General features: G+C 67.0%; 91 protein-coding genes and 1 tRNA gene. 44 read left to right on the top strand and 48 right to left on the bottom strand.

The annotated features are described in order from the left end of the window. From ACTHNC_RS14660 to ACTHNC_RS14675, 4 genes are all read right to left on the bottom strand, one after another. The coding region (locus ACTHNC_RS14660) for a GMC family oxidoreductase N-terminal domain-containing protein (protein WP_440295354.1) at positions 1–943 on the bottom strand (943 nt) is incomplete at its 3' end. Further along, complete coding sequence (locus ACTHNC_RS14665; RefSeq protein ID WP_440295355.1) at positions 940–1,728, bottom strand: gluconate 2-dehydrogenase subunit 3 family protein; 789 nt, start codon at positions 1,726–1,728, stop codon at positions 940–942. The genes ACTHNC_RS14660 and ACTHNC_RS14665, both read right to left, overlap by 4 nt. Then, positions 1,725–2,192, bottom strand: coding sequence for a hypothetical protein (locus ACTHNC_RS14670; RefSeq protein WP_440295356.1), 468 nt, complete (start codon positions 2,190–2,192; stop codon positions 1,725–1,727). Before ACTHNC_RS14670 ends, ACTHNC_RS14665 begins: the two co-directional genes overlap by 4 nt. A 195-nt stretch (positions 2,193–2,387) precedes the next feature. Continuing rightward, positions 2,388–2,600 (bottom strand): hypothetical protein, encoded by a 213-nt coding sequence (locus ACTHNC_RS14675; protein WP_440295357.1) that lies wholly within the window; start codon positions 2,598–2,600, stop codon positions 2,388–2,390. 102 nt (positions 2,601–2,702) lie between these two features. Here ACTHNC_RS14675 and ACTHNC_RS14680 point away from each other — a divergent pair, with 102 nt between their 5' ends. The 5 genes from ACTHNC_RS14680 (at position 2,703) to ACTHNC_RS14700 (ending at position 6,296) form a co-directional block, all read left to right on the top strand. Beyond that, the gene (locus ACTHNC_RS14680) at positions 2,703–2,870 is read left to right on the top strand and encodes a hypothetical protein (RefSeq protein ID WP_440295444.1); all 168 of its coding nucleotides are present in this window, start codon (positions 2,703–2,705) and stop codon (positions 2,868–2,870) included. Between the two features lie 68 nt (positions 2,871–2,938). Continuing rightward, entirely contained in the window at positions 2,939–3,220 is a 282-nt protein-coding gene (locus ACTHNC_RS14685) for a hypothetical protein (RefSeq protein ID WP_440295358.1), read from the top strand. A 161-nt stretch (positions 3,221–3,381) separates the two neighbouring features. Further along, positions 3,382–4,497, top strand: a complete 1,116-nt coding sequence (locus tag ACTHNC_RS14690) for a polyamine ABC transporter substrate-binding protein (RefSeq protein WP_440295359.1) — start codon at positions 3,382–3,384, stop codon at positions 4,495–4,497. 30 nt (positions 4,498–4,527) lie between these two features. After that, positions 4,528–5,412, top strand: a complete 885-nt coding sequence (locus tag ACTHNC_RS14695) for an ABC transporter permease (protein WP_440295360.1) — start codon at positions 4,528–4,530, stop codon at positions 5,410–5,412. A 20-nt stretch (positions 5,413–5,432) separates the two neighbouring features. Then, entirely contained in the window at positions 5,433–6,296 is an 864-nt protein-coding gene (locus ACTHNC_RS14700) for an ABC transporter permease (RefSeq protein WP_440295361.1), read from the top strand. A gap of 6 nt (positions 6,297–6,302) precedes the next feature. Here the strand turns inward: ACTHNC_RS14700 and ACTHNC_RS14705 are convergent, their stop codons facing one another. After that, positions 6,303–7,181 carry an SMP-30/gluconolactonase/LRE family protein gene (locus tag ACTHNC_RS14705; protein WP_440295362.1) on the bottom strand — a complete coding sequence of 293 codons (879 nt, stop codon included), beginning with the start codon at positions 7,179–7,181 and terminating at the stop codon, positions 6,303–6,305. A 28-nt stretch (positions 7,182–7,209) separates the two neighbouring features. Further along, positions 7,210–8,127: an NAD-dependent epimerase/dehydratase family protein gene (locus tag ACTHNC_RS14710; protein WP_440295363.1), complete on the bottom strand. Its 918-nt coding sequence runs from the start codon at positions 8,125–8,127 to the stop codon at positions 7,210–7,212. 181 nt (positions 8,128–8,308) lie between these two features. Between ACTHNC_RS14710 and ACTHNC_RS14715 the strand changes: the two genes are divergently transcribed. The 3 genes from ACTHNC_RS14715 to ACTHNC_RS14725 all read left to right on the top strand — a co-directional run bounded on the left by ACTHNC_RS14715 (position 8,309) and on the right by ACTHNC_RS14725 (position 11,437). Then, positions 8,309–9,169: a sugar phosphate isomerase/epimerase family protein gene (locus ACTHNC_RS14715; protein ID WP_440295364.1), complete on the top strand. Its 861-nt coding sequence runs from the start codon at positions 8,309–8,311 to the stop codon at positions 9,167–9,169. An 85-nt stretch (positions 9,170–9,254) separates the two neighbouring features. Beyond that, positions 9,255–10,484 carry an alpha/beta hydrolase family protein gene (locus tag ACTHNC_RS14720; protein ID WP_440295365.1) on the top strand — a complete coding sequence of 410 codons (1,230 nt, stop codon included), beginning with the start codon at positions 9,255–9,257 and terminating at the stop codon, positions 10,482–10,484. Then, on the top strand, positions 10,481–11,437 hold the full coding sequence (locus tag ACTHNC_RS14725; RefSeq protein WP_440295366.1) for an NAD-dependent epimerase/dehydratase family protein: 957 nt from the start codon (positions 10,481–10,483) through the stop codon (positions 11,435–11,437). Before ACTHNC_RS14720 ends, ACTHNC_RS14725 begins: the two co-directional genes overlap by 4 nt. Before the next feature lie 4 nt (positions 11,438–11,441). On the opposite strand, the gene ACTHNC_RS14730 is transcribed toward ACTHNC_RS14725, so the two are convergent. The 7 genes from ACTHNC_RS14730 to msrA form a co-directional block, all read right to left on the bottom strand. Continuing rightward, positions 11,442–12,461 carry a LacI family DNA-binding transcriptional regulator gene (locus tag ACTHNC_RS14730; protein WP_440295367.1) on the bottom strand — a complete coding sequence of 340 codons (1,020 nt, stop codon included), beginning with the start codon at positions 12,459–12,461 and terminating at the stop codon, positions 11,442–11,444. Positions 12,462–12,483: 22 nt separating this feature from the next. Further along, on the bottom strand, positions 12,484–13,461 hold the full coding sequence (locus ACTHNC_RS14735; protein ID WP_440295368.1) for a ribokinase: 978 nt from the start codon (positions 13,459–13,461) through the stop codon (positions 12,484–12,486). Beyond that, positions 13,458–14,354 (bottom strand): carbohydrate ABC transporter permease, encoded by an 897-nt coding sequence (locus ACTHNC_RS14740; RefSeq protein WP_440295369.1) that lies wholly within the window; start codon positions 14,352–14,354, stop codon positions 13,458–13,460. The genes ACTHNC_RS14735 and ACTHNC_RS14740 overlap by 4 nt, the downstream gene beginning before the upstream one ends. Next, positions 14,351–15,277, bottom strand: a complete 927-nt coding sequence (locus tag ACTHNC_RS14745; protein WP_440295370.1) for a carbohydrate ABC transporter permease — start codon at positions 15,275–15,277, stop codon at positions 14,351–14,353. Before ACTHNC_RS14745 ends, ACTHNC_RS14740 begins: the two co-directional genes overlap by 4 nt. After that, positions 15,274–16,614 carry an ABC transporter substrate-binding protein gene (locus ACTHNC_RS14750; protein ID WP_440295371.1) on the bottom strand — a complete coding sequence of 447 codons (1,341 nt, stop codon included), beginning with the start codon at positions 16,612–16,614 and terminating at the stop codon, positions 15,274–15,276. Before ACTHNC_RS14750 ends, ACTHNC_RS14745 begins: the two co-directional genes overlap by 4 nt. A 59-nt stretch (positions 16,615–16,673) precedes the next feature. Continuing rightward, positions 16,674–17,627: a nucleoside hydrolase gene (locus ACTHNC_RS14755; RefSeq protein WP_440295372.1), complete on the bottom strand. Its 954-nt coding sequence runs from the start codon at positions 17,625–17,627 to the stop codon at positions 16,674–16,676. A 194-nt stretch (positions 17,628–17,821) separates the two neighbouring features. Then, a complete protein-coding gene (gene msrA, locus ACTHNC_RS14760) occupies positions 17,822–18,337 on the bottom strand; it encodes a peptide-methionine (S)-S-oxide reductase MsrA (RefSeq protein WP_440295373.1) in 516 nt (171 codons plus the stop codon). Positions 18,338–18,553: 216 nt separating this feature from the next. On the opposite strand from msrA, the gene ACTHNC_RS14765 reads away from it, so the two are divergent. Continuing rightward, complete coding sequence (locus tag ACTHNC_RS14765; RefSeq protein ID WP_440295374.1) at positions 18,554–19,084, top strand: DoxX family protein; 531 nt, start codon at positions 18,554–18,556, stop codon at positions 19,082–19,084. A gap of 174 nt (positions 19,085–19,258) precedes the next feature. After that, positions 19,259–19,975, top strand: a complete 717-nt coding sequence (locus ACTHNC_RS14770) for a phosphatase PAP2 family protein (protein WP_440295375.1) — start codon at positions 19,259–19,261, stop codon at positions 19,973–19,975. Between the two features lie 4 nt (positions 19,976–19,979). Here the strand turns inward: ACTHNC_RS14770 and ACTHNC_RS14775 are convergent, their stop codons facing one another. Further along, entirely contained in the window at positions 19,980–20,183 is a 204-nt protein-coding gene (locus ACTHNC_RS14775) for a hypothetical protein (protein WP_440295376.1), read from the bottom strand. A 193-nt stretch (positions 20,184–20,376) separates the two neighbouring features. Between ACTHNC_RS14775 and ACTHNC_RS14780 the strand changes: the two genes are divergently transcribed. From ACTHNC_RS14780 to ACTHNC_RS14790, 3 genes are read left to right on the top strand one after another with little or no spacing between them, the layout of a single operon-like run. Beyond that, positions 20,377–21,132 (top strand): Pr6Pr family membrane protein, encoded by a 756-nt coding sequence (locus ACTHNC_RS14780; protein WP_440295377.1) that lies wholly within the window; start codon positions 20,377–20,379, stop codon positions 21,130–21,132. 56 nt (positions 21,133–21,188) lie between these two features. After that, positions 21,189–21,410 (top strand): type II toxin-antitoxin system Phd/YefM family antitoxin, encoded by a 222-nt coding sequence (locus tag ACTHNC_RS14785; protein ID WP_440295378.1) that lies wholly within the window; start codon positions 21,189–21,191, stop codon positions 21,408–21,410. After that, positions 21,407–21,799, top strand: coding sequence for a type II toxin-antitoxin system VapC family toxin (locus ACTHNC_RS14790; RefSeq protein WP_440295379.1), 393 nt, complete (start codon positions 21,407–21,409; stop codon positions 21,797–21,799). Before ACTHNC_RS14785 ends, ACTHNC_RS14790 begins: the two co-directional genes overlap by 4 nt. 112 nt (positions 21,800–21,911) lie before the next feature. Here the strand turns inward: ACTHNC_RS14790 and ACTHNC_RS14795 are convergent, their stop codons facing one another. Genes ACTHNC_RS14795 through ACTHNC_RS14810 form a run of 4 tightly spaced genes read right to left on the bottom strand, consistent with a single transcriptional unit; the run spans position 21,912 to position 27,347 of the window. Further along, on the bottom strand, positions 21,912–22,850 hold the full coding sequence (locus ACTHNC_RS14795) for a carbohydrate ABC transporter permease (protein ID WP_440295380.1): 939 nt from the start codon (positions 22,848–22,850) through the stop codon (positions 21,912–21,914). Then, positions 22,847–23,788, bottom strand: a complete 942-nt coding sequence (locus ACTHNC_RS14800; protein ID WP_440295381.1) for a carbohydrate ABC transporter permease — start codon at positions 23,786–23,788, stop codon at positions 22,847–22,849. Before ACTHNC_RS14800 ends, ACTHNC_RS14795 begins: the two co-directional genes overlap by 4 nt. Before the next feature lie 56 nt (positions 23,789–23,844). Next, complete coding sequence (locus ACTHNC_RS14805) at positions 23,845–25,191, bottom strand: ABC transporter substrate-binding protein (protein ID WP_440295382.1); 1,347 nt, start codon at positions 25,189–25,191, stop codon at positions 23,845–23,847. Further along, positions 25,188–27,347, bottom strand: a complete 2,160-nt coding sequence (locus tag ACTHNC_RS14810; RefSeq protein WP_440295383.1) for a beta-galactosidase — start codon at positions 27,345–27,347, stop codon at positions 25,188–25,190. The genes ACTHNC_RS14805 and ACTHNC_RS14810 overlap by 4 nt, the downstream gene beginning before the upstream one ends. A gap of 195 nt (positions 27,348–27,542) precedes the next feature. On the opposite strand from ACTHNC_RS14810, the gene ACTHNC_RS14815 reads away from it, so the two are divergent. After that, positions 27,543–28,577, top strand: coding sequence for a LacI family DNA-binding transcriptional regulator (locus ACTHNC_RS14815; RefSeq protein WP_440295384.1), 1,035 nt, complete (start codon positions 27,543–27,545; stop codon positions 28,575–28,577). A gap of 18 nt (positions 28,578–28,595) precedes the next feature. Here ACTHNC_RS14815 and ACTHNC_RS14820 read toward each other — a convergent pair whose 3' ends face one another. Continuing rightward, positions 28,596–29,642, bottom strand: a complete 1,047-nt coding sequence (locus tag ACTHNC_RS14820; RefSeq protein ID WP_440295385.1) for a LacI family DNA-binding transcriptional regulator — start codon at positions 29,640–29,642, stop codon at positions 28,596–28,598. 157 nt (positions 29,643–29,799) lie between these two features. On the opposite strand from ACTHNC_RS14820, the gene ACTHNC_RS14825 reads away from it, so the two are divergent. The 15 genes from ACTHNC_RS14825 (at position 29,800) to ACTHNC_RS14895 (ending at position 46,035) form a co-directional block, all read left to right on the top strand. Beyond that, positions 29,800–31,089: an extracellular solute-binding protein gene (locus ACTHNC_RS14825; RefSeq protein ID WP_440295386.1), complete on the top strand. Its 1,290-nt coding sequence runs from the start codon at positions 29,800–29,802 to the stop codon at positions 31,087–31,089. A 10-nt stretch (positions 31,090–31,099) separates the two neighbouring features. Then, positions 31,100–32,122: a carbohydrate ABC transporter permease gene (locus tag ACTHNC_RS14830; RefSeq protein ID WP_440295387.1), complete on the top strand. Its 1,023-nt coding sequence runs from the start codon at positions 31,100–31,102 to the stop codon at positions 32,120–32,122. Beyond that, positions 32,122–33,009 carry a carbohydrate ABC transporter permease gene (locus ACTHNC_RS14835; protein WP_440295388.1) on the top strand — a complete coding sequence of 296 codons (888 nt, stop codon included), beginning with the start codon at positions 32,122–32,124 and terminating at the stop codon, positions 33,007–33,009. Before ACTHNC_RS14830 ends, ACTHNC_RS14835 begins: the two co-directional genes overlap by 1 nt. 20 nt (positions 33,010–33,029) lie before the next feature. Next, the gene (gene arfA, locus ACTHNC_RS14840) at positions 33,030–34,547 is read left to right on the top strand and encodes an arabinosylfuranosidase ArfA (protein WP_440295389.1); all 1,518 of its coding nucleotides are present in this window, start codon (positions 33,030–33,032) and stop codon (positions 34,545–34,547) included. A gap of 177 nt (positions 34,548–34,724) precedes the next feature. Next, on the top strand, positions 34,725–36,110 hold the full coding sequence (locus ACTHNC_RS14845; RefSeq protein WP_440295390.1) for a sialidase family protein: 1,386 nt from the start codon (positions 34,725–34,727) through the stop codon (positions 36,108–36,110). Positions 36,111–36,270: 160 nt separating this feature from the next. Next, positions 36,271–37,011 carry a FadR/GntR family transcriptional regulator gene (locus ACTHNC_RS14850; RefSeq protein WP_440295391.1) on the top strand — a complete coding sequence of 247 codons (741 nt, stop codon included), beginning with the start codon at positions 36,271–36,273 and terminating at the stop codon, positions 37,009–37,011. Positions 37,012–37,156: 145 nt separating this feature from the next. Then, a complete protein-coding gene (locus tag ACTHNC_RS14855; protein ID WP_440295392.1) occupies positions 37,157–38,884 on the top strand; it encodes a dihydroxyacetone kinase family protein in 1,728 nt (575 codons plus the stop codon). A gap of 9 nt (positions 38,885–38,893) precedes the next feature. Then, on the top strand, positions 38,894–39,364 hold the full coding sequence (locus ACTHNC_RS14860) for a ribose-5-phosphate isomerase (RefSeq protein ID WP_440295393.1): 471 nt from the start codon (positions 38,894–38,896) through the stop codon (positions 39,362–39,364). A 5-nt stretch (positions 39,365–39,369) separates the two neighbouring features. Then, complete coding sequence (locus tag ACTHNC_RS14865; protein ID WP_440295394.1) at positions 39,370–40,152, top strand: triose-phosphate isomerase family protein; 783 nt, start codon at positions 39,370–39,372, stop codon at positions 40,150–40,152. Next, entirely contained in the window at positions 40,149–40,943 is a 795-nt protein-coding gene (locus ACTHNC_RS14870) for a sugar phosphate isomerase/epimerase family protein (RefSeq protein ID WP_440295395.1), read from the top strand. The genes ACTHNC_RS14865 and ACTHNC_RS14870 overlap by 4 nt, the downstream gene beginning before the upstream one ends. Next, a complete protein-coding gene (locus tag ACTHNC_RS14875; RefSeq protein WP_440295396.1) occupies positions 40,940–41,809 on the top strand; it encodes a phosphogluconate dehydrogenase C-terminal domain-containing protein in 870 nt (289 codons plus the stop codon). The genes ACTHNC_RS14870 and ACTHNC_RS14875 overlap by 4 nt, the downstream gene beginning before the upstream one ends. 9 nt (positions 41,810–41,818) lie before the next feature. Next, the gene (locus tag ACTHNC_RS14880) at positions 41,819–42,574 is read left to right on the top strand and encodes an SDR family NAD(P)-dependent oxidoreductase (protein ID WP_440295397.1); all 756 of its coding nucleotides are present in this window, start codon (positions 41,819–41,821) and stop codon (positions 42,572–42,574) included. A gap of 1 nt (position 42,575) precedes the next feature. Then, entirely contained in the window at positions 42,576–44,309 is a 1,734-nt protein-coding gene (locus ACTHNC_RS14885) for a hypothetical protein (RefSeq protein WP_440295398.1), read from the top strand. Beyond that, complete coding sequence (locus tag ACTHNC_RS14890; RefSeq protein ID WP_440295399.1) at positions 44,306–45,181, top strand: nucleoside hydrolase; 876 nt, start codon at positions 44,306–44,308, stop codon at positions 45,179–45,181. Before ACTHNC_RS14885 ends, ACTHNC_RS14890 begins: the two co-directional genes overlap by 4 nt. A gap of 86 nt (positions 45,182–45,267) precedes the next feature. Continuing rightward, entirely contained in the window at positions 45,268–46,035 is a 768-nt protein-coding gene (locus ACTHNC_RS14895; protein WP_440295400.1) for a sugar phosphate isomerase/epimerase family protein, read from the top strand. A gap of 106 nt (positions 46,036–46,141) precedes the next feature. Here the strand turns inward: ACTHNC_RS14895 and ACTHNC_RS14900 are convergent, their stop codons facing one another. After that, positions 46,142–46,708, bottom strand: coding sequence for a TetR/AcrR family transcriptional regulator (locus ACTHNC_RS14900; RefSeq protein ID WP_440295401.1), 567 nt, complete (start codon positions 46,706–46,708; stop codon positions 46,142–46,144). Between the two features lie 88 nt (positions 46,709–46,796). Between ACTHNC_RS14900 and ACTHNC_RS14905 the strand changes: the two genes are divergently transcribed. Next, on the top strand, positions 46,797–47,684 hold the full coding sequence (locus ACTHNC_RS14905) for an NmrA family NAD(P)-binding protein (protein WP_440295402.1): 888 nt from the start codon (positions 46,797–46,799) through the stop codon (positions 47,682–47,684). 43 nt (positions 47,685–47,727) lie between these two features. Next, a complete protein-coding gene (locus tag ACTHNC_RS14910; protein WP_440295403.1) occupies positions 47,728–48,024 on the top strand; it encodes a LysR substrate-binding domain-containing protein in 297 nt (98 codons plus the stop codon). A gap of 9 nt (positions 48,025–48,033) precedes the next feature. Here the strand turns inward: ACTHNC_RS14910 and ACTHNC_RS14915 are convergent, their stop codons facing one another. Next, positions 48,034–48,999: an NADP-dependent oxidoreductase gene (locus tag ACTHNC_RS14915; RefSeq protein WP_440295404.1), complete on the bottom strand. Its 966-nt coding sequence runs from the start codon at positions 48,997–48,999 to the stop codon at positions 48,034–48,036. A gap of 113 nt (positions 49,000–49,112) precedes the next feature. Between ACTHNC_RS14915 and ACTHNC_RS14920 the strand changes: the two genes are divergently transcribed. After that, positions 49,113–49,502, top strand: a complete 390-nt coding sequence (locus tag ACTHNC_RS14920; RefSeq protein ID WP_440295405.1) for a winged helix-turn-helix transcriptional regulator — start codon at positions 49,113–49,115, stop codon at positions 49,500–49,502. Positions 49,503–49,510: 8 nt separating this feature from the next. Here the strand turns inward: ACTHNC_RS14920 and ACTHNC_RS14925 are convergent, their stop codons facing one another. After that, on the bottom strand, positions 49,511–50,533 hold the full coding sequence (locus ACTHNC_RS14925; RefSeq protein ID WP_440295406.1) for an aldo/keto reductase: 1,023 nt from the start codon (positions 50,531–50,533) through the stop codon (positions 49,511–49,513). Between the two features lie 93 nt (positions 50,534–50,626). On the opposite strand from ACTHNC_RS14925, the gene ACTHNC_RS14930 reads away from it, so the two are divergent. Next, positions 50,627–51,187, top strand: coding sequence for a TetR/AcrR family transcriptional regulator (locus tag ACTHNC_RS14930; protein ID WP_440295407.1), 561 nt, complete (start codon positions 50,627–50,629; stop codon positions 51,185–51,187). A gap of 27 nt (positions 51,188–51,214) precedes the next feature. Here the strand turns inward: ACTHNC_RS14930 and ACTHNC_RS14935 are convergent, their stop codons facing one another. Next, the gene (locus ACTHNC_RS14935) at positions 51,215–52,159 is read right to left on the bottom strand and encodes an NADP-dependent oxidoreductase (RefSeq protein WP_440295408.1); all 945 of its coding nucleotides are present in this window, start codon (positions 52,157–52,159) and stop codon (positions 51,215–51,217) included. A 78-nt stretch (positions 52,160–52,237) separates the two neighbouring features. Between ACTHNC_RS14935 and ACTHNC_RS14940 the strand changes: the two genes are divergently transcribed. Further along, complete coding sequence (locus tag ACTHNC_RS14940; protein WP_440295409.1) at positions 52,238–52,822, top strand: TetR/AcrR family transcriptional regulator; 585 nt, start codon at positions 52,238–52,240, stop codon at positions 52,820–52,822. Here ACTHNC_RS14940 and ACTHNC_RS14945 read toward each other — a convergent pair. Beyond that, complete coding sequence (locus ACTHNC_RS14945; RefSeq protein ID WP_440295410.1) at positions 52,819–53,382, bottom strand: TetR family transcriptional regulator; 564 nt, start codon at positions 53,380–53,382, stop codon at positions 52,819–52,821. The genes ACTHNC_RS14940 and ACTHNC_RS14945 overlap by 4 nt on opposite strands. 112 nt (positions 53,383–53,494) lie before the next feature. On the opposite strand from ACTHNC_RS14945, the gene ACTHNC_RS14950 reads away from it, so the two are divergent. Continuing rightward, a complete protein-coding gene (locus tag ACTHNC_RS14950) occupies positions 53,495–54,571 on the top strand; it encodes a saccharopine dehydrogenase NADP-binding domain-containing protein (protein WP_440295411.1) in 1,077 nt (358 codons plus the stop codon). Between the two features lie 41 nt (positions 54,572–54,612). On the opposite strand, the gene ACTHNC_RS14955 is transcribed toward ACTHNC_RS14950, so the two are convergent. Beyond that, entirely contained in the window at positions 54,613–55,602 is a 990-nt protein-coding gene (locus tag ACTHNC_RS14955) for an SDR family oxidoreductase (RefSeq protein WP_440295412.1), read from the bottom strand. On the opposite strand from ACTHNC_RS14955, the gene ACTHNC_RS14960 reads away from it, so the two are divergent. The 3 genes from ACTHNC_RS14960 (at position 55,590) to ACTHNC_RS14970 (ending at position 58,411) form a co-directional block, all read left to right on the top strand. After that, positions 55,590–56,048 (top strand): MarR family winged helix-turn-helix transcriptional regulator, encoded by a 459-nt coding sequence (locus tag ACTHNC_RS14960; RefSeq protein ID WP_440295413.1) that lies wholly within the window; start codon positions 55,590–55,592, stop codon positions 56,046–56,048. The two genes, ACTHNC_RS14955 and ACTHNC_RS14960, sit on opposite strands and share 13 nt — an antisense overlap. A gap of 187 nt (positions 56,049–56,235) precedes the next feature. Next, complete coding sequence (locus ACTHNC_RS14965) at positions 56,236–57,786, top strand: molybdopterin-dependent oxidoreductase (protein ID WP_440295414.1); 1,551 nt, start codon at positions 56,236–56,238, stop codon at positions 57,784–57,786. Positions 57,787–57,853: 67 nt separating this feature from the next. Further along, complete coding sequence (locus ACTHNC_RS14970) at positions 57,854–58,411, top strand: hypothetical protein (protein ID WP_440295415.1); 558 nt, start codon at positions 57,854–57,856, stop codon at positions 58,409–58,411. Positions 58,412–58,465: 54 nt separating this feature from the next. On the opposite strand, the gene ACTHNC_RS14975 is transcribed toward ACTHNC_RS14970, so the two are convergent. From ACTHNC_RS14975 to ACTHNC_RS15005, 7 genes are all read right to left on the bottom strand, one after another. Continuing rightward, positions 58,466–58,553 (bottom strand) — tRNA-Ser (locus tag ACTHNC_RS14975). 28 nt (positions 58,554–58,581) lie between these two features. Continuing rightward, positions 58,582–59,685 carry a DNA glycosylase AlkZ-like family protein gene (locus tag ACTHNC_RS14980; RefSeq protein WP_440295416.1) on the bottom strand — a complete coding sequence of 368 codons (1,104 nt, stop codon included), beginning with the start codon at positions 59,683–59,685 and terminating at the stop codon, positions 58,582–58,584. Positions 59,686–59,720: 35 nt separating this feature from the next. Continuing rightward, positions 59,721–60,506 carry a hypothetical protein gene (locus tag ACTHNC_RS14985; RefSeq protein WP_440295417.1) on the bottom strand — a complete coding sequence of 262 codons (786 nt, stop codon included), beginning with the start codon at positions 60,504–60,506 and terminating at the stop codon, positions 59,721–59,723. Positions 60,507–60,633: 127 nt separating this feature from the next. Then, entirely contained in the window at positions 60,634–62,028 is a 1,395-nt protein-coding gene (locus tag ACTHNC_RS14990) for a glycoside hydrolase family 32 protein (protein ID WP_440295418.1), read from the bottom strand. A gap of 44 nt (positions 62,029–62,072) precedes the next feature. Continuing rightward, positions 62,073–62,948, bottom strand: coding sequence for a carbohydrate ABC transporter permease (locus ACTHNC_RS14995; RefSeq protein WP_440295419.1), 876 nt, complete (start codon positions 62,946–62,948; stop codon positions 62,073–62,075). Next, on the bottom strand, positions 62,945–63,865 hold the full coding sequence (locus ACTHNC_RS15000) for a carbohydrate ABC transporter permease (RefSeq protein ID WP_440295420.1): 921 nt from the start codon (positions 63,863–63,865) through the stop codon (positions 62,945–62,947). The genes ACTHNC_RS14995 and ACTHNC_RS15000 overlap by 4 nt, the downstream gene beginning before the upstream one ends. Positions 63,866–63,903: 38 nt before the next feature. Then, on the bottom strand, positions 63,904–65,310 hold the full coding sequence (locus ACTHNC_RS15005; protein ID WP_440295421.1) for an ABC transporter substrate-binding protein: 1,407 nt from the start codon (positions 65,308–65,310) through the stop codon (positions 63,904–63,906). A gap of 206 nt (positions 65,311–65,516) precedes the next feature. Here ACTHNC_RS15005 and ACTHNC_RS15010 point away from each other — a divergent pair, with 206 nt between their 5' ends. Continuing rightward, positions 65,517–66,593, top strand: a complete 1,077-nt coding sequence (locus ACTHNC_RS15010) for a LacI family DNA-binding transcriptional regulator (protein ID WP_440295422.1) — start codon at positions 65,517–65,519, stop codon at positions 66,591–66,593. Beyond that, the gene (locus tag ACTHNC_RS15015; protein WP_440295423.1) at positions 66,590–68,068 is read left to right on the top strand and encodes a GH32 C-terminal domain-containing protein; all 1,479 of its coding nucleotides are present in this window, start codon (positions 66,590–66,592) and stop codon (positions 68,066–68,068) included. Before ACTHNC_RS15010 ends, ACTHNC_RS15015 begins: the two co-directional genes overlap by 4 nt. Positions 68,069–68,076: 8 nt before the next feature. Here ACTHNC_RS15015 and ACTHNC_RS15020 read toward each other — a convergent pair whose 3' ends face one another. The 7 genes from ACTHNC_RS15020 to ACTHNC_RS15050 all read right to left on the bottom strand — a co-directional run bounded on the left by ACTHNC_RS15020 (position 68,077) and on the right by ACTHNC_RS15050 (position 75,238). Further along, positions 68,077–68,454: a PIN domain-containing protein gene (locus ACTHNC_RS15020; RefSeq protein ID WP_440295424.1), complete on the bottom strand. Its 378-nt coding sequence runs from the start codon at positions 68,452–68,454 to the stop codon at positions 68,077–68,079. Then, on the bottom strand, positions 68,451–68,708 hold the full coding sequence (locus tag ACTHNC_RS15025) for a CopG family transcriptional regulator (protein ID WP_440295425.1): 258 nt from the start codon (positions 68,706–68,708) through the stop codon (positions 68,451–68,453). Before ACTHNC_RS15025 ends, ACTHNC_RS15020 begins: the two co-directional genes overlap by 4 nt. A 162-nt stretch (positions 68,709–68,870) precedes the next feature. Next, positions 68,871–71,354: a right-handed parallel beta-helix repeat-containing protein gene (locus ACTHNC_RS15030; RefSeq protein ID WP_440295426.1), complete on the bottom strand. Its 2,484-nt coding sequence runs from the start codon at positions 71,352–71,354 to the stop codon at positions 68,871–68,873. Between the two features lie 219 nt (positions 71,355–71,573). Then, on the bottom strand, positions 71,574–72,797 hold the full coding sequence (locus ACTHNC_RS15035; RefSeq protein ID WP_440295427.1) for an ABC transporter permease: 1,224 nt from the start codon (positions 72,795–72,797) through the stop codon (positions 71,574–71,576). Next, entirely contained in the window at positions 72,794–73,477 is a 684-nt protein-coding gene (locus ACTHNC_RS15040) for an ABC transporter ATP-binding protein (RefSeq protein ID WP_440295428.1), read from the bottom strand. Before ACTHNC_RS15040 ends, ACTHNC_RS15035 begins: the two co-directional genes overlap by 4 nt. Next, positions 73,474–74,565 (bottom strand): peptidoglycan-binding protein, encoded by a 1,092-nt coding sequence (locus tag ACTHNC_RS15045; protein ID WP_440295429.1) that lies wholly within the window; start codon positions 74,563–74,565, stop codon positions 73,474–73,476. The genes ACTHNC_RS15040 and ACTHNC_RS15045 overlap by 4 nt, the downstream gene beginning before the upstream one ends. Beyond that, positions 74,558–75,238, bottom strand: coding sequence for a hypothetical protein (locus ACTHNC_RS15050; RefSeq protein WP_440295430.1), 681 nt, complete (start codon positions 75,236–75,238; stop codon positions 74,558–74,560). Before ACTHNC_RS15050 ends, ACTHNC_RS15045 begins: the two co-directional genes overlap by 8 nt. A 110-nt stretch (positions 75,239–75,348) precedes the next feature. Here ACTHNC_RS15050 and ACTHNC_RS15055 point away from each other — a divergent pair, with 110 nt between their 5' ends. Together ACTHNC_RS15055 and ACTHNC_RS15060 are read left to right on the top strand one after the other, a co-directional pair. Next, a complete protein-coding gene (locus tag ACTHNC_RS15055; protein WP_440295431.1) occupies positions 75,349–75,999 on the top strand; it encodes a response regulator transcription factor in 651 nt (216 codons plus the stop codon). Between the two features lie 7 nt (positions 76,000–76,006). Continuing rightward, positions 76,007–77,308: a sensor histidine kinase gene (locus ACTHNC_RS15060; RefSeq protein ID WP_440295432.1), complete on the top strand. Its 1,302-nt coding sequence runs from the start codon at positions 76,007–76,009 to the stop codon at positions 77,306–77,308. Here the strand turns inward: ACTHNC_RS15060 and ACTHNC_RS15065 are convergent. From ACTHNC_RS15065 to ACTHNC_RS15100, 8 genes are read right to left on the bottom strand one after another with little or no spacing between them, the layout of a single operon-like run. Beyond that, complete coding sequence (locus ACTHNC_RS15065; RefSeq protein WP_440295433.1) at positions 77,200–78,066, bottom strand: HAD family hydrolase; 867 nt, start codon at positions 78,064–78,066, stop codon at positions 77,200–77,202. The genes ACTHNC_RS15060 and ACTHNC_RS15065 overlap by 109 nt on opposite strands. Beyond that, a complete protein-coding gene (gene serS, locus ACTHNC_RS15070; protein WP_440295434.1) occupies positions 78,063–79,331 on the bottom strand; it encodes a serine--tRNA ligase in 1,269 nt (422 codons plus the stop codon). Before serS ends, ACTHNC_RS15065 begins: the two co-directional genes overlap by 4 nt. A 37-nt stretch (positions 79,332–79,368) precedes the next feature. Next, positions 79,369–80,700 (bottom strand): alpha-L-fucosidase, encoded by a 1,332-nt coding sequence (locus ACTHNC_RS15075; RefSeq protein ID WP_440295435.1) that lies wholly within the window; start codon positions 80,698–80,700, stop codon positions 79,369–79,371. Further along, complete coding sequence (locus ACTHNC_RS15080) at positions 80,700–81,716, bottom strand: Gfo/Idh/MocA family protein (protein ID WP_440295436.1); 1,017 nt, start codon at positions 81,714–81,716, stop codon at positions 80,700–80,702. The genes ACTHNC_RS15075 and ACTHNC_RS15080 overlap by 1 nt, the downstream gene beginning before the upstream one ends. Then, complete coding sequence (locus tag ACTHNC_RS15085) at positions 81,713–82,699, bottom strand: Gfo/Idh/MocA family protein (protein WP_440295437.1); 987 nt, start codon at positions 82,697–82,699, stop codon at positions 81,713–81,715. The genes ACTHNC_RS15080 and ACTHNC_RS15085 overlap by 4 nt, the downstream gene beginning before the upstream one ends. A gap of 45 nt (positions 82,700–82,744) precedes the next feature. Further along, positions 82,745–83,584, bottom strand: coding sequence for a carbohydrate ABC transporter permease (locus tag ACTHNC_RS15090; RefSeq protein WP_440295438.1), 840 nt, complete (start codon positions 83,582–83,584; stop codon positions 82,745–82,747). A gap of 58 nt (positions 83,585–83,642) precedes the next feature. Then, positions 83,643–84,653, bottom strand: coding sequence for a carbohydrate ABC transporter permease (locus tag ACTHNC_RS15095; RefSeq protein WP_440295439.1), 1,011 nt, complete (start codon positions 84,651–84,653; stop codon positions 83,643–83,645). A 9-nt stretch (positions 84,654–84,662) separates the two neighbouring features. Further along, a complete protein-coding gene (locus ACTHNC_RS15100) occupies positions 84,663–85,964 on the bottom strand; it encodes an ABC transporter substrate-binding protein (RefSeq protein WP_440295440.1) in 1,302 nt (433 codons plus the stop codon). 109 nt (positions 85,965–86,073) lie between these two features. Here ACTHNC_RS15100 and ACTHNC_RS15105 point away from each other — a divergent pair, with 109 nt between their 5' ends. Then, on the top strand, positions 86,074–87,282 hold the full coding sequence (locus tag ACTHNC_RS15105; protein WP_440295441.1) for an ROK family transcriptional regulator: 1,209 nt from the start codon (positions 86,074–86,076) through the stop codon (positions 87,280–87,282). Positions 87,283–87,339: 57 nt separating this feature from the next. Here the strand turns inward: ACTHNC_RS15105 and ACTHNC_RS15110 are convergent, their stop codons facing one another. After that, the gene (locus ACTHNC_RS15110) at positions 87,340–90,822 is read right to left on the bottom strand and encodes a carbohydrate-binding protein (RefSeq protein ID WP_440295442.1); all 3,483 of its coding nucleotides are present in this window, start codon (positions 90,820–90,822) and stop codon (positions 87,340–87,342) included. Positions 90,823–90,982: 160 nt separating this feature from the next. Between ACTHNC_RS15110 and ACTHNC_RS15115 the strand changes: the two genes are divergently transcribed. Beyond that, positions 90,983–91,353, top strand: a 371-nt coding sequence (locus tag ACTHNC_RS15115) for a diacylglycerol/lipid kinase family protein (protein WP_440295443.1), incomplete at its 3' end; no start/stop codon positions are given.

Consider the following 91,353-nt stretch of genomic DNA (forward strand, 5'->3'; position numbering starts at 1 on the left):
ACAGCCCGTCTGGGAAGCGCGCCGACGCGGAGTTCAGCAGCAGCCGCGGCGTCTCGATCGAGTACCCGGCGACGATGACGACGGATGCCTTCTGGAACCGCTCCCGCCCGTCGCGCACGTAGTGCACCCCGGTCGCACGCCCGCTGAAGGCATCCACCTCGATGCCGGTCACCATGGAGTCCGGGCGCACCTCGGCGCCGTGCTCGAGGGCATCCGGAACATGCGTGATGAGCGGGGAGGCCTTCGCGTTCACCTTGCAGCCCTGCAGGCAGAAGCCGCGGTAGATGCAGTGCGGGCGGTGCCCGAAGCGTCCGTTCGCGATCGCGACCGGACCGACCCTCGCCTCGACACCCGCCTTCAGCGCTCCACGCAGGAACACCTCGCCGTTGCCGCCCACCGGATGCGGCCGGTACGGATAGCCGTGCGGATCACCCCACGGCCAGTCCTCGCCCGCCACCGGCAGCTCGCCCTCGATCTGCTCGTAGTACGGCCGCAGATCGGCGTAGTCGAGCGGCCAGTCCGCACCGACGCCGTCTACCGTCTTCGTGTGGAAGTCGCTCGGATGGAACCGAGGCGTGTACCCGGCGTAGTGCACCATCGAGCCGCCCACGCCGCGCCCCGAGTTGTTGGAGCCCAGCGGCACCGGGTCGCTGCCGCCGATCTCGCGCGGTTCCGTCCAATACAGCTGGTGGGATGCCGCCTCGTCGCTGACCCAGTCGTCTTCCGGATTCCAGAACGGGCCGGCATCCAGCGCAGCGACCCTCCAGCCGTAGCGGGCGAGCCGCTGCAGCATCGTCGCACCGCCTGCTCCACAGCCCACGATGACGGCATCCAACTCGTCGGCGTCGTCGAAGTGCCGCATCTGCGTGCGCAGGCGATCGTCGACGGCACCGCGCGGCGTGAGCAGCCAGGCGGACTCGTTGCGTTCCCGCACGGTGCTCACGAGCGGTCTGCCCCCTTCTCATCGGCCTGGTCGTCGCCGCTGCCGCGGGACGACGACGGAGCGCGGCCTGCCTGGCCGGTGGCGTGCCGTGCACTGTTGCGACCCTCTCGAGCCGGACCGGGGCGACGCAGCGGATCGTCGTCCGGGCGCGCGTCCGGAACCTCGTACGGCTCCCGCTTGTCGATGCCGAGCTCCTTGTAGCCACGGGGGTACGCCGGGCCCCCGAACCCGATCTCGTTCCACACCGCAGGGTGCGAGTAGAACGCGGTGGCGGCGTAGCGCGTCCACAGGCTCCACACCTGAGCAGGCGGTAGGTCGTGCCAGCGGTCATCGCCCCACGTGCGCACGGCTTCGAGCAGATCGCACTGCTCGTCCTCGTCGCACTCGGCGAAGTCGCGGCCATGACGATCGTGGGCGTCCTCGTTGATCGCGGCGAGGGATGCCCGCCACGCCTCCGAGTCACGCGGCATGGTGTCGTAGTGCCAGCCATCGGTCTGGTTCTCGGCGAGGCGCGTATCCACCATGCGGGCGAGGTCGACCGTCTCATCGCCGGGTTCCGCTCGCTGGCCCATGAGCCGGTCGAGCAGGCATTTCGCCGTCGCCTCTTCGAGCTGGGTGAAGAACCGTACGGCGGGCTGCCCGTGCAGGCGCGCGTGGATGGCCGCGCGCGTGGCTTCGTCCCAGTGCTTCTCCTGGCCCATCACGTTGAAGCCGGGGAAGCGCCCGCCGCCGTCCTCCGGCGAGAGGGGAAGCGTGTCTCGCGGACGGTAACGCTGGTTGCTCACCGCTCTCTCCGCAGCAAAGCGGCGAGCAGGCCCATGCCACCGACCAGCGTGACGAGCAACGGCGCGAGCAGCGGCGGTCCCATCTCCATGTTGTAGCGGAAGTTCTTCCAGCCGCCCGGCTTCTGACGGATGCCCCTGGCGTGCAGCCACACACCCTGCAGCCCGTTCGCCAGGATGATCACCGCCGCGACGGGCAGCGCTGTCTTGGCCATCCGCTTGCTCACGAAACCGGCGGCACCGGCCACCACGCCGATCGGTCCAGTAGCGATGGGCGCCCACATCCACGGGTTCCCGAAGCTCGCCTTGTCGTGCTCGAAGAAGATCTCCGCGGTGGTCACGGCCGCCCCCACAGCGGTGAGCGCCGACATGCTGCGCTCGAACCTGCCGTGCTCCACGTCTTTCACGAGCCGGTCGATGCCGTAGACGGCCTCCGCCGCCGGATGCCCGTGCAGGCTACGCGGCATTCGGACCAACGGACTCAGCCCCTCGCTCTTCCCGCGGCGGGACACACCGCGGTGACGGTCATGAGGGCGCAGAGAACTGATCGGGCTCAACACATTCGGCATTGTGCGTAGCTTCGCGCCCGGGCGTCGAGTGGTTGCGCGATGTCGACTCGCGTTGTATCGAGCGGCTCGCGGAGGCCGCGGAATGCAGCAGGATCAGTCGGCGGGGCCTCCGGACGACGTGTCTTCGGAGGTCTCGGCGTCGGTCGACGGACGCGGTCGGTCCTCTTCGTCGACCTGATCGGCCGCCCTGTTCTCGTCGGCGGTGCTGGTCGTTGCGTCCTCGCGTGCCACATCGTCGGAACGCTCAGAGCCCTCGAGGAGCTCCGTGCGGATGTCCGGGTCCGGCTGCCCGTTCGTGTCACTCATTTCAGGCTCCCATCGCCCTCGTTCGTATCGGTCGTTCGCGCAACAAATCACAGAATGGGCGACTCTGGCAAGGGGTTTTGCCAGCTCTCACACGCTGTCAAGGTGACGGACATGGTTGCTCTAGCTGTAATCCTGCTGATCATCGGAATCATCCTGCTGTTCCTCGGCATCTTCGTGAAGGTCGCGAGCTTCTTGCTGTGGATCGGCATCATCCTGCTCATCATCGGCATCATCGTCGGCCTCTTCAGGCTCCTGAGAAGAAGCGTCTAACCCGGAATGGGTGCGGCGGTGCGAAACCCTCGCGCCGCCGCATCTGCACGCGCGCCGAAAAGAGCACCATGAACCACGACGACCCGTCTTCCGCGAACCACGCTGCTTCTGCGAACGACCCTGGCCCGGCCAACGTCTCACTGCAGCGCATCGGCGCGAACAGATGGTGTGTCGTCGACTCCCGTTATCCCGCCAACGACGCGCGCTGCCTCATCGGGTATGTCGAGCGCGTCGACCACGTTTACCACGCGATCCGGCTCGACTCGTCGCCGATGACGTCGTTCGACGAGCTGGATCTCGAGTCGATCATCCGTGACCTCGAACCCGCGGTCTCGGACGACGACCGCTGAGAGCGTTCCCGGGGACGCACCCGCGACGTTACGCCGGGTGAACGCTCGGGCTCGCACCCCGCCTGCGACGGTTACCTTTGAGGGTTGAGGCATCCCCGTTTCCGTCCGTGCGGCAGTGCGAACCACTCGTGCACGGATTCCTGCAGCAAGAGGAACTTCTCATGAGCAGTTCTGCGCATCCCGTCAGTCGTCGCGCCGTCCTCGGCGCCGCCGCGCTCGCTCCCGTCGCGGCCTTCCTCGCGGCCTGCTCGTCGCCCGGATCCGGATCGACCGGCACGGCATCCGCGAAGCTCACCAGTCAGCTGAACATCTACACCTGGCCCGACTACTTCTCGAAGGACGACCTCGCCGCCTACGCCAAGAAGTACGGGGTGACGCCGAAGATCTCGACCTACACCGACAACAACACGCTGTACACCAAGCTGAACTCCGCCGCGGGAGCCGGCTACGACATCGTGGTGCCGTCGTCGAGCTGGATCAAGCAGATCTCCGACAAGGGACTGCTCGAGGAGCTCGACCACGACCGACTGAACCTGAAGAACCTCGACCAGTCGCTGCTGAACCGCAACTACGACCCCGGCAACAAGTACTCGATCCCGAAGGACTGGGGTCTGCTCGGCGTCGTCTACGACCCGGATGCCACGGGCGGCGAGATCAAGACCTGGCAGGACTTCTTCGACGCGGGCGCGAAGCCGAACGTGAGCGGGCGCATCCGCATGACGAGTGCCGCAGAGGAGACCGTCGGACCCGCCCTGTGGATCCAGGGCAAGGACTGGAACACGAAGAAGACCAGCGACATCGAGGGCACCGCCGACTTCCTCACCGGCTTCGCGAAGCACGTGAAGACGTTCTCCGCGTTCGACGCCAACGCGATGGTGAGCGGCGCGATCGTGATGGCGCAGGCCAACCAGGCGTACGCGCGCAACGCCATCCTGCTCAATCCGAAGCTGAAGTGGGTCGTGCCGGGGCCGACGAGCGAGCTGTGGGTGGACAGCTTCTCGATCGCGAAGGGCGCACCCGACGTGGATCGTGCGTACCAGTTCCTCGAGTACCAGCTGACGCCAACCGTGCAGCTCAATGAAACCGTCTATCTGGGTTACCCGGCATCGCTCAACGGGCTGAAGAGCAAGATGCCGTCGAATGTGAAGCAGTCGGACCTCATCTTCGGCGGGCCGAACGTCGACTTCGACAAGCTGAGCAGCTTCATCGTGAATCCCGACACGTATCCGACGTTCCAGGACATTCAGAACAAGGTGCAGGCCGCCGCCGGGGCGTGAGTCCGCCTGTTCCGATGGGAGGATGACGCCGTGAGGCGGAACACGGGCGACCACGTGCTGGCGGCCATCCCGCTCGCCTGGCTCGCCGTGCTCTTCCTCGTGCCGCTCGGCTTCACGCTGGTCTACTCGTTCGGCACGAGCGGATTCGGATCCGTCACGCTCGGCTTCTCGCTCGACAACTACGCTCAGGCGCTCGGACCGCTCTATCTGCAGACGTTCCTTCGCACACTCGCGTTCGCCGTCGGCTCCAGCGCTGCCTGCCTGCTGTTCGCCTACCCGATCGCGTACGCGATCGCGCGGCGCAGCGGCCGGTTCAAGATCGTGGCGTTCGCGCTCATCCTGGTGCCGTATCTAGCCAGCCTGCTCATCCGGGTGATGTCGTGGCAGATCCTGCTCGCGCAGGGCGGCCCGCTCGAACGGATGCTCCGAGCCACCGGTCTGCTGCACTCGCCTCTGACGATCCTCGACTCCATTCCGGCGGTCGTGATCGGGACGATCGCGGTCTACCTCCCCATCGCGGTCATCGCGCTGGCCGTCGTGCTGGATCGCATCCCTCCCGAGGTGATCGAGGCGGGGCACGACCTCGGAGCGTCGCCGTCCGCGACGTTCTTCACGGTCATCCTTCCGCTCAGCCGCCCCGGCATCGCCACCGCGGCCCTGCTCACCGCCGTGCCGATGCTCGGCGAACTGGTGATCCCCGTGCTGCTCGGCGGCAACAAGGGGCTCTTCCTGGCGCAGGCGATCTCGGCCCAGTACGTGCAATCGCAGAACTACGCGCTGGGATCGGCCATGGTCGTGCTGCTGGTGCTCGCGATCGCCGTGATCGTCGCACTGCTGGTGCGGCTCACGCGCGGCGTCGACGCCACCGGCGGCGAGCACCCGCGCCCCAAGCGCTCGAAGCGGGCGTCGTCCTGAGCGCGTCGAAGGGTCGAAGGATGACCGCACCCGCCCTGCTGCGCGACTCAGGGCATCCACCTGTCGGCTCCCGCGGCCCACGCCTGGCCACCGGCGTCGCCTTGTGGGTGTGGTTCGGCGTGGCCGTTCTCTTCCTGTTCTCGCCGATCGTCACCGCGGTCGTGTACTCGTTCAACGCGGGCGTCGCAGGCAAGCAGACCTCTGCATTCACCGGGTTCTCCTGGGACTGGTACGCACAGGCGGTCGCCGACCCGACCATCCGGCAGGCCACGCAGACCAGCCTGGTCGTGGCGTTCTGGGCCGCCGTCATAGCGGTCTTGCTCGGCACTGTGCTCGGGTTCGAGCTCGCACGCAACCCGAATCGCACGGTGAGGCGCCTGCTCGCGGCGCTCACGTACATCCTGCTGATCGTGCCGGACACCGTGCTCGGCGTCTCGCTGCTGCTCTTCTACACCGAGACCCGCATTCCGCTCAGCGGGTTCACGCTGATCGCTGCCCTGACGCCGCCGAGCATCTCGGTGGTGGCGTTCGTGATCAGGGCGCGGGTGCTCACGCTCGATCCGCAGCTCGAGGATGCCGCCTCGGACCTGGGTGCATCGCGCCTTTCGACCCTGCGCCTCGTCGTGCTGCCGCAGCTCGGGCCGGCCATCGCCGCGGCCGCGATCATCGGGTACACGTTCGCGTTCGACAACGTGGTGATCGCGAACTTCCTGTCGACACCGACCGTCAACGTGCTCACGGTGTACCTGTACGGAACGCTGCAGTACGGCGCGACACCCGCGGTCTACGCGACCGCCACCCTCATCTTCGCGGCGACGATCGTGGTGCTCGCCCTGGCCGCCCTGCTCCTTCGCACGACCGTGCGTTTCCGCGCCCGTCGGTAGCCGACCTCAGCCGGCGAAGGTCGGCAGGATGCGCCCGCGCACGCCGGGCGAGACCGCGAAGACGGATCCTGCGCACGGCTCCTCGCCGTCCGCGATGCCCTCGCGCGAGGTCGTGATGTAGAGCACGTCGAGATCAGGACCGCCGAACGCGCACGCCGACGTGTTGCTCACCCCGGGAACCGTGATGACGTCGACCAGGTAGCCCTCCGGGTCATAGTGGTGCACCTTTCCACCGCCCCACAACGCCGCCCACAGGCCACCCTCCGCGTCGATGGTCAGCCCGTCGGGATGCCCCTGCGACGGGTCGATCTCCGCCAGATGCCTGCGGTTCGAGAACTCGCCCGTCTCGCCGTCGTAGTCGAACGCGTCGATGCACTGCGTGGGGGTGTCGTTGTAGTACGCCGTGCCACCATCCGCGCTCCACTGCAGCCCGTTCGAGATCGTCACATCGCCGAACGCGACGCTCGTCGCGCCATCCGGTTCCAGCCGGAACAGCGTGCCAGCGCCCTTCCGCTCGTCGTACGCCATGGTGCCGCAGTAGAAGCGGCCCTGCGGATCGCAGCCGCCGTCGTTCATCCGGATGCCGGCATCGGTCACTACGTCCGGCAGCTGCCGCTCCAGCACGAAGTCGGCGTCGAACAGGCTGAAGCCGTGCTCGGTCGCCACCACGAACCCGCCTGCCGACCGCGGACGAAGCGCGGCCGCCACCGATCCGACGTGATAGCGAGGCACGTCATCCGAATCCAGCCGGCCAGTGCGCGGATCACCGAGGTCGAGCACCTCCCCGCGCAGCAGGTCGACGATGAGCAGCCTGCCCCGCACCGGATCCCAGATCGGCCCTTCGCCGTGATACGTGATGCGTTCCGTGACCTGCTGGGCGTCCATGTCAGCACGCTACCGCCGCGGCGCCGGATCACCGAAGGGCTTGCGGAGGCAGCTCTCGGGTCTCGAGTTGGAGCACGTGCTCGGCGTGGAATCCGATCAGACGCTGCGCATCGCCCAGATCGATCGGCACCTCGCGCTCGACGAAACGTTTGCGGCGGGGCACCTCGGGGGCGAGCGCATCGAGCACGTCCTCCGTGCGGTACGGGATGCTCGTCAACGGCGCCGCGAGGTAGAACGCGTTCGCCCCCGACGCGGTCGACTCGAGCGCCAGCTCGATCGCGAGCGCGGCGTCCCGCACGTCGAGGTATGACCACCCCTCGGTGAGCCCGGGCCGCGGGTCGTCGGTGAGCCGCACCGACAGCTCCTCGATGGCCGCCATCGAGTTCACGTGCGGAAAGCGCAGGGTGACGACGTCCATCCCCCACCGCCGCCACACCATCCGCGACGTGTTCTCGTCGTTCAGCTTCGACAACGAGTACCAGTCGGAGACGTCCGGAGGGATGTCGGTGTCGAGCGGAAAGTAGGCGGGACGCGCATCCGGGTCGATCCCCTGCGGCAGCCCGTACCGGTTGATGCTGCCGGCGACCACCGCTCGCCGCAGGCCCCGTCGGGCAGCCTGCTCCAGCACGTTGAAAGTCGACACGACGTTGGTCGTGTATACGTCGTAGGCGGTCCCGGCATCCCGATGGATCAGGGCGGCCAGGTGCACGACGTACTCGACGTCGTCGAGAGCCGTCGCGACGTCGTCCGGCGAGCGCGTGTCGCCGTGCACCACGCGAAGTGCGCCCGGCGCGTCCTGTCCCGGCTGGCACAGGGCCGTCACCCGTGCGCCGGCCTCGGCGAGCCGGAGCGTGGTCGCGCTGCCGATGCGGCCGGCCGCGCCGGTGACCATGACCCGCTTGCCGTCGAGGCTGGTCGTGGCAGCGTTCAAGTCCCGATTCGCCATAACCACATTGAAGACGCTCGGCTGCATCGAAAGCCAGGGTGGCGTGGTGCTGCGAGGATGCAACGCTGGCGTGGCAAACAGGTGGCAACCCTTTGCCATGGACCCCTCACTGGCACACACTTGCACTCGCGGGCCCGGACGAAGACCGGATGCCCGGAACAAGAGAACGGGAGACACCAAGGTGGCCAGACTCGGCGTGCAGGCCATGATGTTGAAGCGCGACGTCGCTGAGAACGGCGCCTATGCCACCTGGAAGCGGCTGTCGGACATCGGCTTGCGCGTGGTCGAGGTTTCGCAGATCGAGCTCACCGAGGGCACGAGGGACGAGATCGTGCGCGCCGGTGACGACTTCGGCATGATCGTCGCCGCCATCTCGGCCGGCATGGGCCCGACCGGAGGCGGCGGCAACGATTCCCTGCGCGAGTCGTTCGACAAGATCGTCGGCGACTGCCGGGCGCTCGGATCCCGTCGCGTGCGCATCGGCATGCTGCCCATGACCGCACTCGCGTCGAAGGATGCCCTGCTCTCGTTCATCGCGGATGCCAACGAAATGGCTCGCCGGCTGGCAGACGAGGGCATCATCCTCAGCTACCACAACCACCACGTCGAGTTCGCGCGCGTCGACGGGCAGCTCATTCTGGACCTGATCAGGAACGAGGCGCCCGACCTCAAGCTCGAGCTCGACGTGCACTGGATCCAGCGCGGCGGGATGGACCCGGTCACCGTGCTCGAGAAGTATGCAGGGGCGATCGACCTGGTGCATCTGAAGGACTACCGCATCGGGCTACCGCCGGCCGAGGCGTTCGACGCATTGGCCGCCGGAGACCACGCGACGTGGGCCGAGCACTGGAGCAAGCTGGTGCAGTTCGCCGAGGTCGGCCGGGGCACTCTCGACTTCGCCGGCGTGATCGAGGCGGGCATCGCCGGCGGCGCCGAGTATCTCCTGATCGAGCAGGACGAGCAGTACGGACGCGACATCTACGACTGCCTCGCCGACTCGCGCGCACACCTGGTCGAACTGGGGTACGGCGACCTGTTCTGACCTTGTACGCGGGTGACCGGGTTCGGGATACTGGGCGCGGGGCGCGCCTGCTTGCGACGGTCTCGCGTGCTCGCGAGGGGGAATGATGGCGTCGGCACGGCACACCTTCAGTCGCGGATTCTCCGCGAACGACGACTTCGACTTCGAGTTGCGCTGCGTGCTCGGGGCTGCGTATTCCGGCGCAGCCGACGTGGGCGAGGTGCTAGCCGCGGTCGATGACGTCGGCGACAAGGACCAGCGAGGCTGGTACGAGGCGTGGGTGGGTCTCGGCGACCGCGTCGCAGCACAGGCGGATGCCTCCGCCCAGCGCTCGCACGCGGCCAGCGCGGCATCCGCATACCTGCGGGCATCCCTCTACTACAGCGTCGCCGTGAACACCGCATCGGCACTGGACTCGGCCGACGAGCTGCTCTCCGTCTTCCACAAGCATCGCGACGCCTGGGACCGTTTCGTCGAGACCACCCCTGAGGCGGAGGCCTCGAGGGTGTCGATCCCGTACGAGCAGACCAGCCTGCCCGGTTACCTCTTCCGGCCGCGCGGGGCATCCGGACCGCTGCCGCTCCTGATCGGCACGAACGGCAGCGACGGATCCCTGTCGGCCATGTGGTCGTCGTGCGCGTTCGGGGCGCTGCGCCGCGGCTACGCCGTGCTGCTCTACGACGGTCCGGGGCAGCAGTCGATGCTCTTCGACCACGCGACCACGTTCCGCCCGGACTGGGAGGCGGTGCTGACGTCGGTGCTCGACTTCGCGCTCGGCCTCGACGGCATCGACGCCGACCGGGTCGCCGCCTACGGGATCAGTCAGGCCGGATACTGGGTCACCCGGGCTCTGGCGTTCGAGCACCGTTTCGCGGCGGCCATCGTCGACCCCGGGGTGGTGGATGTTTCCACGTCGTGGACGTCTCACCTGCCGAAGAGCATGCTCGAACTGCTCCAGAAGGGCGAAGACGCCAAGTTCGACCGCGACATGGAGTTCGCCTTCAAGTTCGAGAGGGGCCCGGCGAGCATCTGGGCGTTCCGCGCCCGTCCATACGGCGAACTCGGATACGCCGCGACGCTGAAGGCCGTGCAGGAGTACACCGTCGCAGACGTAGCCGACCGCATCACGACGCCCCTGCTCATTACCTCACCGGAGCGCGAGCAGTTCTGGCCGGGCCAGTCTGAACGGCTCGCGGAGCTCACGAGTTCCGTCTCCACCCTCGTGCCGTTCACGGCGGCGGAGGGCGCCGACTTCCACTGTCAGCCGCTCGCGCGCGGTCTCACCGACCAGCGTATGTTCGACTGGCTCGACGAGCGGATGCCGCAGCCGTCATGAGAATCGTCGTCATCGGCGCGACCGGCCACGTCGGCGGCTACCTCGTCCCCCGCCTGGTGCGTGCCGGCCACGAGGTCGTCGCCGTGAGTCGCGGCGCACGTGAGCCGTACCGCGCCGACGAGGCGTGGGCATCCGTGGAACGGGTCGTCCTGGATCGCGAGGCGCTCGACGCCGAGGAGACTTTCGGCGAGCGCATCGCCTCCCTCGGGCCCGATGTCGTGATCGACATGGTCTGCTTCACGCGGGCATCCGCCGAGCAGCTCGTCGCGGCGCTACGCGGCCGGGCACGGATGCTCGTGACCTGCGGTTCCATCTGGTCGCGCGGCATCCTCACCGAGGTCCCCGGCACGGAGGATGCGCCGCTCAATGGGTGGGGTGCCTACGGCACGGGCAAGGCCGAACTCGAGGCGTACCTGCTCTCGCAGGACGGCGTGCCCGCCGTGGTCATCGATCCCGGCCACATCTCCGGCCCCGGCTGGCACGTCATCAACCCGGCGGCCAACCTCGATCCGTCGGTGTGGGAGCGGCTGGCTTTCGGCGAACCGGTGACCCTCCCCGACGAGGGGCTCGGGATGCTGCACCACGTGCACGCCGACGACGTCGCCCAGCTCTTCCAGCTCGCGGTCGAGCATCCCGAAGCCGCGGGCAACGCGTTCTTCGCCGTCTCTCCCCGCGCCCTGACGCTGCGCGGCTTCGCCGAGGCGGCCGCGGCCTGGTTCGGACAGCAAGCCCGACTCGACTACATTCCGCTTTCGGAATATGCCTCGGCCGTCGGCGAAGAGCACGCCAGGGCGACGGTCGAACACGTGTCGCGCAGCCACGCCATGAGCATCGAGAAGGCGCAGCGCATGCTCGGCTACTCTCCCGCATACACCTCACTCGAGGCGACCCGCGAGGCGGTCGAGTGGCTGAACGACCACGACGCGTTCGGGCGCCGGCTGCAGTTCGTGTGACGCCTCAGACCAGGTTGCAACCGCAGCTACGACCCACGACAAGGTTCCCGCGCATCCTTGAATGCTTGGGGGCCCGGGATGGATCCTCGAATCGCTCCCGCAGCTCCAGAACCGCTCGGCTCGCCACGTAGGGCAGGTCCTGGCGAATGGTCGTCAGCGGGGGCACCGTGAAAGCCGCCGGCCTGGTCCCGCCGATCGACACGATCGCCACGTCTTCCGGTACCCGCAGGCCCAGCTCCCAGCACGCGTGGATGGCGCCGATGGCTTGAACATCGGCCCCCACGAAAAGCGCGGTCGGCCGGGTCCCATGAATCGCCCAGGGGCGACCATGCTCACTCAGCAGCATGTGCGCGGCTAGGTTGCCACCCTCTTCGCTCGTCTCGGCGAACGCCACCAGTTCGTCGCCCACAGGGGCTCCCACCATCGACTGCTGTGTCCGCCACCCGTCGATCGAGCTGCCGGATGCGGCAACGGCAACGGGCCGGGAGATGCATCCGATGAGGCTGTGGCCGTGTCGCTGCAGATGCTCGACGGCCACGGCGGCGTCGGCCGGTTGCTCGATGCTGATGGATGAGATCGAATCCGGCAACGAGTGGCCGTCGATGACCAGCACTGGACATTCGAGCCCTTCGAGCGAGCCTGCTGCACCTGACGCGAAGATGAGCCCGTCCACCTGTCGCGCGACGAACGTGCGCACGTAGCGCTCTTCGCGTGACCGGTCGCCACGGGTATGCCCGGTGAGCACGACGTAACCGGCGCTCGAGAACTCCCGCTCCATCGCCTCGGACAGTTCGGCGAAATAGGGATCCAGCGGATCAGGGCTGAGCAGTCCAACGGAGTGAGTGCTTCCTCCCCGCAGCGCACTCGCGATGGCGTTCGGCCGATAGTCGAGTTCCTCGATCGCCGCTTCCACCCGGGACCTGGCCGCGGCGGAAACCGGTCGCGGCCCTCCGTTCAGCACGTAACTGACGACGGCCGGTGAGACGCCGGCCGCGCGTGCTACATCCGATCGGGTGACTGCCATGAGAGCTGAAGCCTACGGCGCGTCAGCTCGAGCCGATAGCCGAAACCACCGGTTGGTTCCCGAGGTGGGATTCCATCCCGAGGTCGGCCGGAGTCGGATAAGACGACTGCGCACCCGGCATCTGAACGGCGAAGGTCCCCGCCATGACGCCGAGCTCTACTGCGTCACGGAGCGAAGCGCCGCGAGCGAGGTGCGATGCCAGGCCGCCGACGAATGCGTCTCCGGCGCCGGTCGTGTCCACGACCTCGCCGACTGCTGGAGCAGCGATATGTCCCTCGGAGCTCTGGTCCGCCCAATAGGCGCCGGAGGAACCTATGGTGACCACGATCGACCTGGTCCTTGCACGCAACTCGGCGACGGCCTTGCCTGCCGTCTCCACGTCGCGCACCTCCCATCCGACCAAGGCGCTCGCTTCTGCCTCGTTGAGCACGAGCGGATCGCACTCGCGGAGCAGCTCGGCCGGTATCTCGCGGAAGGGCGCGAGGTTCAGGATGACACGAGCCCCGGCACGTGTCGCCGACGCGATCGATGCCTCGATGATCTCCGGGAGCACTTCGGCCTGCGCGACCATGATCGCTTCCTCCGCCTGATCCGCAAGCGCCGTCACGGCACGATGCACGCGCTCGGCCGTGAGCGAGAAGTTGGTGCCGGGCACTACCGTGATCGAGTTCTCACCGCTGTCGTACACCGACACAAGAGCCAGGCCCGTGCGTCCACGGTTGATGATCTCGACGTTCGCGGTGTCGACGCCCTCCGATCGAAGCTCGCGCAGCAGGAGCGCACCGTCGGCGTCGTCTCCGACGGATGCCACGAAGCTCACGTTGCCGCGAAGGCGGGCGGCGGCCACGGCCTGATTCGCACCCTTGCCTCCCGGCTGCAACAGCAGGTCTTTAGCCAGAACGGTTTCGCCAGGCGCGGGTGGCACCGCGACCCTGACGATGTAGTCCTGGTTGGCAGAGCCCACCACGATGATCCTCGCCGGCTGCTTCGAATCGGTCATTTCTCTCCGCTCGCGAGCGATAGACGCCCGAAGAATCGTTGCAGGATGAACATACTGATCGCGGGCACGAGTGAGAGCAGAACGGCGCCGGCGAAGTTGCGCCCGAAGTCTGCTCCGTGTTCGCCGAACGTCGATGCGAGCGCCACAGGCGCGACCTGCAGATTGTTGTCGCTGACGATCAGCAGCGGCCACAGATACGCCGTCCATTGTCCGAGGAAGATCAGAAGTGCCGAGTTCGTGAGAGCCGGCCCGCTCATCCGCGCGTAGATGGTGAAGAGAATGCGCGGTTCGGAAGCGCCGTCGAGCATGGCTGCCTCGCGGTAGGAGGTAGGAATCCCGAGGAAGTACTGGCGGAGGTTGAAGATCGCCAAACCGTTCCCGATGCCGGGAAGGATCAATCCGATCAGCGTGTTGCCGAGGCCCCAGTCCGTGAACTGCTGAGCGAGCGGAATCGCGATCGCCTCGAACGGAACCATGAAGCTGATCACGATCACCGCGAAGATCACGTTGCGTCCGCGGAACTCGTACACCGACAGCGGATAGGCGGCCATCACCGAGACGACGAGGCCGAGCAGAACCGACGCCAGGCACACGACGGCCGAGTTGAGAAGCGCGAGCCCGAAGCCGTTGTCCACGAACAGACTCACGTAGTTCTCGAACGTGACGTTGGACGGCACGAGAAGCGCCCAGCTCAGTGGGGACATCGTGTTCACGATGTCGGCGCTTGGTCGGAATGAACCGATGAACACCCACACCGCCGGAAGGATGAAGACCGCACCGAGCACAACGGCGATCGCGGTCAGCACGACCGTCAGCGTGGACGTTCGACTTCTCGATGCCGCGACGGCGCGCGGCTTGCGGGCCGTGCCTTCTCGCGTCGCAGTCGCCGTCACCGCGTGCTCCTCTCCTCGCGGAGCAGGCGGAACTGCAGCACCACGAACACGAGCATGATGATGGTCAGGATGACCACCTCCGCGGCTCCGAGATTGCGACTGCCGTATTCATAGGTCGTCCGATATGCGTTGAACATGAGGAGGGTCGTCGACCCTTGCGGCCCGCCGTCGGTGAGCAGTTGAACGGGCACGAACAGCACGAAGTTCGCGACTGTATCGGCAACGAGAACGAACAGGAGCGGCCGTTTCAGCAGGGGAATGGTGATCTGGAAGAAGGTTCGGAACCACCCAGCGCGGTCCAGCCTGGCCGCCTCGTAGTACTCGGTCGGAATCGAGTCGAGTCCTGCGATGAGGAAGAGCATCCAGTAGCCGATGCCGATCCACGAGGCGACGAGGATGATGCACGCCAGCGCTTGGCTCGGCGACGTGAAGAACGGCTGAGGTTGACCTCCGATCGCCTTGATCAGCGCATTGACCGGGCCATCGGGCTGGAGCGCAGCGCTCCAGGCGATACACGACCCGACGATGGGGATCGTCACGGGGATGAAGAGGAGCGTTCTCCAGAGGCCGACGAGGGGAATGCGCTGAGTGAAGAGCACCGCCACCAGGAGTGCGATCACGACCTGAAGGGGGTTGATGATCACGTTGAAGAGGATGGTCCTGCCGATCGTCGCGATGAAGTCGGAGTCACCGAACAACGCCTGGTAGTTGGTCAAGCCCGCGAACGTCGCCGGCACGAGACCACCGGGGAACGCTTTGTAGAGGCTCGAGCCGATAGCACCGATCGTCGGCGCGACGCGCAAGACGACGAGCGAGACGACCGCCGGCGCGAGGAACACGACCACCCAGAGCCACGGCGCACGGGATGGGCTGCGCCGGCGCGCCGGCGCAGCCCCCTTAGCCCGGTCGAGCGAAGTCGTCATGACTTGTACTTCGCCCATGCGGTCTTCAGCTGAGACGATGCCTTGTCCAAGGCGGTCTTCGCGTCGGCACCGTTACGGATGTCCGCAAATGCCTGGTTCAGGATCGACTCGAACTCGATGTAGCCGATGGTCGACACCCGGTTGACTGCCGTCTTGGATGTCTCGTAGTCGATGATCTTCGCAGCATCCTTACCGGCTGGCGACGAGAAGACATCCTTAGCGAAGTAGACGCTTTTGCCGTCCACGTTCGCCGGCAGCTCAGGGTTGGAGCGGTACTTGATGTACCCGCTGCCTTCGTCGATGGCCATCCACTTCAGGAAGACGGCAGCCGCCGCCTTCTCCTTGCTGAACGGATTCACTGCCAGCGACCACGAGCCGTCAGGGGTAGCGGCCTTGCCGTTGTCGAAGACCGGCTGCGGAGCGACACCCCAGTTGACGTTGGATGATTGCAGCTCGGGGAGAAGCCAGGGGCCCTCGACCATGTAAGCGATCTTTCCCGCGACGAACGCCGGGTCGGTCTGATCGGGAGTCATACCGCGCGGCGCCACACCTGAGGCGAAGATCGATCCATACCAGTTGAAGGCTTTGACCCATGCGCTGGAGGTGATGTCCGGCGTGAGGTTGCCCTTGCCTGTGGCCCCGACCGAGCCGCCGAGTTGCACCGGCAGCGGCTCCAGTTGGTAGTACCTGTCGAACTGTCCGAAGGCGAAGCCGTACTGTGCTCCGGCATCCTTCGCCTTCGCGGCGTCCTGGGAGATCTGCTCCCAGGTTGCGCGCCGATCGACCGATGCCGACGGCGGCGTGATGCCGGCCTTGGCCAGCAGGTCCTTGTTGTAGTAGAGCAGCTGCGTCGAGTTCGCGATCGGAAGGGCCCACAGCTTGTTCTCGTAGAGACCCGAGTCGTACGCGGTCTTATCGAACGACGACTTGTACTTCTCGAACGCGCCGGTCAGGTCGGCGGCCTCTCCCCTGGCGGCAAGCGCGGAGATGCGCGGCTGGTCGGCCCAGTACACGTCGGGGTCGCCACCCTTGTTCGCTACCCGTGAGTCGACCGTGCTGTTGAGACTGTCGAATGGCACCGTCTGCCACTTGACCTTGATGGACGGGTGTGCCTTCTCGAAGGCGTCGACGACCGGCTGCATGTTGTCGGTCTTGAGATCCAGGATGCTCAGCACCTTGATCGTCGCTTTCGGGTCTGTTTTGGGGACGGTGACGGCATCGCCGGACGTCGACGACCCGGAGCCGCTGGAACATCCGGCGAGTGTCAATGCGCTGGCCGCGGCCACCGCCAGTGCTGTGATCAGGCGCCGAGACCGGCGCGAATGCGTGAGGTGCATGACGTTCCCTTCGTTGGGTGTCTTCGGAGGATGTGCTGATGCCCGCAGGCGAACGCCGCTCAGAGCGAGGAGAGCGACCGGAGGAAGTACTCCGTGAAGCTGTCGGAGTCGACAGCCGTGGCGATGGTGCAATTCGGTTGTGGTGGTTGTGCTGAATAGAGAAGGTCGGCGACCATGACGCCGCGCGCGATCCCGTCGCCGGTCACGACGGAGACCGCAGCATCGCTCCAGGTGAGGAACTCTGGATGCGTGATCGCCGCGACCGCCAGCGGGTCGTGCATGGCACACGAATCGGCGAGCGACGGATCGCCCGGGTTGCGCTGCTGCAGGAAGTCGATCCACGCGAGCGTGGACTCGCCGGCGAGTCGCGCGAACTCGCCGGTGCTCTCCTTGAGCTGCCGGGCGTGGTCCCGAGTGAGCCGTACCTTCAGTGTCACGTCGAGCCCGACCCATCGCTGCTTCATACCCGACCTCAACACCGCCTCGGCGGCCTCCGGGTCGACCCAGACGTTGAACTCTCCCGGCATTTCGCGGTGTCCCATCGTGCCGAGGAAGACGCCGCCCATGATGACCAGCTCCCTCACGTTCGACGCGAAGGCCGGCTCGAGCGCGATCGCAGCCGCCACGTTGGTCAGCGGTCCGATCGCCACGATCGTGATCTCGCCCGGGTGGGCCATGACGTGACGGACCATCTCGACTGCCGCGTATCCCGGATCGGCCTCGAGGCCGACGCCGAAGCTCGCGATCACGTCAGCGGATGGCTTCCGGATGCGCTCAGGGTGCGTCAGAGCCGTTGACGCTCCCCGGTAGATAGGTACGTCGATTCCGAGACGACGGCGCAGCTCGAGTGCGAGCAGCGTCGCCGACTCCACATCGGTATTTCCGTTGACGGTGGTGACCATGTCGAGCTGGATGCCGTCATCGGCGTGCGCGAGGGCGAGGGCAAAACCGTCGTCGATGTCCGAGCCGGGCGCACCCATCGCGAGGTCGGTGTCCAGGATGATGCGCTGCATGGAACTCCCTTGTTCAACTCGTGTTGAATGGCAGTTAACACGAGTTGAGTCGGCGATGCAAGATCGCGAGCCCTTCCCGCATCCAGCCGACGAACGCTCTGCCGCAAAACGAACGATCCGCCGCACGGAACGAGGTGTTCCGTGCGGCGGATCGTGTTATTTCCGGCGCATCATGCGGTCCGGCATGTTCGGGCTTACGCCGAAGCGGCCTCCCGGCGCGGGAGCCGCCAGTTCGGCCGCACCCAGTGGCAGGTGTAACCCGCTGGATACTTCTGCAGATAGTCCTGGTGCTCCTCCTCGGCCTCCCAGAACTCGCCGGCCGGCTCCACCTCGGTCACGACCTTGCCCGGCCAGAGCCCGGACGCGTCCACATCCGCGATCGTCTCGCGCGCAACGCGCTCCTGCTCGGGCGTCGTGTAGAAGATCGCCGAGCGGTAGCTGCGACCGATGTCGTTGCCCTGCCGGTTCTTCTTCGACGGATCGTGGATCTGGAAGAAGAACTCCAGCAGTTCCCGGTAGCTGATCACGCTGGGGTCGAACACGATCTCCACGGACTCCGCGTGGTCGCCGTGGCGCCGATACGTGGCGTTCGGCGTGTTCGGGTCGCCGGAGTAGCCGGTGCGCGTGGAGATCACTCCCGGCTTCTTGCGCAGAAGCTCCTGAGCGCCCCAGAAACATCCGCCCGCGAGAATCGCTCGCTCGGTACTCATGTCGAGATCTCCTTCGTGTCGTTCGTCTCATTGTGATCACGGATGCCTGCCCCTTGCAGCCACCGCGGCTCACGTCAGGAAGAACACGGGCGAGCACCCGGGAGTTCCCGCATCCACGTCCGTTCGCTGTGAGTTCGATGTGCGCAATCGGGGTCCCGGAGTCGCGGCACGGCGTATAGAACGGATGCAAGAGACATCCGAATCGAGGGGGACCGCATGGGCACGTTCGTTCTGAGAGTCGTCGTCGGGTTGCTTTTCGTCGGACACGGGCTGCAGAAGCTGACCCACCTGTTCGGTGGCGGCGGCATCGAGAGGACCGAGAAGACGATGGCTGCCCTCGACATGCATCCGCCGAAGCTGCAGGCATACGCGGCGGGGGCGGTTGAGGCCGGCGGCGGTGCTGCCCTGGCGCTGGGTGCTGCCACACCGCTGGCATCCGCCGGTCTCATCGCGACGATGGTCACGGCCGTGCGCAAGGTGCACCTGAAGAACGGGGTGTGGAACACCAACGGCGGCTTCGAATTCAACCTCGTGATGGCCGCCGCGGCGCTGTTGCTGGCCGGACGGCCGGGCAAGGCATCCGTCGACGGCGCCTTCGGACGCTCGAAGTGGGGCACCGGCTGGACGATCTTCGCGCTCGTCGCCGGCGTGATCGGGTCGGCGCTCGCGATCGCGGCCGGCCGCTGGTTCGGGCCGGAGGAGACCGAGGCGGAGGAAGCCGCCGCCCCCTCATCGCCGGTTGAGTAGCCCGCGAAGCGGGCGTATCGAAACCCAGCCGCTACAGCTTTGGTTTCGATACGCGGCCTTCGGTCGCTACTCAACCTGCGATATCCGGCGGGAGGGAAGCGCTCCTGTGCGTACTCGCAGCCGACACGCGGCGATCGCAACCTTCAGGCATCCGACGCGCGGCAGACTGACGGAATGTCCGCACACCGGTCCCGCACGTCTCCGCTCGTGTCGTTGCCGCCCGGCACCCTGTGGATCGCGATCGTGCTCTGGGTGGCTACGTTCGCGCTCGGGTTCGCCGCGAAGGCCTCGACCGGATGGCTCTCCTCCCAGCTCGCCCTCGACCGAGCGCTGAACGCCAAGCACGCGTCGCTTCTCGACACGGTCGCACGCGCGCTCGACAAGCTCGACTCCGTGACCGTCGTGGCCGTCATCCTCGTCGTGGTCGGTGTGCTGGTCGGGCTGCTCGTGTCGTGGCCGCGTGCGCTGGCCGCCGTCGTCATTGCGGGAGCCGGATGGCTGCTCTGCCTGGTGCCCAAGGCGATCGTCTCCGAGCCGCGCCCACCGCTGAACTCTGTGGCTCACGTGCTCAACGTGTCCCATGCGACGCAGAGCTTCCCGAGCGGACACACGGTGTTCGCGGTGACGCTGACCGTTGCGGTGCTCGTCGTCTGCCGGCGCGGCTGGACGCGCGCGATCGTCGCAGTGCTGGGCATCCTGCTCGTGCTCGTCACCGCGTTGTCGCGCCTCTACGTCGGCGCGCACTACGCGACGGATATCGTTGGCGCGATTCTCGCAGGCGTCGCCGGAGCGCTGCTCATCGCGTGGTTGTGGAACCTCGTCGTTCGAGGTCTGTTCCCTCGGGCCGTGTCGAGCCGATCGCAGGGCGTGGGCGAGCGCGTCGAAGCCTGAACCGTTACATGTGGCCGGCCTGCTGCGCGAGGCCGACGAACGTGCCGCCCCAGATCAGCACGGCGAGCCCGACGACCATCGCGACGGCCACACCGGCGACGACCGCTCCTGCGAGCATCGTGACGAGCATGCGCAGAAACACGGCGACGCGTCCGCGCCCCTCGCGGTCCGTATCGCCGACAACCTTGATGAACGACCAGACGCTCATGGAACCCCCGAATGACTCCACGGTCGTGCCGCAGAGCGCGGCACGACCACCTACATGACTTCAGGTGAGCTCCGTTGATCGCCTGAATCCCATGCTGGAACACGCATCCGAAACCAGGATCGAAGTCGGCTGAAGACGCTTTGAGGGGTTCGTTGTCATTTCGTAATCGACGCCGCTCCCCTAGTGTCGACACATGCTGCGCACCCCCGCCTGGGCCAACACGTGGACGGTGCTCCGCGCCGTCGCCGCCGCACTCATCACCGCCGCGATCATCGCGCAGGCCGATGCGACGATCGGGGGCGCGATCAGCGGCGGCAGGGATGTCGGCACCACCATCGCGAACTTCTTCAGCTTCTTCACCATCCTTTCCAACGTGCTCTCGGTCATCGTGCTGGCGTGGGCGGTCGCCTGGTTCTGGTCGCGAGGACGCGCGAAGAGCTCCCCCGAACCCCGGGTGCTGGGAATCGCTCTCGCGAGCGTCACGACCTACATGGTGATCACCGGAATCGTCTACAACACCCTGCTGCGGGGCATCCCGCTTCCGCAGGGCAGCACCGTGCCGTGGTCGAACGAGGTTCTGCACGTCGTCGGGCCGCTGTTCCTGCTCGCCGACCTCTTCCTCGGGCCGCGACGCCGGTGTCTCGGCTGGGGCGCGATCGGCGCTGTGCTCGGCTTCCCCCTGGTGTGGGTGATCTACACGATGGTGCGCGGCCCGCTGGTGACGAACCCGGGCACGGGCGCGCCGTACTGGTACCCGTACCCGTTCCTCGACCCGCACTCGGCGACCACCGGCGGATACCTCGGCGTCGTGGCGTACATCGTGGGCATCGCCGTGGGCATCGCGGTCGTCGCCGGGGTCGTGATCGCGGTCGGCCGCGTCCGCGGCAAGCCGCATAGGGATGCCCGCACTCCCGTCCCGGCGCCCGCCGAGTCCCAGCCGCGCGCCTGATCCCGTTCGACCAGGCTGGTCTGGTGGACCTGGTCAACCGCGCGTAGAATCCAGGCATGACCACGGTGAACATCCAAGAGGCGAAGACGCAGCTGTCGGCGCTACTCGTGCGGGTCGAGCACGGCGAGGCCGTGACGATCGCCCGGGCCGGTACCGCCGTCGCGCGGATAGTCCCGATCAAAGAGCCTGAGGCACGTGTCTTCGGCACGATGTCCTTCGACGTACCCAATGACTTCGATGCGGCGCTGCCGGAGGAGGAGCTGGCCGCGTGGGAGTGAGGTACCTCCTCGACACACATGTGCTGCTGTGGCTACTGGTGTCGCCCGAGCGAGTAGCCGCCCAGGCGAGAGCTGCACTTGCGGACAAGCAGAACGTGCTTCTGGTCTCTGCGGCGTCGGCGATGGAGGTGGCGACCAAGACACGCCTTGGCAGACTGGACGCCGGTCACGGCCTCACTGCCGCCTGGACCGCCCGAACAACCGAGATCGGGGCGGAACACTTGCCGATCAGCGCAGATCATGCGGTTCTGGCCGGGAGCATGACCTGGGACAATCGTGATCCCTTCGACAGGTTCCTCGTGGCCCAGGCGCTGCGGGAGAACCTCATCCTGGTCACCGTCGACAGCAAGTTGCTGACCCTGCCGGGGCTCAACACGCTGACCTGGTGATCCGGCGAGCTCGTCTGGCGCCGGGCGCGGAGGTGCGTCCGGCGTCATTGAGAAGCGGCGCCCGCCGCGAAGGAGTCGGCACGCGACGGGCACCGCGGCATCCGCCCTGGCGCTACCCCTTCACGCTCCCGGTGGCGAGCCCGGACTGCCAATAGCGCTGCAGGAACAGGAACGCGACGATCAGCGGAATGATCGACACGAACGCCCCGGTCAGCACGGTCGAGAACAGCACCTGTGCGCCGCCGCCGGCCGAGGCGGTCGCCTGCCACTGCGCGAGTCCGACCGTCACCGGGAACAGCGACGGCGTGTTCAGCATGATCAGCGGCAGGAAGTAGTTGTTCCACGTGGCCACCAGCTGGAACAGCACGACCGTGACGATGCCGGGAGATAGCAGCCGGATGCCGATGGTCCCGAAGATGCGGAACTCGCCTGCGCCGTCGATCCGCGCCGCCTCGAGCAGACTGTCATCCACCGATTCGAGGGCGTACACGCGCATCAGGTAGACGCCGAACGGGCTCACCAGCGATGGCAGGATGATCGCCCACATCGAGTCCGTCAGGTTCGCCGCCGCGAACAGCAGGTAGGTCGGGATCGCCAGTGCCGTCAGCGGAACCATGATGGAACCGAGGATCACGGAGAACACCGCCGTTCGCCCGCGGAACCGGTACTTCGCCAGCGAGTACCCGGCCGCCGTGGCGAGCGCCGCAGCACCCACCGCGCTGGTCACGGAGTAGATGATCGTGTTCAGCCCCCACTGCCAGAACACGCCGCCCTGGAACGTGAAAAGGTTCGCGAAGTTGGCGAAGAACTGGAACGAGTTGCCGAACCACAGTCCGAACGTGCTGAACAGGTCGGAGTTGTCCTTCGTCGTGGAGATGAACAGCCACAGCAGCGGAACGATGAAGTAGATCAGCGAGATCCACACGAAGATCGTGAGCAGGGTGCTGCGGCGCTTGTCGCGCTCGAGCACCTTGCACCCGCGCCGAGGCTCCGGATGCTTGCCCCCGGCACTCGCGACCGACGGCGACGCGGAACGAATGGTGGTGCTCATGACTCGCGCTCCTTCCGGTTGGCAGCGGTCTGCACGACGAAGGAGACGATCATGATGATGATGCCCAGCAGGAACGCGATCGCGGCGGCGTAGTTGATGTCCTGGTTCTTGAACGCCACGTTGTACGCGTAGAGGTTCGGCGTGAAGTCGGTGCCGATGGCGTTCGGAGCGATGTTGGACAGCAGGTTCGGCTCGTTGAACAGCTGGAACGATCCGATGATCGAGAAGATCACCGTGAGCAGCAGCGCCTGACGGATGGCCGGCAGCTTGATGCTCCACGCGACGCGGAACTGACCGGCGCCGTCGATCTCCGCGGCTTCGTACAGATCCTCCGGGATGGAGCGCAGCGCCGCGTACAGGATGATCATGTTGTATCCGATGAACTCCCAACAGACGATGTTCATCGTCGAGCCGAGGATGTTCTGCGGCGACAGCAGGTCGGGGGCCGACAGCCCGAGGGCGTGGAAGATCTGCGTGATCAGGCCGAAGTCGGTGCCGTACAGGTAGCCCCACATCAGGGTCGCCACGACGCTGGGCACCGCATATGGCACGAACACCAGGAGGCGCGCGGCCCTGCCGCCACGCACTCGCTTGCTGTCCAGCGCGAGTGCGAAGCAGATCGCGGCGACGAGCATGATCGGCACCTGCACGAGCAGGAAGAGCCCGACTCTGCCGAGGCCGGCCCAGAAGCTCGGGTCCTGGACGGCACGGATGTAGTTGCCGAGACCGGCGAACACCTGCCCGCCGACGAGCTGCGAGCTGAACAGGCTGAGGTAGAGCGAGTAGATCAGCGGCGCGAGGAACATCGCGGCGAAGATCACGAGGAACGGGATGAGGAGGATCCACGCGGCGCGCGTCTGCGCTGCGCCGATCCTGCCCGACGTGCGTTGCCGGGTGGACGGGCCCGGCGAGCTGCGCCGGGCGGTGAGAACGGACATGGTCGACTCCTTGTACGACAGCGGGTCCGGGCGATAGTGGCCCGGACCCGCTGTGCTCACTTGACGGTGAAACCCTGCTGCTTCGCGTAGCTGACGACCTGGTTCTGCCAGGTCGCCAACGCTGCCTTCAGGTCGCCGTGATCGGCGATCGCCTTGCCGAGCGTCGTCCCGTAGCTGGAGTTCACGTAATCCATGAACGGCAGCCACTGGAACTTCGGGTTGACGGTGTCGGAGACCTGGGCGAAGAACTTGTTCACCTGCTGTCCGCCGTAGAAGTCGCTCTTCGCGTCCACGAACTGCGGGTCCTTGAGCGTCGATGTCGTCGTGGGGAACAGGAACTGCTTGTTCGCCATCATCAGCGTGGACTGCTGGTCGTTGTTGATGAACTTCGCGAGCTCGTACGCGGCGATCGGGTTCTTCGATGCCGCCATGACGGCATCCGACGAGCCGCCCCAGTTGCCGGAGACATCTGCGCCCGCCTGCCACTGCGGAATGGTGCCGGCCCGCCACTTGCCACTGGTGCTCTTCACGGTGCCCTGCAGGAACACGGGGCCCCACGCTGCGACCAGCCAGCTGGCGTACTTGTTCGCAGCCAGGCCCTGGTAGTAGGCGTCGGTGAAGTCGGGATCGGTGGCGACCAGGCCCTTGTTGATCAGGTCCTGCCAGTACGCGACGACCTTCTGGTCGGTGGCCGAGTTCAGGTCGATCCCGACGGTCTTCTTGCCGTCGTAGCTGAACGGCTGCGCGCCGGCCTGCCAGAAGAACGAGATCATCTGGAACATGTCGTTGCCGGGCAGATCGGTGATGTACGAGCCCGTCTTCGACTTCACGTCTGCTGCCGCCTTGGCGAAGTCGTCCCACGTGGCCGGTGCGCCGTTCAGGCCGGCCGCCTTGAAGATGTCGTCGCGGTACAGGGTGCCGAGCGGCCCGGAGTCCTGCGGCACTGCCCACACACCCGAGCTGTTCGCCACCTGGTTCCACACCCAGCCGACGTAGTCGTTCTTCAGGTCGGACGCGCCGTACGGCGTGAGGTTCAGCAGGCTCTTCGTCTGGGTGAACGAGGGGATGTAGTCGTACTCCACCTGCGCGACATCCGGGATGCCCTTGCCCGCCTTGAGCGCCGCCCGCAGCTTCGGGTAGTGCTGGGCGCCACCGGTGGTGTTGACGACGTTGACCTTGATCTTCGGATACTTCTTCTCGAAGAGGTTCACCTCGTCCTGGATGTTCGGCACCCAGGTCCAGAACGTGAGCGTGGTGGGCGTGTTCATCGCCTTGTCGATGTCGGACTGGCTCACCGGCTTCGTGGATCCGGTGCTGGCGCCCGGGCTGCTGCATCCGCTGAGGAGCAGCGCGAGCGCCGTGACGCCGGAGGCCAGCGCCAGTGCTGTCTTTCGGAATTTCATCGTCGACCTTCTCTTTCTTCGGTGGTGCTCGGCACGAGGTCGCCCTCGTCTCGGTCGCTGGGCTCTGTCAGGAGGATCCGGCTCGACCAGGCCGGAAGCATGTGGAGTGCGTTCGGCGCGGACTCGGAGCCGTCGGCCACGTCGCGCGTCGTCGGCAGGAGTCGCACCTGCCGCTCCTCGCCGCTCCAGTTGATGAGGAACCAGGCGCGCGTGCCGTCCGGCATGCGTCCTGACGTCACGGTGAGCGGCGTGTTGCGCTCGGGCGCGAGCTCGTCGGCCACCCGCTTCGGCACCGCCCACCGCATCAGTGCCGCGGCGAGACTGCGGGAGGGAACCGTGCCGACGACCGTGACCCGGCCGTCCCCGTGTGCCTTCGACGTGACGGCGGGGAAGTCGCCGAATCGCGGATGCCGGTAGCTCACGATCTCGTCGGCTCCGTCGGAGATGAGCCCGTCGATCCACGCCGTGGCCGAGGCATCCTCATCGAGTTCGATGACGGACGAGGAAACCGTCACCGGCGCCTCGAGGTTGGAGTACTCGTCGTAGTGCACGCCCGCGGCGCCGGCCAGCCGTTCGGGGGCGACCGCGATGCGCGCCCTGGCGAGCTCGTCGCCGTACGCGGTGCGCGGCCCTATGACGAGGTGGCCGCCCGCGCTCGCGTACTCACCGAGCAGGTCGAGCGTCTCGTCGTCGGCGACGTACAGCGCGGGGACCACCAGCGTCGGGAAGCGCTCCGCCAGTTCGCGGGCTCCGATCGCGTTCGCCTGCTCGACGTGCAGGATTCGCGCCTGCGCTCCGGACTCCACGACGCCGGTGTGGAACGCGTCGAAGATGTGCTCGTACGTCTGCCGATCCGGGCCGCCGTCGCGGCTGAGCGCCGGGAAGAACTCGAGTGCCCAGCGCGAGTCGTTCGACCACAGGAGCGCGGCGTCGGCATCCGGGATGTACCCGTCGAGCGCCGTTCCCACCCGCTGCAGGAGGTGCCCGATCTCGGCGATCTCGTCGTACACGCGCCCCGGGCGCAGACTGTGCGGCAACACGCCGCCCCAGTAGGTCTCGGTGCCGTACGGCAGCGTGTGCCAGTGCCAGTACTCGACCATCGCCGCGCCGCGGCTGACCATCCCGAGAGCGGCGGCCTGCAGCTGCCCCGGCCACGGCGGAAGGTTCATGAAGCTCTGGCCGATGGACTGCGCGTTCGTCTCGGTCACCAGGAACCGCTCCTGCTTCGAGGAGAACAGGCGATCCGCCTGCCGGAAGAAGCCACCGACACCCGACGTGGTCCACTGCGTCTGCGCCGACTCGTGCTTCGTGAGATCCAGGTGATCCTGCATCGCGTAGTACGGGTTGCCGGCGGCGATGTCGAGTGACGCGGTCAGCTCGCGGTCTTCGACAGCAGGCCGCGGATACGCCAGACAGGTCGTCACGAACTGGCTCGGAGTGGAGTACTCGCGCACGATCCCCGCCTGCCAGGCGATGAACTCGGTGGTCTGCTCCGCCTGAAAACGACGCCACTCCAGGTCGTACTGAGGCAGCGAGTTGCCGTCCGGCACCCACAGCTCGGACCAGTCGGCGATGCGGTGCGACCAGTAGGTGAGGCCCCACTCACGGTTCAACGTGTCGACGTCGCCGTACCTGCGCTCCAACCAGCGCACGAAGCGGGTGAAGACGCCGCGGTTGTGGAACAGCTCGAGCCCCGGCTCGTTGTCCACCTGAAAGCCGATCACCGCCGGATGCTGCGCGTAGCGGCCCACCACCTTGCGGATGATCCGCTCCGCGAAGTAGCGGAACGCGGGATGTGTGAAGTCGGCCTCCTGCCTGCTCCCCCACGGCATCCGTCGACCGGTCTCGCGTTCGGCGGCGATCTCGGGATAGGCCGTCTGCAGCCAGGGCGGAACGGCGTAGGTGGGAGTGCCCAGGATCACGCGGATGCCCCGTCGATGGGCTGCGTCGAGAACCGGCTGCAGCCACTCGAGATCGAACTCGCCCTCGCGCGGCTCCCACGTCGACCACACGGACTCCCCGACACGGATGACCGAGAAGCCGGCCCTCACCATCAGGTCGAGGTCCTCCTCGGTGCGCTCGCTCCTGTGGTACTCGGCGTAGTAGGCGGCTCCGAACAGCACGCGTGCCGGTTCGTGGGAGTGGGGTGACGGCATGGGGACTCCGTTGTCTGTGCTGGGGGCGACTACCGCGGCGAGGCATCCGAGAGGCGATCACCGCGACAGGTTTCGCATGAAAGCTAACTCATTTCGTTACCGGTAACAATCCTCTGTTACAGTTTCGTTACCGGTAACGAAATGGATCGCGGCCATACAGTTGTGGCGAGCACCGCCGCCCGATTCGGAGGGTAGATGTCACCAGACGGCATGGGCGCCTCGGCGGACCGATCCGTCGGCAAGCAGCCCACGATCTACGATGTCGCGCGGCACGCCGGTGTGTCCCACCAGACCGTGAGCCGACTGCTCAAGGGCGACCCCGGCATCAAGCCGCTCAACCGGGAACGCGTTCTCAAGGCGCTCGACGAACTCGGCTACCGGCCGAACCTGACCGCGCGGTCCCTCGCCACGAACCGCTCGCATCGCGTGGCGGCTCTGACCCAGGAGATCACGCAGGTCGGCCCCGGCATGGTGGCGCAGGGCGCAAGCGAGGAGGCGCGGGCGCACGGGTATGTGCTCGACATCATCACGCTGGATGTCGGCGATCGCGCCAACGTCGAAGAAGCGATCAAGCTCGTGAACCAGCACGACGTCGCAGGCATCCTCGCCCTCGCCTCAACGGACGAACTCCGCGACGCGTTCGAGAGCGCCAGGTTCCAGGTGCCTGTCGTCATCCCGTTCGGAATGGTCGCCGGCGACTCCGGTGCTCCCGACATGCGGGGCGAGGCGATCCGCGAGCTGATCGACCACCTCGTCGAACTCGGTCACCGTCGCTTTCTGCACCTGGCCGGCCCCGGCACGTGGGTGGCGGCGCGGAACCGGCGGCAGGACTTCGACGACGCACTGGCCGCTCACGGTCTGGCGCTCGAGGCCGTGGTGCACGGGGACTGGTCGGCGAAGTCGGGCTACGACGCGGTGCGCGCGATGCAGCCGGGCCTCTCCTGTACTGCCATCGTCGCGGCGAACGACCAGATGGCGATCGGCGCCATCCTTGCCCTGAGCGAACTGGGACTTCGCGTTCCGGAGGATGTCTCGGTGACCGGCATGGACGACATCCCCGAGGCGGCCTACGTGCGGCCTCCACTCACAACGATCCAGCTCGGACTCGCGGAGGAAGGCCGCGACACCTTCCGTCAACTCCTGGCACTCATGACCGGCGAGGAGACCGAGCGGCGGCCCACCCCGGCGAAGGTGGTGCTGCGGCGGTCGACCGGGCCGGCGGCCGGGTGAACTCCGCGCACCGAAGCGTCAGGCGTGGGGTGCGGGACCGCTGGACGCCCGCGCAACCAGTTCGGTCGCCAGTTCCATTCGCGTCTGCAGTCGAGCGGTCGACTCGTCATCGCGGGCTAGATTGAGCAGCAGTCTGACAGCTGTCGCCCCGAGCTCCGTCGTGGGCTGCCGGATCGTCGTCAAGGTGGGACTGATCCAGTGCGCTTCGGGAAGATCGTCGAAACCGACGACACTCACGTCTTCTGGTATTCGCAGCCCCCTCGCTGCCAGCGCCTCATAGACGCCGAGAGCCATGGGATCTGAGCAGGCGAAGATGCCCGTGATCCGCGGATCCTTGTCGAGGAGTTCGTGCGTCGCAGCGGCGGCCCCGTCCGTCTCCCAGGCGCCGTAGGCGACCGAGACCGTCGCGTGACCGAGGTCGGAGGTCTCGGCCGCCGCACGGAATCCATCCACGCGCGCGCGACTGTAGATGTGTCGAGCGTGCCCGGCCACGACTCCCAGCCTCCGGTGGCCGAGAGACAGCAGATGCTCGGCGGCAAGCCGACCGCCGTCCCAGTTGGCTACGCCTACCTTCGCAGCGCCGGCCGGAGGTGTGCCTTGCGACTCCACGAGCACGACGGGAGCACCCGCTGCGGTGAGGGTGTTGAACTGCCGCGACGTCGGGTCGACGAGAACGACGACGGTGCCGATGCCTCGACGGCGCAGAACTTTCGAAACCCAATCGACATCGGGGTCGTCCGCCAGCGTGAGCACGACATCCATGCCGGCCGCTGCTGCCTCCCGGCCGACGCCCGCGAGCACCAGGTTCGCCCAGGAGCCTTCGAAGTGCGTGACGACCAGGTCGATGACATCGGCACGAACGGTTTCATCCGGCGCACCGTCGAGCTTGTTGCCCGACCTACGGGTGTAGCCGACCGTCTGCACGGCATCCATGACGCGGGCACGAGTCTCGACGGAGACATCCGTGCCGCCGCGCAGCACCTTCGAGACCGTCGGCACGCTGGTGCCGGCTGCCTGAGCGACCTGAAGCAGCGTCGGATGCTTTCCTGCGGGCCGGGGAGACATGGACTCAGGCTATCGTGCCGCATTATCTTGCGAAACATTATCGACTTGCAACCCGATAGTTTCGGATGCATCATGGCACTTGGCACCATCAGACGCAGTTAGTTTGCGCAAGATAACCCGCCACGCAATCAATGACGATGACTCAGGAGTGTCAAAGATGATCAGAAAAGCACGCGGCGCTGCGGCGGTCGCGATCGGTTTGGGGGTAGCTCTCCTCGCCACCGGATGTGCCGGCGGAGCAGGCGGCTCCGGTTCGAGCGATGGCAAGGTGACGCTCACGGTGTGGGAGAACGCCACGACCGGCGACGGCGTTCAGTACTGGAAGGATGCCGCGGCGGACTACCACAAGCTGCACCCGAACGTGACGGTGAAGCTTCAGGGCATCCAGAACGAAGACTTCGACGGCAAGCTGCAGACCGCGCTGAACTCCAGCTCCGCACCCGATGTCTTCATGCAGCGCGGCGGCGGCAAGATGAAGGACATGGTCGACGCCGGCCAGCTTCAGCCCGTCACCCTCGACGCCGCCTCGAAGAAGGCCGCCGGCGCCGCACTGGATGCCAACACGATCGACGGCAAGATCTACGCGGTGCCCATGACCGTGCAGCCGGAGGGCATCTACTACAGCAAGGACCTGTTCGCCAAGGCGGGCATCACCGCAACGCCGACCACCATGGACGAGCTCGACGCCGACGTCGCGAAGCTCAAGACGATCGGCGTCGCTCCGATCGCCGTCGGAGCGAAGGACGCCTGGCCCGCCGCACACTGGTACTACAACTTCGCCATTCGCGAGTGCAGCCAGGAAACCATCAGCAAGGTGGCGAAGACCCTCAAGTTCACCGATCCGTGCTGGACCAAGGCAGGCGAGGACGTCGCTGCGCTCCTGAAGACCTCACCGTTCCAGGAGGGCTTCCTGACTACACCCGGTCAGACCGGCGCGGGATCGTCGGCGGGCCTGCTCGCCAACCACAAGGCGGCCATGGAACTCATGGGAGCCTGGGAGCCGGGAACGCTCGCAGGTCTGACGCCCGACCAGAAGCCGCTGCCCGACCTCGGTTGGTTCCCGTTCCCGGCAGTCCCGGGTGGCAAGGGTGACCCGACCGCGCTGATGGGCAACGTCAGCGGCGGCATGTCGCTGTCGAAGAACGCCCCGAAGGAAGGTCAGGACTTCCTCGCATTCCTCCTCACCGCCGATCAGCAGAAGGCGTACGCCAAGGCGTTCGACACGATCCCGGTGAACAAGGACGCACAATCCGTGGTCACGGAGAGCTACAACGTGTCGTCGCTGAAGGCGTACAACAAGGCCGCGTACGCGGTCGACTTCCTCGACACGGAGTACGGCCAGAACGTCGGCAACGCCCTGAACACGGCCGTCGTCAACCTGATGGCGGGCAAGACGGACCCCGCAGGCATCGTGAAGGCCGTCAACGACGCCGCGGCCAAGGGCTGAGCGGAATCCGATGAAAGACACCCTGGGTACCGAGACGGCTCCCCGCCGTTCGGCGCAGGGCGCGCTTCAAGCCGGGGGCGTGGTCGCATCCACGTCCCCGGCGGTGCGCGCGACGAAGCAGCGCCGCCGTGGGCGTGCCCGTATGCGGCTGGAGATCACCCTCTTGTCGGGGCCGGCCATCATCATGTTCGTGGCGTTCGTGATCTTCCCGGTCGTGCTCGCCGCCTTCTACGGCTTCTTCCGATGGAAGGGGTACGGGGCGCCGACGGACTTCGTCGGCATGAACAATTACAAGCTGATCCTGACGGATCCCGCGTTCCAGGCAGTGCTGTGGCACAACCTGTGGATCATGGTGCTCTCTCTGGTCATCCAGGGTCCGCTCGCGATTGTGCTCGCGCTGCTTTTGAACCAGAAGATCCGCGGACGGTCGCTCATCCGCATCCTCATCTTCGTGCCGTACATCATTTCCGAGGTCATCGTCGGAACCGGCTTCAGCCTCATGCTGCAGACGAGCGGCGCTGTCAACGACCTTCTTCACCACATCGGGCTTGGGTTCATGGCCGCTGACTGGCTCGCCGATCCGAACATCGCCTTGTGGACCCTGATGGCGATCATCTCGTGGAAGTACATCGGTTTCGCGGTCATTCTCATGCTCGCCGGACTGCAGTCCATTCCGGAGGAGCTGTTCGAGGCGGCGCAATTGGATGGCGCCTCGTACTGGCAGATCCAGCGGAGGATCACGCTGCCGCTGTTGGGACCGACGATCCGCATCTGGGCGTTCTTGTCCATCATCGGATCGCTGCAGCTCTTCGACCTCGTCTACATCATTTGGGGTCAGTACGTCTCCGGCACCGCGGGCACCTCGACCATGGCCATCTACATGGTGGGCCAGGGTCGCAATGCCGGGAACTACGGCTACGGCAGTGCCGTCGCAGTCGTCATGTTCCTCATCTCGCTCATCATCGCGTTGATCTACCAGCGCTTCGTCCTGCGCCGTGACCTTCAGGGCGCTGTCACCGAAGGAGTCCATTGATGACCGCGACCACCGCTGTTCCGGTCGAACCGGCCAAGCAGCCGAAAGTGCGCGACCGCCGTGACAAGCCCGAGAAGTGGGGAAGCCCGGTCACCTACTTCATCGCGCTTCTGCTGATCGCAGTGTGTCTGGCGCCGGTCGTCTACATCGTGCTCGGCGGCTTCCGCACCAATTCGCAGATCTCCACGAATCCTGCGGCGTTCCCGTCGCCATGGGTGTTCAAGAACTACGCCGCAGTGCTCAGCTCGGTGACGTTCTGGGGAGAGTTCGCGAATTCGATCATCGTGGCACTGTTGAGCACGATCGGCGTCGTCGTGCTGGGCGTGATGGTGAGCTTCGTCATCGCCCGATATGACTTCAAGTTCAAGGGTGCGATGTATTCGCTGTTCGCCGCCGGTCTGATGTTCCCGATGGTCATTGCGATCACACCGCTGTACCTGGTGATCAAGGATCTGGGCCTCGTCGACAGCTTGTTCGGCCTGATCGTGCCTCAGATCGCTTTTGGTCTACCGACGACGGTCATCATTCTGGTGCCGTTCCTGCGTGCCATTCCGAACGAGATCGAGGAAGCCGCGTCCATCGACGGCGCGAGCCGGCTCGGGTTCTTCTTCCGCATGGTGATCCCGTTGGCTGTGCCCGGCGTCGTGACGGTGGCGATCCTGTCGTTCATCGGCAGCTGGAACAACTACGTTCTGCCGCTCTACATCCTGAACTCGCAAGCCAACTACACCCTCCCGCTCGGGGTTCAGGCGTTCTCGTCGCAATACTCCACCGACACGGCGTCGGTGCTCGCCTTCACCTCGCTGGCGATGCTGCCCGCACTGATCTTCTTCGCGATCTTCCAGAAGCGGATCGTCGGCGGCCTGACCGGCGCGGTCAAGGGCTGACGGGCGAAAGGACGACCGAATTGCCCCGCGCCCATATCGAGCTCGACAAGAGAGCCGTCATCGCGCCCGTGCATCGCCGCACCTTCGGCTCCTTCGTCGAGCATCTCGGGCGCTGCGTGTACGACGGCCTGTACGAGCCCGGTCACCCGAGCGCGAACAAAGACGGCTTTCGCATGGATGTCGTCGCGCTCGTCAAGGAACTGGGCAGCACCACCATCCGCTACCCCGGCGGCAACTTCGTCTCCGGCTTCCGTTGGGAGGACTCCGTCGGGCCGCGCGAGAAGCGTCCCGTGCGGCGCGACCTCGCCTGGCATTCCCTGGAGTCCAACCAGGTCGGGTTGGACGAATTCGCGAGATGGCTCAAGCTCACTGACTCCGAGCTGATGCTCGCCGTCAACGTCGCTACCCGGGGCATCCTGCCGGCGCTCGACCTTCTCGAGTATGCGAACCATCCCGGCGGGACGGCACTGTCGGACCTGCGCATCGCCAACGGGTCGCCCGAACCGCACAACGTGCGCATGTGGTGTCTCGGCAACGAGATGGACGGGTCGTGGCAGACCGGGTTCATGACCGCCGACGACTACGGCAAGATCGCCGCTCGGACCGCGGCGGCCATGAAGATGGCGGACAAGGACCTCGAGCTGGTCGTGTGCGGCTCCTCCGGATCGGCGATCCCTACCTTCGGTGACTGGGAGCGCACCGTGCTCGAGCACAGCTACGACTACGTGGACTACATGTCGTGTCACGCCTACTACCAGGAGCTCGACGGCGACCTCGGGTCGTTCCTCGCCTCGGCGATCGACATGGACTACTTCATCGACACGGTCGTCGCGACCGCCGACCACGTCGGTTACAAGAAGCGCTCGAGCAAGAAGATCAACATCTCTTTCGACGAATGGAACGTCTGGTATCTCAAGGAGCACCAGGAGTCGCAGAAGACCTACGACGAATGGACCTATGCTCCCCGCCAACTCGAGGATGTCTACACCGTCGCGGACGCCGTCGTCGTCGGCAACATGCTGATGACCCTGCTCAAGCACAGCGACCGGGTCACGTCCGCATCACTTGCACAGCTCGTCAACGTCATCGCACCGATCATGACCGAGCCCGGCGGACCCGCATGGCGGCAGACCACGTTCTACCCGTTCTCGATCACCAGCCGTCTCGCCTCAGGCGAGGTCATCCGCCCGGTGATCCAGACAGCGAAGTATGAGACCGCGAAGTACGGGCCCGTCTCAGTGGTCGACTCGGTTGCGACCGTGGACGACGACCAGGTCGCCGTGTTCCTCGTCAACCGCGATCTGGACGAACCCGCAGACGTCACCGTCGATCTCCGAAGCCTCGGCTCGTCGCGGATCACCGAGGCTGTGACCGTCTCCGATGCGGATGTTCGGGCCACGAACACGATCACGCATCAGACCCGCGTCACGCCGTGGCTCAACACGAGCGCAGCCCTCTGCGATGGCGTGCTGAGCATCCGACTGCCACCCGTCTCCTGGTCAGCCGTCGCGCTCCGTTCACGTGGTGACGATCTATAAATTGTTGCGCAACATATTGACTGTTGCAGAGTCGATCCGCGCGTGTAAGCATGCATCACAAGGGCTTTTTCGCCGAAAGATTGCGCAAAGTAATGGCGATGCCCTTGCAGTGCCTCGACGTCCGCTGGCACGAAACGCGGACGCTTGTCGGCAGCACCTCCAACGAAGGAGAAGGAAATGCACTTCAACGACGAGTTCTCACATCCATCAGCTGCGGGGGCCGGCAGCGCCGCCGCGCACGTATCACGACGAGTGTTCCTCGGCACAGGAGCCGCCGTTGTCGGCGGCCTTGCGCTTGGAGTGGCAGGGGCGGGACAGGCGTGGGCCACAAGCCCCGGAGCGTCGGGCGCAGGTGGCGGGCTGCTCCCGTTCGGCCCGGTGGACGTCGTTCCCGACAACGGAACCGGGCTCTCCTACGCACGCGCGGTGCGGTTGAGCACGTCCAAGCCTGGGCAGCCTCAGCCACTGCTCGCCACGTACCAGAGCTTCGGCGGCGAACCGTTTCCGCTCTACCGCAGCGACGACAACGGACACACGTGGACACAGCAGGGCAGCGTGCTCGGTGCGGACGCGCCGGCCGGAATCTACCTCCAGCCGTACCTGTACGAGCTGCCGCGTGCCTTCGCCGGATTGCCGAAGGGCGCACTGCTCTTCGCCTGCAACTACTGGCCGTTCGATTTCTCTCAGCCGTTCCCGTTCGCCAGCACGAACATCCAGCTCTACGCCAGCACCGACGGTGGCCTCACGTGGCGATTCTTGAGCACCGTTGCCCAGGGCGGGCCACCCGACACGACGAACGGGGCGACGCCGGTCTGGGAGCCGTTCCTGCTGCTGCACAACGACAACCTGATCTGCTACTACTCCGACCAGCGGGATCCGAACTTCGGTCAGAAGCTCGCCCACCAGACCAGCACGGACCTGCACACGTGGGGTCCTGTCATCAATGACGCGACCGGGACCACGTACGCCGAGCGGCCCGGCATGACCACGGTCGCGCGGTTGCGAGGGGACCTGTGGATCATGACGTATGAATTCGGGGCGCCTGACGACCCGGCCAACCCGGATCAGAACAACTACACGTACCACGTTCACTACCGCATCGCGAAGGACCCGGAGTCGTTCCGGTTCTCGACGGACACCCCGCTCCTGGATCAGGACGGCTATGCCCCGAATGCGGCTCCCGTCGTTTCCTGGTCTGAGGCTGGAGGAGCCAACGGAACGATCGTCGTCACCGACAACGATGACCAGGACTTCTTCATCAACCGCGACCTCGGCAACCCGGGCGCATGGACGCGGCTCTCGTCTCCGATGCCGGCCGGGTACAGCCGGTTCACCATTCCGCTGGACGTCCCCGGCGATCCACAGAACCCCGGACTCGTCTTCGTCATCACCGGAGCGCAGTATGGCGATGCGGGAGGCGTCGAGGCCGGCATCATCTCCCTCGGCGCTGGAGCGGGGCATCCGGGCCAAGGCGCCCACGGCTCGAAGGCGCTCGGTGAGGACCGCCAGGCCTTCGTGGAACGCGCAGCCGCGTACGCCATCGCACATCGTTCAGGGCAGTGAGCTCGCGCGGCGCCCGCTGAGCTGAAGGCAAGCGAATGAAGGGCAGGACCCGTCGGGAGAACCGACGGGTCCTGCTTCGTTTGTGCAAGGCATCCGGAGCCACCATCCGTGCCGGTTCGCGCACCGCGGCCGGCCAACTGACAACGAGTAGATTTGCGCCATGCCCGCCTACCCCGGTGACGAATCGGCCACCATCGCCGCCGCTCTCGGGACCATCGACAGCAACTCGCCAGTCTCCGAGGTGACGCGCCGGCTGCTCGATCTCTTCACGAGCGGCTCGATCGAGCCGGGCACGCGGCTTCCCCCTGAACGGCAGATCGCTGCGACACTGGGGGTGGGTCGTTCCGCGGTGCGTGAGGCGCTCGCCGCGCTCGAGGTGCTGGGCATCGTGAGCGTCAAGCCCGGCTCGGGCACCTACCTGCGAGGAACGGCGAGCGACCTGCTCCCGAACACGCTCAGCTGGGGGTTGCTCATCGGCAGGCAGAGCACCGAGGAGCTCCTCGAGCTGCGCGCTGGACTCGAGATCTACGTCGCACGGCTAGCCGCGCTGCGACAGAGCCGGCCCGATCTCAAGAGGGTGGCGGCCGCGCTCGACCGGATGCGGGCATCCACCGACGACCTCACCGCGTTCGTCGCGGCCGACCGTGCGTTCCACGACGCGCTGGCTGCTGCCGCTGGCAACCACCTGCTCATCGAGCTGCTGACGGTCGTGCGAAGCCTGCTGCAGGTCTACGCGAATCGCGCCGTGCACGACGCGGACGACGCGCGCATCGCCCAGGCCGAACACGAGACCATCCACGCGGCGATCCTGAGCGGCGACGATGACGCGGCCGCTTCCGCGATGGCGACCCACATGGCGACGGCGGCGAAGCGTCTCGTCAACGCGGCCAACCCCGCTTAGCGCCGAACACGCTCAGGCGCGCAGTTTAATCGCGGCTTGCAATTGGTCAACCGGTTTGTCAGAGTGGTTTCATCGTCGTCGATCGATCCGGAGTCGCTGTGGACCTGAACCCCTCACCCGCCCCCGAAAGCGAAGGAGCCACCGCATGACCCGGTTGTGGAACGACCCCGCCGACTTCGCGGACGAGATGATCGACGGCTTCGTCGCCGCGAACACGCGGTACGTGCGTCGTGTGCCGGGCGGCGTGGTGCGCAGCACGGCGGTGCCGGCCGGACACGTCGCCGTCGTCGTCGGCGGAGGCTCCGGCCACTACCCCGCGTTCGGCGGACTCGTCGGCCCCGGCCTCGCGCACGGCGCAGCGATGGGCAACCTCTTCGCATCGCCGTCGACACAGCAGATCGTCTCGGTCGCCAAGGCAGCGGATGCCGGCGGCGGCGTGTTCTTCACCTACGGCAACTACGCGGGCGACGTTCTCAACTTCGACGCGGCGCAAGACCGGCTCCGCGCAGACGGCATCGCCTGCGAGACCGTCACCGTGACCGACGACATCTTCAGCGCATCCAGTGCCGAGAAGCACAAGCGCCGCGGCATCGCCGGCGACCTCACCGTGTTCCGCACTGCGGCCGCGGCGGCGGAGCACGGATACGACCTCGCGGGTGTGACCCGCGTCGCCGCCCTGGCGAACGAGCGCACCCGGTCGATCGGCGTCGCCTTCACCGGGTGTACCCTCCCGGGTGCCGACGCCCCGCTGTTCACGGTGCCGGAGGGGCGCATGGCGATCGGGCTGGGCATCCACGGCGAGCCCGGGATCGATGAGACCGACATCCCCACCGCGGACGGCCTGGCTGAGTTGCTGGTCGGTCGTCTGCTCGACGAGGTGCCCGACGGGGTCGAGGTGGCGGGCGCACGCGTCGTCCCCATCCTCAACGGCCTCGGCTCGCTCAAGTACGAGGAGATGTTCGTCGTCTACCGCCGCATCGCTCAGTTGCTGGACGATGCCGGCATCGAGATCGTCGACCCGCACGTGGGCGAGTACTGCACGAGCTTCGACATGGCGGGCACGTCGCTGACGCTGTTCTGGCTCGACGACGAGCTCGCCCAGCTGTGGGAGACGTCGGTCGACACGCCGGCGTACCGTCGGGGATCGGTGGGACACGTCGAGCGAGCGGATGCCCGCGCCGACTCCGCCTCGGACGCCGAGGTCATCCCGCCCTCCGACGAGGAGTCCAGGGCGACGGCCGCCCTCGTGCGGCGAGCGCTCGAGACGATCGTCGCCACCGTCGACGCGAACGTGGAAGAGCTCGGCCGCATCGACTCGATCGCCGGGGATGGCGACCACGGGATCGGCATGCAGCGCGGCTCGCACGCCGCCCTCGCAGCGGGCTCGGCAGCGGCGGACGCCGGAGCCGGTGCAGGCACGACGCTCATGCGTGCGGCGGATGCCTGGGCCGACCGGGCAGGCGGCACGTCCGGTGCGCTGTGGGGAGTCATCCTCACCGCCGTCGCCGATCGGCTGGGAGACGAGGGCACGCCGTCCGCGACCGAGGTGGCCGCCGGCATCGCCCAGGGCGCGAAAGGCGTGATGGCCTATGGCAAGGCGGAGGTCGGGGACAAGACCCTCGTCGACGCATTGGTCCCGTTCGCCGACGAGTTGAACAGGAGCGTCGGCTCCGGGTCGCCGCTCGCCGACGCCTGGCGCGAGGCCGCGCACGCCGCGACGCGCGCCGCCGCCGCCACCGCCGACCTCCTGCCCCGCATGGGCCGTGCCAGGGCGCACGGCCAGCACAGCGTGGGCACACCCGATCCGGGCGCCCACTCGCTCGCGCTCATCGTGACCGCCGTCGGCGACCTGCTCGCCGACGACCCAGAGTAAGGAATCACCATGACCGAACCCCTGCGCATCGTGATCGGGTCGGACGACGCCGGCTACGACTACAAGGAGGCGCTCAAGCGCGACCTCGAGCAGAACCCGGGCGTCGCATCCCTCGTCGATGTCGGTGTTGACGGCGACGGACACACCCCCTACCCCAAGGTCGCGATCGAGGCCGCCGAGCGCGTCGCCCGCGGCGAGGCCGACCGGGCGTTGCTGTTCTGCGGCACCGGACTCGGTGTCGCGATCGCGGCGAACAAAGTCGCGGGCATCCGCGCCGTGACGGCGCACGACAGCTACTCGGTCGAGCGCGGCGTGCTCTCCAACAACGCACAGGTGCTCACCATGGGACAGCGCGTCGTCGGCCTGGAACTCGCCCGTCGCCTCGTGCGCGAGTGGCTGACCTATCGGTTCGACCCGACATCCGCGTCCGCCGCCAAGGTCGCCGTCATCGGCGACTACGAGGCGGCGGGGAGCTGCTGAGTCCGATGCGTCACGTGAGCGTGGGGGTGAGCCTGAAGGCGTACTTCGGGCGGTCGCAGGCGCGTGCCTGGTTCGACGAGGTCGCCGCCGCGCTTCTCGGCCACGCGGCGCTGCGCGACCCCGACGTCGACGTATTCGTCATCCCTACCTACCTACAGGTCGACGACGCGCGCCGAGCGTTCGACGACCTCGGCATCGCTGTCGGGGCGCAAGATGTCTCCCCCTTCGGCCCCGGCGCGCACACCGGTGAGATCACCGCGGCCGAACTCGCAGAGTCCGGGGTGCGGCTCGCAGAGATCGGCCACTCTGAGCGACGGCGCCTGTTCGGCGAGACCGACGAGTTCGTGGCCGCGAAGGTCGCCGCGAGCCTTTCCGCCGGCGTCACTCCCCTGCTGTGCGTGGGCGAGGCCGAGCAGCAGGATGCCGCATCCGCCGCGACCGAGACGGTCGCCCGGCTGCGTGCCGACCTTGACGGCGCACCGGACGGACCGGTGATCGTCGCGTACGAACCAGTGTGGGCGATCGGCGCAGCAGAGCCGGCGCCGGTCGAGCACATCGCGGTCGTCACCCGCGAGCTGACCGCCGCCCTCGACGACACCCCCGGCCGCGAGGGAAGCCTCGTGATCTACGGAGGATCTGCCGGCCCGGGCCTCCTGACCAGGCTCGGCGACGATGTCGACGGGCTTTTCCTCGGCCGGTTCGCGCACGACGCCGCGAACTTCGCCGCCGTGCTCGACGAGGCCGTGGCTCTGGCATCCGCCCGCCGTGAGCGGGAGGCGAGGGCATGATCGGCCTCGGCACGTACGCGTTCTTCTGGCAGCACTCGGATCGCGTTCCCCGTCCGCTCTCGCTGGTGGACGCGTTCCAGGCGACGCGCGAGCTCGGCGTCGACCTCTTCCAGATCTGCGACTACGCACCGCTTGACACGATGGACTCGCACGAGCTCGTCGACGCTGCGGAAGCCGCCCGCGACCTCGGCATCACGGTGCAACTGGGCACGAAGGGCATCGAGCCTGCGCGACTCGACCGCTACCTCGAACTCGCCGGTGTCTTCGACGCGTCCCTCGTGCGCAGCATGCTGCACGGACCGAACTCCCGGCCGTCACTGCGGCAGGCCGAGAGCTGGCTGCGGGAGAGGATGCCGCGCTACGAGGCATCCGGAGTCACGCTCGCGCTCGAGACCTACGAGCAGGTCGCAACGGCGGAGCTGGTCGGCCTCGTGGAGCGGATTGGCAGCGACCACCTGGGCATCTGCCTCGACCCGGCCAACGTCGTCGCCCGCCTCGAACGGCCCGTCGACTGCGTCGACAGCACCGCGGCGCACGTGAAGAGCATCCACGTGAAGGACTTCGCCTTCGCCCGCCAGCCCGGCTGGGTGGGCTTCACCTACGGCGGCGCCCGCATGGGCGAAGGGCTGCACGACTACCGCCACCTGCTGAGCACAGTGCGACCGCGGGAACGCGGCATCGACGAGGTCGTCGAGCACTGGCTGAGCTGGCAGGGCGACCCGGAGACCACCATCCGCACCGAGCGGGACTGGACCAGAACCACCATCGAATATCTGAGGAGTACCCAGTGACCATCACGAAGGACACGTCCGTCTACACCATCGCCGTCATCGGCGCGGGCGGCAAGATGGGCATGCGCGTCTCGAACAACCTCGTGAAGACCGACCACGTCGTCGCGTACGTGGAGAACTCTCCGGCCGGGCAGCAGCGCACGCTCGACGCGGGCCGCGAGCTGACGGATGCGGCCACCGCAGTAGCCGACGCCGACATCGTCGTGTTCGCGGTGCCCGACCTCGCGCTGCAGGCGGTGACCGCCGAGCTGGTTCCCCAGATGAAGCCGGGGTCCATCGCACTCACGCTCGACCCGGCAGCCGCCTACGCGGGTCTGCTCACGGACCGAGATGACGTCATCCGTGCCGTGGCGCATCCGTGCCACCCGTCGATCTTCCTGCAGCGCACGACGCCGGAGGAGTACGCGGACACGTTCGGCGGTATCGCGGCACCGCAGGATGCGATCGCCGCCGTCGAGTCGGACGACCCGGAGAAGAAGGCGATCGTCGAGGCGACCGTGCGCGCCATCTATGCGCCAGTCATCGACGTGCACTTCGTCACGATCAAGCAGCTCGCGCAGCTCGAGCCCACGCTCGTGGAGACCGTCGCGTGCATGATCGGCTCGCTGCTGAACGAGGCGCTGCAGGAGGCCGTGAACACCATGGGCGTTCCCGAGGCGGCCGCGCGGAGCATCCTCTACGGCCACACGCAGGTGGCGCTGGCCAACGGCCTGCGCGGCGACAACCCGTTCAGCGACGCGTGCCTCATCGCGATGGACTACGGCCGCGAGAGCATCATCAAGGAGGACTGGAAGAAGATCTTCCGCGACGACGAGCTCGACAAGAACCTGGCGCGGATGCTTCACCTCGACCACATCGAGCGCTGAGGAGCTGGCATGGGAGCACTGCAGGGTAAGACCGCACTCGTCACCGGCTCAGGCACGGGCATCGGCAGAGCGGTGGCCGAGCGCTTTGCGCGGGAGGGCGCGCGCGTGGTCATCGCCGACCGGGATGCCGGTGCCGCAGAGGCGACGGCGGCCGCGATCGGGGTCACCGCCCGCGCCGCCGTGATGGACATCTCCGACGAGGCATCCGTCGCATCCGCGTTCGCCTCGCTCGAAGGCGCTGGCTGGGCGCCCGGCGTGGTAGTGGCGAACGCCGGAGTGCAGCTGTTCGGGCAGGATGCCAAGATCGCAGACCTCGATCTCGAGGTGTGGAACCGAACGATCGGGATCAATCTGACCGGCACGTTCCTCACGGTCAAGCACGCGGTGCGATCCATGCGATCCCGAGGAGGTGGGTCGATCATCCTCACCGGCAGCCCGACCGGCCTCAACGGCGAGGGCGCCGACTTCACCGCCTACAGTGCGTCGAAGGCCGGCATCCACGGCCTCGCCCGCACTGTCGCGGCCGCGTACGCAAGCGACAACATCCGAGTGAACACCGTCGTGCCCGCCTACACCGAGACGACGCTGGTCACCACGATCAGCAGCGACCCCGAGTCGCGCAAGGCGATCGTCGGACGCATCCCCCTCGGACGTGCCGGGACCCCGCACGACGTCGAGGGCATCATGGTGTTCCTCGCCTCCGACGACGGTGCCTTCGCGACGGGTTCGCTGTTCGCCGTCGACGGCGGCATGACGACGCTCTGACATGAGTTGGCATGCACCCGGCCGCACCTGGCGGAGTGGACCGTGGTCGGTCGAGCTGCGCGACGACGAGCTCGCCGACGTCGCGTTCGACGAGCGAACGGCGCTGCGCAGCATCCGCGCCGTCGTGCGCGACCGCAACTGGGACACCGCGCGACTCGTGGTGGATGACGTGACGATGGGTGCCGACGAGGTTGTGCTGCGAGTGCACACCGACGGACTCGACGTCCGGTTCACCGGAGCGCTGCACATGGCCACCACGCAGTCGCGGCTCGTCGTGCAGCTGGACCTGCAGGCGGAGGCCGCGTTCGCCACGAACCGCATCGGGCTCGTCGTGCTGCATCCGCCCGGCGTCGCCGGCGCTTCGCTCCGCGTGCGGCATTCCAACGGAGACGAGGAGGTCACACGCTTCCCCTCCGAGATCAGCCCGCACCAGCCGGTGCTCGACATCGCCGGACTCGCTTGGACCAGCGACGGACTGGAGATCGCGCTGACATTCGAGGGTGATGCGTTCGAGATGGAAGACCAGCGCAACTGGACGGATGCCTCGTTCAAGACCTACAGTCGCCCGCTCGCCCTGCCGTTCCCGTATGGCATCGAGGCAGGTGAGCACGTGCGGCAGCGGGTCGAGGTGCAGGCGCGTGCCGTGGGCGAGCCGGTGACGGGTGCTCCCGACGTCATCGAGCTGGACGCCGGTGGGCCGTTTCCCGACATCGTGGTCGGGTCGGCAACGGCTCCCGACCCTGCGCCCGCCATCGAGCCCGTCGGCCGGGCGGTGCTCGTCGAACTCGACCTCGCGACGCTGAACTGGCGCGCCGCGCTCGACCGCGCCGCCGCGACGGGACTGCCGCTCGATGTGAGGTTCGTGCTGTCGGATGCCGAACCATCCGCGATCCTCGAAGGCGCCGGCGCACTCCGCGAGCACGACGTCGTCCGCGTCACCGCATTCAATCCGACCGGCGACGCCGAGCACGTCTCGGATGCCGCGGCGATCGACGCGCTGCGCGACGCGCTCGCGGCTGCCGGAGCGTCGGCATCCGTCGTCGGAGGAGCGCGGTCGCACTTCACTGAGCTGAACCGCGAGCGCCACCGGCTGCCCGCCGGGCTCGAGGGCATCGTGTTCAGCATCGCTCCGCTCTTCCACACCCGGGGCACCGAACAGCTCGTCGAATCGCTTGCCATGCAGCGGCTGGTCGCGCAGCAGGCCGTCGACTACGCGGCCGGGCTCCCCGTCCACGTCGGACCGGTCACGCTGCGTCCCCGGTTCAACAATGTGGCGACCACTCCGCCACCCAGGCCCGCGCACGCAGACCTTCGCGAGGGCTACGGTCCGCAACTCGTCGACGCCGACGACGAACGACAGGATGCCTCCGAGCTCGCCGCCTGGACCGTAGCGAGCGCCGCAGCACTCGCCGTTCCGGGTGTCGCGAGCATCGCGTTCTTCGAGGAGTGGGGGCCCCGCGGCATCCGAACGACCGCCGGAACGGACCGCCCGGTGGCGCACGCGGTGCGGGCTCTCGCGCAGCTGCACGGCCACCGGCTCCTGCACGGCTCGAGTCCGGACGGCCTCGTCTGGGCGATCGGCGGTGTCTCGGATGCCGGCCACGAGTCGGTGCTGGTCGCCAACCTCGACCGCGTCCAACGCACGGTAGACATCCGAACCCTCGCACAATCGCGGGTCGTCACCGTCGCTCCCGGTGAATGGACCGCCCTCCACCCGAAAGGTGAACACGCATGAGACGCCGACTGATCATCGACACGGATGCCAAGAACGAGGCGGACGACCAGTTCGCGATCGTGCACGCGCTGCCCTCGCCGAGCCTCGACATCGCAGGGATCGTTCCAGCCCACTTCGGCGACGCCAGAATCCGGCACAGCATGCAGGACAGCCGGGACGAGGTCGACCTGCTCCTCCGACTGCTCGACCGGGACGACGTCGTGGTCGCCAACGGTGCAGAGCATGCCGTTCCGGATCCCCTGACTCCCGTCGACTCAGACGGCGCCCGGCTCATCATCAGCGAGGCGCGCAAGCCGGGTCCCTTGTTCGTCATCTTCCTCGGACCGCTCACCGACATGGCGAGTGCGCTCCTGCTCGATCCGTCCATCGCAGACAACCCCGACCTGACCGTGGTCTGGGTCGGCGGAACGCCGTACGACGGGGTCACCGGCGGAGAACGGCGCGGGGAGTTCAACCTCAGCAACGACGTGACCGCCGCGAACGTCGTCTTCCAGTCCCGGCTTCGCGTGTGGCAGATCCCGATGACGGTCTACCGGATGGTCGGCGTCGGCTATGCGGAGCTCGACGAGAAGGTCGCGCCGCACGGTGAGCTCGGCGAGTATCTGGTGCGGCAGCTCAAGGAGTTCAACGCAGAACACGTGGACCCCGAGATCGAGTACCGCTCGCTCGGCGACTCGCCCGCGGTGAGCGTGGTCCTCAACCCGGACGGAGCGGTCTGGCGGCATCGGCCGGTGCACGTGTTCGGCGACGACGCCCGCATGACGAACGTGATCGTTGAAGGCCGTTCGGTGCTGGTCGCCGAGAGCGTCGACGTGCGCTTCCTACTCGAGGATATGTTCGCGAAGATCAAGGCGCACGCGGCGCGGCGTTAGCGACGGCAAAAATGGCAAACGATTGCCGGGCGGTGCGTGCCCTGCTGTACTGACCGCATCCCACCGCTGAAGAAAGGTCTGCCGTCGTGCCGTTCTCCGCATTCGGAGTCATCACCGATGCCGCGCGCACCGATGCCGCATTCGCCGCCGGCGTCGACTACGTCGAGCCGACGATCGTCGACAACGTGGTCGTGCCTCACGGTGAAGGATGGCGACTGTCGGATGCCTACCGCGGCAAGCGGCATCCGTCGTTCGCCGTTCTGGCCCCCGGCAGCGTGCCGCTCATCGGCATGGAGAGCAGGCTCGACGAGGCACGTCGCTACTTCGACGAGGTCTTCCCGCTTCTCGGCGAGGTGGCCGAACCGGGTGCCAAGGTCGTCTTCGGGTCGGGCCGGTCCCGCACCGCTCCGGATGGACTGGCGAAAGAGGCCGCGTTGGCGCAGCTTGCCGACGTCGTTCGAGCAGCCCGCGACGCCGCCGCGGCGGCCGGTCTGCGCGTCATGCTTGAGCCGCTGAACACCGGCGAGACGAACCTCATCAACTCGATCGGCGAGGCATCCGACTTCCTCGACGCGTTCGAGATCGACGGGGTTCCGATCGTCGCCGACCTGTACCACATCGTTCTCGCGGGCGAACCGCTGGAATCGATCGTGGATCACGCGGCGAAGATCGGGCACGCGCACATCGCCGACGGCGGCCGACGCTACCTCGGCACCGGCGACTGGCCGTGGCGCGAGTTCCTCGCGACCCTTCGGCGGGCCGGGTACGACGGCAGCGTCTCGCTCGAGTGCAACTGGGGCGACGACTTCGAGAGCGAAGTGCGGGCATCCGTCGAGCTGCTGCGCGCGGCCTGACCTCGCACTCCCGAGCGTTCCGCTGCCTCGAATTGCGGTTCGGCGCACCAATACCCGCAATCTGCGACCGCTGAGCCACGGGTCACCGGGATGGTGAACCACGGGATCAGCGGGATGCCGCGGCGCGGATGCCCTCCAGCAGCAGCTCCACGTGCCTGCGCCAGTCACGGCCCTGCGTCATGTTGGCCATGGCGCCGCGCGTGATGAGCACGAAGTCCGCGCTGGTGAAATCGTCGCGGACATGGCCGGCGTCGATGGCGCGGGCGAGGATCCGCTCGACGATCTCGCCGAACTGCTGCTTCTCGTCGTTGATCTCCTGCCAGTCCGGCTCCTCTGGCCCGAGCACGGCCAGGCGGTAGGCGGCATCCGTCTCGGCCGTCTCCAGATAGCCGAGGAGTAACGCGCGGAAGGACTCCCCCGGATCCTCGACCTGCTCCGCCTCGCGCGCAACTGCGGTCATCGCCTCGAAGCGACTGCCCACGATCGCCGCGAGCAGTGCCTTCTTGTCCGCGAAATGCCGGTAGAGCGTGCCGACGCCCACGCCCGCGCGCTCTGCGATCTCGTCGATCTGCACCACGTCGCCGCGCTCGGTGAAGAGGTCGCGCGCCGCGTCCAGGATGGCCCGGCGATTGCGCCGGGCGTCGGCGCGCATCCGCAGTTCGGCTTCGGTCATCGCTCAGCAGACTACTTGACCGAACGGGGGCGGATGCGCATAATCGGAACCGGAACTCAGATTCCGTTTACCGAGGAGGTTCATCCGAATGATCGTGGTCACCGCTCCCACCGGACAGATCGGCAGCAAGCTCGTGCACGAGCTGCTCGAGCGAGGTAGTGATGTTCGAGTGATCGTGAGGGATGCCACGCGAATCGACGAAGGCGTACGCGACCACGTCGAGGTGGTCGAGGGGTCGCACGGCGACTCCGCTGTTCTCGACGAGGCGCTCCCCGGTGCCGACGCGTTGTTCTGGCTCGTTCCGCCGAACCCGACGGCGCCCAGCACGGAGGAGCACTATCTCGCCTTCGCGCGCGTCGCTTCGCAGGCCATCGCCCGTCACGGGGTGGACCACGTCGTCGGTGTCTCGAGTGCCGGCCACGGCTGGCCGAAGCCTGCCGGCGTTCTCTCCTCGGCGTTCGCGATGGATGCCGAGCTGCGCACATCCGGCGCTGCATATCGGGCGCTCAGCATGCCCTTCTACCTGGAGAACCTGTTGCGCCAGCTCGACGGCATCCTCTCCCGCGGGTCCTTCTCTCTGACCGGCGCAGCAGACGAGCCGATGCCCACCATCGCCACGCGCGACATCGCACACGCCGCAGCGGACCTGCTTACCGATCTGAGCTGGTCTGGGCAGGATGACGTGCCCGTGTTCGGTCCGGACCGATTGACCCCCGATGAGCTGGCGGCTGTGATGAGCGAAGAGCTGGACCGCGCGGTGACGTACCAGCGGATGAGCATCGACGAGTACGCGAACCTGCTGCGTTCCGCCGGCGCTCCCGAGCAGCAGGTGCTCGAGAGCATCCAGACGTTCACCGCGGCCGATGAGGGCATCTACGAGACCGACTGGGCACGCGCCGTGCCGACCGCGACCGACTTCCGCACGTGGTGTCGAGAGGTTCTCCTGCCGGCGGCGGCCGCACGTTCGGGGGTCTGATGACGACCCATTACGAGGCGGCGCGACCGGCACCTCGGCCCAGGTGCTGGCCGTTCTCAGGGATGCTTGCCGAGCCGCCGGCTTCGAACCCGTCGTCAGCTTCGAGGCGCGCGGCCACCAGGAAGTGCAGGCCATGGTCGCGATCGGCATGGGAGTCGCTCTCGTGCCGGCGCTCTCCCTCGCGACCCTGCGACCGGACGTCGTCGCCCTCCGCCTCCGGGAGCACCCGCCGGAGCGGCGCGTCGTACTGGTGCAGCGGCGCCACGACCGGCTTGCCCCGGCAGCGATGGAGATGGCAGGCATCCTCAGGAAGGCCGCACGTACGTATGCGCCGCGCTGACCATCCGGGTCAGGCGACCACCTCGAGCACGATCTTGCCCTGCGTGTGACCGGCGGCACCGGCATCCTGTGCCGCTCCTGCCTCTTCGAGCGGAAACGTCTTGTCGACTGCGACCCGCAGCCTGCCTTCGTCGACCAGCGCGGCGATCGCCTCCAGCCCGGTGCGGTCCGGCTCGACGAGGATGCCCGTGGTGCGGATGCCGCGCCTTTCGGCGTCGGCCGCGACCTCCGGGTGCACGCCCCCCGGCACGCCGATGTAGAGCCCGCCACGCTTCATGACACCGACGGAGCGCAGGCCTGTCTGGTCGGCAGCTCCGACGAGATCGACGACGACGTCGACGTCATCGACCACATCCTCGAAACGGGTGGTTCGGTAATCGATGAACTCGTTCACGCCGATGGAGCGGAGGAACTCCTCGCGCGCGGCGCTTCCGGTGCCGATCACGTGGGCGCCGCGTGCCACGGCGATCTGAACGGCGAGGTGCCCGACACCGCCGGCCGCGGCGTGGATGAGCACCCGCTGTCCGGAGTGCACGTCGGCCGTGTCGACGAGAGCCTGCCACGCCGTCAGCGCGGCGAGCGGCAGGGCCGCGGCTTCCACGTGTCCGATGCGTCGCGGCTTTCGTGCGAACTGCCGAGACGGTGCCGTCACATACTCGGCGTACGCTCCGGCCTCACGTGGGAACCACGGCATGCCGTAGACCTCGTCGCCTGGCCTCAGTGTCGTGACGCCGAAGCCTACGCTGTCGACCACGCCGGAGACATCCCAGCCGACGCCGAACGGCAGCGAACACGCCATGCCAGCCACCGAACCGCCCGCCCGGACTTTCCAGTCGACGGGGTTGACGCCCGCAGCGTGCACGCGGACCCGAACCTCTGTCGGAAGTGGCACGGGAACCGGCACCTCGGTGAGCTGCAGTACCGAGGAGTCGCCGAAGGCATCCTGTCGGATCGCCCGCATCGTGTCGTGAGTCAACGTCTGCTCCTTCCGGGACGGCGCGTCCGTCCGTCCCTCCGTCACGACCGTATGACCCGGGATGTGGTTACCTGCAAGGGGACTTAGTTTCCAGAAGGTACTACGGTGGCTCCGTGGAAAGCTGCCCTACCGGAGCACATGACGTGCACAACGTGTACGAGGCTCAGTGTCCTTGCCGTTCGCTGCTCGACCTGCTCGCGAACAAGTGGACCGCACTCGCAATCGGCGCGCTCGAGACCGGCCCCATGCGGTTCGGGGCACTCAAGCGCCTCCTCGCCGGCGTCAGCCCGAAGGTGCTCACGCACACGCTGCGGCGCCTCGAGGACTCGGACCTCATCACCCGCACCGTGTACCCATCGGTGCCCGCGCATGTCGAGTACGAGCTCACCGAGCTCGGACGCAGCGTCGCTGAACCGTTGCGGAGCCTGCGCACCTGGGTCGAGCACCACCTCGACGACGTTCTGGGAACGGAGCGCGAGCGCGACGAGTCGCTGCTCGGGTGAGTCGGCGGCTATCGCACCGATCGGGATGCGATGGGCCGCCGCCGGAGCGCAGCGTCCGCGACCTCAGGCCCTCGGTAGACCATGTCCATCGCGCCGATGCTCTCGCCCGGCGGAACGATCTCGTCGATGCGGTCGAGGATCTCGTCCGACAGAGCCACGTCGGCACCGGCGAGCGTGTCCTCGAGCTGTTCCATGGTGCGCGGTCCCGCGATGGCTGAGGTGACGCCGGGGTGGGCGATGGCAAACGCCATCGCCAGATGGGTCAGCTTGATCCCGACTTCGTCCGAGAGCGCTACGAGTTGTTCGATGGCCGCGAGCCGTCGCTCGTCGCGGAAGTGCCGCATGCCCGTGCTCGCGCGGAAGTTCTCGTTCGCCTGGCCCGCGCGGTACTTTCCCGACAACGCACCGCCGGCGAGTGGACTGTAGACCAGTACGCCCATGCCGTATCGCTGCGCGACGGGCAGGATCTCGCGCTCGATCTCGCGGTCGAGGATGGAGTAGTTCGGCTGTTCGGTGCGGAAGCGCTCGTAGCCGCGCCGCTCAGACATCCACTGCGCCTCGACGATCTCGGATCCACGCATCGACGATGTCCCGATCGCACGCACCTTGCCCTGTCGCACGAGATCGGTGAGCGCCGAGAGCGTCTCGTCGATGTCGGTCTCGGGGTCGGGGCGGTGGAGCTGGTACAGGTCGATGTAGTCGGTGCGCAGGTTGCGAAGCGACCGCTCGACAGCCTGCATGATCCATCGCCTGGATGCGCCGCGGTGGTTCACGTCGTCATCGACCGGGCCGAAGAACTTGGTCGCGAGCACCACCTGGTCGCGTCGGCCGACGAGCGCCTCGCCCACAACGTCTTCCGAGTCCCCGTAGCGGTCGGCAGTGTCGACGAAGTTGATTCCGGCATCCAGCGCCCGGCGGATGATCCGCCCGCCCTCCTGCCGATCTGGGTTGCCGAACGAACCGAGCATCATGGCGCCGAGCGCATACGGCGTCACCTTGATACCGGTGCGGCCGAGGGTGCGGTACTGCATGGGTCCTCCTGTAGCATTTAATGCGGAACGATGTTCCGCTATCACTATCGACTATACGGAACAATGTTCCGAATATGCAAGGAGGAGGTCGCCGTGCCCCCGCAACGCCGGGTCCGTGCCGACGCGCGCAAGAACCTCGACGGCCTGCTTGTGGCAGCCCGGACCGTGTTCGCACGGGCGGGCGTCGATGCTCCGGCCCGCGAAATCGCAGCCGAAGCCGGCGTGGGGGTGGGCACGCTGTACCGCCACTTCCCCAACCGTGCCGACCTCGTCGCTGCCGTCTTCACCACGGAGATCGACGCGACCGCCGCGGCGGCTTCCGAGCTCCTCTCCACCCACGCTCCCGGAGAAGCGCTGGATCTCTGGATCACCCGTTTCACGCAGTTCGTCGCGACGAAGCAGGGCCTCTCGGATGCTCTGCGCTCCGGCGAACCGGCGTTCGACGCGCTCCCGGCCTACCTCGGCGAGAAGCTCGGACCCGCCATCCGGTCCCTACTGGATGCCGCGGTCGATGCGGACGAGATACGTCCCGGTGTCGATCCGCTCGAGTTGTTGCAGGCGATCGGTGACCTCAGCCACCGAGCTCCGTCTTCGGATGGCTCGCCGAACCCCATGGTGCTGCTGCTGCTCGACGGGCTGCGCGTTCGCCACTGACGAGCTCCGTGCTCTGACGCACGGAGCTCAGACGTCGACCACGACCTTGCCGCGCACGTGCCGACCGGACTGCAGCTCGACGGCGGCACGGATGTCGTCGACCGGGAAAGTGCCGGCGATCGGCACCCGCAGGCGGCCCGCAGCGACGAGGCCGGCGATGTTCTCGAGCGCTTCGGACCCGGCATTGGCGCCGTTGGCCGTGCGCACGCCTTCGACGACGGCCGCGATCGTGCAGATCCGACCATCCGGTACTCCGAGTTCGCGGGCCACGTGCACCGTGTCGGTGCCATGCAGATCCAGCGCGGCCGTGACCAGCCCTCCCATCTCGCGCACGCGATCGACCAGGCCCTCGCCGTACGTGACGGGTTCCGCACCCAACCAACGCAGGTAGTCCGCGCTCGACGCGGAGCCCGTTCCGATCACGCGTGCACCCGCGATGCGGGCCAACTGGACCGCGAACACCCCGACGCCGCCACCGGCACCACCGATCAGGACAGTGTCGTCAGGACCGAGATCCAGAACGGCGAGTGCGGCAGCGGCTGTACTCCCCGCGATCGACAGCGTCGATGCCGTGCGGTCGTCCACGCCATCGGGCGTGTGGTGCGCGACACCGGTCCTGATGTCCCCATCGGCCTCGATGACGACGTGACTCGCGACAGCACGCGACAGGGCGGCGCCGAACACGCGGTCGCCGAGGACGTAGCCATTGGCCTCGGCGCCGATCTGGTCGACCACCCCCGCGTAGTCGGTCCCGAAGCCGCACGGCAGCGTCAGCCCGAACCTGGCGGCGCTGACAGCATCCGAGGTCATGATCCAGTCCATCGGGTTGAGTCCGGCCGCGGTCACTCGAACGCGGATCTGCCCCGGGCCGGCCTGCGGCTCGGGCACGTCCTGCACGGTGAGCGCGTCAGGTCCGCCGAATCTTTCGAGTAGAACCGCTCGGCTGGTCGTGTCGCCGTCGTGCTGCTGCATGCAATCTCATCCTCTTGTTCAGGAAGCCAGCCCGCGAAACGGACTATGCTCCGGTTACATCATCACTCTAACCGGAGCATGTTCCGTTTGACCAGCCCTGATTCTCGGCCGCCACGATCCGACGCGGTCCGAAACCGCGCCCAACTCCTCGCTGCCGCCGCTCGCGTGCTCGCCACTGCGACCGGGGAGATCTCCATGCGTGCCATCGCCCGGGAAGCCGGTGTCGGCGTCGGCACCCTCTACCGCCACTTCCCGACCCGGGAGTCGCTCGTGGAGGCGGTCTACCAAGACCAGGTCATCCGACTCACGGATGGCGCGCGGCAACTGCTCGCCGGGCATCCGCCGGCCGTCGCCATGCGGCGGTGGATGACCCTGTTCGGGGACTGGATCGCCACCAAGAACGGGATGGTCGACACGATGCGGTCGATGGTGGAATCGGGCGAGCTCGAGCACGCGCGTACTCGCGAAGCGCTCCTGTCCGCTATCTCGGCGATCCTCGACGCCGGCAGTTCCGCGGGAGACCTCCGGTCGGACGTCGCGGCGGAAGAGGTGTCGGCCGGCCTGATCGGGATCTTCACGGTCGCACACCAGTCCGCCGGCTCGGTCGACGCCGATCGCCTGCTCGACATCTTCCTCGATGGGCTTCGACCCCGGTCTCGTTAGACCGCGAGAGCTTCGCGCAGAAGGTTCAGATTCTCCAGGGCGAGCACGCTCAGCGCCCTTTCTCCATCCCCGTCGATCCACTCGCTCAGGGCCATCTCGAACACAGTCGCCGCCATATCGGCGAGGAGGGCCGCCGTGCGATCCGGCACCCCACGCCGGAGAAGGCCGTCTCTGACCGCTTCGGAGAGATCGGCCCTCTTGCGCAGACTGCGTTCCCGCAGACCAGGATCGGATTGGATGATGGCACTGCGCCGGCGGATCGTGTCGCGTTGGTGCTCCAGCTCCTCGTCCGAGAACCGCTGGATGCTGGTGGTGACCAGATCGACCGGCGAAGCATCGGCGGGCGCTTCGGCGAAGATGCGGGCTACCAGCGCCGGAAACTGATCCCCGGCGTACATGACCTCCCGCTTGTCGGCGAAGTAGCGGAAGAAGGTGCGGGTGGTGAGGCCCGCGCGCTCCGCGATCTGCGGGACCGTCGTGGCGGCGAAGCCCTGCCGCTCGAAGAGCTCGAGCGCTGCAGCTTCGAGCCGCTCGCGGGCATCCGGGCGCCATCGACTCATTCCTCAAGGGTACGCGATGACACTCAATGTCATCATGTGTATGGTGATGGCATGCAGTGTCATCACTCGAGAATGCGATTCAATGCGGATCGATCAGGACAGGGAGGATCGAATGGCTGAGTCGATATGGATCCTCGGCGCGACCGGGCGCACGGGCAGGGCCGCCGCCGGCCTGTTGCAGCAGCGCGGCATCGCTCCCGTGCTGGTCGGGCGCAACGCCGCCCGTCTGCGTGCACTCGCGGAGGAGCTGGGCAGCGATTTCGTGATCGCGAACGGTCTTGACGACATGGTCGCGCGCATCCGTCACGCCCGGCCCGGAGTCGTTCTGAACACCGTGGGGCCGTTCATGGTCACAGCGAACCCGCTCATCGACGCGTGTATCGCAGCGGGAAGTCACTACGTCGACCTCGGCAACGACATGGGCGTTGTGCCGGCCGTGCTGGCTCGCGATGCGGAGGCCACGCCGGTCGGCGTCGCGCTCGTGACAGGTGCCGGATTCGGCGGCGCGGCTTCGGAGAGCGTCGTGGTGCGACTCTGCGACGGCATGCCTCCCGCTGCGAAGGTGCGCACCGACATGGTCCCGTCGATCGAGATCGAGGAGGGCACGCTCGGCGAGGCCTTCGCCGCGACGCTTCTCACCGGCATGCCCGGAGTGCCCGGCGGCGGCCGCTACCAGGCTCGCCGCATCTCGAACGGCCGTATCAGGCCTGCGGGCATCGGAAGCCGACGCCAGAAGCTGACGACGCCGGATGGCCACGAGGTCAGCTCGGGGCTCATGCCGCTGGGCGAGCTGGCCGCCGCTCAGCGAGCGTCAGGGGCCCCAGAAGCAGAGGCAGCCTCGGCCGAGGCGCCGACCGGTCCGCTTCGTGCCCTGTTCCCGTTGGCGGAAGTCTTCCTGCGGTTCGGCCCGCTGCGCCGTGCATTGATTCGCCGGCTCGCCGCAACCCGAGTCTCGACCCGGCCACGCCCGAGGGAATACTCGTGGGCGCACGCACGAGTCGAGTGGGCGGACGGCCGGGTGCGAGAAGGATGGCTGCGGCTGGGCGACGCGAGCGAGGCGACGGTGCGCTTCGCCGCCGAGACCAGCGTGCGCCTCGCGGAAGGGAAGGGCACGCCGGGAGCGTTCACCCCCGCGGCGCTCTTCGGCCCACAGCTTGCGGAGGCCTGCGGGGGTCGGTATTTCGACTGAACGCGATGACCCCGCACGTGCGGTCTAGAGCTCTGGCTCAGTCAGACCTCCCCATGGACCGCGTTCCGCAAGTCATCGAGCAGATTCGGTCCGCTGGGCTGCCAACCGAGCTGATCGGCGGTCCATGAACCCGAGGCGGCCAAGTCGAGCCCCGCGAGCTGGGCCAGCCATCCGAAGTATTCGGGGGCCTGTTCTGCCGAGAGCGATACCGTCGGCAGGTTCAGGCCCTCGCCTATCGCCTCCGCGATCGCGCGAAGGGTCACGCCTTCTTCTGCCACGGCGTGATACCTGTCCCCCGATCGGCCACGCTCCAAAGCCAGGCGGAAGGCCCGAGCTGCGTCGGTGACGTGCACTGCCGGAACGCGGTTCATCCCGTCGCCGATGTACGCCACACGACCGCGCTCGCGGGCGATGCTGACGTGCCAGCGGAGGCGCCCCTGACGATGGATGTCGTGCACCTGCGGCAGCCGCATGGTCACGACGTTCAGCCCCCGATCGATGAGCGTCTCGGCCGCCTCCTCCGACGCCGCGCGCGCGACCGCGGAAAGCGGCGCGTGCGGATCGCTTTCGATGACCGGTCCTCCTGACCTGGACCGGACCAGCCCGGTTCCTGAGGTGACGATGATCCGGCGGTCCGTTCCCGCGAACGCATCCCCGAGGGCCGTTATGACGTTTCGGTCGTTCTCGCTGGGCTCCCGCGAGTCCGGATGCTCGTGATCGAACGCCGTGTGCACAACGGCATCGACGTCTTCGACGGCAACGCGCAACCGCGACAGGTCGTTCACGTCGCCCAAGAACGGCCTCGCTCCCGCAGCAGCGAGCCGCTCTGCCCCTGCTTCCGATCGGCTCATACCGACGACATCGTGCCCCGCCTGGATAAGGTCGGCGACGAGGCATGTTCCGATGAATCCTGTTGCACCTGTGACGAACACCCGCATGATCTCTCCCTTGCTCACTGGTGTTCTATCACAAGTACTTGTGATCACAAGAACCTTAATTGCATTCCTATACTTGTGACATGGCCCGAGCATCCGTCGACCTCGATGACGAGTGGCGCCCCTCACTGCCGCGATTGCTCCGAGGTCGGCTGCGCGAGGTGAGCGTGCTCATCGAGCAGCGCGGCGAGGATGCACTCTCCGGTTCACCGCTTTCGTTGCCGCTCAACCACTTGCTCGAAGCAGTCGTTCGAGACCCGGGCATCACGGTCACGGCGATCGCCACCGGCCTCGGCAAGAGTCAACAGGCAATGAGCCAGGCCGCCGACCGGCTGGAACAGCTCGGGTTCATCGAACGCCGTATCGGCGCCGGCCGTGCGGTCGCTCTCCATCCGACAGAAGCCGGGCGAGCAGCATCGGCGGACGGCGTGGCACGAGAGCTCGGATCAGAGGAACGGGTACGCGCGGCTCTGGGCGCCGAGCGATATGACGCACTCTTCGCGCTGCTCACGGAGGCCCGTGACGCCCTCCGGGCCGGATGACGCCGTAGACAATAGTCGCAGCCGGTTTTCCGTCCGGAAGGCTGTAGCTATCCAGTCGACGTCGATGTCGCCGACTCGGGGATGGCGCGATCGCCCTGCAGAGGTCTTCGACATGCGCCTCAGGTTCAAGGGTCCCGAATTGCGTTGATCGCCAATCCGGTCGCCGTCCTCGCACCGAACGATCTTCGTGAGCACCAGAAGAACACACATCGCGGCCGGCGGGTGGGCTGCGCTGGCAGGGGCGGTAAGCGGTGCGCTCTTCGTCACCGTTGCTGAAGTGGTCGCACTTGTCGCCGCGCGAGACGCGAGTCCGCTGATCGCAGTCGGGTCGTTCGTGGTCGACATCGTCCCGCGCTGGGCGAAGGAGCTCGCCATCGAGCTGTTCGGATCCAACGACAAGGCGTTCCTGCTCACCACCGTGGGAGCCGCCGCTCTGGTGGCAGCCGCGATTGCCGGCATCCTCGAGCTGTGGCGACGTTGGGCGGGTGCTGCACTGTTCCTGCTGGGCGGAGCGGCGGCGGTCGCTGCCACCGTGACGAGAGCCGACGCGAGCGCGCTCGCGTTCCTGCCCCCGGCGATCGGCGCATTCGTCGGAGCCGCGAGCGTGCACGTCATCATCGACGTGCTCCGCCACTGGCGGTGTGCCCCCGACACCGACAGACCGGCTGGCGTCGACCGGCGTCGCTTCCTGCTGCTCACGGGCGCGGCAGCCGCGGCCGCCGTACTCGCCGGCGTTGGATCCCGCATCGGCTCGGCCGCGACCTCCTCCATCGCCGCCGTCCGCGCCGCGCTGAAGCTGCCGGCACCTGCCAATCGAGTGAAGGTTCCCGCCGGCGCCGATCTCCACCTGAAGAATCTCTCCCCACTGTTCACCCCCAACGCCGACTTCTATCGGGTGGACACCGCCCTCACTGTCCCTTCGGTCGCCCCGTCCACCTGGCGGCTGACAGTGGACGGGATGGTCGAGCAGCACGTCGATCTCACCTTCGATGATCTCCTGGCGATGGGTCTCCACGAGTACGCGATCACGCTCACCTGCGTCTCAAACGAGGTGGGTGGGAACCTCATCGGCAACGCCGGCTGGTTGGGTGTGCCCGTGCGGGAGGTGCTCGCCCGAGCCCGCCCTCGGCACGGCGCCGACATGGTCCTGTCCCGCAGCGTCGACGGATTCACTGCGAGCACGCCGCTGACGGCGCTCACCGACCCTAACCGTGACGCCATCCTGGCGGTCGGGATGAACGGCGAGCCGCTGCCGCTGGAGCATGGCTTCCCCGTCAGGATGGTCGTTCCCGGGCTCTACGGCTATGTCTCGGCGACCAAGTGGCTCACGGAACTGAAGGTCACGACGTTCGCTGCCGACCAGGCGTACTGGACGCCCCGCGGTTACAGCCCGAAGGCCCCGATCAAACTCTCCAGCCGCATCGATACCCCGCGCCTCGATCGGCCGCTCTCGGCGGGCCCTACGAAGATCGCGGGCGTCGCCTGGGCGCAGACCGTCGGAATCGGCAAGGTCGAGGTCCAAATCGACGGCGCCTCCTGGCAGGAAGCCACGCTCGCCCCCGCGATCAACGCCGACACCTGGGTGCAGTGGTCGCTCGACTGGAACGCGACGAGCGGATCCCACACCTTGGCGGTGCGGGCGACCGACCGCTCAGGAAGGTTGCAGGAGGAGAAGCACACCCCCATCGCACCGAACGGATCGACGGGGTGGCAGTCGACGTTAGTACGGGTCTCCTGACCGCTCCCCGACCTGCGTTAGCGTGCGGCTAGAGGACGCGGTCGATCATGGGAGGGAGGTGTCTTTGATGGATGAGCGGGGCCGCTCCGATTCCCGGCATGTGTCACAGTGCCGTCGACTGTACGGTTGGGGCGCTCTCGGATTGGTGCTGGGGCTTGCGGCCGGCGCCGCTCTCACGATCACGTTCGGGCCGGTGCGGCACCGTGACACTGCTGACGCGGCGGACAGCACGACGCAATCGGGCACATCCGCACTGCGTGGTCAGGGCGACGAAGGTGCGACCCTTCTAGCGGTCGACCGCTTCTTCGCCGAAGAACCACACGCTGGCCCCTTGCCGAATGCTGTGACGAAAGGATTCGAAGCTTCTTCCTTTCGGCCGCTCACCGGTACCGCCAACATGCAGGACGCGATCTATGCGGCCGTACGTCTAGACCACGAATACTGTCTCGTCGTGGTCGACGACGGCATCCGAACGGCCGAGTCATGCGGCACATTGGACCACATCGCGCGACTCGGACTGCAACTCACTAAAGATGGCGCCGGCGAGAAGGACGGATTCCCGGTCACCGTGACGGTGACATGGGCAACGGACGGCACAGTCAGCTGGGGTGCCGGCTCGTCCTGACGACCGCGCGGGCGGAATGGTATGGAATTCGGGTGCCGGGCCGAACCGTACATGTGGCGGAGGGCGTGGGATTCGAACCCACGAGGCGTTTCCGCCCACCGGTTTTCAAGACCGGCTCCATCGGCCGCTCGGACAGCCCTCCAGCCGCCGAGTCTACCGAGGGAGCGCCGCTACTCGAATTCCAGTCGCAGACGCAACAACTCGGCGAGGCTCTCGAGTTCTGTACGCAAGGCATCCTTCAACTCCGGCGGGAACGGCTCGTCCTCGTACACCCGGTGCACCCGCAGAACGGATGCCGGCACCTCGCTCGTCGCATCCACCTTGCCGACCAGGCGGTCGCCGTGCAGCACCGGGAGCGCGTAGAAGCCGAACTGTCGCTGCGCCGCTGGTTTGTATATGCCCAGCTGGTAATCGAAGTCGAAGAGCTCGGCAAGACGCTTGCGGTCGAAGACCAGCCGATCGAACGGAGACAGGATCGCCGTGCGGCCCTCGAAGTCATGACCGAGCCCGGCCGGATCCACCCGCCACGTGCCTCGCACACCATCGATCACCGCAGGCTCGCCGGCGTCGCCGACACCCATCGGCTCGAACTGCGTCTGGGCGGTGCGGGCCCGTGCGATCCCCAGCGACCGGAGGCGGCGAGCGCGGCGCTCGCGCAGAGCATCCTCCAGCGGCACCACCGGATCGTCGGGGTAGACGCGCTCGGCGAGATCCCACTGGCGCTCCCGGCCGAGCCGGCCAGCCACCGCCACCTCGCCGCGCTGCTCCATGAGCTCGAGCATCATGGCCGAGTTGCGGCCCGTGTTCCATCCACTGGACTGCCACGGCTTCACGCACTTCTCGTCGGGCAGGTCGCGCGAGATCATCGGGCCACCGTGCCGGATACGGTCGAGGATGTCCCGCCGCAGCGCGTCGTTCGTCGCCACCCATGCTGCCTGGGCGCGCGCCCATCCAGGGGCATCCTCACCCGGCCACGCCGCCATCTGGGCGCGATACAGCGCGACGTCGTGTGCCGGGCGCATCATGCTGCGCAGCTCCACGATCACGTGGGATGCCAGTGCACGCTGCAGATCGTCGGGCCGGTAGAAGCGGCCGAGCCGGCTCCACAGCACGAGGTCGGCGCTCGGTGCGACGGCGGCGGTCGGCTCGTACTGCACGAGCGTGAGCCTGCGCACGGTGTCGAGCAGGTCGACCGGACGCGAGGCATCCAGCAGCTGGGCGCGCACCGCGATGCGACGCGCCTCCTCGCGAGTGAGACGGTGCGGTTCGGTCACGCCGTCATGCTAGGCGGGACCGGCGATGCCGCGACCTACCAGTCGCCGGACGGCGCCGACACGATCGGCACGTCGACCGAGTGCCAGATGGCGCCGTAGTTGTAGTGCCCGCCGGCCCACGGCGAGTTGATGATCGCCTGCACGCTGACCGAGACCGCCGCGTTCGAGTCGAAAGCCTGCGCGATGCCCGAGAACAGGTCGCGTCGAAGCTGCTGCGCGACGTACGAGGCCGCGATCGTGAGGTTGTCGTAGCTGCCGAAGCCGGCTCCACCGCCCGAGCCCAGCCCGTTGTTCAGTGGATTGTTGCGCAACCACCAGCTGTGCGGGTCGTTCTCGGAGTCCATCCACTGCAGCATCACGGTGAGGTTGTTCGGCGTCACGGGGAACTTGCCGTCCTGCAGCACGAGCGCCGCCCAGTCGACGTTCGTCGTACCGCCGACCGTGATGGCGGCCGAGCCGTCCGGGCGGGTGAATCCCGCCGAGTTGTACTTCGGCTGCTCGACCGCGGCCTGCGCAACATGGGCTGAGACGTGCAGCGACTGCGTGTTGGCAAGCAACTGGTCCGCATACACCGTGCCCGTTGTTCCGGTGGCCGCGTTCGCCGGGATCGCCACCATCGCGCTGCCCGCCAGGAACACGGCCGCCGCCGCTGCAGCGGTCACGCGACCGCGCGAACGCCACTCCTTCGCCGGAGCGCGGTGCCGCACCCGGCTGGGCCACACATCCTCGATCGGAACAGCCGCCGTGCGACGGCGCCCGCGCACAGCACGTCCCGCCGAGGCGGCCTCACGAGCGGCGCGTCGAGTGGGGTAAGCAGTCATGGAATCCGGATGTCACGGCGCTCGCATCGCGCACACCGCAGCGGGTCGGGGGCGGGGAGAGCTCCGGTTCGTGCGGAGCACTCAAGAATCGAGGGTAACAAACACCCTCTTATAAGGGCCAGACCGATCAGGGCAGCGCGGCCACCGCGGGCGCCTCCTCCTCGGTCGTCACCGCCGCCTCGAGGTTCCAGATCAACACGCCGTCCGGCGCCTCAACACTCCAGCCCGACCCGCTCAGCGGGTAGGCGCGGGTGGTCAGCGAGCGGCCGGCGCTGGTGAACGCCTCGATCACCGACCCGTCGAGGAACAGCCGGAGAGCGGGGCGAGCGGATGCCTCGTCGAAGGCACCCGAGGCAACGGCGCGGCCGCCGCGCGCCCGGGCATCCGTACTGGCGTGATCCGTGTCGATCGCGACCGTCCCCGCCTCCCGGTCCAGATCGACGTCGACCCACTCGTCGACACCGAAGCGCAGCCGGATCCGACCGCTCACGCCAGCGAGCACGACGAGCTCGGACTGGGCCGCGAGCACGGCGCCGTGCGCGGGGCGGACATCCCCTGCGCGCAGCTCGACGAGGGCGGGGTGAGGCTCGGTGCAGAGCCGGGCGACGCCGGCGGCGTCAGGCGCCAGCCACACGTGGCGCGGCAGCGCGATGGCACCCGACCATCCCTCCTGGTGCCACCAGGCGGAGTCGCGGCCCTCCATGATCCAGCCGAAGAGCAGCGGACCGTACGAGCTCTCGCGCAGCACTGACGGCGCATAGAAGTCGTGCCCGTCGTCGACCCGGCGCGGCTCCGGCGTGCCGTCGAGCGGGAAGGCGAGCACACCGTCCGGGCCGTCCGCGAACGACCACGAGCACACCACGGCCACCTCGCGCCCGTCGACGCGAACGACCTGGGGGCACTCCCAGCCCTCACCGGTGTCGATCGGCCGGGCGTCGTCCGCGACGAGCGTGCGCTGCAGTTCAGCGAGGTGTCCGTCGTAGCTCCAGTCCAGGCCGTCCCGCGAGCGGTAGTGGCGGATCGCCGCCAGGCCCCCCTCGGCGACCGAGCCGACCGCCATGTGCCAGCCGCCGGCATCCGTCCATACGAACGGATCGCGGAACATGCGGATGCCCTCCGCCGGGTTGGGATCGTCGAGAAGCCGCGTCGGCGGCCCGAAGTTCGTACCGTTCTCATCGCTCACCGCGGTGACGATGTGCTCGAGCGGCCGGCCGTGTACGTGGCCCGAGTAGTACGCACGCACCCGATCGCCGTCGACCATCGAGTTGCCCGACCAACATCCTTCCGAGTCCAGCCCGCCGGGAAGGGGGCTCATCGCGGGCCGGTGCAGCGTCCAGTGGACGAGGTCGGTCGTGGTCGCGTGCCCCCACTCCACCGGCACGGCGAGGTCGGCCAACGACCGCGACTGGAAGTAGAGGTGCAGCAGGCCCGCCAGCTCGATCGGCCCGTTGGGGTCGTTGAGGTAGCCGCGCGGCGGGCTGATGTGGAACGCGGGGCGATGATGCGGATGCAGGTCGGTCATCGGAGCAGACTCCTAGCGAGGGTGGTGGATGCGGGCGGTACGGCTCAGCGGAACGAGCCCGCCGTGACGCCCTCGATGAAGTACCGCTGGGCGAAGACGAACAGCAGAACGCTCGGGATCATCGCGAGGATGACACCGGCCAGCACGATCGAGATCGACCCGGTGCCGAGGTTGCCCTGCAGTCCGACGAGGCCGAGCGGCAAGGTGAAGTGGTCCTGCGAGTTCAGGAAGATCAGAGGCCGGTAGAACTCCGCCCAGAAGCCGGAGAAGTTCAGGATGGCCAGGGTCGCGATCGCCGGCGATGCCATGCGCGCGTAGACGTGCCAGAACACGCCGAACTGCGTGGCGCCGTCGATGCGGGCCGCCTCACCGAGCTCGCGCGGCATCTGCATGAAGTACTGGCGCATCAGGAAGGTGCCGAACGCGCTGCCGAGCGCCGGGATGATGAGCGCACCGAGCGAGTCGCTCAGCCCGAGCATCTTCACGATGATGAACACCGGGATGATGATCGTCTGCAGCGGCACCATCATGGTCGCGAGGAAGACGCCGAAGATGGTGTTCTTGCCCGGGAACGAGATCATCGCGAACGCGTAGCCCGACAGGGTGCACGTGACGGTCTGCCCGACCACGATGAGCACCGTGACGATCACGCTGTTCACGAAGAACTGCCCGATCGGAATCTGGTTGAACACGGCCACGTAGTTGCCGAAATCCCAGTCCGTCGGGATCCACTGCGGCGGGTTCGAGAACGCCGCGGCGGGCGTGCGCAGCGAGGTGCTGAGCGTCCAGAGCAGCGGACCGAAGGCGAAGATCGCGCCGACGATAAGCACGACCATTCCGGCGATGCTTCCCACCTTCAGGATGGGGCGCCGGCGTCGGCCCGCTGCGCGGACTGTGCTGGAGACTTCGAGCGTGGTCATTGGTAGAACACCAGCTTTCGGGCGGCGAGGAATTGGATGCCCGTGATCAGCAGGATGATCACCAGCAGCAGAATGGCGATGGCCGACGCGTACCCGAACTGGAGGTTCTGAAAGCCGGTCTGGTACATCGAGATGGTCGCCGTCGTGGTCGCCGTTCCTGGACCGCCCTTGGTCATGATGAACGGCTGGTCGAACAGCTGCATCGCGTTGATCATGGCCACGACCGTCGCGAACAGGATGGTCGGGCTGATCAGCGGGATCTTGATGCGGAACAGCGTGCGCCACGGGCCCGCGCCGTCGATCGACGCCGCCTCCAGCACGTCGGTGGGCACCGAGGTGAGGGATGCCACGAACAGCACGAACGTGAAGCCCACCTGCTGCCACACCACGATGATGATCATCGTGATCTGCGCGGTCGTCGGATTCACCAACCACGGCACCGCGGGTATGCCGAGCTCGCCGAGGTAGTAGTTGATGAGCCCGAACTTGGCGTCGAACAGGTAGCCCATGAAGATCGAGACCGCGGCGGTGGATGCCAGCAGCGGCAGGTAGAACGTGGTGCGGAAGAGCGCCTTCGTCCACTTGTGCTTGCGGTTGTTGACCAGCACGGCCAGCAGCAGTCCGAGCGCGATCTGCAGCACGACGATCCCGATGGCGAGCAGGATCGTGACGCCGAACGACGACAGCACCTGATCGTCGGAGAAGAGCCTCGCGAAGTTCTTGAAACCGACGAACTGAGGCGGGGTGATGACATCCCACGAGAAGAACGAGAGCCCGAGCGACACGAGGATCGGGATGAACGTGAAGACGGCGACGAAGACCACCGCCAGGCCGATCATCAAGTAGCCGAATGTCGCCTGCCGCCTGGCCTCCCGCCGCGCACCTGGGCGGCGGGAGGACCGGTGGGAGCTCGCCATGCGCGCAATCTCTTGCGCGCTTTCAGCTGTGGCGGTCATCAGGAATTCGCCTGAGCCTTCTCAAGGTCGGACTGCATGCCGTCGAGCGCCGCCTTGGCGTTTCCGCTCGAGATGGCCTGGGTCGTGCGCTGATTGAGCGAGGTCGCGAGCGCCTGGTAGTACGGCGGGGCCGAGATCGGCACGGAGCCGTCCAGCTGATCCCAGAACACCGACCAGTGCTCCGGGCCCGTGGTCTTGTAGCGCTCTGCGGTCATCAGCGACTTGCGGGCCGGCGTCGTGACGTTGCCCGGGAACACAAGGTCGAAGGTCTCGGGCTGAACGAGCATCTTGACGACCTCCCAGGCAAGGTCCTTGTTCTTGGACGTGTTGAAGATGCCGTAGCCGCCGGCGCCGAACAGCGACCTGTTGCTCTTCCAGGTCGGGAACGGCGCGACGTCGAACGTTCCGTCCTTCATGCCGGCGTTGTGCAGGCCGCCCGCCCAGAAGCCGCCACCGATCGTCATGCCGATGCGGCCGGAGGCGAACAGGCCCTGCAGCGTCCCGCCGCCTCCGACGTCGGGCGACGGCGAAAGGTTGGCCTTCTGCAGTTCGATGACGTATTCCAGAGCCTCGACGGCCGGCGCGGAGTTCGCGGTCGGCGCACCCCACTTGAAGCCGCCGCCCCTGCCCTTGGCGAGCGGGTTGTTGGCGTACGCCTTCTTCCAGAGCCAATCGCCGCCGGAGTATTTGCCCTCGGTGAGCAGGTTGCCGTTATTGGCGTAGAGGAACGAGGTCCAGCTGCCCCAGAGCCGCACCACCCAGTCGAAGGCGTTGGTGTTGGATCCGAGAGCCGCGATCTTCTCCGCGTTGTTGTGGAACTCATCCATCGTCCAGTTCGCGGATGGCGCCGAGAGCCCGGCCTTCGAGTAGAGGCCGGTGCTGTAGAACATGCTGCCCGCGTTGAAGCTGTCGGTGAGCTCATACAGGTGGCCCTGGTACATCATCGACTCGACGAGTGCAGGATGCACATCGTCGAAGTAGCTCTTCAGCGAACTCATGTCCTTGGTGACGTAGTCGTCGAGCGGCACGATCATCTGCTTGGCCGCCATCTGCTGCAGACCCTCGGTGGCGACGCTCACGAGGTCGGGAGCTGCGCCGGAAGCGATCTGCGTCAGCACCTTGGCGATGAAGTCGTTCCAATCGGTGCCGTTGATGCCCGTGATCTCGAGGCTCGCGTTCTTGTCGATCTTCTTGATCTGCGGCTCGAGCGCCTTCTGCAGCGTGGTCGCTGCGCTCTGCTGGCCGAAGTAGAGCATCTTGAGCGTGGCAGAGGCGTTCTTGCCCCCGCCTCCTCCGGACGACGACGAGCAGGCGGCCAGGGACGCGAGTCCCGTCATGGCCAGCCCGGCGCCGCCGAGCTTCAGTAGCGTTCGACGATCCATGGTCGGGCCGAAGCTGCCGGTCATAGTTCGCTCCTCTCTGAGCGGTTTGTTGTGTGGTGCTGTTGTGGTTTGGGCTGTTGTTCTGAGGGGTCGTATCGGTGTTGCCGCCGTGGCAGGCATCCGTACCAATACGTATTTGCCGGTGCAGCATAACTCGCATTCGATCGCGATAGCAATACGTATTGGTTTCGTGACAAGATGGTTACATCGCCGCGACCGAAGGAGCGAGGATGCCCGACAACAAGAAGCGGCCGCCGTCGCTTTCGACGGCCGCTGCCGAGCAGGGCCGTGACCAGCGCCGCGTGACCATGAAGGACGTCGCGAAGCGCGCCGGCGTCTCCCAGCCCACGGTCTCGTTCGTGCTCAACGACCGTAGGGATGTCTCGGTGGCCGACGAGACTCGGGCTCGGGTGCTGCAGGCGGCGAAGGACCTCAACTTCCACCCCAACCGGGCAGCGAGGGCGCTCCGATCGAACAAGTCGTACACCGTCGCGGTCATCGCCAATCGCATCGTCTCCCAGCCCTATGCCGGCCAGATCGTGCTCGGTGTGCAGCAAGCGGTGCAGCCTGCCGGCTATGTGTGTTTCGTGGTCGAGACCTCGGAGACGCCAGACGCCGTCGACGCCGCCGTGCACAACCTCATCGCGCAGGGAGTCGCCGGTCTGATCTACGCGGCGCCCGGACCCGAGCCGATCCACGCAGCCGTCACTGAGGCAGACGTTCGCACCATCTTCGTCAACTGCTGGGCCGACAACGCGAAGGATGCCCCGCAGATCCTCGCCGACGAGTATCAGGGTGGACGCGACGCCGCTGCTGCCACCTTCGCGGCCGGACACCGCCGGGTCGTCTACCTGGGCGGACCGGCCGACGACTACGCGTGCAAGGAACGCGAGCGCGGGCTTACGGATGCGGCTCGCGACGCGGGGATCGACCCCGCGAGCGTCCGTCGCGAGCACGGCGACTACCACGTGCACTCCGGCTACGACCTGGCGCTGAGGGCGCTGTCGGAGGACAGGCCGACGGCGCTGATCTGCGGCAACGACCGGATGGCCGTCGGCGCTCTGATGGCCACTCACGCCGCCGGGCTCGACTGCCCCGGCGACGTCAGCATCGTCGGATTCGATGACCAGCCCGACATCGCCGACCAGCTGCATCCGCCCCTGACCACCGTGGCGCTGCCGCACCTCCAGATGGGCCTCACCGCCGGCGAGCTGCTGCTCGCAGACGCGGAGCCGCAGGGCACCCGGCTGATCCCATGCACCTATGTGCCCCGAGGCTCGCTCGCGGCTCCGAAGGACCGTTCGTGACGAGGACGCCCAGCACGCACTTCCGGCCGCCCGGAGGCTTCGTCGGCGACGTCATCCCGTTCGAGCACGAGGGCACGGCCTGGCTGTACTACCTGCTCGACGAGCGGGCCGTCACCGAGCCCGCCGATCGCGTGACCGGGATGCCGTGGGCCGCCGTCACGACCACCGACTTCACCCGGTTCGACGACCAGGGTGTCGTGCTGCCGTCCGGTGGGCACGCCGCCGCGGACTTCGACTGCTACACCGGCAGCGTCGTGACCGGTGACGACGGCGCGCTGCACCTGTTCTACACCGGCCACAATCCCGAGGTGCGCAGCGCGCACGGCGATCTGCAGGTGGTCTGCCACGCGACATCCGACGGCGACCCCGGGCGGTGGACGAAGCATCCGGAGTGGACATTCGGCGCTTTCGGCGGCTTTGCGGCCGAGGACTGGCGTGATCCATTCGTGTTCCGGCCCGCACCGGATGCGCAGTGGCAGATGCTGCTTGCCGCACGCCGTACGGATGCCCCGTATCGCCGCTCCGGCGTCGTCGCCCGGCTGGTCAGCGACGACCTGATCGCGTGGCGCCCCGCAGAGCCGTTCTGGGACGCGCGGCGCTTCATCACGCAGGAGTGCCCCGACGTGTTCCGCTGGGGCGAGTGGTGGTACCTCGTCTACTCGGAGTTCTCCGACTCGTTCCAGACCAGGTACCGCATGGCGAAGAGCCCGGACGTCCCGTGGCTGGCGCCCGAGCACGACACGGTCGACGGCCGCGCGTTCTACGCGTCGAAGACGATCGAGCTGGGCGGCGAGCGCTTCTTCATCGGATGGATCGCCACCCGCGAGGGCGATCGTGACGACGGCGCGTGGCAGTGGGCGGGCACGATGTCGGTGCTGCGTGCCACTCAGCGAGCGGATGGGACGCTCGGGTTCGGACTGCCTCGGTCGGTGGTCCAGCTGCACGAGTCGGGTCTGCCGGAAGCCGGCGCTACGAGCATCCTCGATACGCTGACGCCGCTCGACGAAGCGGATGCTAGCCCAGGCGCAGGCGCTCGCACCCGGTACAGCGCGTGGCTGGGTCCCGAGCTGCCGCGGGAGGCTCTTGTCACGGCGGAGTTCGACATCCACGCCGGCACGCATGCGTGCGGACTGCTCGTGCGCGCGTCGGAGGACGGTGAACACGCGTACATCCTGCGGCTGGAGCCGATGCGCGGGCGGCTCGTCTTCGACAGGTGGCCGCGCGGTCGTACCGGGGGCGAGCAGTGGCAGATCCATGGGGATGTTCCGCACGTCGCTGAGCTCGAGTGGCCGGTCGCGCTGCCCGCCGGACGCCACACCGTTCAGGTGCATCTCGACCACGACATCCTGGTCGCTGTGGTCGACGAGGCGGTGGCGCTGAGCACCCGGGTATACGACCTCGAGACGGGACGCGTCGGCGTCTTCGCCAGTGACGGCGCGTTCGACCTGGCCCGCCTCGATGTCGCGGTGCGCTGACGAGATCCTCAGTACGGCGCCGACAAGTCCGCGAACATCGGGAAGTGCTTGACGTTCCTCGTCAATGGCCGCGCGTCGAGTGCGATCGCTGTCGCGGCGATCGCGAGGTCTGCAGAATCGATTCCCCGGTTGCGCGGGAGCCATTTCCTCCCGAGTTCACCCGCGATCTCGGCGACCTCTTCGTCCACGGGATGCCATGTGAACGCGCCGAGCAACCCGCGCGTCGCCGCTTCTTCGGGCGGGCGCATACCCGCCAGGATTTCCAGCTTGACGATCTCGCTGGAGTGCAACGGACCGGCCTCACGCGACTCGCGGAGCACTCGGGCCGCTTCCCGCTCTCCTCTAAGAACGTCGATGAGCACCGAGGTGTCGACGACCACCATCATGTCGAGGTCGCGTCTCGCAGCCGTCGGCCCGAACGAAGTCCCTCGACATACTCCTCACCGTCGATCGCGTGCTCATTCCACGCACCGAACGCGGCGTCGATGGCGCGAAGATCGGCATCCGCGTCCGTCTCCGGCCCGTATCTCCACGAGACGGCATCGCGGATGAGTGCGGAGATGGAACGCCCAGTGCGCGCCGCTTCACGGTCGAGGAGCCGGCGTTCCTCGACCGTGAGCGAGATCTGCGTGCGAAGCATGATGTAAAGCTACATCATATATGCCGCCGGAGGTATGACACCGAAGCAGGCGCATGGCCCGGACTCGAGCGACGCGCTACAGGAATCGGCATCCGCTACACGATTCTTCTGTCGCGGATGCCGATTTGTGTGGCGGCAAGGTCGAGCACTGCCGACCCGCCGCTACCCCGCGGACCCTCCCCCGACGGCCATCGCCAGTACGAGCAGCCCGGGGGTCTTGCCGTCTGCGTACGGCCGCAGGTCGGGCAGCGTCACGTAGGCCACCTGCTTCGAGCCCTCGAGCGGAATCGTGCTCTCGAACAGGCTGAACGGGCCGTTGCCCTTGCCGGTGGGCGTGTTGCGGTAGTCCATCGTGGTGAACAGTGTGTTCCCGGCCGCCGGCTTGTTGTAGTAGTAGTCGCCCGCCGCGAGTGTGAAGGTGCTCGAGGTGCCGTCGGTGTATGTGACGGAAGCGGTCCCCGAGACCGGAGTCGGATACGCGTTCACCCCGAACACCACAAGCCCGAGCGAATCGCCTTTGCCCGACAGCGCAATGCTCTGCCCCAGCGACCACACGGCGTTCTTCTGGCCGGGCGTGAACTGCGGCCAGGTGTAGGTCACCTTCGAGCCCTGCACGGTCGCACCGGGCGCGATGCCCTTCACCTTCTGCAGGTCGTTCGACGAGAGGCTGCTGCGGCTCAGCGCCAGATCCCCGGTGTACGGGTCGGCGCCGTCGGCGGTGATCGCCACGTCGTTGAAGGCCGACTCGATGTCCTTGTACAGAGAGCGCACCTGCACGGTGGTCGTGACCGATCCGAGTACGCCACGACCATCAGAGACGGATGCCTTCAGCTGCGCGCTCCCGGATGTCGCGTCATCCGGCGGCGTCACCTTCCACGAGAGCGACGCCGTCGCTCCCGACTTGAGCCCATCCGGCACGGTGTCGTCGACCGGGGTGACCTTCCACCCGGCGGGCGCCGACAGCGTGGCCGCTGCATCCTGCGTCGGTTGGGCGGCCCAGAACGTCGCCGTCGCGTTCACGGTGACCGGGAGCCCGGCTGCAGCCGCGACTGCCGGCATCCGGATGACCGCGGAGGGCTCGGCGTGCACGCCGGTCCCCTGGTATGCGCCGATGTTGACCGGCCCGGTGGCCGGAACGGGCGTGCCGTAGATGTCGCGTCCGCCGTTGTCCGGCACCGCGACGCCGGCCCGGAATGCCGGCGAGAACTGGCGAAGCTTCAGGCTGCCCAGGTCGTCGAGACCGCTCGGCTCGTGCGTCTCGTCGACGAAGCCGGGATCGGCGGCGACCCCGCCCGGGTTCGTGGATCCGTCCGCGTTGGCGGGCACGCCGGCCACGCCGATGAACAGGTTGTGGTCGAACGAGAGCCCCGGGCCGCGCACCTGAACACCCATCGATGCGTTGCGGTTCACCATGATGTTGTCGCTGAACGTGACGCCGCGGCTGGTGCTGTTGTCGTCCTGCAGGAAGTACGTCGGCGACGCGGACTCGTCCACGATCGTGTTGTTGTAGATCTGCGTCTTCTGGATGTTGCCGGGGCACAGCTGGAACACGCGCGCGGCGTCGTTGTAGCTCACGTTGTAGCGGAACACCGTTCCCCACGTCCACGCGCCGGAGTACGGGCAGACCAGCAGCAACCCGCCGCCGTTGTCGTGGCTGTAGTTGTACTGGAACACGGTGTTCTGCGACCCGCCGTCGGCGTCGAACGACATCCCGTCGTGGTTGTTGCCGCCACCGGACACGTCGTTGTACTGCACGAGCGTGTCGTCGGAGTTGAACGGCCAGATGCCGGCGTTGTTGGCGTTCGAGCGCAGCTGGAATCCGGCGAGCGTGTTGTGCTCGATCACCGCGCCCTTCGTGGTGTCGACCTTGATGCCGTCGCCCGCGATGCTCTTCATCGTGTTGCCCGCGATCACGACGCCGGTGCTCGGCGTCCACGGGCCGAGGCCGCTGGTGTCCTGCGTGCCGACCTCCGGCCGCTTGTTCCAGGTCGACTTGAAGTAGATGCCTTCACGACCCACGTTCGTGATCGTGTTGTCCCGGATCTGCAGCCCGTCGATCCACGTCGGCGTCGTCCGGCCGCCGATCCCGACCTGGATGCCCGCCGACCCGGTCAGTCCCTTGTTGTCGTCACCGAGCACGTCGTGGATGTCCAACCGCTGCAACACGTATCCGCTCGCCTTGCCGAAGTCGGTCAGCGAGATGCGGATGCCGTTGCGCTCGGTGCCGGGGTTCGCCGCATTGGTGATCGCGAGATCCTGCACCGTCACATGGTCGATGTTCTGCAGAAGAACCGCGTCGTGGGCGCCGGCTCCGTCGATGACGGGCGCGGCACCGGTGCCGTACGCGCCGATCACGACCGGAGCGTTCGCGGTGCCCGAACCGTCCGGCGTGAGCGTCCCGGTGCACGTCGACCCGCGCGCGAACAACACCGAGTCGCCCGGCTTCAGGGCGACCGCGTTCACCTCGGCGATCGTGGTGAACGGATGCCCGGCACTCCCGTCGGCCCCCGCATCCGGCGCTCCGCAGTCGGCGTAGTACGCCGTGCCGGTCGTCTGAACCGTTGCGGCGTGCGCCGGCACCGCACCGAGCGCGCCGAGCGGCGGCGCGACCGCGGCCACACCCGCCGTGAACAGCAGGCGCCGCACACGGCCCCTCGTCGTTCCTTCAGCGCTGGCAGCAGCTCCGCGTGTCGCTCGAAGACATCGCAGCATGGGTTTCCTCCTTGAATGCCCGTGACCTGGACATCCTCAGCGGAACGGAGAGCGCCGCGCACGCGAGCGACCACACTCGACCACGATCACAACCGGCCGATCGCGTGCATCCGCTTGTGACGCATTCGAACAATCAGAACAGTGATCGTTACGTCACTCCGCGCCGGAACGCAAGGCGGCCGCCGGTGTCAGCCGAGCCGCCCGCAGCGCGGGATAGATTCCCGCGAGAACACCGACGACGATGGCCGCACCGAAGCCCACGAGCGGCACGATCGGCGGGATCGTGAGCGGGTTGTGCGCCAACCGATCCACCACGGCGGTCGCCAACGCTCCGAGGCCGGCCCCGCCGATTCCACCGATGGCGGCGAGAACGGCTGCCTCGAGCAGGAACTGTGCACCGATGTGGATGCCCCGTGCACCGACCGCGCGCCGCAACCCGATCTCGCCGCGGCGCTCGAGAACGGCGATGACCATGGTGTTCGCGATGCCGACTCCGCCGACGAGCAGAGAGACGGCTCCGAGCGCGAGGTAGAGGCCCACGAAGCTTGTCTTCGCCGCCGCTCGCGCGGCGAGGATGTCCGACGGCCGGCGCACGGCGACCGCCTCAGGATGTGCGGGCGACGCCGTGAACGGGAGCACGGCGGCGACGGCTTCGACCTGGTCGGGATCAGTACGCAGATAGAGCCTGCTGGCTCCCTGTTGGAGTCCGAGGTCGGCTGTCGCGATAGGGAAGCTGACGAGGGCCGCCTCGTCGAGCTCCGGCGCCACCCCGACCGGCCCGAGCAGCCCGATCACGGTGAAGTACCTCCCGCCCAGGTACACCTGCGTCTGCGGGGTGAGCGTTTCGATGCCGAGGTTCTTCGCCGCCTGAAAGCCCAGCACGACGAGCGGATAGCGCTGCGCCACCGCGTCGAGGAACCGGCCGGCGATGACGGATGCCCCGACCGTGCGGGGCAGGGAATCCTGCGCCGCCATCGCCGTGATGCCGCCGGTATCGATGGCCGGAACCGCGGCACTGCGTCGCACCGTCACGCCGGTCAAGGATGCGACCGCGGTCACGTTCTGCACGGGCGGAATCGCTGCCACCATCGACTCGGCCGTCGACGGGAGAGGCAGCGCGGTGCCGCCGAAGTCCTGCCCGGCCGCCACCGTGAGCAGGTTCGACTCCCTTCCGAGCTGGTCGAGCAGCTGCGTCTGCGCGGAGGAGGCGAGGCCGAGCACTGCCACGATGGCGCCGATCGCCACCGCGATCCCGAGAGCGGACAGAGCCGACCGCATCCGCCTTGTCCGCAGCCCGTCGCCGCCGACGCGCAGCGCGTCGACCGCGCGCATCCGGGACCCGGCGGCTACCTCGACCTCGCGCCGAGCCGGCATCATGCCCGCCCGCTGTCCGCGACGACTCGTCCGTCTCGCAGGCGGATCTCTCGTCCCATCGTCGCGGCGACATCCGGATCGTGGGTGATCACCACGACGGTCGTGCGTGCATCGGCGAGAGAAGCGATGAGCCGCATGACCGCGCGCCCGTTGGCGGAGTCCAGGTTGCCGGTCGGCTCGTCGGCGAGCAGGATGCGCGGTTCGCCAGCCATCGCCCGCGCGATCGCCACGCGCTGGCGCTCCCCGCCGGAGAGCTGGCTCGGACGATGCGTGCAGCGCGCAGCGAGACCGACGGCCTCGACCGCCGCGGTCGCCGCTGTGCGACGGCGTCTCGTCGTCCACCCTCGGTACAGCAATCCCGTCATGACGTTCTCGAGCACGGTCAGATGCTCGAGCAGGTGGAACTCCTGGAAGACGAAGCCGATGCGCCACGCGCGAAGCCCGGAGAGCTGGCGGTCGGGCATCCTCGACAGGTCCTGCCCATCGAGGGAGAGCGAGCCGGATGTCGGTCTCTCCAGCGTCCCGATGAGACCCAGCATCGTCGACTTGCCGGAGCCGGACGGCCCCGTGATCGCCACGGACTCGCCGACCCCGACGCTGAAGGTGATGTCCGAGACGGCTGCGACGGCCGCGGGCGGCGGGTACACCTTGGACACACCGTTGAGGTTCAACAGTGCACTCATGACGCGGGAACCTCGACCTTCTGGCCTGGCTCGATCCCCGAACCGGTGATCTGCACGAGCGTGTCGGTGAAGAGCCCGGGCGCGACGCCGACGAGCTGCCGTCGTCCGTGCGACCCGTCCACCCACACGCCGTACCCGCCGCCCGAAAGTGCCACGAGCGCGGTAATCGGAACGGCGAGCGCGTCGTGCACCTGCTGATCGACCACGTTCACCGTGACGGGCGCCTGATCGAAGCCCGCAGCATCCGACCCGTCGGCGAGGGCGATGTGCGCAGGTACCGTCGCCTGAGAAGGCCCTCCGGATTGATCTCCGGAACCGTTGTTCTGCACCTGCGCGACGGCCGAGACGTCGGTGACCGTGCCGGCGATGGTGCGGCCGGTGGGCAACGTGACCGTGACATGGTCGCCGACATGCACGAGCTGCACCTGGAGTGTCGGGATATCGACGGTGACGACGGGCACGGGCGAGGTCGCCGTCAGCACGGGCTGGCCCGGCCCCGTGGCGGCGCCCAGCTCAACGCCGTCGGCCGCGATGCGCAGCGGTCCCGCCGCGAACAGAACCGTGCCCAGTGCGATGCTGCCGGTCGCATCCTGTCCGGTGGCACGTTGCCACGCAAGGATCCCGCGCTCGGTGTTCCAGGTGAAGTCGTCGTCGACGGTGATGCCTGCACCGAAGCCGAGTGCCGCGAGATCCGCTTCCAGTTGCTGCACGTCGGGCCCGGGCGTCATGCCAAGCTGGAACGACCGCCAGCCGGGGCGAGTCCCGTAGAACAGATAGACGGCTCGCCCGTCCACCTCGTAGAGCTCCTGGCCCTGCTCGACGATCGAGCCCAACCCGGGAAGTGCGGTGACGACGCCTTCGGACTGAGACTGCAGCGCCTGCGTGCCCGCGTAGCCGAGTGTCGCCGACAGCTGGGTCGTGGTCCTGAGCGTCGTGCGTACGACCGTCGCCGTCCCTACCGAGACGGTGGGGCGTGGCGCTGGACGGTTGCCGGAGGCCATCCAATAGGCACCGCCCGTGCCCAGCGCAAGCACCACGATGCCCCCGAGCACACCAAGGAGCATCCTGCCCCTCCGCTTCTCAGCCATGAGCGAGACTGCTCATCGTCGACGCCGCGATCTCCGCATCGAGCAGGGAACGACAAGCCGTGAACGCGTTCTTGACGGTCGGGTCCTGCTTGCCGAGGGCGCCGTTGTTGGGCAGCTCGTCGCCGGAGATCCCGAAGCCGTGCCCTGGTGTGAACGGTGTCTCACTCGTCGGGTCCCGATAGTTCGGCAGCCCGTGAGCCCTCAGGCACTGCGCGACCCGCACGCCCGCCTGTACGAGCTTCGGCGGCGCAGGAGACTCGTCATCCGGTTGCAGGCCGGCGACTGCGAACAGGTGGCCGCACGCCTGCTCGAACGCCGCTGTCGCTGCTGTGCGCTGCGCCGACGACATCTTGGCTTCGGCGTCTTGGATGCTGCGGGCATCCGTGAACACGTGGCCGTCGGCGGTGAGCACCGGATCCTGGTAGTCCGGCACACCGTGCTCTCGCAGGCACTGGGCGGCCGCGTGCAACTGGGCGACGCGGGACGCGCTGTACCCGACCCGCGGATGCTGGCGTCCGCTCTGCTTCGTGCCTGAGGCACCGTGGTCCGCCGTGGCCGTGCTGCCGGAGAGCGTCGGAACCGTGGAGCCGGCAGGCGACGAACATGCGGACAGCAGAAGCGTGGCGCCGATCAGAACCGCCAACGTCATCCCCTTCGTCCATCTGGTGCGCATGGCATGCTCCCTCGCTGTGGTGGATATGGCCGGTCTAGCAGCGGGCCGATGACAGCACGGGAACGCCTCCTGTCAGACGGATGTCATGCCCCGCGGCGCATCATGTGAGTGTGCGCGTGCTCGTCGTCGAGGATCACGTCGCGCTGGCGGACCGCATCGCGGAGGGCCTGCGCGATGCGGGGATGGCCGTCGACGCCGTCTACGACGGTCAGGCCGCCCTCGATCAGGCGGGCGTCGTCGACTATGACGTGATCGTGCTGGACCGCGACCTTCCCGTCGTTCACGGCGACCGGGTCTGTCGCACGCTCGTCAGGGCGCAGACACCGAGCCGAATTCTGATGCTGACTGCGGCATCCGATGTCGACGATCGCGTCGATGGGCTCGAACTCGGGGCCGACGACTACCTCGGCAAGCCGTTCGCGTTCCACGAGCTCATCGCGAGGCTGCGGGCGCTCGACCGTCGGGGGCCCGGCGCCTCGCCGATCGTCAGCAGGGGCGACCTCGTCGTCGACCGCGCCAGGCACCGGGTCAGCCGTCGCGGGCATCCACTCACGCTCACGCGCAAGGAGTTCGGCGTGCTCGAGCGCCTCGCCGGCGCCGACGGAGCTGTGGTCAGCGCAGAGGAGCTTCTCGAGCACGTGTGGGATGCCAACATCGACCCGTTCAGCAACATCGTCGCGGTGACCGTGGCACGGCTGCGCCGCAAGCTCGGCGAGCCGCCGTTGATCGAGACCATCGTGGGCGTCGGGTATCGGATGTGACCGGCCGATGAATGCGATCTTCGCGAGACTGCGGCTGCGAATCAGCGCGCGCACCCGGCTCACCCTGCTCTATACGGGGCTCTTCCTGGTGTGCGGTGCGGCGCTGATCGCCGTCATGTACGTGCTGGTGCTGCAGTTCCCGGTGGCCAGCGGATCATCGCTCTCACCGACAGAGCTGAACAGTCAGATCCAGCGCTGTGAGCACGAGCAGACTCTGAAGGGGCCGATTCCGCCTGACGCCAAGAAGAAGTGCATTGCCCTGTACTCGGACGCCGCGCAGGCCGGTGCCGCCGCCCAACGCGTCGCCACCCTCGACAATCTCCTGCTGTACTCGCTGCTGACGCTGGGGTGCATGACGGTGCTCGCCGCGGTGCTCGGGTGGTTCGTCGCAGGGCGCATCCTGCGGCCCGTGCACCAGCTCACGGCGGCGGCGAGACAGGCGACGGAGCACACGCTGTCCGCCCGCCTCGCCCTTCAGGGCAGGCACGACGAGCTGCGCGAGCTCGCCGACACCTTCGACGACATGCTCGACCGCCTCGACCGGGCGTTTGGTGCGCAGCGACAGTTCATCGCCAACGCCGGGCACGAGCTGCGCACGCCGCTGACCGTGATGCGCACGTCCATCGACGTCTTCCTCGCCAAGGAGCATCCCACCGCGGACGAGACCGCGACGATGTGCACCGAGGTGCGCCGCGCGGTCGATGGTGCGGAGCGGCTCATCGACGCACTTCTCACGCTGGCGCGCAACGAGCAGGCGCCTGCCGGAGCGGAGCCGCTCGACCTGGCGGTCATCGTCGAGGACTGCATCGACGATCGCGCGGGTCGCGAGCCGACACCCACGTTGCGCCTGCACGATGCACCGGTCGTCGGCGACCGCGTGCTGCTCGAGCGTCTCGTGGGCAACCTTCTCGACAACGCCGAGCGTTACAACGTGCCAGAGGGCACGATCACAGTGACGACCGGAATCGACGGCGATACCGCCCTGCTGGGGGTCTCGAACACGGGACCGCAGATCCCCTCCGGCGACGTCGAACGGCTCTTCCTCCCCTTCACCAGGCGTGACGATCGCATCGGACACGAAGGGTTCGGACTCGGACTGGCGCTCGTCCGTTCCATCACCGCTGCCCACGGCGGAACGGTCACCGCGACGGCACGCCGGGAAGGCGGCCTCGACGTCGAAGTGCGCCTGCCGACGCCGGATCACAGTGCGCGGCTCGCCGCGACCGAGAGCAGCACGTCTGCGAGCCCGTCGTCGTCGACCGTGCCGGTCACCTCGTCGGCCTCGGCCTTCACCTCGTCGGGCGCCTGACCCATCGAGACCGCGCGGCCGCCACCGGATCGCGCCAGGCGGAACATCTCGATGTCGTTGCGTCCGTCGCCGACGACGAGCAGGGCATCCGTCGGCAATCCGAGCCGGTCCAGCACACGGGCGAGCGCACTGCCCTTGCTCACGCCCTCGGGAGCGATGTCCAGCCACGCCGCCCAGCCGACCGCGTACGTGACCTTGCGCAGTCCCATCTGCTCGACGATGCCGAGGAACTCCTCGGCGTCGTGCGACGGCGAGACGACCACCACGCGGCTGACCGGCTCACGCGCGAGCCGCTCGAACGGCACCGGATCGGCCGGCCCGAGCGTCCAGCCCGAGGAGTCCATCCCCTCCGTGTAGTACCGCGTGCCGTCGGCTTCCTCGACCATGTAGCTGCCCTCTGGAAGGAAGCCGTGCACCATCTCGAGCACCGGCCGGGCGTCGAACGTCTCCACGATCGCCCGGCGATAGCCGTCCGCGTCGCGCTGCATGATCACCGCGCCGTTCGAGCACACGACGTACTCGGGCTTCATCCCGAACTCCGCCAGCACGTCACGGGCGGTCTCCCAGCTGCGGCCCGTCGCCAGTGTTACCTCGTGACCGGCGTCGATGGCGGCGAGCACGGCATCCTTCACCGCGTCGGATGCCGACCCGTCCTCGTGCAGCAGGGTTCCGTCGACGTCGAGCGCGATGAGCAGTCGATCGGATGCCTGCACCTCTGACGACGTCGAACCTTCAGCCTTGCGTGCCGTCGCCGTCATGCGGTCACCGGACGCAGCACCTCGAGGCCGCCGAGGTAGGGCCGAAGCACCTCGGGAACCGTGACGGATCCGTCCGCCTGCTGATGCGTCTCGAGGAGGGCGACGAGCCAGCGCGTGGTGGCCAGCGTGCCGTTCAGGGTCGCCACCGGCGTGGTCTTGCCGCTCTCGGTGCGGTACCGGATCTGCAGGCGTCGCGCCTGGAACGTGGTGCAGTTCGAGGTGGATGTCAGCTCCCGGTACCGCCCCTGCGTCGGCACCCACGCCTCCACGTCGTACTTGCGTGCGGCGCTCGATCCGAGGTCGCCGGCGGCGGTGTCGATCACCCGGTACGCCAGGCCGAGGGACTGCAGCAGCTGTTCCTGCAGCGCGAGCAGGTGCAGGTGCTCTGCCTGAGCATCCTCTTCGGTCGTGTAGACGAACATCTCGAGCTTGTTGAACTGGTGCACCCGGATGATGCCCCGGGTGTCCTTGCCGCCGCTCCCGGCCTCGCGCCGGTAGCACGTCGACCAGCCCGCGTAGCGAAGCGGACCGTCGGCCAGGTCGATGATCTCGTCGGCGTGGTACCCGGCGAGCGCGACCTCGCTCGTGCCGGTGAGGTACAGGTCGTCGGTTCCGAGGTGGTACACCTCATCGGCGTGCGCGCCCAGGAACCCCGTGCCCTGCATCACCTCGGGCTTGGCCAGCGTCGGCGTGATCATCGGCGTGAACCCGTTCTGCAACGCTGTCTCGAGCGCGTAGTTCATCAGCGCGATCTCCAGCCGCGCGCCGACGCCCTTCAGGAAGTAGAAGCGGGCGCCGCTCACCTTGGCGCCCCGGGCCATGTCGATCGCGTCGAGCTTCTCGCCGAGCTCCAGATGGTCGAGAGGCTCGAAGTCGAAGGTCGGAATCGTCCCGACCTCGCGCAGGGTGACGAAGTCATCCTCACCGCCGGCCGGCACGCCATCGATGATCACGTTGCCGATGCGCCGAACGGCGGTCTCGAAGCGCTCCTCGGCACCGGATGCCTGCGCCTGCGCTTCCTTCACCCGCGCCGCGAGCTGCTGCGCCTGGGCGACGAGCTCCCTCTTCTCCTCTTTCGGAGCGGATGCCACACGCTTGCCGAATGCGTTCTGCTCCGCTCGCAGAGACTCGTACTCCGTGATCGCCGCGCGGCGTTCCGCATCGGCGGCGAGCGCAGCATCCACGGTCTCGGGAGACTCCCCCCGTGCCTCCTGCGAACGCCTGATGATGTCGGGGTTCTCGCGCAGAAGGACGGGATCGATCATCGCTCAATTCTATGGGCGCGCTGGAGCGCAACCGCGCTCAGCGCAGGAACAGCTCGATGACTGGCACGGCGACATTCGGTCGTGCCACGGGCAGCGCGAGGGTGAGGGTCCCTTCCGGCTGTCCGCCCTGAGTGAGATTCTGGGCGGCCGTGTCCGGGGCGATGACGCGCATGGCGATCTCGCTGCCGTCGTTGAGGAGTTGCGCATAGGTGACCTTGCCCGCGAGCCCCGGCAGGTGGAGAGTCTCGAACGGCCAGGCGAACAGGTGCGCGTAGAGCCGATCGCCGCGCTGTGTGTAGCGCACATCGCTGGGCGGCGTGAAGGTGCTCGCTCCGGCGCCATAGATGGAACGCGCGTGCAATCGCATCCACTCACCAAGGCCGGCAAGAGAATCGGTCGCGTTCGCGTCGAATGCACCGCGCCCGTTCGGTCCGACGTTCAACAGCAGGTTGCCGTTCTTGGAGACCCCGTCGACAAGCATCCGCACGAGCAGGTCAGGCGACTTGTACCCCGTGTTGTCGCGGTCGTATCCCCAGCTGCCGTTGAGCGTCTGGCACACCTCCCAGACCACCGCCTGCCCCTCGACCTCCATAGGACGGTCGGGCTGATATTGCTCAGGGGTCACGAAGTCCCCCGGAATCCCCAGCCGGTCATTGACGAGGATCCCCGGCTGCAATTCGCGCACCATGGCGAGCAGTGCGTCAGCGCCCCAGTCGTCAGCGTCCTTCCCACCCCAGACCGGCGGCACGGCGCCTTCGCCATACGAGAAGTCGAAGAACACATAGTCGACACGCCCATACCGGGTGAGGAGTTCGCGCACCTGCCCGTGCAGGTGCCGACGGTAGCGGCCCATGTCACGGCCCTCGCCGAACGCGACGACCGACGACTCGTCCCGCAAAGGGTGGTGCCCGTCGACAGTGAAGTCTGGATGATGCCAGTCGAGCAGCGAATGATAGAAGCCGACCTTGAGCCCCGCTTCGCGTACGGCGTCGACGAACTCGGCCACGACGTCTCTGCCGAACGGCGTGTGCATCACTGTGTAGTCCGTCAATGCGGAGTCCCACAGGCAGAACCCGTCGTGATGCTTCGTCGTCAGCACCACGTACCGCATCCCAGCCGTCTTTGCGGCCTGCGCCCACCCACGGGCATCGAACAGGTCCGGATCGAAGACCGCGACGTAACGCTCGTAATCGGCCACAGACATCCGCTCGCGGCTCATCAGCCACTCGTGTCGCGCACCCAGCGAATACAGGCCCCAATGGATGAACATGCCGAATCGGTCGTGCATGAACCACGCTGCATCGTCAGAGCTTGTCGCGGCAGCGGTGAGCTGCTTTGCAGACGCCGAAGTAGGTTCTGATCGAGGCATCAGGTCGGCAGGGTCCGCAGTTCCGAGCTCACGCGGGTCGCGACCGATCGATATGCGGCATCGATGAGTGCGACGCCGTCGAAACCGGCGCGTCCGTCTGGCTGAGCAGTGTGATCCCGGTGAGCGATGGCTTCGACGAATGTGCTGATGAGGCGTTCGTCGAGCGACTCTCCGTAGCTGTAGGTGATGGGACCGCCGTCGCTCCATCCCTCGATGATCGACGCGAATGGGAGCACCTCCGCCGCACCTGATGTGCCGACGACGGAGAGCGTCACAAGGTCGCCGACATCGGCCGAGCCGGCCGGCCGTGACCACGAACAGTCGATCGATGCGATCACTCCACTGGGGTAACGCAGTGAGATGAGCCCCGCTGTCTCTACAAGGCCCTCATGCCGTCCTGGGATGTCGTTGGCGACGGCGTAGACGTTCGCCGGTGACTCGCGAAGCAGGTCGGCGATCAGGTCGGCCGCGTGCACCACGTGATCCGTAACGGCGCCTCCGCCGCTCAGAGCAGGGTCGGTGAACCACGATCGCGCAGTCGGGATGCTGCCGCAGTTCGTCGCGTTGACCGAGACGATGTCCCCCAGTTCGCCGCGTTGAACGGCGTCGCGCAGTTGCGTGTATGCGGTCGAGAATCGCACCGGAAGCGCGGTCATGAGGATGACTCCCGAGCGCTGCGCCGCCGCAAGAATAGCCGCCGCGTCGTCGATAGTCGTCGCCAGCGGCTTCTCACACAGTACGTGGACCCGTTCCTCGGCAGCGCGCACGACGAGGTCGCGATGGCGCACGTTCTCCGCGCAGACGATGACCGCGTCGGGATGCCATGCCCAGACATCCTCGTAGGTGTCGAGGTAAGGAATCCCCAGCGACTTCGCGAGCCGAGCGCCGCGCGGCTGGGCGTCGCTGTCGACGCCGTCCGGATCGGTGGCGACGAGTTCGACCTCTGAATGCTGCTTGAGTGCCGCGATGTACTCGAACGCATGCGGATGGGCTAGGGATAGGACGGCGATCTTCATGCCGCTGATACCTCTTCCTGATCGTTGACGAGTTCGACAGCCTGTTCCGAGGCGGCGGACAGCGCGATCGCCTCCGCGATTCGGATGGCTTCGACACCGTCTCGTGCCGTCACGCGGGTCGCGCTCCCGTCAGCGATCGAGCGCACGAAGTCCGAGAGCTCCTCTCGGTACGGGCTCGTTGCCGCATCGAAGCTGGGAAGGATGTCCTCTGCCGCCGCCGGCAGGCCGACATGGGTGTAGCCGGGCCGGGCGGCCGAGTCGGAGCGCAGCGTTCCGCTGGATCCTGACACGTCGAATTGAGTCCGGAATTCGATCGGCGCGGTCGTCCAGATCGCGGTCAGTTGCGAGATCGCCCCGGATGCGTGGGTGAGGAACGCCTGCGTGCTCTCGTTGCCCTTGTGTGAGCGCGTGCGAGCGAATACCCGCGTGACGTCACCGGCCAGCCATCGCGCGATGTCGATGTCGTGAATCATGAGGTCCAGAAGCACCCCTCCCGATTGCGCCGCGTCGAGATACCACCCGTTCTTCGGACTCTGGCCCTGGCGGGTGAAGCGTTGCACGGCGATCTTGCCGATCGCCCCGGATGCTACAGCGTTCCGAAGAGCCAGATAGTCCGGGAAGTAGCGCACGACGTGCGCCGGGAACAGGGGAACGTCCGCCCGGGCGAAGCTGTCGGCGAGCAACTCGGCCTCCACGAGGGTCCGTGCCAGCGGCTTCTCACAGACCGTGGGGAGCCTGCGCTCCAACGCGGCGAGCGCGAGGGAGGAGTGAACCTGAGTCGGTGCGCAGATGTCGACGACGTCGACGCTTCGCAAGAGCACGTCCAGTTCGCCTACGACCCTGCCGCCGCCGTGTCTCCGAACGAGGTCAGGTGCATCGTCGGCGACCGAGTAGACCTGCACGTCGAACCCCAGGTCCAGCCAGGCAGGGAGATGGGCGTTGGCGATGCCGCCTGCACCGATGAGACCGACTGTCTGATTCATCGAGTGTGTGTTCCTTTCAGATGTGAAGCAGAGGAGCCGAACACGTCACTTGCCGATGCCCTCGGTCATCCCGCTGACGACGCGACGTCCGACCCAGAAGTAGAGCAGGACCATCGGAGCGATGACGATGACGATGCCGGCGAACAGCCCGCCCCAATCGGACGTGTACTGCATGTCGGAGTAGAAGTTCAGCAGGGCGACGTTGAGCGTCTGCATGCCCTGGTTGGGAACCAGCAGGAGCACGATCATCGTCTCGTTCCACAGCCCGAGCACATTCAGCACGGTGACCGTGGTGATGCCGGATCTCGCCAGCGGGACCATGACGCTGAGGAACGTCCGGAACGGCCCGGCGCCGTCGAGGGCGCTGGCTTCTTCGAGTTCGGACGGCAGCGACCTGAAGTAACCCACGAGCACGAAGACGCTGAACGGCAGACTCAGTGCCACATAGAAGAGCGCCACCGTGATTCTCGGATCCCAGGCCCCGGTGACCCATTCGACCATGAACTGGGAGAGCCCGACGCTGATGAGCACCATCGGCACGGCGAACGCCTGGAAGGGAACGCTCATCCCTGCGGAGAACAGCGAGATGATCGGTCCGGAGGATCGGCCGCCGAGCCGGGCGAGCGCGTATGCTGCTGGCACGCTCAGCGCCATGATCACCGCCACCGACACCACGACCAGCAGCACTGTGTTGAGCGCGGCGACGCCGAGGCCGGAGGTGCTGAGGGCTCTCCAGAAGTTGTCCCAGTGCCAGACGGTCGGCAGCCCGATGGGATCGGCGAAGATGTCCCTAGATGACTTCACCGAGTTGAAGAAGATCCAGACCAGCATTGCGATGTTGATCGCCACCCATAGCCACAGAGACGCCTTCAGCGCGAAAGACACGAACGTACTGAGTGCCGAAGAGAGCGATGGCCGGCCCGGTTTGATCGCAGCATCCATGTCACATCTCCAGGGGTTCGCGGCGGGAGATCCGACGGGAGAGCAGGATCAGGATGATCGTGATGGCGGTCATCACCACGCCGATGGCGGCCGCCGATCCCAGTTGCGGAATGCCCCCGCCGTGACCGCCGGTGACACGCAGATACTGCTCCACGGCAAGAGAGCGGGCCTGCAGTGGCGGATCTCCCGCGGTGCCGGTGAACGCGATGATGATCTCGAACGTCTTGATGCCCGCGATGACCCACAGCACGGCGGCCACCGAGATCATGTCCCGCGTCAGTGGAAGCGTGATGTTCCGGAACTGCTGAAGAAGGTTCGCACCCTCGATCTGTGCCGCTTCGTAGAAGCTGGCGGGGATGCCGTCAACAGCCGACATGAGCAGCACGACGTAGAATCCAGCCGCGCTCCAGGTCAGTCCGACCATGATCACCTGAAGGATGTCGTCCGGTGCCAGCCACGGGCGCTGCAGCCCGCCCAAGCCCAGCGCGCCGAGGGCCGTGTTGATCAGTCCTTGTGGGTTGAACAGGAACGACACCGACAGGCCGATGGCGATCGGCGAGATGATGAACGGCACGAAGACGGCTGAGCGGATGAAGCTGTGCCCCTTCGTCGTGCGCAGCACGATCATTGCTCCGCACGCGATAAGGAAGATCGCGATGCCGACGACAGCTGTCAGGACGAGCGTGTTCCAGAACGACGACAGGAACACCGGGCTCGAGAACATCTTGGCGTAGTTCTTGATGCCGACCCATTCGAAGGGCGATCCCAACCCTGCCCAGGACGAGAAGCTCAGTGCCATGCCGAACAGCGCAGGGCAGATGAACAACATGATGTAGACGATGAGCGCCGGCAGGAGCAGCGGGAGGTACATCCGTCGCCGTTCCCGCTGGAGGGCACCGCCGACACGCCCTCGGCCCGAGGGCCGGGATCGGTCCTGAAGGGATGATCCCGGCGCCTCGGCGCTGAGGAGACTCCCGGCCTCCGCGGCAGGCGAGTTGCGTGCGATGGTCATGAGGGATGCTTACTGCTTCAAGAGCGCGGCCGTCTGCGCCTTGCCCTGAGAGAGGAACTCATCCACGGTCAACGAACCGGCGATGAACTTGTCGTCCAGCGGCATGAAGACATCGGTCCACCACTGCGGGGCGCTGGTCGCTACTCCGTCGAAGTCGTAGCTGATCGTCTTCGTCGTGTCGATGCTCTTCTTGATCCCAGCCAACGAGGCGGGAGCCGGAGAGTCCGTGCGCGAAGGGATGTTGCCCGCATCGGTCGCGATGCGGTCGTCGTACTTCTTCTGCATGGCGAACGCGAGGAACTGCGCGATCTGCGCCTGCTTCTTCGACTTCGGGTTGGCCGCCCAGCCCAGAGCGCCGACGGTGACCACGCTGGCCTTGCCTGCGGTAGTGGGCGGGAAGGCCATCACCATGGGCTTCTGCGTCGCGCTCTTCGCCGGCGCGGTCTCGCTGGCCAGCCAGGTGCCGTTCAGGTTGTACAGGTGGGCACCCTGCGCCCACGCGTTCTGAGCGGCCGGGTACTTGGTCGCCATGTAGTCCGGCTCGAAGAGGTTGGCGGAGACCAGTTTCTGGAGTTCGACAGCAGCATCGCGAACTGCCGGCTTGTCCCAGGCCGAAGCGCTCTTCGAGAGGCTCCCCAAGGTTCCCGGCCCGCCTGTTGCGAGCATGAGCTGGAAGATCCAGAACGCGTTGTACGAGTCCACCGTTCCGTCCAGCGCGATCGGCTGCTTGCCGGTCTCCTGCTTCTGCTTCTGCGCAAGGGCGAGGAAGTCGTCGAACGTCTTCGGCGGCTTGGTCGCGAATCCCGGGTCGACCGTGGCGTCGTACCAGAGTCCCTCGGAGAAGACCGTGTGCGGCACGAATCCATAGCCCTTGTCGTCAGAGATCGCCTTCAGCACGCTCGCGGGCAGAACCTGCTTGATGGTCTTGTTCTCGCCGGGGATGTCTGTGTTGAAGATAGCCGACATGTTGCCGAGCGCACCCGCCTGACGGAACTCCGGTGTGTGGTCGATCGCCGAGTCATAGATGTCGGGGCCCGAGCCCGTGGCTATAGCGTTCTTCACCTGATTCTCTTCGGCATTGCCGAGCCACTGCACGTCGACCTTCTGCCCGGTCTTCGCCTGGTAGTCCTTGATGATGCTGCCGAACAGCTTCGCCTGCGGCGTGCCAGAGGCCCAGGCGCTCCAGTAGACGATGGGCGTCTTCGAAGCAGTGCTGTCGCTGGTTGACTGCATCCTGGTCCCGCAGCCTGTGAGGGCGAGTGTGACCGTGAGGGCCGCCGCGACGGCCGCGGCTACTTTGGGCTTGCGCATGGGAGGTCCCAATCTTCCGTGATCTTCGATGATCTTGAGCGGGCACCGGTGCCCGTGGAGAGATTATATACACAGTTTCTGTTTTAATTATTTCTCGTAGGGTGAACCCATGAACGTCCTCCTCGATCGCGGGCAGACGCTGCTGCACAACGCCGGCGATCAATCGCGACTACGTCGCCTGAACACACTGGCGGTCATCGAAGCCATCCGGGAACAAGCCCGCACCATTCCAGCCACTGCCAAGGCGACAGGCCTCTCCAAGACGTCGACCGACTCTCTGATCTCAAACCTCGTGCAGCTCGGATGGGTTGTTCCCGTCGATCCATCGGCTCCGGTCGGAGCCGGCCGACCCGCCACCCGTTATCGGTTCAAGGCCGAGGCAGCCGTCGTGCTCGGCATCGACATCGGGCGGCACTCTGTGCGAGCAGAGCTCGCCGATCTCAACGGCGAACTCATCGCCGATGCGGAGGCGACCGCGACGGAGGAAGACGGCCCACTCGAAGTGCTGGCATCGGCCGTGCGGCTCGCAGACAGCCTGCTCTCCGCCAATGACCGTGAAAGATCTTCGGTGTGGGCCATCGGAGTCGCGGTCCCCGCCGTCGTCTACAACGACGTGATCACCCGCGGCGCCGAGGGTTGGGCAGGGGTCAATGCCAAAGAGGTTCTCGGTGCCGATTTCGACTGCGAGATCGTCGTAGAGAACGATTCCAACCTCGCCGCATTCGCCGAGGCGTGGAAGGGCAGCGCGGTGGATGTCTCAGATCTCGTCTACATTCACTCCGGCAACCGGACCGGTAGCGGGCTTGTCATCAACGGCTCCTTGTTCCGCGGGTCGAACGGCGCGGCCGGTGAGATCGGGGCGATCCACGAAGTCGGCTGGGAAACGGCGCAGAAGCATCTACACGCGGTGCAGCTCGAGGACGGGTCGGTGGTCGACCGCGAAGCGGTATTCGCCGCAGCCGCCAGGGGAAGCGCCTCTGCACTGGCGGCCGTTCGCCGCTTCAGCGAGGATCTGGCCATCGGCGTGGCTGCTCTTGTGCTCACCGTGGATCCCGAACTCGTGGTGATCGGAGGCGGCAACGTTCGAGCCGGTGAAGTGTTCCTGGAGCCACTCCGGCGTCGCGTCGAGACGCTTTGCATTGCGAGGCCGGCACCACCCATCATTCGCTCCGCGCTCCGCGAGCGGGCATCGATCACGGGCGCGGTCGGGTACGCCGCCACGACCGTCCGCGAACTCCTTCACGCGGTGGCGGCCAGCGGAACCAGCCTGCCGAGCGCCGATGTGCACCCCTCGAAGTGGCCCGGCCGCCTCGACTGACAACCCAGTGCGACCGTGCCGGCGATGGACCTTCGCCAGTGCGGCCGCACTCGTCTCTTATGACACCTTCGGTTGCTGCACGATGAAGGCATCCACGATCGCGATGCGACCGTCGCTGGCGTAGGTGTCGTCGTTCGTGACCCGGATCGTGTGGGTGCCTGGCGCGAGATCTCGGACGACGAACACGGGCTGCTGCGCCGTTCTGGGCGAGCCGAAGCAGTTGATGGTCGCCTTCTTCACGCCGTCGATCGCGATGTCCACACTGCCCATATCGGTATACCGCTCCGTGAGGAACGCAATGCCGGTGCCTGTGAAGGTGTACTCGGCATAGTCCCCCGCAACGGTCGAGTAATGCACGTCATCATCGAAGTCGCCGAAGCCACGGTGGGTATCCGTGCCCCAGCTGCCCGAGTACGTGATTCCCGGATCTGTGTCGTTGACCGTCGTGAGCGTGACGTTCGGGTCCGTGACCGTGACCGTGATGCTCGACGTGAGGCCGTTCAGCTCCACGGACAGCGCCGCCGTCCCCCACCCCTTCGCGGTCACGGTTCCGTCCGAGTCAACGGTCGCCACCGATGTGTCGGACGACGAGTACGTCACTGAATCCGTGACGGTCTTGTGCGAGCCGTCCATGCTGATCGCCGTCGCTGTGAGCTTGCCCGTGTCGCCCACCGCCATCGAGGTCGGGCCGGAGGCACTGACCGCCTTCAGCACATCGGTGGTTGCCGTGAGACCGAAGTCCTCGAAGAGCACTCCGGCTTTTGTGCGGGCGCTCTCCCCGATGAAACGCAGGTTGTGGATGCCTGCGGTCATCTCTACCGGGGTGGAGATGTTCTCGAAGTGCCCGTCGCCACCCGTGTCCGGCACGTTCACCGTGGTGGCGTCGCCGTCGACGTCGAACTGAAGCTGCTGCGGCTGGTCTGACGCGACGCGCAGGTCGAGCTTGTAGTACCCGGTGTATGGAACGTAGATGTTCTCGTACCGCAGGTAGTCCTGCTGGTCGATGCTTCCCACGGCGGTGACCGTCTTGCCGTCGTCGTGGTACGTGCCCGCTACCACGCCGGTGTCAGGCCCGTCCCAGCTGTATTCCTTGGCCAGGTTCCACTGCATGTTGTAATCGCCTGCCGCGATGGTCTCGTGGTAATCGCCTTGGCGGTCGAATCGCATCCAGTTCCAGACGATGTTCGAGTCCGCCGTGATCCATACGACCTTGAACGTGTGCTTGCCCGCAGCGAGCGGCACGAAGAAGTTTGCGGTCTTCATCGTCGTCACTCCACCGGTCGGGTCCAGTGACAACGGTCCGGTTGCGTCCTTGCCGTCCACCTCGAGGCGAAAGGAAAGGGGATCGCTATTGGTGGTCGAGTACCGGAACTGCATCAGATAGGTCGCGCTCTGCGCGACATCGACATTGTCGTAGCTCAGCCAGTCACCCGAGTCGATGACGGAGACACCCGGAGTTCCGTCGTCATCCACGTCGTCAAGTGCGTTCAGCCATGTGCCGCTCTGATCCGTCGCCGACTCCGCCTGAATCGTGAACTCATCAGGGTTGGCGAGCGTGAATCGCATCCAGTTCATGAAGAACCAGTTGCCGTCGTCACGGACGATCCGGATCGTGTGCCGACCCGCCGTCAGCGGGATCTCGCGTTCGATGGTGCCGTACACGTTGTACCCGCCGGTGTCGGGAGTGCCGATCGATCCCGTCGCGTCCTTGCCGTCCACCAGTACGCGGAAGTGGTCTCCTCGGGAGGCTGAAACCCTGAACTCGGCCCGATACGTGCCTGTCTCAGGGACAGTCACGTTGTTGTACTCCGCCCAGTCCCCCGAGTTGCCCATGTAAAGGGCACCGAAACCACCCTCGGCCGGCGGCTCCACGCCGTAGGCACCCTGTGCCGCGGTGTAGTCCTCATTCTCGATCCGGAACTGGGCTCGCGCTGCCTGAGCTTGCGCAGTGGGAGCGGATCCCGTCACCGTGACTGGTCCGATTGGGTATATCTTGTCCTTCCCATTCGGCATGGCGAGCTCGATCCTGGGTTCGCCAGTCGAATCGACCATGGCCAGTGCCAGCGTGTACGAGCCAGGGCGCACGGAGTGCGGCAGCGTGAACGACGAACGCACCTGGTCGGCATCGCCCTTGAACCAGGTTGTCTCATCTACCGAGGAGTCCGTCCCGCTCCACACGACCCGCCCGCTCGACTGGTCGAGGAGGTACACCTTGATCGGATACTTCTTCGGGCTGAACCCGGCCCCGTTGTTCGTCCAGGTCTGGGACAGGTCGAGTGTGCCTCCCGGCCGCACGGTGTCGGTATAAGTGGCACGCTGCATGAGGAATCGGTATCCCGAGTAGCGGGCGAGGGTGGTGAACCATTCCCCATATGCCTTCTTCATGGCGTCCCAGTCCACGAAGCTCGTGTTGTTGATCCCTTGGAGGTTCGAGTGGTACGCCTCGATCGCGTTCTTCACGACCAGACGCGGGTTGTTCAGCATGACGCTGCTGTTCCACGTGGAGCCCTCCGACACTTGGACGTGGTCCCGTCGTTCCAAACGGTTGATGTACGACGTTTCGCCGCTCGTGTCGTACTGCATCCACGGGAACGCACTGTTCACGGTGTCCGAACGGAAGCCCCAGTTCTTGTTCGCTGCGGCCACGTCGTATCCGTAGGCGGTGAACCGCTTGGCCTGCGTGTTGGCATCCGGATCGTTCGGATCGACGTTGGCGCCCGGGTTCTCCATCATCACCATCGTCTTCCGGAAGGCGCTGCTGTAGATCCCGAGGATCGTGTGGAGCGTCTTCGTGCGCGTGGCGTTGTCTGGCCATGGGAAGTTGAGTGCGTCGTTCCAGCCAGACCACTCGCCGAAGAGCGAGAACGCGCGCAGATCGACCCACGCGATTCCCTTGTTGCTGTCATAGCGCTTGGCGAACGCGTGCACCGCCTTCGACAGGGCGTTCAAGTAGATGGGGCTGTAGTACAGCGGCTGCTTCGAGTAGTACTTTCCGTTGTACTGCGCTAGCCGGTAAGGGGCCTTTTCGACATCGAACAACCAGGCCGGCGGGTACTGATAGGGGAAGACGCCGGGGTCGTTCTTCACATCGGGCGCGTCGGACATCAGCAGCTGGATCTCCGCCGTCTTGCCCTGTTGATTGATTCGCTTCATGAATTCGTCGAAGCGGTGCCACGAGAACTTGTTCGGCCCAGGCTCAAAGTCGGCCCAGGCGATCTGCACGCGAACGATATCCGCGTCGTCCGGGATGCGTTTGCGCCCTTCGATGAAGTCAGTGATCGCCGGGTCAGTGGTGAACGTGTAACCCTGGCTTGTCGCCGGCTTGGGGCTGTTGATGTCGAAGGCTGTGCCCGTATACGGATTGCCGTGGAGCACCTGGTGCGTGTCAGTGAACGTGACCGCGCGTTCCTGATGAGGCACAGGCGAACCCGATGCGGCAACGGCGGCCGGGCCGTGCACCGCGCTCATCGCGGTCGTGGGCGCCAGTGAAATTCCCGCGCTCAAGATGCCTGCGACTATGGCCGCCACGAGACTCTTCATGCGACTACTCCTCCTCGAGCACGTTTCAGTATTTTATTCAGCCTGCGGGTTAATTAATACGGGAAAGGGAATCGCTCCGCAAGGCGCAATCGGGAGCTTCGGCGCCCGGGAGCCGTACGCTTCAGCCCGCCCATCAGCAGTAGTCGGTAGCGTGGTGAGGGTGAGCGATCCGGTCGCAGCAGCATCCGATCCCGCGTCCGCCGGTCTGACAGCGGGCGCTCCCGGTGATGCGGATGCCTCAGAGAGCACCCGGCTTCGCCGTGTCGCCATCGTCTACAACCCGACGAAGGCCGACCAGAGGGCGTTGCGCGCCGCGGTGGAGTCCGGCCTGCGCTCAGCGCGGAAGGACGCCGACTGGGCGGATCCGGTCTGGCTGGAGACCACGGTCGACGACGCGGGACAGGGCCTCACCCGCCGAGTGCTCGACGAAGGGGTGGATCTGGTGCTCGCGGCAGGCGGCGACGGCACGGTGCGCTCCGTGGCGGCCGGGATGCGGGGAAGCGGCGTACCGATGGGGATCGTCGCGCTGGG

Origin of the sequence: Humibacter sp. (assembly GCF_051954055.1) — a bacterium.
Classification (GTDB): Bacteria; Actinomycetota; Actinomycetes; order Actinomycetales; family Microbacteriaceae; genus Humibacter.

Excerpts from the sequence above, each read along its gene's own strand:
- ACTHNC_RS14670 (WP_440295356.1), bottom strand. The coding sequence starts at position 2,192 with ATGCCGCGTAGCCTGCACGGGCATCCGGCGGCGGAGGCCGTCTACGGC.
- ACTHNC_RS14675 (WP_440295357.1), bottom strand. The coding sequence starts at position 2,600 with ATGAGTGACACGAACGGGCAGCCGGACCCGGACATCCGCACGGAGCTC.
- ACTHNC_RS14685 (WP_440295358.1), top strand. The coding sequence starts at position 2,939 with ATGAACCACGACGACCCGTCTTCCGCGAACCACGCTGCTTCTGCGAAC.
- ACTHNC_RS14690 (WP_440295359.1), top strand. The coding sequence starts at position 3,382 with ATGAGCAGTTCTGCGCATCCCGTCAGTCGTCGCGCCGTCCTCGGCGCC.
- ACTHNC_RS14700 (WP_440295361.1), top strand. The coding sequence starts at position 5,433 with ATGACCGCACCCGCCCTGCTGCGCGACTCAGGGCATCCACCTGTCGGC.
- ACTHNC_RS14705 (WP_440295362.1), bottom strand. The coding sequence starts at position 7,181 with ATGGACGCCCAGCAGGTCACGGAACGCATCACGTATCACGGCGAAGGG.
- ACTHNC_RS14710 (WP_440295363.1), bottom strand. The coding sequence starts at position 8,127 with ATGGCGAATCGGGACTTGAACGCTGCCACGACCAGCCTCGACGGCAAG.
- ACTHNC_RS14720 (WP_440295365.1), top strand. The coding sequence starts at position 9,255 with ATGGCGTCGGCACGGCACACCTTCAGTCGCGGATTCTCCGCGAACGAC.
- ACTHNC_RS14725 (WP_440295366.1), top strand. The coding sequence starts at position 10,481 with ATGAGAATCGTCGTCATCGGCGCGACCGGCCACGTCGGCGGCTACCTC.
- ACTHNC_RS14730 (WP_440295367.1), bottom strand. The coding sequence starts at position 12,461 with ATGGCAGTCACCCGATCGGATGTAGCACGCGCGGCCGGCGTCTCACCG.
- ACTHNC_RS14735 (WP_440295368.1), bottom strand. The coding sequence starts at position 13,461 with ATGACCGATTCGAAGCAGCCGGCGAGGATCATCGTGGTGGGCTCTGCC.
- ACTHNC_RS14745 (WP_440295370.1), bottom strand. The coding sequence starts at position 15,277 with ATGACGACTTCGCTCGACCGGGCTAAGGGGGCTGCGCCGGCGCGCCGG.
- ACTHNC_RS14750 (WP_440295371.1), bottom strand. The coding sequence starts at position 16,614 with ATGCACCTCACGCATTCGCGCCGGTCTCGGCGCCTGATCACAGCACTG.
- ACTHNC_RS14755 (WP_440295372.1), bottom strand. The coding sequence starts at position 17,627 with ATGCAGCGCATCATCCTGGACACCGACCTCGCGATGGGTGCGCCCGGC.
- msrA (WP_440295373.1), bottom strand. The coding sequence starts at position 18,337 with ATGAGTACCGAGCGAGCGATTCTCGCGGGCGGATGTTTCTGGGGCGCT.
- ACTHNC_RS14765 (WP_440295374.1), top strand. The coding sequence starts at position 18,554 with ATGGGCACGTTCGTTCTGAGAGTCGTCGTCGGGTTGCTTTTCGTCGGA.
- ACTHNC_RS14770 (WP_440295375.1), top strand. The coding sequence starts at position 19,259 with ATGTCCGCACACCGGTCCCGCACGTCTCCGCTCGTGTCGTTGCCGCCC.
- ACTHNC_RS14775 (WP_440295376.1), bottom strand. The coding sequence starts at position 20,183 with ATGAGCGTCTGGTCGTTCATCAAGGTTGTCGGCGATACGGACCGCGAG.
- ACTHNC_RS14780 (WP_440295377.1), top strand. The coding sequence starts at position 20,377 with ATGCTGCGCACCCCCGCCTGGGCCAACACGTGGACGGTGCTCCGCGCC.
- ACTHNC_RS14785 (WP_440295378.1), top strand. The coding sequence starts at position 21,189 with ATGACCACGGTGAACATCCAAGAGGCGAAGACGCAGCTGTCGGCGCTA.
- ACTHNC_RS14795 (WP_440295380.1), bottom strand. The coding sequence starts at position 22,850 with ATGAGCACCACCATTCGTTCCGCGTCGCCGTCGGTCGCGAGTGCCGGG.
- ACTHNC_RS14800 (WP_440295381.1), bottom strand. The coding sequence starts at position 23,788 with ATGTCCGTTCTCACCGCCCGGCGCAGCTCGCCGGGCCCGTCCACCCGG.
- ACTHNC_RS14805 (WP_440295382.1), bottom strand. The coding sequence starts at position 25,191 with ATGAAATTCCGAAAGACAGCACTGGCGCTGGCCTCCGGCGTCACGGCG.
- ACTHNC_RS14810 (WP_440295383.1), bottom strand. The coding sequence starts at position 27,347 with ATGCCGTCACCCCACTCCCACGAACCGGCACGCGTGCTGTTCGGAGCC.
- ACTHNC_RS14815 (WP_440295384.1), top strand. The coding sequence starts at position 27,543 with ATGTCACCAGACGGCATGGGCGCCTCGGCGGACCGATCCGTCGGCAAG.
- ACTHNC_RS14820 (WP_440295385.1), bottom strand. The coding sequence starts at position 29,642 with ATGTCTCCCCGGCCCGCAGGAAAGCATCCGACGCTGCTTCAGGTCGCT.
- ACTHNC_RS14825 (WP_440295386.1), top strand. The coding sequence starts at position 29,800 with ATGATCAGAAAAGCACGCGGCGCTGCGGCGGTCGCGATCGGTTTGGGG.
- ACTHNC_RS14830 (WP_440295387.1), top strand. The coding sequence starts at position 31,100 with ATGAAAGACACCCTGGGTACCGAGACGGCTCCCCGCCGTTCGGCGCAG.
- ACTHNC_RS14835 (WP_440295388.1), top strand. The coding sequence starts at position 32,122 with ATGACCGCGACCACCGCTGTTCCGGTCGAACCGGCCAAGCAGCCGAAA.
- ACTHNC_RS14845 (WP_440295390.1), top strand. The coding sequence starts at position 34,725 with ATGCACTTCAACGACGAGTTCTCACATCCATCAGCTGCGGGGGCCGGC.
- ACTHNC_RS14850 (WP_440295391.1), top strand. The coding sequence starts at position 36,271 with ATGCCCGCCTACCCCGGTGACGAATCGGCCACCATCGCCGCCGCTCTC.
- ACTHNC_RS14855 (WP_440295392.1), top strand. The coding sequence starts at position 37,157 with ATGACCCGGTTGTGGAACGACCCCGCCGACTTCGCGGACGAGATGATC.
- ACTHNC_RS14860 (WP_440295393.1), top strand. The coding sequence starts at position 38,894 with ATGACCGAACCCCTGCGCATCGTGATCGGGTCGGACGACGCCGGCTAC.
- ACTHNC_RS14865 (WP_440295394.1), top strand. The coding sequence starts at position 39,370 with ATGCGTCACGTGAGCGTGGGGGTGAGCCTGAAGGCGTACTTCGGGCGG.
- ACTHNC_RS14870 (WP_440295395.1), top strand. The coding sequence starts at position 40,149 with ATGATCGGCCTCGGCACGTACGCGTTCTTCTGGCAGCACTCGGATCGC.
- ACTHNC_RS14880 (WP_440295397.1), top strand. The coding sequence starts at position 41,819 with ATGGGAGCACTGCAGGGTAAGACCGCACTCGTCACCGGCTCAGGCACG.
- ACTHNC_RS14885 (WP_440295398.1), top strand. The coding sequence starts at position 42,576 with ATGAGTTGGCATGCACCCGGCCGCACCTGGCGGAGTGGACCGTGGTCG.
- ACTHNC_RS14890 (WP_440295399.1), top strand. The coding sequence starts at position 44,306 with ATGAGACGCCGACTGATCATCGACACGGATGCCAAGAACGAGGCGGAC.
- ACTHNC_RS14900 (WP_440295401.1), bottom strand. The coding sequence starts at position 46,708 with ATGACCGAAGCCGAACTGCGGATGCGCGCCGACGCCCGGCGCAATCGC.
- ACTHNC_RS14905 (WP_440295402.1), top strand. The coding sequence starts at position 46,797 with ATGATCGTGGTCACCGCTCCCACCGGACAGATCGGCAGCAAGCTCGTG.
- ACTHNC_RS14925 (WP_440295406.1), bottom strand. The coding sequence starts at position 50,533 with ATGCAGTACCGCACCCTCGGCCGCACCGGTATCAAGGTGACGCCGTAT.
- ACTHNC_RS14935 (WP_440295408.1), bottom strand. The coding sequence starts at position 52,159 with ATGCAGCAGCACGACGGCGACACGACCAGCCGAGCGGTTCTACTCGAA.
- ACTHNC_RS14940 (WP_440295409.1), top strand. The coding sequence starts at position 52,238 with ATGTTCCGTTTGACCAGCCCTGATTCTCGGCCGCCACGATCCGACGCG.
- ACTHNC_RS14945 (WP_440295410.1), bottom strand. The coding sequence starts at position 53,382 with ATGAGTCGATGGCGCCCGGATGCCCGCGAGCGGCTCGAAGCTGCAGCG.
- ACTHNC_RS14950 (WP_440295411.1), top strand. The coding sequence starts at position 53,495 with ATGGCTGAGTCGATATGGATCCTCGGCGCGACCGGGCGCACGGGCAGG.
- ACTHNC_RS14960 (WP_440295413.1), top strand. The coding sequence starts at position 55,590 with ATGGCCCGAGCATCCGTCGACCTCGATGACGAGTGGCGCCCCTCACTG.
- ACTHNC_RS14955 (WP_440295412.1), bottom strand. The coding sequence starts at position 55,602 with ATGCTCGGGCCATGTCACAAGTATAGGAATGCAATTAAGGTTCTTGTG.
- ACTHNC_RS14970 (WP_440295415.1), top strand. The coding sequence starts at position 57,854 with ATGGATGAGCGGGGCCGCTCCGATTCCCGGCATGTGTCACAGTGCCGT.
- ACTHNC_RS14985 (WP_440295417.1), bottom strand. The coding sequence starts at position 60,506 with ATGACTGCTTACCCCACTCGACGCGCCGCTCGTGAGGCCGCCTCGGCG.
- ACTHNC_RS14990 (WP_440295418.1), bottom strand. The coding sequence starts at position 62,028 with ATGACCGACCTGCATCCGCATCATCGCCCCGCGTTCCACATCAGCCCG.
- ACTHNC_RS14995 (WP_440295419.1), bottom strand. The coding sequence starts at position 62,948 with ATGACCACGCTCGAAGTCTCCAGCACAGTCCGCGCAGCGGGCCGACGC.
- ACTHNC_RS15000 (WP_440295420.1), bottom strand. The coding sequence starts at position 63,865 with ATGGCGAGCTCCCACCGGTCCTCCCGCCGCCCAGGTGCGCGGCGGGAG.
- ACTHNC_RS15005 (WP_440295421.1), bottom strand. The coding sequence starts at position 65,310 with ATGACCGGCAGCTTCGGCCCGACCATGGATCGTCGAACGCTACTGAAG.
- ACTHNC_RS15010 (WP_440295422.1), top strand. The coding sequence starts at position 65,517 with ATGCCCGACAACAAGAAGCGGCCGCCGTCGCTTTCGACGGCCGCTGCC.
- ACTHNC_RS15020 (WP_440295424.1), bottom strand. The coding sequence starts at position 68,454 with ATGATGGTGGTCGTCGACACCTCGGTGCTCATCGACGTTCTTAGAGGA.
- ACTHNC_RS15025 (WP_440295425.1), bottom strand. The coding sequence starts at position 68,708 with ATGCTTCGCACGCAGATCTCGCTCACGGTCGAGGAACGCCGGCTCCTC.
- ACTHNC_RS15035 (WP_440295427.1), bottom strand. The coding sequence starts at position 72,797 with ATGATGCCGGCTCGGCGCGAGGTCGAGGTAGCCGCCGGGTCCCGGATG.
- ACTHNC_RS15040 (WP_440295428.1), bottom strand. The coding sequence starts at position 73,477 with ATGAGTGCACTGTTGAACCTCAACGGTGTGTCCAAGGTGTACCCGCCG.
- ACTHNC_RS15045 (WP_440295429.1), bottom strand. The coding sequence starts at position 74,565 with ATGGCTGAGAAGCGGAGGGGCAGGATGCTCCTTGGTGTGCTCGGGGGC.
- ACTHNC_RS15050 (WP_440295430.1), bottom strand. The coding sequence starts at position 75,238 with ATGCGCACCAGATGGACGAAGGGGATGACGTTGGCGGTTCTGATCGGC.
- ACTHNC_RS15060 (WP_440295432.1), top strand. The coding sequence starts at position 76,007 with ATGAATGCGATCTTCGCGAGACTGCGGCTGCGAATCAGCGCGCGCACC.
- ACTHNC_RS15065 (WP_440295433.1), bottom strand. The coding sequence starts at position 78,066 with ATGACGGCGACGGCACGCAAGGCTGAAGGTTCGACGTCGTCAGAGGTG.
- serS (WP_440295434.1), bottom strand. The coding sequence starts at position 79,331 with ATGATCGATCCCGTCCTTCTGCGCGAGAACCCCGACATCATCAGGCGT.
- ACTHNC_RS15075 (WP_440295435.1), bottom strand. The coding sequence starts at position 80,700 with ATGCCTCGATCAGAACCTACTTCGGCGTCTGCAAAGCAGCTCACCGCT.
- ACTHNC_RS15080 (WP_440295436.1), bottom strand. The coding sequence starts at position 81,716 with ATGAAGATCGCCGTCCTATCCCTAGCCCATCCGCATGCGTTCGAGTAC.
- ACTHNC_RS15085 (WP_440295437.1), bottom strand. The coding sequence starts at position 82,699 with ATGAATCAGACAGTCGGTCTCATCGGTGCAGGCGGCATCGCCAACGCC.
- ACTHNC_RS15095 (WP_440295439.1), bottom strand. The coding sequence starts at position 84,653 with ATGACCATCGCACGCAACTCGCCTGCCGCGGAGGCCGGGAGTCTCCTC.
- ACTHNC_RS15100 (WP_440295440.1), bottom strand. The coding sequence starts at position 85,964 with ATGCGCAAGCCCAAAGTAGCCGCGGCCGTCGCGGCGGCCCTCACGGTC.
- ACTHNC_RS15105 (WP_440295441.1), top strand. The coding sequence starts at position 86,074 with ATGAACGTCCTCCTCGATCGCGGGCAGACGCTGCTGCACAACGCCGGC.
- ACTHNC_RS15110 (WP_440295442.1), bottom strand. The coding sequence starts at position 90,822 with ATGAAGAGTCTCGTGGCGGCCATAGTCGCAGGCATCTTGAGCGCGGGA.